Genomic DNA, 114,463 nt, shown 5'->3' on the forward strand with positions numbered 1-114,463 from the left:
CGGTGAGGTCCTCGGTGTCGCCGGGTTGTTCCCCGACACACATGAGGCGCGCGTCGAGGGGGCCCTCGCCGGGGACCGGTTGAGTGGCGTTCTCCCACAGCGGGCAGCGGCGGCAGCCATTTAACGCGGTCAGGAATTGGTCCTGCGTGGCCATGCGTTCCTTTTGTTGGGCATGAAGGCGGTCAAGAATCGGGGCTGCGCGGGCGGGAGCGAGCGTCGGAGCTTTTGCGGCCATCTCTCTCGCGCGCTTTTCCGCTGTGGCGATCATGTCCGGGATCAGCTGTGCCTCGGGCAGGTTTTTCCAGTATTTCTTGGGCATTTCGGCCTGCATGGCCTTTGGTTTCAGGCGGGCCGGATTGAAGATCGATCTGAAATAGGTGCGCCAGAGGTCTTCTGTCGCGTCCTCGGGCAAGGGGGGCTTTTCCGTGCCCTCGCTTAGGGTGATCTGGCCGTCGAACTGCACAGTGACGTCCGGCGTATAGATGATCCAGTCCATGTCGCCGAACCGCGTCGCGAAGAAAGGCGCTGTCGGTTCCGCGATGAAGTGGGAGGGTTCGAACCATGCTGCGAATTGGCGCCGGTTTGCGCCCGGACCCGAGATGTCGCGAAAGCGCACGAAGGCGGTCATTTTGTGTTTGTCGCGGCTGACTTCCTTGGCCATTTTCGTCAAGCGTTCCACGCGGGGGTCGGCCTTGTCGTTCAGGCGGGCTTTGTCCGTTTGAAGGATCCACAAAAGATCATATAGCCGAGCAAACCTTTGTGGGTCGCTGTGCCATACGGCCAAATTGGCCAGCGATATGAAAGATTTGGCCACGGTGATATGGCGGCCGCCTTCGGGCAGGTCGTTGCTGCCGGCAAAGAGGTCATCCGCTTGGGCCCCGTGGGTCCACAAAATTTCTTCAGGCGGGACCGAGGCAGATATGAGCGCGCGCGCCTTGTCCCGCCACGCCTGATACGTCCCGATTGTCGGAAGTTGAACCGTGTACATCAGAACAGAGAAAGTTGTTCCGGTGGGGGCGCGAAGCGGGCGCGCAAATCAATGGTATCGGTCAGTTTGCGCGGCGTCCAATCAAGGGCGTTAATAAAGGGTTTGGCATTCTTCAGGTTGGCCCCCATGCGGCGCAGGTCGTCATACCGCAAGGTTCGGTGGCGGCGGGTGGTTATGATCCTTTGAACGGTTTTCAGGCCGAAACCGGGAATACGTAGAAGCGTTTCTTTTGGCGCACGATTGACATCGACAGGAAAGAGATGTCGGTTTGCCAAGGCCCAGGCGAGCTTTGGGTCGACGTCGAGATCAAGGTTTCCATTGGCGCTGTTGGCGGTAATTTCCTGCGCATCAAACCCGTAAAACCGCATCAACCAATCGGCCTGATACAGCCGATGTTCGCGGATCAGCGGCGGCTTTACCAAAGGCAATTTCGCGGTGGCGTCCGGAATTGGCGAGAAGGCCGAGTAATACACCCGTTTCAGCTTGTACGAGCTGTAAAGCCTTGTGGAGCTTTGGAGAATCGTGCTGTCAGATGCGCCATCCGCGCCCACAATCATCTGTGTGGACTGGCCAGCGGGCGCGAATTTCGGGGCTTTGCGACCAGTGTGGCTGCGCTCTTTGGCGGTTTCTTTCAGCACGCGGACATCGGCCATAGCGCGACGGATCTGATCAGGTGATTTTTCCGGAGCGTAATCTTTGACGGCGCTGTCCGTCGGCAATTCGACATTGATGGACAAACGGTCCGCATACTGGCCCGCTTGCTCGATCAGTTTTGGGTCCGCGTCCGGAATGGTTTTCAGATGGATATATCCGCGGAAATGGTGTTCTTGCCGCAGGCTTTGCGCGATCCGCACCATATCCTGCATCGTGTCATCGGGAGAGCGGATGATGCCTGAGGACAAAAACAGACCTTCGATGTAGTTGCGCCGGTAGAATTCCAATGTGAGGTGAACGACCTCATCGGGGGAAAATCGCGCCCGTTCGACGTTGCTGCTGACCCGATTGATGCAATAGGCACAATCGTAAATGCAGAAATTTGTCATAAGAATTTTCAGCAGGGATATGCAGCGCCCGTCCGGTGCATAGGCGTGACAGATGCCGGACCCTGTCGTGCTGCCCAGCCCTTTGCCGTCGCGGGAATCGCGTTTTTGCCCCCCACTGGACGCGCAGGAGGCATCATATTTCGCGGCGTCGGAGAGAATCTCCAGCTTCTGTTCGAGCGTTTTTCCAGACATGTGTTCATTTTATGTTCACTAATCTGTGTGAACAAGGGGAGAACATACGCCTTTTTCAGGATGGTCTTTATGCCGCAGGCGAATCTGTCGGCCGGTCGAGCAGGAAATCGAACTGGTCGCGAAGTTTGCCCCATGTGGCTGCATCGGATGCGGCGAGCAGATAGCCCGTTGATAGGTCTGCCGTGTAGTCCGAGCCGTCCAACATGGCCACATGGCCGCCCGCCTGTTGAATTGCGACAACGCCAGCGGGTTGGTCCCAAGGTGTCAGCTTGGCGAAAAGCACGAAGTCCGCATTTCCGGATGCGACCATGCGCGCCTCGTGACACGCACAACGAAGCGAGGTGACGCGGGCAAACCGGGGAAACAGCCCCGCCATTTGAGCACGCTTGTCCTCCGGAATCAAAGACAGGGGAATAAAGCCAACAAGATCTTCGATTTTGCCACCGGCGGAGGTGCGGACGGGCCGGCGAAGGTTCCGGGGCATCACAAGTTCTGCAGGATCTCCGGCAGCAGCGGTAATGAAATCGTTTACCATCGGATCATATAGTAGCCCATAGACGGGACGGCCGTAGCGCAGCACCGACAGCATGACCCCGAACAGCGGCAGCCCCTTGGCGTAGTTCCATGTGCCGTCCACCGGATCAATGGTGAAGCACAGCTCTGCCTCCGGAATTTTGTCGAGGATGTCTGGCGAGTCCGAGGCGGCCTCTTCACCGATGATCAGGGCGCTTGGGAACATGATCTGCAGCGCGCGGGTGATCATGGCCTCGGCCCCTTTATCGGCCTCGGTCACGATGTCATGGATGCCGGTCTTGGTGGCGACTTCATGGGCAGACAGCTTGCGGAACCGCGGCAGGATTTCCGCCTTGGCAGCGCGGCGCACCAGATTCAGGATCTGGGCGCGTTGCGCCATGGTCAAAGGGGCGGTCACGGGTACGGGAAGCGTATCGGTCATTCGTTAAGTCCGGCGTTTGCTGCAGATGCGCATAGACCTGCCAGCGCCATCACCGGGGATCAAGGGGAACCGGGCCACAATCGCGGCACCCCGGCGTTTTCGCAGGGGTGCCGCGCGATTTATTCGCTTGCGCGGAGGACGGCGGCGGGGCGGACAGACAAAGGCCGCCAAGCAAACAGCAGACTGGCCAGCAAGGTGGCAAGGATACCGCCCAGAACGACGCCGATTGCGTTGGACCAGACCACTGCGAAATCGCTTTCCATCACAAAGGTCATGATCGCCCATCCGCCGGTGATACCGGCGAGCAAGGCCACCAATCCGGCTCCCGCCCCAAGCAGGGCAGAGCGAATCGCAAAGCTTTGCAAGATCCTGCCGCGTGATGCGCCAAGCGTTTTGAGAACCGCTGCCTCGTAAGTGCGAGCGGTTTCGCCTGCCGCTGCGGCGCCGATCAGCACAAGGAAACCGGTCAGCAAGGTGGCGGCGGCACCCCAGCGCACCGCGCTTGCAATGCCATCCAGCAACTCTGACACCCTGTCGATGGCGTCCTTTACGCGGATGGCGGTGATGTTGGGGTAAGCGTCGGCCAAATCCCGCAGGATCTGCGCCTCTGCCTCGGGCTCGGCGTAGACGGTCGAGATGAAGGTGTGTGGCGCACCTGCGACCGCTGCGGGATTGAGGGTGAGCACAAATCCGATGCCAGCGGTGGAAAAATCCACCTCACGGAAGGAGGTCACGGTGGCAGTGATGTCGCGCCCGAGGATGTTGATGGTGATCGTATCGCCCAATTTCAGACCGATTTCTTCGGCCTCTTCGGCGGCAAAGCTCACCTGTGGCGGGCCGGTATATCCGTCTGGCCACCAGGTGCCACCGGTGACAGTGGTTCGGCTATCGGGTTGGGCCGCATAGGTGATACCGCGATCTCCGCGCACGACCCAGTGTTCGCCTGCAACGTCCCGCGCGTTCTGGCCGTTAATGCGGGTGATGATCCCGCGCATCATTGGCGCGCTGTCGACGCGACTGACAGCGGGGTCATTTTCGACGCGCTCCAAGAAACCGTCCATCTGGTTTTGCTGGATGTCGACAAAGAAATAAGACGGTGCACGGTCCGGCAGATCACGTTCAATCGCAGACCGGAAATTTCCGTCAATCTGCCCGATTGATGCCAGAACGGCCAGCCCAAGACCCAGCGATAGCACGACGGCAGAGGCACTTTCGCGCGGACCCCCGATGCTGGACAGCGCCCATCGCCATGCCGGTCGCCCGCGTGTCAGGCCGGTTGCGTGGCGTGCTGCCCATCGCAGCAGCCAAGCCGCGCCGACCAAAAGGATAAGCGCACCAAAAATGCCACCGGCGGTCGAAAACGTAAGCCACAGGTCACCGGAAAACAGCGCGGCGGTGCCGACCAAGCCCGTCATAAGAAGTACGGTCGCAATGACATAGCGTGTCGCGGGCAGCGGTTTCGCCCCGTCCAGCGCGTCACGGAACAGGGTGGCTGCGCGGACCTCCTCGGCGCGGGCCAGGGGCCATAACGTGAAAAGCAATGCGGTCAGAACACCATAAAGCGCGGCCTCCATCAAAGGGGCGGGGTAAATGGTGAAAACAGTGGGGATGGGCAATGCTGTGGCGATCACAGGGGACAGCAAAAGCGGCACGCCCGCGCCCAACAACAAGCCGATCGCAATGCCCAGCAGGGACAGCGCGCCAATCTGGATAAAATACGTCAGAAAGATCGTTTGCCGCGACGCGCCGAGGGTTCTGAGCGTCGCGATGACTGTCGTTTTATTGGCGAGGTAGGCCCTGACAGCGGCGGATACTCCAATGCCGCCAACCGCCAGCCCAGATAAGCCAACCAGCACGAGGAAACTGGCCAGACGGTCGACGAAACGGGCCACACCCGGTGCTCCGCGTCGCGAATCCCGCCACCTTAAGCCGCTGTCTTCGTAAAGAGCCTCGGCCTCAGCGCGCGCCTCGTCCAGATTGGTGCCTTCGGGCAAAAGAAGCCTGTATTCGGTCTCGAACAAAGACCCCGCAGACAAAAGGCCGGACCCTTCCAGATCAGACGTTCTGACGATGGTCCGAGGCCCCAAGCCAAATCCATCGCCAGCATCGTCAGGTTCCGTGACGATACGCGCGCGCAAGGTAAACTCGGCCTCGCCCAGTCGAAAGTCATCGCCGATCTGCAGGCCCAGTCGATCCGCCAGAACGGGCGCCATCACGCCACCGCGATTGTCTAGGGCTTCGCTTAGCGAGATATCGGGATCCAGCACCATTTCACCCAGCAGAGGGTAGGCCGAATCCACCGACTTTACCTGCGTCAAACCCCGTTCGGTTTCGCCATCGCGGGTCACCGTGGCCATAGACCGGAAATCTGTGATCTCGGACATGTCCGTCGAAATCGATTCAAGGTAGGCGCGTTCTTCGTCATTGGCGAAGCGGTAGGTGAATTCGGCCTGCGCATCGCCACCCAACAAAATCGCCCCCTGATCCTGTAGGCCAGCCTGAATCGCCGAGCGCACGGAGCCCACGCCAGCGATGGCGGCGACCCCAAGCGCCAGACAGGCCAAAAAGATGCGAAACCCGCCGAGTCCTCCCCGAAGTTCACGACGCGCGAAACGGCTTGCAACCGCCAGCGTCATTCTGCGGCCTCTACCGCGGCGGCGGTAGCAATCAGCCCGTCGCGCAGCCGGACGGTCCGGTCGCAAAGTGCTGCAAGCTCGGGGGCGTGGGTCACAAGGACCAAAGTTGCCCCATGCGCCTGTGACAATTCGAACAGCAGATCGGTGATGGCCTGCCCATTTGCACCGTCCAGATTGCCGGTCGGCTCGTCCGCCAAAAGGATGCGAGGGCGGGGCGCAAGTGCCCGTGCCAAGGCCACCCTCTGTTGTTCGCCACCAGACATTTGTGCCGGGTAATGATCGCCACGATGGGCAAGCCCGACCTTATCCAGCATACCCCGGGCTCGGTCAAAAGCGTCGCGTTCGCCTGCAAGTTCCAGAGGTGTGGCGACGTTTTCCAGCGCGGTCATCGTCGGGATCAGATGGAAGCGCTGAAACACGACGCCCATGTTGTCACGCCGGAAACGGGCCAGGGCATCCTCATCCATCATGGTCAGCTCTTGTCCCAAGGCTGTGACCTGCCCGGTCGTGGCCCGTTCCAGCCCGCCCATGATCATCAACAGTGACGATTTCCCCGAACCCGACGGTCCAACGAGCCCCAAGGTTTCACCCGCAGCAACCTCCAGATCGATGCCATGGAGGATTTTTACCATCCCGGCATTGCCCCGCAGGCTTAAGGTGACATGTTGGAGGGACAGGACTGAATCGGGCATAAGGACGCTCTAGTATGGTTTCCGCACAAGGATATGGGGTCATCCTTCCCCGCAGCAAGGCATGGTCGGCCGTGATGGTGACCATTTGGTTGACGTTGGGCCAGAGCGCACAAGCGGACACCATGCATTTGTTGGCTTTGGGCGATAGCCTGACGCAAGGCTATGGCCTGCCTGCTGAAGCCGGATTTGTACCTCAGTTGGAAAAATGGCTTTCGGAACAAGGGCATGATGTTCAGATTGTGAACGGGGGTGTGTCCGGTGATACGACCGCTGGCGGGTTGTCCCGTGTTGCGTGGTCTTTGACCCCGGATATTGACGGAATGATCGTTACTTTGGGCGGTAACGATTTGTTGCGCGGGATTGATCCCGATACGTCACGAGAAAACATCTCTGGTATCTTGGACGTGGCGGAGGAGAATGAAGTTGAGGTCTTGCTGATCGGCATGTCAGCGCCCGGCAACTACGGCCAGGATTACAAAGCGAGGTTTGATGCGCTGTACCCGGATCTCGCTGAGGACTACGGCACTGTATTTTCGGAGCAATTTTTTGCAGGGATTATGGAGAACGGCGACACGCCTGCCGCAGTAAGCGAATTCATGCAGGCGGATGGCATTCACCCGAATGCAGTCGGCGTCCAAAAGATCGTTGCCGAAGTCGGACCAAAAGTTGAGGAGCTGTTGCTACGTATTTCTGGGCGTGGAGAAGACTAAGCGATCACTCTGTTTGGATTCGGTGGCGCGGGCGGAGTTGCCATGCCGAACAGGATGAGCGCCATGCCGATAGACAAAGAGCTAACGAAATAGGTCGTGATTCCCATCAAGACGGAAGCGTCAAACATCAGCCAAGACGTGAGTGCAAAAACCACCCCAACAACGCTGCCAAATGTGAGTGCGACTATGGCCATTTTGTTCTCCCTCCGCTGCAACGTAGGAGAATTCTACTACCAAGTCGTTAATTTCTTGAGACCAGTATAAGGTCTTTATCGGGCAATTATTGCACGTAAGGCCAAACGTGGCAGGCGCAACAGCATCCTATACAGTATGTTAGTATAAGTCGTTTCGCCGGCAAGTAATTGAAGAAACATGCGTTTCAGGAACTTCGAGTTTTTGAAGCCGCGGACAAAGGTTTGCCTTAAAGCTTTACGGAACATTAATTGGCGTAACAAACGTGCTTGGCGCAGCTCTTTGTGAATGGGGCGAAGCGATTTGCGATAGATGGGGAGAGCTTTGTCGGCTTGACCGCAGGTTAGAGCCTGCACCGCCGCTTCTGCGGCCAAGCGACCGCTGTGCATGGCGTATCCGATTCCCTCACCGGTGATCGGATCAACCAGCCCTGCAGCATCTCCAACGAGTAATACACGGCCGCGTCCGGGAACTGAACGGAATGTACCAAAGGGTAAAAATTGGCCTTTTACGGTCACGTCTTCCTTACAGCCTAGGCGCTCTAGGTAGTCAGACAGCGCTGATTTCATGGAGGCATTTTCGGACATAAGTCCCCCGAGGCCAATCGTAATGGTTTTGGTTTTAGGGAATTGCCATCCATATCCCCACTCGGCGGCGCCAAAATCAATGCGCAAGGGGGTATTCGCCCCGGGAACCGGTCGCTCCACCTCTAATGCGAAGCCGATGGTCTTGCGGTCAAAGGCTGTTCCAAAAAGCGTTTTCGCTGTTGGGCTGTTCACGCCGTCTGCTGCGATGATCGTCTGTGCAGAAATGGTTATCTCACCCACGCGAACCAGTAGCTTATCAGGTACTACTTCAATCGTCTGTCCGGTGTATGTATCAGCCCCAAACTGGATAGCGCGATCGAGCAAATAAGCATCCAAATCCCTCCGCATACAAAGATGGATGGGAGGGGCCTTGCGCTCCGTGCCTAACGCCTCGCCGAAGGCGTAAAACTCGAAACTGTCACGCACCTCCATATCGATGGCGGGCAGGGTTTCATCGAATATTTCCGAAAAGATCTGGGTCGCACGCACTGTGAGACCCCCGCCGCAAAGCTTATCACGCGGAAACCTTTTTTTGTCGACTAATGCGGTTTTAAGCCCTGACTTCGCTGCGATAGCTGCCGCGGCGCTTCCGGCAGGACCTGCGCCAACGACAACAAGGTCATAACGAACCAAGTCCGAGGCTTTCACAAAACGGTAACTTTAGTGCCGACGGGAACGCGTGGGTAAAGATCCATGACATGTTCGTTGATCAGGCGAACACATCCGTTGGACACAGATTTCCCGATAGAACGCGGGGCTGTTGTTCCGTGGATCGCGTTAAACGTGTAACGGCCGTCGCGATACAGATACAGCGCTCGGGCTCCGAGAGGATTCCCCGGCCCGCCCGGTTGAACATAATCGTTATCGATAAATTTGCTATATGCGGTCGGATCGCGTTCGATCATGGCGTTTGTCGGGCGCCATGTCGGCCATTCCTTTTTTCCGCCCACGTAAAACTCGCCGGAAATTGCCTGACCGGCCTTGCCGAAGCCAACACCGTAACGCATCGCAGAGCCGGGCTCGTCGATGTAGTACAGGAAGTGCGCACGTGGCAGGATGAAGATCTGACCAGCGGCTGCGTCGGCTTTCATACTAACGCGCTGAGGTTTGAAGATAGGATCGACTTCAAACGCAATCGCAGGGCTTGCAAGGGTCGCGGCTGCAGCGGCAGCGAATGTACGGCGTGTGATCATGACGGTACTCGTTTCGTGGCAGACCTTACCGGAATGGCCTCCCGTAATCTAAAAAGCAATCCCGACGGGTCGAAAACGTCGGTAACAAGCGCGTGGGCAGCGGCAGTGTTGTGACGCATTTGCAACTATATTACTCAGTCAGGGACATCGGCGTTTCGTCCTGCCAAAATCGCGCTGATGAGATACGCCTGCTTCGGATCCATTCCTGCAAGTATTGCTGCGGCCGAATCAGACCGCATACGACCAAGAAAGCCGGCTGCGAACTCGGGATCCATCTCAGCAAAAACTGCCGCTGCCTGCTTGGGCTTCATATTGGTATAGACTTCTGTGAGCTGGTTCAAATCACCTTCTGCCGCCTCTGTCGCGGCTTGGTAGGTCTCAGACACGCGACGTTCTATTTCTTTAAGCTGTTCCAGTTTAACCCGCATTTCAGCCTCGAATTTTTCCAAGGTCTCTTTGCGCGCAGCGTAATTCTGTTCTCGCTCTTCCAATTTTGCTTCACGATCTTTGAGCAACTGCAGAAGGGGCATCAAATCATCGTCTTCAATAGTCATAAGACGTATCGGCGTGTCTAGAATATCGGCGGGTGGTTCGGAAGTTTCGTTGGCTTCGATGATAGTTTCATCAGTCTCGGTCTTCGCCAAGGCTTGCGATGCTCCCACGCCCGCTCGCGTGAGAGCTGAAAGAAGCAGCAAAAAGCCGATTGCCGCAAGTGCTCCGCGTTGACGGCCTTTCGACGTCGTAGTGGAGGGTTTAGAAGGGGTTTTTTTAGCCATCGGCCTGATTTAACTCCTGGAACGTCGCCGAAAGATGGGTTCAACCGTTTCGTCTTCCGGATTCGGGGTGTTCGGTAAATCGTGCATGGAGGCCACCAAAAGCTCCAATCGACGCGCTGCATCTTCTGCGCGTTCCGTTAATTCTTCGAGAGAACGAGACGATTCCCCAGCGCTGTCTTGCGCCGATGTCAACGTACGGGTTAGATCGTCAACCTGTGCTGACAAAACAGCGACAGCGCCCCCTACACCTTTTTCAAGATCCGTAAACTTGCTGAGACGTCTGCTCAGCACGAAGCAGTAGAAACCTGCGCCCAAAGCGCCTGCAACCAACATTATGTCAGCAATTAATTCCATTATGACACCCTAATTAAGCACGAATTCGAGGACCAATAGATCCCTCACGCGCCCTTCCCCGGCTACGACTTTGAGTCTGCGAAGCATTTGGCCGCGCAACTTAATTAGAATGCCAACCTTTTCAAACTCCTGCGGATCAAGGGCGCGCAGATAGCCGTTCAGTACATCCTGAATACGGGGCATCAAGGTTTCCACTTCAACAGCATATTGGGAGGGAACCTCCATACTTGCTCGAAATCTCAGGTGTTTGGCTGACAAGCCGGGCGGCAAAGAAACAACAATCTGTGGAATTTCGATAAAAGTAACGTCTGGAACATCGAATGTCTCAATTTCCTCAGTTTCCTCGACTTCTGTTTGAGGCGCTTCTTCGGAAGTACCTCCGACAATACCGGATTGTACGGCGAAAAAGCCACCGCCCCCGCCCAAGAGAGCAAGCACCAAACCGATAATAATCGGCAATTTAGAAGATTTGCTTTCATCGACATTTTCTTCGTCGAGTGCCGCGTCCGACATAGTGAACCTCTTTTCCAGACTCGGAGCGAAATTAGCGCAAAGGGGCTAACTGATTGTTAAGCGGAGTGGGGCAAAAGTCGGACCACCGAACAGAATGTTTGGACGGAGGTCGGTTTGAACCAGATTATGAACAGTTGGGGTGCCTTGGGCGGGCGGCAACGTATTGTTGTCCTAGGGGCTACGTTTGCGATGGTGTTGGCGGTATGGGGGCTTGCGCGCTTGGCCTCGTCGCCGAATTACGCGTTGCTTTATGCTGGTTTGGAAAACGGCGCTGCGGGAGATGTGGTTAAAGCGCTCGAAGCGCGGGGAGTTCAGTACGACGTCCGTGGGGCTGCAATCTTCGTACCCGAGGCGGACCGCGATTCGCTTCGGCTTACCCTCGCCAGTGAGGGGATGCCTGCGAACAGCGGGCAGGGGTATGAGTTGCTGGACGGCTTGTCGGGGTTCGGAACGACCAGCCAGATGTTCGATGCAGCTTACTGGCGTGCAAAAGAGGGCGAGCTGGCACGTACAATTGTGTCGAATCCATTAATCGCCAGCGCCCGCGTGCACATTGCGAATAGCAGTGCGAACCCGTTTCAAAGGGATGTTTCGCCAACGGCGTCAATCTCGGTCACCACGACGGGCGGAACCCTTTCAGTTACACAGGCGCGCGCTTTGAAGTTCCTTGTCGCCTCAGCGGTGCCAGGCCTTGAACCCGAAAGCGTGTCTGTCATTGACGGCAATGGCGGGCTGATCGCGGCGGAAGATGATGCCACAGGCGGTCCAAGCGCGGACGACAAAGCGACTTTGCTCCGTGATCGGGTTCAACGGCTGATGGAAGCACGCGTCGGGCAGGGGAATGCCGTCGTCGAAGTCAGTGTAGACACCGTCACGGAAAGCGAGCTGATCCGTGAGCGCAGCTTTGATCCCGAAGGTCGTGTGGTGATTTCCACCGATACCGAAGAAAGCTCGGACACCTCCCAAAATCAGGGCGGGGGCGATGTGACCGTGGCGTCCAACTTGCCAGACGGCAACGCTGGGGGGGGCGACAATTCCTCTGCGCAGAGCAACGATACGCGCGAGCGCATTAACTACGAGGTCTCAGAGACCACGCGAGAAATCACGCGTGTTCCCGGTGCAATCAAACGCCTGACTGTCGCCGTCTTGGTAAACGGAACCTATGAGGACGACGGGAATGGTGGGCAAACCTTTGTGCCGCTACCTCAGGAAGAACTGGATGCGCTGAGGGATCTTGTGGCGTCAGCCGTGGGCTTCGACGAAGCGCGCGGTGATGACATCACTCTCCGCTCGCTGCCGTTTGAGCGTCCAGAGGGGCTTGGCACCGGTCCGGTCGAGCCGGGCATTTTCACCGGTGCCATTGATACAATGCGTTTGATCCAGATCGGGGTGTTGGCGTCGGTGGCGTTGATCCTTGGTCTGTTCGTTGTGCGTCCGGTTTTGGCAAGCGGCCAGGTCGCAGGGGCTGAGAGTGCGGCCGCTCTGCCTGCGCCAGAAGGTGACATGAACGCGGACGCTGGCCCTGCTTTGGATGGGGAAATTGAACCGCTCGGTGGCTTTGGAGATTTGCCGATGATGGGAGACGGGCCGGATTTCAGCGGGCTTGGCATGGGCGATTTCGACGGCGGATCAGACGATGATCCAGTGGACCGCCTTCGCAACCTGATTGAGGAGCGGAAGACAGAAACGGTCGAGATTCTGCGCAGTTGGCTTGAGGATGATCGGGAGAAGGCAAGTTGACCGCGCTTCAGGATCTGCTTGAAGATTTCGGATTGGGCCGGCCGGCTCCCGATGACGCCCCAATGCCCACCGAAAACATGGTGAATGAATCAGAGGTAGAGGGGCAAAAACTGGAAGCCTTTGAAAAAGGCTATCGGGCGGGCTGGGATGATGCTGTCAAAGCGTACAGCGATGAGCGTAGCCATTTAAGCGCGGGATTGGGGCAGCATCTGCAGGATCTGTCGTTCACATATCACGAGGCTTACGGCCAGATGATGAAGGCGGTCAATCCGTTGCTGAACGAGATGGTCACGGTGCTGCTCCCGCAGGTCGCCCGTGCGGCGCTGGGCGTTCATATTGCAGAGCAGCTGGAACAGCTGACCGCTGAAATCGGCGGCGCCGCGGTCGAAATTGCTGTTTCACCGAACAAGCTGGAAGCCGTGTCAGAACTGTTGGACGGGGATTTCGGGTTTCCCCTGCGCTTGGTGCCCGATGACACGTTGTCCGACGAACAGGCCGATATTCGGTTCGGTGAACAGGAGCGCCAGATTGATCTGGGGGAATTGATCGCCTCTGTCATCGAGGCCGTTCAAGGCTTTGCCTACGAAAACCAAAGGAAATTTAACCATGGATAATCCGCAGCCCAGTCAGTCTTCGGGGGCGACACCTTTTACATCGGTGCCAATCGAAATCACCGTTTCCGTTGGCAAAGCCCGCCCATTGGTTCGCGAACTTTTGCAGCTGAACGAAGGGTCGGTTTTGAGCCTCGACAAACAGCTCGATGATCCTGTCGAATTGTATGTGGGCGAAAAACTGATCGGGATTGGGGTGCTCGAAGTCGTCGAGGGTGACGGGCAAGGGCAACTTGCCGTGCGCCTGACCGAAGTTGTCGATTTGCAAAGCCCGGCCTGACGACTGTGCGCTTTTGCATTGTCCTGGCCTTGGCGTGGGGGCTGTTGATCGCCCACCCCGCAACGGCGCAGTCCATCGCCATTGATGTGGGGGATGGCGGTTCCGTGACTGCGACCTCGGTGCAACTGATTGCCCTGATCACACTGCTCAGCCTTGCGCCGGGCATCGCGATCATGATCACCTGCTTTCCGTTTATGGTGACTGTTCTATCCATCTTGCGGCAGGCCGTGGGCTTGCAGCAGTCCCCGCCAAACATGCTGATCGTCAGTCTGGCGTTGTTTCTGACCTATTTCGTGATGGAGCCGGTCTTTACCGAGGCTTGGGAAAACGGCGTGCAACCCCTGATCGAGGAAGAGATCGAACTGGAACAGGCCGCCGTTCGTGGGATCGCCCCATTCCGTGATTTCATGGCCGGCCGGACCGACCCGCAGACATATCAGGCGATGGCAGACCTGAGGCCGGACGCGGCAGACACCACATTGGCGCCAGAGGCACCGTTGTCTGTCTTGGTCCCGAGCTTCATGTTGTCAGAGGTCGCCCGCGCCTTTCAGGTCGGCTTCCTGATCTTCCTGCCATTCCTGATCATCGATCTGGTGGTGGCAGCGGTTTTGATGTCCATGGGCATGATGATGGTGCCGCCGGCCATTGTGGCACTGCCGTTCAAGCTGGCGTTCTTTGTGGTCGCCGATGGGTGGAGCCTTCTGGCTGAAAGCCTTGTGCGCGGATATTTTTAGCCGTTCCCGCGCTCCATCGGGTGATCATCCTCGTCCGCGTGCAAATGGCGTTCGCCGCGGGCATGCGACAGGGCGATCTGCTTTTGGCGCTCGCGAAAGCGGGCCTTGTCCTCGTCGGATGTCTGGTCGACACACAGATGGCACGACACGCCATGTTCATATTCGGGGCGGTCGCGATCCTCTGGCAGGATCGGGCGGCGGCAGGCGTGGCACAGCACGTGAGGCCCCTCGGCCAATCCATGATCGACCGAGACGCGCCCGTCAAAGACAAAGCACGATCCGTTCCATGTGCTGTCAGAGGCGGGAACCTCTTCAAGGTATTTCAGAATGCCCCCCTTGAGGTGGTAAACCTCCTCTACCCCTTGTCCGATAAGAAAGTTTGTCGATTTTTCGCAGCGGATCCCGCCGGTGCAGAACATTGCGATCCGCTTGTTGTGGAAGCGGTCCTTGTTCTTTTCCCACCATTGCGGGAACTCGCGAAACGTCGCGGTTTCAGGGTCGACGGCGCCCTCGAATGTTCCGATGGCGACTTCGTAATCGTTTCGGGTGTCGATCACCGCCACATCGGGTGAGGTGATCAGGGCATTCCAGTCCGCGGGGTCGACGTAGTGGCCGACCTTGGCCTTGGGGTCCACGTCCGGCTGGCCCATTGTAACGATTTCCTTTTTCAACCGCACTTTCATTCGGGCAAAGGGGCGATCAGTCGATGTGGACAGTTTCCATTCCAGATCAGAGCAGCCGGGCAGGGTGCGGATATGTGCCAGCACCGCATCGATTCCAGCCTTCGGCCCGGCGATGGTGCCGTTGATCCCCTCATGCGCCAGCAGAAGCGTCCCCGTCACATGGCTGGACTGACACAGGTCAAGCAGGGGCGCGCGCAGGGCGGCCGGATCAGCGAAGTGGGTGAAGTGATACAGGGCGCAAACGGTATACATGGCGGTGCGATACTCCGGCACAGATGTTCGAACAATCGATTATTTCGCCGCGAGCGCAAGCCCGTGCACCACGGCGGTGAAAACTTCGGTATCAACTTGGCGGGCCTGAGGCAGTGCTTTGGCCATGGCCGCACGAACAGCCCCCAGCAGGGATGAGCCGCCCACAAAGACCACGTGATCGACCGTCTCCGGCGTGACATCGACGTCGCTGAGCGTTTCCAAAGCCTGCGCCGCGATCTGTTCGGCGTAAACGGTCAACACGCCGCGTAATGCGTCCTGCTCCAGATCCATGCCCAGCCCCCGTTCGATCACGCGCAGATCAATGCGGCCAGTCTGCGATTGATTGGCGCTGATCTTTCCGGCCTCAACAGCGTAGGCGATGTCATGGCCCAGATGGCTTTGCAGCACGTCCTGCAGCCGCTCGAAGGGCGCGGGATCGGGAGCCAGCCGCGTCCAGCGTTCGACTTCGCGCAGGGTGGCAGGCTCATAGACAAAGGGGATCTTTTCCCAGCTTGCCAGATCGTGAAACAAGGCCTTGGGCGCGCTATGGGTGCGACTTCCCAGTTCGGCCCCGATGGGCGCCTCGTACCCGAAAAGCGGCATAGCAAAACCAAGGCTCATCGCTTTGTCGAAATCGGTTCCTCCCAAACGCAGCCCTGTGGAATGCAGCACATCGGTGTCCGCCCCGCGCCGGTCGCACAGGGTGAAATCCGACGTGCCGCCGCCGATGTCCACGATCAGGCTTCGGCCCTGCACATCGGCGGCCAAAGCGGCGGCTTCGGGTTCTGGCAGGAAATCCACATGCTTGAATCCGGCCATCCGATAGGCGTCGGTCAAATCGCGAAGCGCCTGCTGGTCGCGCTCATCGGACGCAGAGTGAAAGCGTACAGGCCGACCCGACAGGGCGCTGTCAAATTGCAAGCCGGTGTGGGCCTCGGCGCGACTGCGGATTTCGGCCAGAAAGCGGGCGATGATTTCGATCAGAGTGATCCGCTCGTTCAGGATTCGGCGGGGCTCGCGGGCCAAGGGTGTGCCAAGGATGGATTTCAGCGCACGCATGAACCGACCTTCGGCACCATCGCGCATCGCGCGGGCCGCGGCAGATCCGTAGGTGTACTTGCGCTCCGCGAAATCGACGAAAACGGCGGTTGGCAGCGTGTCGTTGCCGTCCTCCAGCGGGATCACGTAAGGTCTCTTGCCAGCCATGACGCCCGCAGCGGTGTTCGACGTGCCGAAGTCCAGTCCAAGCTGCGCCATAATGGATTCCTGCCTTTTTCCGAAAACAGGCGAAATAACGATTGCGCGGCGCTATGGCAATCCTGTCCGAAAACATTACTGTCCCGCGAAACGAGGGAGCAGACCATGCATGCGTTGATCGTCATTGATGTTCAGAACGATTTTTGTCCGGGCGGGGCCCTTGCCGTGGAGGGCGGTGATGACATCATCGACGGGATCAACGATCTGATGCGCACATCGGATGCTGTGATCCTGACGCAAGATTGGCATCCGGCGGGGCATGAGTCCTTTGCCTCGACCCATCCGGGGCGCAGCGCCTATGAGCAGATCGACATGCCATACGGGCCGCAGGTTCTATGGCCGGACCATTGCGTCCAAGGCACCACCGGGGCCGCGTTCCACCCGCGGCTGGATCATGATCGTGCGGATCTGATTGTGCGCAAAGGGTTCCGTCCGCACATCGATAGCTACAGCGCCTTTTTCGAGAATGACCAGACCACGCCCACCGGGCTAGAGGGCTATCTGCGCACCCGTGGGATCGAAAGGCTGACATTGGTCGGATTGGCGACGGATTTCTGCGTAAATTTTTCTGCAGTTGATGCTGCCCGTCTGGGGTTCTCCGTCGATGTCCGCGAAGATCTGTGCCGCGCGATCGACATGGGTGGCTCACTTGATGTGGCCCGTGCGGGGATGCGAACGGCAGGGGTGCTTTTGCGCTAAATTGGAGGCTTAATCTGTTGTTAATGGACTGAACCTACCGTCTCGCGACGTTTTAGGGCAGATTCCATGCAGATACGAGACGCGGCGCGCAGCGCTGCAGAGGCCAGTTTTCAAGCGCGCTACGGGCAGGATGTCTTGCTCGGACGCTACATTACGGCCCGTATCAATGATTTCTTTACCCGTTTGGTGGCCACAGCCATCGGTGGTTTAGTGATCTGGCTGATCACCACGCCGGAGGCCGCGCTTTTGTGTCTGGTTGTGGTTCTGGTAGGCGAGGCGATTGATCTGGGCTGTGCCGCCTATGCCCGGCATCGCCTTCATTTGGGCGCGTCGTTACAACCATTGCTGCGGATCACAGCCGTGTCGGCAGGGCTGCAATCGCTGACCATATCGTTCTGCGTCTTGTTGCTGCTGTCTCTCGCCACCTCGGATGAGGCATCCCTGATCGCGCTGTGTTTTTTGATGGCCTCAGCGGTCAATGCCGGTTTCATCATGACGCATCACCGCACGGCCGCGTGGTCAAAACTGGTCATCCTTGCAGCCTCGGTCGTGGTCTTTTTGGTCATGGATACGCTGCATTCGGAACAGTTCGGCACGCGGCAGGTGATCCACCTCCTTGAGGTGATGTTGCTGGGCTATGTGACCTATATGTTCGTCGCTTTTGCGGTGCGAAGCTGGGAAAAACGTCTCAGCAAAGAACGGCAGCTTTTGCTACGGGCGGCGCAACAGGAGGCGACCAATCACGATCTCAAATGCGCGCAACAAAGGGCCGAACAGGCGGCGCAGGCCAAGTCGGCCTTCCTAGCCACCATGAGCCACGAAATACGCACGCCCCTCAACGCCGTCATCGGGATGAGCGATCTACTCGGGCAGACGAACCTCAGCTCGGATGGCCGATCCTATGTGGAGACGATCCGCACCGCATCGACGTCTCTGCTGGGCATTATCAATGATGTGCTGGATTTTTCCCGCCTCGATGCCGATCAAATGGCGTTCGAGGATGAGCCTTTTTCGCCGACCGATTGTATTGCGGCGGCGACGCGTTTGTTGACGCCGATGGCGCAGGAAAAGCACCTGTCCCTTGTTCTGGCGGATGACGGCTCTCTGCCGGTCCGCGCCAGCGGGGACGAGGGGCGGTTGCGGCAAATCCTCGTCAACCTGATCGGCAACGCGATCAAATTTACCGACGTGGGCGAGGTTAAGGTATCGTCACGAACCGTTCCTGCGGACAATGGCTGGCGGCTGATTGTCCGCGTGTCTGACACGGGCATCGGGGTGCCCCCTGAACGGGCTGACGCGATCTTCGAGGTGTTTCAGCAGGCAGAGGCTGCGACGACCCGGCGTTTCGGGGGCACCGGACTTGGCCTGCCGATCAGCCGCGCACTGGCGCGCCGCATGGGCGGTGACGTCCGCTTGCTGCCGACTCCGGAGGGGCAGACCGGGGCGGTGTTCGAATTGTCGATCAAGATTTCGCGGGCCGCATCGGTGGTGCCCGCACGCTCTCCCGCGTTGGCCCCGGTGGCCAAGGCGATCTCCCGGCCAATCCGCGTGGTGCTGGCGGAGGACAATGGCACGAACCGCATGTTGGTGCAGCAATTCCTCAAAGACCAGCCCATCAAATTGCATATCGCGGTAAACGGTCGCGAAGCGGTGGACCTGACGCAAAGATTGCAGCCCGAGGTGGTGCTGATGGATATGTCCATGCCAGAGGTCGACGGGCTGGAAGCCACGCGCCGCATCCGCCGTCTCGATATCCGCCAGCCCAAGATCATTGCGTTGACGGCAAACGCCTTTGCCTCCGACCGAGATGCCTGCGTCGCGGCGGGGATGGACGACTTTCTGACCAAGCCGATCCGCAAGCCCGTGCTGGTTGGCGCGCTGGCCCATGCAGCCGCAGACGATAAAACGCGTTCACAACCCGTGCCGGACATCGTATCAGGGTCCGACCGCGAGGAAGGGAGCGTGCCTTGGACATCGCCACAAGAGTCTGGAACCACAAGTGGAAGATCGATCCGATCGTCCGGTCCCTGATTGATACCGATTTCTATAAATTGCTGATGTGTCAGTCTGTGTTCCGCAACAAGCGGGACACGCAGGTGACCTTTAGCCTGATCAACCGGTCGTCCAGCGTGCCCTTGGCCAAGCTGATCGACGAGGGCGAGCTGCGCGAGCAGCTTGATCATGTGCGGTCCCTGTCGCTGACCCGTGGCGAAAGCACATGGCTGCGCGGCAACACGTTTTACGGCAAGCGCCAGATGTTCCGCCCGGATTTTATGGAGTGGTTCGAAAACATGCGCCTGCCCGCCTATCATCTGGAACGGGTTGGCGACCAATACGAGCTGACGTTCGAAGGCAACTGGCCCGAGGTCATGCTGTGGGAAATTCCGGCGCTCGCGATCCTGATGGAGTTGCGCGGGCGGGCCGTGCTCAATGACATGGGGCGTTTTGAGCTTCAGGTTTTGTATGCCCGCGCCATGACGAAGCTGTGGGAAAAGGTCGAACACCTGCGCAAGGTTCCGGATCTGCGGATTGCGGACTTCGGCACCCGCAGGCGGCATTCCTTTTTGTGGCAGGACTGGTGCGTGCAGGCGATGCTTGAAGGGCTGGGGGACAGTTTTGCCGGCACCTCGAACTGCCTGATCGCAAAGAACCGCGATCTCGAAGCGATTGGTACCAACGCCCATGAGCTGCCCATGGTCTACGCGGCTTTGGCCGAAGATGACGCCGATCTGGCCCGCGCGCCCTATGACGTGCTGGCAGACTGGCACGAGGAGCATTCGGGCAATCTGCGCATCATTCTGCCCGACACCTATGGCACCGAGGGCTTCTTGCGTCATGCGCCTGATTGGTTGGCAGGCTGGACCGGCATCCGGATTGACAGCGGTGACCCTGCCGCGGGCGCAGAGACGGCGATCCGCTGGTGGACAGAGCGCGGTGAAGACCCGCGCGATAAACTGGTGATCTTCTCAGACGGGCTGGACGAGCGGAAGATCGTCGAACTTTCCCAACAGTTTGCGGGCCGTGTGCGCGTGTCCTTTGGTTGGGGTACTTTGTTGACGAATGACTTCCGTGGTCTTGCGCCGAATGATGCGCTGGCGCCGTTCTCGTTGGTGTGCAAGGCGATCAGCGCCAATGGCCGCCCCACGGTCAAACTGTCGGACAACCCGAACAAGGCGATGGGCCCGGCCGAGGAAATCGCACGCTACAAACGCGTCTTCGGCGTGGGCGACCAACAGGCACAGGACGTGGTGGTGTAACGCATCGGTTGCGCGAAAGCGTCACCTTGGCCCGGCGGCCGTTCTTGGGCTTTTCTTGTCTGACGCGGGGGGGTAATCCCCTTGGCGAAGGAGTTTACCATGGCACCCATCGACCCACAGCCCGGCATTATGGACATCGCCCTGTACGAGGGCGGGAAGTCCAAGGTTGCAGGCGTCACCAATGTTGTGAAGCTCAGCTCGAACGAGAACCCGTTCGGCGCAAGCCCCGCAGCCAAGGAAGCGGTGGCACGCTCTGTCCATGAGCTGCACCGCTATCCGTCGACGGACCATGCAGAGCTGCGCGCCGCCATTGGCGAGGTCCATTCCGTGGACCCCGCGCGGGTGATCTGTGGTGTCGGCTCGGACGAGATCATCACCTTTCTGTGTCAGGCTTACGCTGGTCCGGGGGATGAGGTGCTGTATACCGAGCATGGCTTTGCCATGTACCGCATCAGCGCGCTGGCCGCAGGGGCCACGCCGGTCGAGGTCAAGGAACGTGACCGTGTGACCTGTGTCGACAACCTGTTGGCGGGCTGCACGGATAAGACACGGCTTGTGTTCATCGCGAACCCTAACAACCCCACCGGCACCATGATCGGCATGGCCGAGATCGAGCGTCTGGCAGAGGGGATTCCCGACAATTGCCTGCTGGTTCTGGACGGGGCCTATGCGGAATATGTCGAAGGGTATGACGGCGGCGCGCGGCTTGTAGATGTGCGCGACAACGTTGTGATGACACGGACTTTCTCCAAGCTTTACGGCTTGGGCGGTTTGCGGGTCGGCTGGGGCTATGGGCCGGCGCATGTGATTGATGTGCTCAACCGGTTGCGTGGGCCATTCAACCTGTCCGGTACGGCGCTGGCCGCGGCCGAGGCCGCCGTGCGCGATGCCGCCTACGCCGAGAAATGCCGCAACGACAACACGCGTCTGCGCAGCATCCTGTCGGAATCTCTGGCAGAACACGGTGTGCCCTGTGACACGTCCATGGCCAACTTCGTTCTGGCGCGCTTTGCCGACCAGGCCGAGGCCGAGGCTTGCGACGCCTATTTGCAGACACAGGGGCTGATCGTGCGCCGCGTGGCTGGCTACAACCTGCCCAACTGCCTGCGCATCACCGTGGGGGATGAACCCTCGGTCCGGCGGGTGGCCTATTGCATTGGTCAGTTCAAGGCAGGCGCGCGGTGAGCGTTGTCTACCAGAAGGTCGCGCTGATCGGGCTGGGCCTGATTGCCGGGTCGATGGCATGGGCGTGCAAACGCGACGGGCTGGCCGCTGAAATCCGTGGCTACGCGCGCTCCGCCGAAAGCCGTGACATGACCCGCCGGTTGGGGTTCTGTGACGTGGTGTGCGACAGCCTTGAAGAGGTCGTCCAAGACGCAGATCTGGTGGTCTTGGCGACACCGGTCGGTGTGATGGGCGCGATTGCCCAGACCATCGCCCCACATCTGAAACCCGGCGCGGTGGTGATTGACGTCGGATCGGTCAAACGGACCGTGATCGAAGAGGTCCAGCCCCATATCCCCGAGGGGGTGCATTTCATTCCCTGTCACCCGATGGCAGGGACGGAACATTCCGGCCCTTCGGCGGGATTTGCCGGTCTATTCGACAACCGCTGGTGCCTGATCGTGCCCGTGGACGGCACGCCAGAGCCTGAGGTCGCGCGGCTCGAGAGCTTTTGGCAGCAACTCGGCGCCATGACCGAACGCATGGATGCAGAACATCACGACATGGTCTGCGCCGTCGTCAGCCATATCCCGCACCTGATTGCCTACACGATGGTGGGGGTCGCGGACGATCTGCGCCGTGTGTCCGATCAGGAGGTGATCAAGTTTTCGGCGGCAGGGTTTCGGGATTTCACCCGTATCGCGGCCAGCGACCCGACCATGTGGCGCGATGTCTTTTTGACAAACAAAGAAGCCACGATCGAGATGCTGGGACGGTTCACCGAGGAACTCTTTGCCCTGCAGCGCGCCATTCGCACCGGCGATGGTGAGCAGCTTCACGCCTATTTCACCCGCACACGGGCGATCCGGCGTAGCATCCTTGAGGCAGGTCAGGATACGGATAAACCGGACTTTGGCCGCGGCGGCTGATTGACAGGGGTGGGATTTTACATGGTGCGTTGGTTTGTACTTGGCTTGCTTGTGGTGCTGACCGGCTGTGGCCGGGGCGGGGATGAGGCGGAGAAAAACGCCAAGGTTCTGCGCGAACGGTTTGCCGGGATGGGCAGCGTTTGTGGCGATCCGACCCTGATCGGAGAGGCCATTGGCGAGGTCGAGGGCAACGGCGCATGTGGCATCCGCAACGGCATTCGCCTACGCGCGCTGGATGGCGTGGCCTTGTCCACACCGGCGACGATCAACTGCGGCACCGCCCGTGCGCTCAAGACATGGATCAACACCGGCGCGCGCCCTGCTGTGGGCGGCATGGGCGGTGGCGTCAGCGAGTTGAAGGTGGCGGCGTCCTACGCCTGCCGGACGCGCAATCACAAACGCGGTGCCAAGCTGTCAGAGCATTCAAAGGGCAACGCCATCGATATTTCGGCGGTCCGTCTTGTGGACGGAACAGAGCTTTCGGTGCTGAATGATTGGCGGTCGCGCGACAAGGGGGCCGCGTTGAAACAGATGCACAAGGCCGCTTGCGGGACCTTTGGCACCACGCTTGGCCCCGGATCGGACGGCTTCCACGAGGATCACTTCCACTACGACATTGCCAAGCATCGCGGTGGGGCCTACTGCCGCTAAGGCGGGCTAGCGGTCAAAGCCCGGCGTGCCTTTGTCCTGCGGGTTGCGCCCCAAGTGGCGCGCGCGGATCTGATCGGACATCTGGCGGGAGCCATCGTGGCTCCATCCCGGTGGGGCCACGCAATACATGAGTCGGTCGCGCCAGCTGAGCCCCGGTTGGCGCACATCCGACCAGATGCTTTGCCATTCATGAAAGGCCACGCGCAGCGGGTTAAAGGTGCCCAGATTGCGCACCAGCCCATAGTCAGGTTTGTCGCTGTCCAGTTCGGGCACAAAGGTGCCAAACAGCCTGTCCCAGATGATGAAAACACCACCGTAATTGGCGTCAAGATACCGGGGATTGCGCCCGTGGTGCACGCGGTGATGGCTGGGCGTGTTCATCACGGCCTCGAACCAGCGGGGCAGGCGGCCGATGGCTTCGGTGTGAATCCAAAACTGGTAAATCAGGTTCAGGCCCCCCACGAACAAAACCAGAGCGGGGTGAAATCCCAACAGGATCAACGGCGCGCGCACCACCATCATAAAGGTGAACGTATAAGTCCACGTCTGCCGCAGGGCTGTCGTCAGATTGTAATGCTGGCTGGAGTGGTGATTGACGTGGCTGGCCCAGACCCAGCGGATGCGATGCCCAAAGCGGTGCACCCAGTAATAACGCAGGTCATCCAGCACAAAACACAAGACAATCACCGGCCATGACAGGCCCAGATCAAGCGGCGTCACCTCCCACAGCAGGGTGAAGAATCCCCAGGCGACGAACCCCAGCGCAAGGCCAGAGGCCACATTGCCTGCTCCCATAATCAGCGAGGCCACGGTATCGCGGGTTTCATACCGGCCCCCGCGCCCTGTTTTCCAGATCCACACCAGTTCGATCACAATGGCCGCCGCAAAGAACGGCACGGCAAGCTGAACCACGTCTGGAAAAGTGATCTGGTCGGTCAACGGTCGCCTCCTTCGATGACGCGGGCCCATGCGCGGGCCTCTTGCGGGGTCAGGATCAACCGCAGGCGCGGCGCGCTGCTGTCCGGCAGGCGCAGGTCCAATCCGGTGGGAAGCGCCTTGGCCCGTGCGCCGCGCAGCAGCCGTGCCGTGCTGTCCGCCCCCATGGGCCAGACAAGTCCGGGGCCGTCGTCGGTCATCACCAGTGCTGCCGCGCGTTTCGCGGTCAGCGTGACAGTGCCCGCTGGCAGGTCGGGAAACTCCCGTGCCCAAGCGGCTCGGGCATCGTCTTCGGTGTCAAAGGTCTTGGGGCGCGACACGCCGCTAAGGTGCACCAGTGCGATGACACCGGCGATCCCCAGCACGACCAATGCAAACAGAATGGGTAACGGCATGTGTCCTCCGGCAGGCATGGTTGCCAGCAGGTCGGGTTTTGTCAAAGCCTATTGGGACAGAATTTTGCCACATTTGGCGGATTTGCGAATCGCTGTGGTCGGGCTGGGGCTGCTTGACCTGTCCGAAAATCCCACTGTGACCCAGCGTATTACCCGGCATAACGCGAGCAATGTCAGGCATGGTGAATGACTGTTTCGCAGTCGCGGCCAATAGGTCGATTGTGGCAAAAGATGGTTGTGCGGCGTCCGTTTTTCGCCCAAATCTATTCGTGTCGGTGGGGGCCGACGACAAGGATACGCAGAATGCGCGCACGGATCATCGCCCTCGGCCTGACTTTCATGGCATCTATGGCACAGGCGGATATCGCCTGGAATGTGGACCGGATCGGCGCGGGCTCGACCATGGTTATGTCGGATCGCGCAGGCGAGCTGACCCATGTAAAGCGCGGCACCCAAGGCGCCCTGCATGTCTTTGACGTCTTTGCGGGACAAGGCGGCGCCGGTGGGTTCGCAGGCAGCTACAAAACGAACGCTCGTGGGGATGTGGTGGAAACCGTAGCCTTTGACGGGGCCGTGACCCGCTTTGTCCCGCATCGCTGCAACCGCACCGTCGGGCAGTGCAATTTCACAGTGGTGCACCCTGACGGGTTCACCGAGCCGCGCACCCGCGTTACCACCGAAGTGAATGGCGGGCTGCAGTATCGCGAATACGGGTTGGACGGTCTGATGACCGAAGGCGCGCTGCATCTTGACGCCAACGGCACATCGAAAGGCGGCTGGCAGCGCCAGAAGAACGCCGACGAGAAAAAGCGCCGTCACCGCCGGATCGTGCTTGCGCTGAAATAACCGCGGCGTTCCCTTCTCTCTCTCTCTCTCTCTCTCTCTCTCTCTCTTTTGTTGTTATCAGTAGCCCCGCCGGTCCGCCGCGCGGGGTTTGGTTTTGTGATCGCCTCTGATCCGCGATATTTGATCAAATCGGGAAGATTCCGCGTCTTAATCCCGTGAAGTTCGCGGGTTACGCCATAAATTGACGCTTGGCGGAGCCACTACATTTGATCAAAGATATGCCGCGTTGGGAGGCTGCGAAAAATCTTTGTTACAGCCGAAAATTTTTCTTGCGCGAGTCAGAAATCGGCCTCATATGCGCGCTCAAGACGCCAACGCACGCGCCTCTGTCGAGGTGGGCAATTCAACACCCACGCGGTTACGTAGCGACGGTAACGTCTCTGAATGGAACTGAGCGGTCTGCGCCGGGAAACCGGAATGGCCGGGTCTGATTGGAGATGACCAATGAACGCATACGTAACCGGGCTTTCTGCCCGCGATGATCTGTCTTTGTCTCGCGCCGAAGCATATGCCCTGTCGCATGAATTCGACCGCCCGACCCTGATCCTGGACACCGATGCCATTGCGCGCCAATACGCAGCGCTTGCGCAGGGTCTGGGACGTGCCCGCATCCACTATGCGGTCAAGGCGAACCCGGCCCCGGAAATCCTGCAGACCCTTGTTCAGGCGGGATCGAACTTCGACGCGGCTTCGCGCCCTGAAATCCAGATGTGTCTCGACGCGGGCGCACAGCCGGCCCAGATCTCCTTTGGCAACACGGTCAAACGCCCCGCAGACATCGCATGGGCACATTCAGTCGGCGTGAACCTCTTCGCTGTCGATGCCGAAGAAGAGATGGCCAAGATCGCGGAATATGCGCCCAACGCGCAGGTCTATGTGCGTGTGATCGTGGAAAACTGCATGGCGGACTGGCCGCTGACCCGCAAGTTCGGCTGCGCCCGCGATAAAGCCGTGGCGCTGTTCGATCTGGCGGTGGCGCTGGGCCTGCGTCCGGTCGGCCTGTCGTTCCACGTGGGATCACAAACCCGCGAGGCGTCGATGTGGGCACCCGTTCTTGATCAGGTGGCAGCCGTCTGGAACGATCTCAAAGCTGCTGGCCACAGCCTGTCGCTGCTCAACATCGGTGGCGGTTTCCCGGCGTTCTACGGCCAGACCATCGACGCGCCGACGCAATACGCCGCCGCGGTCATCGCGCAGGTTCACGAACGCTTTGGCGATGTGCCGCACATCATGGCAGAGCCGGGCCGTGGCCTTGTGGCCGAGGCGGGGGCCATCGCAGCAGAGGTCCTGCTGGTGTCGAAAAAGACCGAAAACGAGCTGCACCGCTGGGTGTTTCTCGACATCGGCAAGTTTTCGGGGCTGGCGGAAACCATGGACGAGGCGATCCGTTACCAGTTCATCACCCCGCGCGACCACGAGCCGACGGGGGCCTGCATTCTGGCCGGACCGTCCTGCGATTCGGCGGATGTGCTGTACGAAAAGACCCCGGTCCAACTGCCGTTGGGGCTGAAAGCGGGCGATAAATTTGTGATCCGCAACTGCGGTGCCTATACCTCGACCTATGCGTCGATCGGCTTTAACGGGTTTCCGCCGCTGGATGTGGTGGTGATCTGAACACTGGCTGGTCGGGGCACAGCCCCGACCTACGACATGTCTGGATGAAACAATGCGGCGCGCAGGTCAGTTCTGACGCGCCGCTTTGCCTGTCAGCTGTCTGCCTCGACGCCCATCAGCGCGGCCAGCATGGCGCGGGCGTCATCGCCCGACCAATCCGCATCGCCGGTCAGGCGTCCGACCTCTTGGCCCTCGGGATTGAGGATAACGGTCACCGGCAGGCCCAGAACGGCCATTTCACGCGCCAGCGTCGATTTGGGATCGCGGTGCAGGGGCAGGTTGTCGACCCCGATCTCGGCAAAGAATTCCTCCATCTTCACCGGCGGGTTGCGCGAGGTTGCGATGGTGACCACCTCGAAATCATCACCGCCCAGTTCGGATTGCAGTTCGGACAACATAGGCATTTCATGACGGCAGGGCGCGCACCACGTGGCCCAGAAGTTCACCAAAACCCATTTGCCCTGCCAATCGGAAAGGTTCCGCGGTGCCTCGTCAAAGGTCATGAAATCAGCCGTGCCCGCGTCTTTGGGTGCGGAATGCAGGACCATTTTCTTCATATCGCCCGCCAAAGCAGCGCGGGCTGCCTCGACATCGGCCACTGCCGGATTTGCCAGCGCGATCACGCCGGTATACAGAGCCGCAAGCAGAATTCGTTTCATAGAACCTCCTGAAAGGCATGTCATGTCGGACAAGACCTCGAACCAGATGTGGGGCGGCCGCTTTGCCGCCGGGCCGGATGCGATCATGGAGGCAATTAATGCCTCGATCGGATACGACAAGCGACTGGCGGCGCAGGATGTCGCCGGGTCGAGGGCCCATGCTGCCATGTTGGCCAAGCAGGGCATCATCAGTGATAGCGATGCCGAGACCATTCGGGAAGGATTGCTCACGGTCTTGTCAGAGATCGAGGGCGGAGATTTCGCCTTTTCCACCGCGCTGGAAGACATTCACATGAATGTAGAGGCCCGTTTGAAGGAAATCGTGGGCGAACCGGCGGGGCGTTTGCACACGGCACGGTCGCGCAACGATCAGGTGGCCACCGATTTCCGCCTGTGGGTGCGTGACCAGCTGGACGCCGCTGAAAAGGGGCTGACCGCCCTGATGCAGGCGCTGCTGGGACAGGCCGAAGCGGGTGCCGATTGGGTTATGCCAGGCTTTACCCACCTGCAGACGGCGCAGCCGGTGACCTGGGGCCATCACATGATGGCCTATGTCGAGATGTTCAGCCGCGATCTGTCACGGGTCCGCGATGCACGCAAACGTATGAACGAATCGCCCTTGGGGGCGGCGGCGCTTGCGGGCACGGGCTTTGACATCGACCGTCACAACACCGCCGAGGCGCTGGGCTTTGACGCACCGATGGCAAACTCGCTCGACGCGGTGTCGGCGCGTGACTTCGCGCTGGAGTTCCTGTCGGTCGCGTCGATCAGCGCGATGCACCTGTCGCGCTTTGCCGAAGAGCTGGTGATCTGGTCCTCGGCGCAGTTCCGGTTTGTTACCCTGTCTGACCGGTTCTCCACCGGCTCGTCGATCATGCCGCAGAAAAAGAACCCTGACGCCGCCGAGCTGATCCGCGCCAAGATCGGCCGGATCTTCGGGGCCAATGTCGCGCTGATGATGGTGATGAAGGGCCTGCCGCTGGCCTATTCCAAGGACATGCAGGAAGACAAGGAACAGGTGTTTGACGCGGCGGACAACTGGATGTTGGCGCTGGCGGCGATGGAAGGCATGGTCAAGGACATGACCGCGAACGTCGACAGCCTGGAGGCTGCGGCAGCCTCAGGCTTCTCGACCGCGACCGATCTGGCGGACTGGCTGGTGCGCGAGACGGGCCTTCCGTTCCGCGATGCCCACCACGTCACGGGGGCGCTGGTCGCGATGGCCGAGAAAAAGGGATGCGATTTGCCGGATCTGACCCTTGAGGATATGCAATCCGTCCACGCCAATATTGACGCATCAGTTTACGATGTCCTGGGCGTGCACAATTCGGTCAAATCGCGGATGAGCTATGGCGGCACGGCACCTGAACAGGTACGCGCGCAAATCAAACGCTGGAAAGAGGTGCTGGCATGATCCGCGCGGTTTTGGTTCTGGCCATGATGGCAGGTCTGTCGGCCTGTGGCGCGGATGGTGATCCCATCCCGCCCGCCCCAAAAGAGACGCCCAAACCGGGTGTATCAATCAGCGGCACCGCCAGCATCGGGATCACCGGATGATGTTGCGGGCGCTCTGGCTGGCGCTCGCCGTCTGGGGCGCCGTGCATCCGATGTATTATTTCCTCAGCTACCTGTCGGACAACGGCTGGTCGCTGAGCGCCTTGATTGACGCATGGTATGTGAATGCCTCGACCACGGGGCTGACCTGGGATCTGACCATTGCGGCCATCACGTTGACGCTGTGGGTGCTGGCCGAGGTTGCCGTGCGCCGCAACTGGATTGCGTTGCTGGCGATCCCTGCCACCTTTTGCATCGGGGTCAGCTGCGGTCTGCCCCTGTATCTGTGGCTGCGGTCGCGTCCGGTCGTTTGACCGCAGGGTTAGGGGTGGTTGACGGCCCCGCCATGGGGTAAAGCGCGAAAGCCATTCAAGGGGAGCGCGCTTATGGACCATTTCCTGTATCGTGACGGAGAGTTGTTCGCCGAAGACGTGTCTGTTGCGGAAATCGCAGAGCAGGTCGGCACGCCCTTCTATCTGTATTCGGTCAAAACGCTGGTGCGCCATTTCCGTCTGTTTGACGAGGCGCTGAGCTGGGGGCCGCATCTGGTGTGCTACGCGATGAAGGCGGCCTCCAATCAGGCGATCCTGACCGCACTGGCGGCCGAAGGGGCCGGTATGGACGTGGTGTCCGGTGGCGAATACGCCCGCGCCAAGGCCGCAGGCGTCCCCGGAGAGCGGATCGTCTTTTCCGGTGTCGGCAAAACCCATGAAGAGATCCGCGCGGCCCTGACCGGCGGCATTCGCCAGTTCAACGTCGAATCAGAGCCGGAAATGCGCGCCATTTCCGACGTGGCGACCGGCCTTGGCCTGCGCGCACCGATTGCTATCCGCGTGAACCCGGATGTGGATGCCAAGACCCACGCCAAAATCGCCACCGGCAAGTCCGAGAATAAATTCGGCATTCCGATTGCCCGCGCCCGCGAAGTCTATGCCGAGGCAGCCGCGCTGCCCGGTCTGGATGTGGTCGGCATTGACGTGCATATCGGCTCGCAGCTCACCCAGCTGGAGCCGTTCGAGCTGGCGTATAAAAAGGTGGCAGAGCTGACCGAAACCCTGCGCGCGGACGGGCACGCCATCACGCGGCTGGATCTGGGCGGCGGTCTGGGTATTCCTTACGAGCGGTCGAACGAAGCGCCCCCGCTGCCGACGGATTATGGCGCGCTGATCCAGCGCACGGTTGGCCATCTGGGCTGCGAGATCGAGATCGAGCCGGGCCGCCTGATTGCCGGCAATGCGGGCATTCTGGTGTCCAAGGTTGTCTACCTGAAAAACGGCGAAGGCCGTGATTTCCTGATTCTCGACGCGGCGATGAATGATCTGATCCGCCCCGCCATGTACGAGGCGCATCATGACATCGTCCCCGTGCGTGAGGCGGAAGTTGCCGCCGAGATGCAGCCCTATGATATTGTGGGGCCAGTCTGCGAAAGCGGTGATACTTTTGCGAAATCCCGCCCCATGCCGCCGCTGGCCGCAGGCGATCTGGTGGCCTTCAGATCGGCAGGCGCTTATGGGGCTGTGATGGCCTCGGAATATAATTCGCGCCCGCTTGTGCCTGAAGTTATGGCAAAAGATGATCAATTCGCCGTCATTCGGGCGCGTCCAACCTTTGACGAGATGATAAATCGAGATACCGTTCCGGTGTGGTTGTAAGCGATCCCCGCGTGCAGCCTGACCTCAGGAGGCACGTTTGGCGCAGCGCGAACCGCAACTGACCCCCGAGCTACGTGATCGTTTGCACATCGTTTTGTCGCTAACCCATGCGGGCATGGTGGCAGAACAACTGGCACGGGTGTTCTGGCCGCTTTGGGCGGTGATCTGCGTTGTGGCGGGCGCGCTGTTTCTCGGGCTTCAGGATTTGGTCGCGGTCGAGATCGTCTGGGCCGCTGCAGGCACAGCCGCGCTGGCGGCGGTGGTTTTCGCGCTCCTCGGGCTGCGGCGGTTCCGTTGGCCCACACGGCGGCAGGCCATGCTGCGCGTGGATAACACGCTTAAGGGCCGTCCGTTCCAGACCTTGATGGATCGGCAGATTATCGGACAGGACGATCCGGCCTCGGCCTCTGTGTGGCAGGCCCATCGGGCGCGGATGATGGACCGTCTGGGACAGGCGCGCCGGGTCAAGCCCGATCTGCGCCAGACGCGGTCCGATCCCTTTGCCTTGCGCTATGTGGCGCTTTTGGTGCTGACGGTTGGGTTGGTGTTCGGATCCTTTGGCCGCGTGCAATCGGTGACGACGATGGGTGTCGGCGGGGGCGCGCTGGCGCAAGGCCCCGCGTGGGAGGGGTGGATGCAGCCGCCGTCCTACACCGGGCTGCCGTCTGTGTATCTCAACGACATCACCGCCCCCGACATCACCGCCCCTCAAGGCGCGGCCATCACCCTGCGCATGTATGGCGAGGTCGGCGCGCTGACGGTCGAAGAGACGGTTTCAGGCCGCGATGTGACCTCGGACGAGGCGGCGCTGACCGCGCAGGACTTTGCCGTCACCCGATCCGGCGATCTGGCGATCAACGGCAGCGGCGGGCGAGCGTGGCAGGTGTCGATGCTTGCAGACGGGGCACCGACTGTCACGCGCGAGGGCGATATCGAGACCAGCTACGAGGGCGAAACCCGAATCCCGTTCCGCGCGCAGGACGACTATGGGGTTGTGGCGGGCGTGGCGCGGATCTCGCTTGATCTGTCTGCGGTGGACCGCCGTTACGGGCGCGCCCTGCCGCCTGAACCGCGCGACACGGTCGAGGTTCCATTGCCGATGCCCGTCGCAGGGGACCGCAGCAATTTTGTTGAACCGCTTGTCGGAAATTTCTCTTTGCATCCTTGGGCGAACCTGCCGGTGCGTCTGGAATTGCAGGTCGAAGACGCCAGCGGCCAAACGGCGCTGTCCACGCCCGAGGCGATCACGCTTCCCGGTCGGCGGTTCTTTGATCCCGTGGCTGCGGCGCTGATCGAAGAACGTCAGGCGCTGTTGTGGAACCGCGCCTATGCCCCGGATGCCGCACTGATTTTGCGCGCCATTCTGAACCGCCCCGAGGATCTGTTCCGCAAGGATGAACAGGCGCAGGCTTTGCGCGACATCCGTGACCGGATCGAGACGGCGCATGCCGAGGGCATGACAGACGACATCAGGGACGAAATCGCCCAGGCGCTGTGGGATCTGGCGCTCGACCTTGAAGAAGGCGATCTGGACGACGCCCGCGAGCGGATGCAACGCGCGCAGGAGCGTCTGAACGAGGCGATGAAGAACGGCGCATCGGATCAGGAAATCGCCGAGCTGATGCAGGAGCTGCGCGAGGCGACGCAGGATTACATGCGACAGCTGGCGCAGGAACAGGCGCGCCAAGGCGAACAGAACGGCCAGCCGCAGGGCGATCCGCAAAACACGATGGAAATGTCTCAGGATGACATTCAGCGGATGATGGACCGTATTCAGGAGCTGATGGAAGAAGGCCGCATGGATGAGGCGCAGGAAGCGATGCGGCAGCTTCAGGAAATGCTGGAGAACATGCAGATCACTCAGGGGCAGGGGGGCGGCCAGTCGCCCGGTGAACAAGCGATGGAAGGCTTGTCCGAAACCCTGCGCGATCAACAAGAGCTGTCTGATGAGGCCTTTCGCGAGCTCAACCAAGGCCAGCAGGGCCAGTCCGGCCAGCAGCAGGGTCAGGGCCAGCAAGGCGAAGGCCAGCCCGAACAGGGCCAACAGGGGCAGGGTCAACAAGGCGGCAATTCGTCGGGCGCAGGCGAAGGCCAGCAATCGCTGGAAGAGGGGCTGTCAGAACGTCAGCGTGCCCTGCGCGAAGAGCTGAACCGCCAGCGTCAGAACCTCCCCGGACAGGGCAGCGAGGCGGGTGAGCGCGCAGGCGAGGCGCTCGGCCGCGCCGAGGACGCGATGGAAGGCGCCGAACAGGCCCTGCGCGATGGCGAATTGGGCGAGGCGATCGACCAACAGTCGCAGGCTTTGGATGCGCTGCGCGAAGGAATGCGTAACCTTGGCGAAGCGATGGCCGAGCAGCGACAGTCACAGCAGGGCAGTGGTGAACAAGGCTTTGCCCAAGTTGGCGAAACGCAGCAACAACGCGATCCCTTGGGCCGTGGTCAGGGCACGAATGGCCAGACCGGCACCGATGAGGGGCTGTTGCAGGGCGAAGACGTGTACCGTCGCGCCGAAGAGCTGTTGGGCGAGCTGCGCAAACGATCCGGCGAAACCGATCGGCCAGAGGTCGAGCGCGATTACCTTGAACGGCTTCTGGACCGCTTTTGACAGGTGATCCAAAGGCGCAGGCTGCGCCTGCACTGGGTAACCTCAGCCCCTGCCAAAGGCAGGTGCTTCGGCTGCTGGCGCTTGAGATCAGCCGGTGGGATCCACTTTGCCCCGCAGGGCTTTGACCTCGCCGCGTTCCTTTTTCGCCTGCAATCTGCGCCGTTTGGAGCCGAGTGTCGGCTTGGTCGGGATGCGGCGTTTGGGCTTGTGCGTCGCTTTTTCGACCAGTTCTGCCAGACGCTCGCGCGCGATGTCGCGGTTGCGGGCTTGGCTGCGTGTGTCCTGCACCTGAATGAGGATCGCACCGTCACTGGTCCAACGGCGCCCCGCCAGCCGCCGCAGCCGTGATTTGACCTGTGCGGGCAAATTGGGGGAACGATCCGCCTCGAACCGCAGCTCGACCGCGGTCGATACCTTATTGACGTTTTGCCCGCCGGGGCCGGAGGCGCGGATGAACTGTTCGGTCAGTTCCCAGTCCTCGATGGTGATATGGTCGTTGATGCGCAACATGGACACTAACTTGGGCGGATCGGCGGAAAGGTAAAGGGCAAACTAAAAGGGCCGCCCTGCGTAAGGCGACCCTTCGAGAATTACGGAGGCGGGGCCGGTTAGGCTGTGCCAACTCGGGGAGCAATACGTCCCAGGGATTGCCCTAGGGTGCTGTTCCTCGAACTGTTCCGACACCTCTCTCCAATGCTTCTCTCGACACTGGATCACCTCCTTTCAGCTGTTTCAAACGCAAAGCTAATGCGTGTCTGGGTGGTCTGCTCAATCCCGTGACACGCAAGATGATGGTGGCACGGGTGTGCCAAACCACAAAGTCTTTTTTGCATTCGAGGCGAAAATTCGGTTACCGTGCTTCTTGGAAAGGCAATCGCGCAGGCCGCATTCAGGCGGTTTGCGCGGTCCCTGTCACGCGTGCCACGATCAGGCGGAACGGGATCAGAGCGATCAGCGCAAGGGCCAGTTTCACCATCCAGTCGGCAACGGCGAGCGAGACCCACAGCGGCGCAACAGGCCCGGAGCCGAGCAGCGGCAGCGCTTCATTGGCCCAAGACACGTCGTTGGACGGTTCCAGCAGGGTCAATGCGCCCGAGAAGGCGATGGTAAAGAAGATCGCAGTGTCCAGCGCCGAGCCCACAAGGGTCGAGGCCAGCGGCGCGCGCCACCAGCGACCGCCACGCAGACGGTCAAAGATCGCCACATCCATGAGCTGTGCCGTCAGGAAGGCAAGGCCAGAGCCTAGCGCGATGCGCAGCGTCACAGCGGGATAGGTGTAGCCGTCGCCCTGAAGCATGATCTGTGTGCCGATCAGCGAGCAGATCACGCCGGTGATGAAGCCGGCAAAGACAACTTTGCGCGCGGCTGCCGCACCGTAGATGCGGTTCATCAGGTCGGTGACCAGAAAGGCGATGGGATAGGTGAATGCCCCCCACGTCAGCCAGTCGCCGAGCAGGTATTGGACAAGAATGTTGGACGCCAGCACAACGGCGGCCATGGCAAGGATGCCAGGAAGGTAAGTACGTTTCATAACGGACCCGTTTTTGACAAGGTTGCGGGGACTTGCCGCCCGACAACATGCCGGCAGCGGATTGCGGGGCTATAGCCACTGCGGCAGCGTTGCGCAAGTGTCACGGTCGGGTGACGCGGTATTCCACGATTTCGGTGCGTTGCAGCGCAAATTCGTTGTCGTCCGAGATCATCGTCAAACGGGTCGCGCCGGAAGCATCCTGCCAAACCGCCAGTCCTTCGAGATTGTCGTGCCGCAGGGCGGGGGTGTCGATCAGAATGGTCTCGTTTGTCAGCCCGTTGTCGGAGACATCGAACCGGCGCACACGGCTGCTGAACCCATATCCGGTAAAGAGACGCTCAAGCACGTAGAGCCTGCCATCAGGGCCGAAATCCGCGCCAACAGGCAGATGGCCACCCCTCCGTGGAAGGGCAAAGGGCTGTGTCCATGCGTCATTGTCGAGACGCATTACCGGAAACGGGGTGGTCAGCCCTCCGGAATGTTCGGGAATGGCATAAAGCCGGCCTTCGGCATCTGCGGCCAGTGTTTCGATCCCGCGATTGGTGTAGCCGTCAAAGACATCCGGCAAGGGCGGTGTCGCGCGGGCGGTGCCGTCGCGATCATAGCACCAGACGCGGTGGTTGCCTTCGAAGGAAATGCAGGTCCGCCCATCCGGCAAAAGGGCCAGCCCTTCGGAATCGGCGGCTTCGATCGGCAGGGGGTGTCCGCTAGGATCGGTCAGAGGGCGCAGGGGGGCGGCGTCGATGCCGGTGAGGCGACCACCCGACCGGATCAATGTCCCCGTCGTCTGGCGGGCGCGGTCACTGATGGTCACGAACGCTTGGCCATTTGCGTCAAGCTCCAGCGCGGAAAAGCCGCCTCCGCCATGGGAGGTGCGCGGCCAGACAAAACTGCCGAGGTATTCGACATCCTCTGCCAAGACAGAGCAGGCCGCCAGCCCCGCAGTGGCGGCCAAAACACACAGGCCGCGCCCAAAGGCGCGGCGGACATCTTCGATAGGTTTCATGTCAGGATCAGTTCGCGGCCAACACGTCAGAGCATTGCGCAGGCAGATCGCCCAAGGTCAGTTCGCGACGGGGCGGTGCCGGTTTGGCGTTGGGATCGGGCGGCGGCGGGTTAAGGATGTTGCTCACCCATTGTTCCGCATCGGCGCAGCCATCCCCTGCGGGTGGGGCGGCCTGATTGACACATCCTGTGGCGCCCTTGGGGCAGTTCAGGCGGACGTGGAAGTGATAGTGGTGCCCCCACCACGGGCGGACCTTGCGCAGCCATGCGCGGTCGCCGGTCTCTTCGGCGCACATTTTGACCTTGGCACCGGGAAAGACAAAGATGCGTGCGGTGCGGGGGTCCTGTGCGGCCGCCTTGATGATTTCGTGGTGCTGGCGGGTCCATTTGTCGTTGGTGTAGGCACCGGACGACCGCCGCAGCGAGATGGAGGAGATGTTTTCGCGGGCCCGTTCGGACAGGGTCAGATCATCGGCGGGCAGCATCCAGATATCGGCATCCAGCCCGATCTGGTGGCTGCGGTGCCCCGTCAACATGGGGCCGCCACGCGGTTGGCTCATGTCGCCGACGTAAAGGCCGCTCCACCCCGGTTGGCGGGACGCCTTGCGCGACAGGTCCTGTACGAAATCGACCAGTTCCGGGTGGCCCCAATTGCGGTTGCGCGACAGGCGCATGGCCTGCCACGTCGGGCCGGTTTCGGGCAGTTCGACACCGCCGGCCAAGCAGCCCTTGGCATAGCCGCCATAGGGGGCCGCGCGCTGGTTGGAGCCGTTGGCTTTGGCGCCGAACAGTTGTTTGGCCTGTTTTGACGATAGCACAGGGTCCACGGCGCGCGCCTTGGCCATAGGTGCGCCAGAGATGTCGCGCGGGGCAGGCGCGCAGGCCGCCAGCGCAATCAGGGCAATCAGGAACGATTTACGGATCATGCAATATCCCCTTCCGGTTGCGTCCAGCGTAGCAGGAACAGACCCACAAGGAAAAGCGCGATCACCGGCAAAAAGCCCAATTGCGTCGACTGGGTCATCAAGGTGAACAAAGTGATCAGCGCAGGTGCAAGAAACGCGGTGGCCTTTCCGGTCAGGGCAAACAGGCCAAAGGTTTCAGCAGGGCGGTCGGGGTCTGCGTGGCGCACCATCATGGACCGCGACGCAGAATACAGCGCGCCGCCTGCACCACCCATGGTGGCCCCGCAGATGTAAAAGGTGATATCGGGGATCAGCGATCCTTCGGGCAGGGACAGAAGGAACAGGTGGTCCCGCGACATGCCGACAACAACGCTGGACACCACGATCAAGGCCCAGACGCTGATGACGATCACCGGCTTGGGGCCGAACCTTTGATCTGCAATGCCCCCGATCCATGAAATCAGCGCAGCGGCGATGGCGGCGATAATGCCAAAGACGCCGACCTGCGGAGTGGTCCAGTCCAGAACCAGAACCGCATAGACACCGCCATAAGCATACAGTGCGCTCAGCGCATCGCGGTAAAACATCGACCCCATCAGAAAGGACGCGCAGGAGGGGCGTTTTGATATGGCCCGGATGGAACGGGCAAGATCCCCCAGCACTGCGCGCACCGACGGGCGTTTCGTGACGCTGGCAGGCTCGCGGATGATGAGGAAATACGGCAGCGTGAACAGCGCGAACCACAGCGCGATGAAGGGGCCGGTGAACCGCGTGCCCTCGCGCGTTTCGGGGTCCAGACCAAAGGGCGGCGACAGGCCGATCAGCGTTTTGCCGGTGTCATTCTCGGCAAACAGCAGCAAAATGATGAACAAGGACAGGACGCCCCCCCAATAGCCAAAGGCGGTGGCCCCACCGGAAATGCGCCCGACCTCGTCGCGGGTGCCCAAACTGGGTAGCAGGGCGTTGTTCAGATTAAAGGCAGATTCTGAAAAGAAAAATCCTGTCCAGAACAGCACAAGTACCAGCATCAGGCCGGTGCCGTCGGGCTGCAGGTTCCACAAGAAAGCGGCGCAGAGAATGGCCAGCGCGGTAAACCCGCGAATCCATGGCAGACGTCGTCCGGTGCTGTCCGCCCATGCCCCCAGAAACGGCGCGCTGAAGGCGATGGCCAGACCGGCAACCGTTTGCGCCGAGGACCACAGGCCTTGCGCACTGGCACGGGCGGCTTTGTCCTGTAGCCCTTGGGCAAGAAACCAATCAGCGGCTACAGCCGCGAAATAGGGCGCGAAGATAAAGGTCAGGCCCAGCGTGGCATAAGGCTGCTGCGCCCAATCAAAGAACATCCATGCCCAAATACGCTTTTTGCGTGTGTTGTCCGTCATTTGCCTGCCCCGCCCTGTTCGGGACAGTTAGACCCCAGCGCACCGCGCGCTGGCAAGGGCGAAGTCGGGGGAAACCCCCGACCTACATCACGTCACGCGATGCGGTGGCCAAGGGCGCGCGGCCTCTGCGTCGATCCATTTGGCCACCCATTCGGGAAGCTCTGGCGCGCTGGACATATCGACACCCAAGGCCTCTGCCACGCGGTCCGTCGGCACCATCCCGTTGCGGTCCGTGATCGCGGTGCGCAAGACGATCTGACTGGAGCATTCGCCGTTCGATTTCCACATGCTTTGCTCAATATAGGTGAAACGGTGGTCCCAACCGATCAGCCGTGTCTGCATCTCGATCCGGTCAAAGCCGCGCACCCGCCTGCGGTAGCGGGGCACCGATCCGGCCACTGTCAGGCCCCATTTCTCGCGGCGCAGCACCTCGAGCAGGCCCATGCGCTGGGCCATGGGAATGCGACCCAGATCATACAGGGTCAGCGTGCGGCCGTTGTTCAGCTCGTTCCACATGTCCAGATCCCAAGGCATGCACAGGTGGTGCGAGACATGGGTGTCGAACAGACCCATCGGGGGCAGGCTGCGGCTTTTCCAGACGTCTTTGAAGAGGCGAAAGAAAGGGTACATCGAAAATCTCCTTTGGCGCTCTCTTGCTGCGATGCGGCAGGGGCGTCAACCAAGACGCCGCGACACTCTTGCCCTAGGGGCATTGGGTGCTTAGGTGATACGCGTCCTGAACTGCATGAGGCCCGCGATGGTATCCCTGATTCAAATCCTGCTGATGATTATCGGCATCGTGAAATTCATCATCATCGCGCATGTCATCATGAGCTGGCTGATCAATTTCCAGATCCTCAACCTGCGCCAGCAATTGGTTGCGTCGATCTGGGATGGTCTGAGCCGCCTGCTGGAACCGCTGTACAGCCAGATCCGTCGTTTCCTGCCGCAGATGGGCGGGCTGGATCTTGCGCCGCTGATCGCATTTGTCGTGCTGATCGCGCTGGAGATCGTGCTGACCAACAACCTGCGCAGCTTTTACTGACATTTGATGGCGGGCGGGGGCGCAATCCCCCACCGCCTTAGTCGCGAATCTCGTCCGGGGCCACGCCCCACAGCGTGGTTTTCGGGGCCCAGCCCTTGTAGCCGCTCGCGGTCAGTTCGCACCACGTCACCCCGCATTCGCCCAGACGCGCGATCACGCCCAGTTCCAGACGGGCGCTGACGGGGCTGTCCTGCGTCGGGCGCTGGCGCAGGGCCAGCATGTCCTGTTCGACAATGACCGTGCGCACGCCGGACAGCAGCGAATAATGCACCCAGCCGCCCGCGCCATCACGATCACGCACGCGCCGCCAATGGCCGTGCTCTGCGGTGATCTGCAGCGGCATGTCGCGACGTTTATAGACCCAATCGATGCGATGCGACAGCGAAGGCCCACGGCGGACATTGCCTTCGGCGGCTTTCATCGACACATAACGTGGCAGGGGCAGGTTGGTGATGGGCCCGCGGTCCGCGGCCGCCACAGCGCCCGCACCAAGGGTCAGCGCCACCGCCGCTGAGAGGAGATGTTTGAACATGACTGTCTGCTCTTTTTATGTATCGGGTTCTTGTGGCCCGTTCGACTATAACGCAGGTTACCCGCGACCGGCCGCCGGGAGAAGTAGGGGAGAGGTTCCATGCCATCAAAACGTCTGAGTGTTGTTCTGACGCGACGCTTGCCCGAGGTGGTCGAGACACGCCTGACAGAGCTGTTCGACGTGAAACTGCGGCTCGACGACCGCCCCATGACCCGTGAGGAACTGGTCGAGGCGGTGCGTGACTGCGATGTTCTGGTCTCCACCATCACCGACAGGATCGATGCAGGGCTGATCGGGCAGGCGGGCGAGCGGCTGAAACTGATTGCCAACTACGGGTCGGGCTTTGACCATATCGACGTGGAAACCGCACGCTCGCGCGGGATTTTGGTGTCCAACACGCCGGGTGTGGTGACTGATGACACCGCCGATATGGTGATGGGGCTGATGCTGGCTGTAACGCGCCGCCTGCCCGACGGGTTGGCCGTGATGCAGGACGGATCGTGGCAAGGCTGGGCGCCTACCGGTTTCTTGGGCGGGCGTCTGGGCGGCAAACGTCTGGGCATTCTGGGCATGGGCCGCATCGGTCAGGCGGTGGCACGGCGCGCCACGGCCTTTGGTATGCAGATCCATTACCACAATCGCCGCCGCCTGCATCCCGCCACCGAAGAAGATCTTGGCGCGACCTATTGGGAAAGCCTCGACCAGATGCTGGCGCGCATGGATGTCGTGTCGGTCAACTGCCCTTCGACGCCGTCCACCTTTCACCTGCTCAGCGCGCGACGTCTGAACCTGATGAAGCATGATGCGGTGATCGTGAACACCTCACGCGGGGAGGTGATCGATGAGAACGCGCTTGTGCGGCTGCTCAAACAGGACAAGCTCGGCGGGGCCGGCCTGGATGTGTATCAGCAAGGCACCCACGGCAATCCTGACCTGCAAGCCATGTCCAACGTGGTTATGACGCCGCATATGGGGTCGGCCACGCGCGAGGGACGGGTCGAGATGGGCGAGAAAGTTATCATCAATATCAAGACCTTCGCTGACGGTCACCGGCCACCGGATCAGGTGGTCCCCTCGATGCTGTAAGCCCCGTGTGACCGGCGCGCCACATGGCGCAGGCTCGGGGCGGCTGCCTGCGCCAACAGATTGATTGGTCAATCGCAGGTGGCTACAGCTGCGGTATGATGAAAGAACTCTCCTTCCGCATGTTTGGTGCGATGTCGGTTGCGGCGCTGCTTGGCGCCTGTGCGGCGCAAACCCCCGGCCCGTCGGTCCCCTTTCGCGCGGGCGCCACGTTGGAGGGCGCGCGTGCTGCCTTTTCGTCGTGCCGTGACGATGCTGTTCAATCGGGCAATGCCACGCTGACCGGGCATTATCTGGGCAGCGTGTTGTGGGGCGGTGTTGTCGTCGGGCCGATTATCGTGGCCTCCAATGCACCGGCCTTGCGCTACAACGGCGAGGTGTCAGGCATGGACCGCTGCATGGAAACTCAGGGGTTTGTCCGACGCGATTTGACCGCAGCGGAGGTGCGCGCCCTGAATGCAGCTGATCGCGCCACGCGTCTGCAGATGCTGGATCACCTCGTGTCCGGCGGCACGCTTGCCAATTTCGCGCGCGGCTGAGCGCAGACAAAAGGGGCGCCGTTTAGGACGCCCCCTTCACGAATTTCTCCGAGCTTTTACAGCTCTTTGTAGCTGATCTCGCGCTTGTCTGCGCCGGGGCCGACCTTGGCGCGGCGCACCACCAGCCGGTTGAGCGCCTGAATATAGGCCAGGGCAGAGGCAACGACCGTATCGGTGTCCGCCGATTGGCCGGTCGCGATCATGCCGTCCTCTTCAAGGCGGACGGACACGGTGGCCTGCGCATCGGTTCCGGCGGTTACTGCATTCACCTGATAGAGCTGCAGCCGCGCCTTGTTCGGGTGAAGTTCGCGGATCGCCTTGAAGGTTGCATCCACAGGCCCGTCGCCTTCGCAAGTGGCGGTTTGGTCGGTGCCGTCGATTTCCAGTTCGATCTGCGCTTCGGCGGGGCCGCCGGTGCCGCAGACGACCCGCAGGTTCACAAGGCTGATTGCATCCGCACCTTCGGTCGTGGCCGACACAAGCGCGAGGATGTCATCGTCGAACACCTCTTTCTTGCGGTCGGCAAGATCCTTGAAGCGGACAAAGATATCCTTGAGCTGGTTGTCACCGACTTCGGTGCCCAGTTCCTTAAGCTTGGCGCGCAGCGCGGCGCGGCCCGAATGTTTGCCCAAAGGCAGGGATGTGCCCGCAAGGCCAACATCTTCGGGGCGCATGATTTCAAAGGTTTCCGCGTTTTTCAGCATGCCATCCTGATGGATGCCGGACTCGTGGGCAAAGGCGTTCTTGCCGACGATGGCCTTGTTCGGCTGCACCTGAAAGCCCGACACCGTGGAAACCCGGCGCGAGATATGCATGATCTTCTTCGTGTCGATGCCGGTGGAGAACGGCATGATATCGTTGCGCACCTTCATGGCCATCACGACCTCTTCGAGCGCGGTGTTGCCCGCCCGTTCGCCCAGACCGTTGATGGTGCATTCGATCTGGCGTGCGCCCGCCTCGACCGCGGCAAGGGAGTTCGCCGTCGCCATGCCAAGGTCATTGTGACAATGGGTGGCAAAGACGATCTCGTCCGCGCCGGGCACGGTTTCGATCAGACGCCGGATCAGATCGGCGGATTCGCGCGGCGCGGTGTAGCCGACGGTGTCAGGGATGTTGATCGTGGTGGCGCCGGCCTTGATCGCGATTTCGATCACGCGGCACAGGTAATCCCATTCGGTGCGGGTCGCATCCATCGGCGACCACTGCACGTTGTCGGTCAGGTTGCGCGCATGGCTGACCGTCTGGTGGATACGGTCGGCCATTTCATCCATGGTCAGGTTGGGGATCGCGCGGTGCAGCGGCGAGGTGCCGATGAACGTGTGAATGCGCGGCTGGGCTGCATGTTTGATCGCCTCCATGCAGCGGTCGATGTCAGGCAATTGCGCGCGCGCCAGCCCGCAGATCACCGAGTTTTTCGACCGCTGGGCGATCTCGGACACGGCGCGGAAATCCCCCTCGGACGCGATGGGAAAGCCCGCCTCGATGATGTCGACACCCATGTCATCCAGAAGCTCGGCAATTTCGAGCTTTTCCTCGTGCGTCATGGTCGCGCCGGGGGATTGCTCGCCGTCACGGAGCGTGGTGTCAAAGATGAGAACGCGGCTGTTGTCCGCAGATGTATCGATTGTCATGGTATCTCTCTTGTCTCTAAGCCTCTTGGCGCGAAGCGGTTCCCCTCTGAGCGGTCGCGCCGAACGGCACGCTCAGAGGCGACTTAGGACGAGAGCTAGGCCCAACGCAAGCAGCGCCCGAAGGGACGCGCGCGGTGTGATATGTTGGGTCATGGTCATGGGCTGCACTATACGTGGCGATTCCTGAATGAAAACCCAATAAATTCGCGAAAAGACGCGCAAGGGGCGTGGGCCATCTTTGAGCGGCGTCATTTTTCCGGCATAGTCCTGCCCAATAACGATAGTGCGCGAATGGGCAGGGTAGACGGGATGTTCAGGACTTTTCTGGCAGGGTTGGGGATGTGGTGCGCAGGGGCGGCCAGCGCGCAGGACACAGAGGTGTCGGCCTATATCTTTGGCAATTCACTGGTGCACCACCTGAGCGAGGATTCGGACCTGACCAATGTGCCGCATTGGGTCAACGAACTGGCCAAGGCGGCGGACAATTCCTTTGCGGTTGATGGGCAGTGGGGATTTCTGCGCAATTTTGTTGAATCTTTGCCGCCCACCGCGAACTGGTCCTTTGACGGGGTGCGCGGCGCGTGGGGGCCGTCACAGGGCAGGTTTGGCGATGCGGGCTATGACGCGGTTTTGCTGACGCCTGCGAATTTTATCCAATACCAACAACCAGATGTGCCTTACGATGGCGATAACCCCGACGGGCAAAGCCCGCTTGGCGCAAGCCTTGCCTTGTTCGATTGGGTGCATCAGGCCAGCCCGGAATCCACCCTGTACATCTACGAAGGCTGGGCCGAGATGGACAGCCTCGTGGGGCGGTTCCCGCCGCGCGATCGCCCGTTCGAGAAGTACCATGATTTCAACCTCGGGGCGTATCACCAGTGGTACGAGGATCTGGTCAGCAGCATTGACCGCGCCCGCCCGGAGCTGCAGGTCGAACTGATCCCGGTGGCGCAGATCCTTGCGCAATTGATGGCCAAGGGCGGCCCGCTGGCCGATATCCCCGCCGCCGAGCTCTATGAGGATGGCGCACCGCACGGGCGTCCGACGATCTACTTCCTTGCGGCGATGGTGGTCTACACGTGGCTTTACGATACCGCGCCGCCCGCCGGGTACATCCCGCCCGCGTCGCTTCATCCCACGGTGGTTGATCAATATAGCACCATCGCGGACATGATCTGGAAAGCGGCCCCGATCCGAGAGGCGCGTGCCGCCGCAGAGGAACGTGTCACACAGGAAACCGCTCTGCCCGAGCGTACCGCTGTCGCCCTGCCGCAATCCGGCCTCCGCCCGGAGGGGCTGCCCGCCTTGGGTCTGGGGTTGAACGGCATTTCGGATTGGTCCACGCAGCATCCTTTTCTCAACCTGATGAAAAGCGCGCGCGGCTTTGTCGGGCATGTGGATGACCAGTGGGGCGCGATCTCGACCGAGGCTTTGCGCGCCGCCGGTCATCTGGATGCGCTCGATTATCCCCTGTCCATCCCGGCAGAGGCCTATGCCCTAGAAACCGTGCTGCTGACGGACCAGTCCAAGGATCAGGATTGGCTGCGGGGCGATTACGTCGTCACTTTTGACGGCTCGGGAAAGATCGAACTGGGCGGGCGCGCCAAGCGGGTCCGCAAGGAAGACGGGCGCATCACCTTCCGCTATGAGCCGGGCGAGGGGCTGGTCTCCCTGCGCATCGAAGAGATCGACGCAGACGATCCGATCCGTAACATCGCCATCGTCAAAGAAGAATTCATGCCGCTGTATCAGGCAGGCGCGCTGTTCAATCCGCTGTGGCTGGACCGTGTGCAGGATGCGCGCTCTGTCCGGTTCATGGATTGGATGCTGACCAATGGATCGCCCGTAATGTCATGGGAAGACCGCCCCGTGGTGGACAGTCTGAACTGGCTCGATTGGGGTGTCCCGCTAGAGGTGATGATCCGTCTGGCCAATGTGATCGGCGCGGACCCGTGGTTCAACATGCCGCACGGGGCGGATGATGACTATGTCCGGCAGTTTGCGCAGATGGTGGAGCGCGACCTTGATCCGCGCCTGAAGGTCTATGTGGAATACTCCAACGAGGTCTGGAACCAGATTTTCCCGCAAGCGGCCTATGCCCGCGATCAGGCGACAGCTTTGTGGGGCGAAAGCGAGATGGGCTGGATGCAGTGGTACGGGCTGCGGTCCGCGCAGGTGATGGACATCTGGGCCGATGTCTTTGACGCGCCCGACCGGCTGGTGCGCACGGTCGGCACCCACACCGGCTGGCCGGGGATCGAGGAGCAGATCTTGTCCGCGCCCTTGGCCATGCTCAACCTCGGCAGGCCGCCGGTGGACAGTTTCGACGCCTATGCCATCACGGGATATTTCGGCTACGAGATGGGCACCGACGAAATGGTGCCGCGCATGACCGGATGGCTGGACCAGTCCGAGGCGCTGGCCGTCGAGGCGGGCGAGGCAGAGGGGCTGCGCCGCGTATCGTTGCGCGAATTCGTCAAGGAAGCCCGCTTTGACGGGGCTGTGGCCCCCGTGGCGCAGGCCTTGGCCGAAGGCAGTTTGAAACAACTGATCGAAGAGGTCTTTCCCTATCAGGCAGCGGCGGCGCGCCGCTACGGTCTGGATCTGGTGATGTACGAGGGCGGCACCCATGTCACCGCCCATGGCGCGCAGGTGCAGGACGAGCGGCTGACCAGCTTCTTCGAGACGTTCAACTACACGCCGGAGATGGCCAAGCTGTACGAGACGCTTCTGGGCGGTTGGGCCGATGCGGGTGGCACGCTGTTCAACGCTTTTGTCGATGTGGCGCCTGCGTCGCAATGGGGCAGTTGGGGCGGCTTGCGTCATCTGCACGACAACAACCCGCGCTGGGACATGTTAATGGCGTACAACGCCTCCGGCCCGCAGTGGGAAGACCGTGACCTTGACGCCTTTGCCGATGGGGTGCGCGCACCGGGCAGCCAAGGGGCGGACCGCCTGACCGGCACTGCGGCAGAGGACTACCTGATCGCCCTTGGCGGCGATGACGTGATCCTGTCGGCGGGCGGTGCGGATGTGATCCACGGCGGGGCGGGCCGCGATGTTGTGGTGCTGCCCTTGGCGCGTGATGCTTACACATTCCAGACAGTAGGCGACGGTCTGCACATCAGCGGACCCGATGGCACCCTGCGCCTGATCGGTGTCGAGGCGCTGCGTTTCGGGGCAGAGGATGCACAGGACGTGGCGACGGACGGTCTGGCCGGTTAGATCGGCGCGTCCTGCAGGCGGGTGATTTCCGCGACCAGCGTTTCTGCGCCCAGCTCGGCCCGGAAATGCTGTTCGATATGGGCGCGTCCTTCGCGTGACAGCCGCAACAGGGCTTCAGGGCTGCCAACCAGCGACCGAATGGTGCGCGCAAGCTGGCCGGGGTTCTTTGGTTCGACCAGATAGCCGGTCGCCCCGTCAGAGATCAGTTCCTTGACCCCGCCTGCGTCGGTGCCGATCGTCGGCACACCCATGGACATCGCTTCCATGTAGGCCACGCCGAGCGGCTCGTGCCACGAGGCCAGCACAAACAGATGCGCCGCCTCCAGCTTGGTGCGCACGTCTTCTGCCGAGATCGCGCCAAGCAGTTTGACATGGTCCTGCAGACGCAGCTTTTTCAGATGCGCCTCAAGCTCGGCGCGGTAGCCGGTGCCGCCGTTGTCATCCTCGCCCGCGATTTCGACGCGGACATCGACGCCTTGGTCAATCAGTTGACGGGTGGCGGACATCAGATCCTGATGCCCCTTCACGATGTTCAGCCGCGCGCAGGAGAATATGCGAATGGGCCGGCCATGTTCAGGGGGCTGATACGGGGTCTGGCGGGACAGGACATCGGTATCGACGCCCATTGGCCGGATCAGCATCCGGTCTGGCAGGTCGGGGCCGAGCTCTGCGTGCACCTCATCCATCAGCTTCTGTGTGATGATGGTGGCAAAGCTGGCGTCGCGCCATTTGAACCGCTGGCCAGAGCCGTAGTCCGACAGCGGGCCATGCAGCGTCAGCGAATAACGCGGCCCGCCCATGTGATGCGACAGCGCCGCGATAAAGGCGGCGCGGGCGGCGGAATGCGCATGGATGTGGTCCAGCTTCAGGCGCTGGGCGGCGGCGCGCAGCCGGTCGGCCGCAGCAAGGCTGATCAGGATATCCTTGGTGAAGGCGCTTGGTTCCTGCAGCAACCATTTCGGCAAGCCCTGCGGCACCAGTTTCGCGGCGGCGTTCAGCGCAAACAACGGATTGGCGCGGCCCAGATAGGTGGTGCGGGCCATGGCCTCTGCGGTCCAGGCGTGGGACATCAATCGCGGTGGCGGCTTGCGCGTGGAAAAGACGTGCACCTCGTGCCCCATCGCTTCCAGCGCCTTGATTTCGCGCCAAAAGAAAATGTGGGTCTGTCCCGGAAACTGCGGGACGATATAACCGATGCGCAGGCCTTGCGGCAAAGTCATGTCCTTGGGTCAGATGGCAGCCCTCGCCGTCCCAATAGGCGAGCGTGGGGCAACTATTCGGTGTGGCACTGTCCTTTGGCCATAGGTAACTGTAAGTTAAGCTGCGTGACGCATCCGGTTTTTCCGAGGGTGTGTCATCGGGGGTACGGGTTTCGGTCGAGGTCAGCCGATGGGTGAATTTCAGGCAACGGTTATTGTGCCTGCCAGCAACGAAGCCGCGTTGATCGACGGTTGCCTGTCCGCGTTGGCCGCGTCGCGTGGTGTGACAGGGGCGGTGCAGGTCATTGTGGTGCCCAACGGCTGCCACGATGACACGGCGGCGCGCGCGGCCCGACATGCTGATGGCTTTGCCCGCATGGGTTGGCAGCTGTTGGTGCATGAGGTCTCGGAGGGCGGCAAGCTGCTGGCGCTGAACGTCGGGGATGGTTTGGCGCAGGCGGGCACGCGGATTTATCTGGATGCGGATGTCACCGTCTCGCCGGATCTGGTGGCGCAGGTGATTGCGGCCTTGGATAGCGATGCGCCGCGATACGCCAGCGGGCAGGTCCGGATCACCGCGCGCAGTTGGGCCAGCCGTGCCTACGCGCGGATCTGGCGGCAGGTGCCGTTCATGCGCGCAGGCGTGCCGGGCTGTGGGCTGTTTGCGGTGAACGCCGCCGGGCGCGGGCGGTGGGGGGCGTTTCCCGATATCATCTCGGATGACACCTATGTGCGGCTGCTGTTTGCGCCGCAGGACCGCATCGGGGTGCCGGCCCCCTATGATTGGCCCATTGCCGAAGGGATGCGCGCGCTGGTGCGGGTGCGCCGCCGACAGGACGCAGGTGTCACCGAGATCGAAGACCGCTTTCCCGAGCTGTTGGCAAATGACGACAAGGCGCCCTTTCCGATGCGTGAAAAGCTGGGGATGGCGCTGCGCGATCCCGTGGGCTTTGCGGTCTATGCCGGTGTCGCGCTGGCAGTGCGCTTGACTGCCGGGCGCGCCACAGGCTGGAGCCGTGGACGATGAGCCTGACCGCGAAATGGGCTGCCCTGCGCGGCGATGGTCTGGGCGCGCGGGTGATGCGGTCGTCCTTGCTGACGGTGGGGGGATTCGGGTTTAGCCAGATGATCCGGCTGGCGTCGAACCTGATCCTGACGCGGCTGCTGTTCCCCGAAGCCTTTGGCCTGATGTCGCTGGTCATGGTCTTTCTGATGGGGCTGTACCAGTTCAGCGACGTCGGCGTGGTGCCCGCCATCCTGCAAAGCAAACGGGGCGATGATCGCGACTTTCTGGATACGGCATGGACGATGCAGGCGGTGCGCGGGGTCGGGCTGTGGCTGGTGGCCTGTGCGCTGGCATGGCCGGTGGCGCAGATCTACGACGCGCCGGAGCTGGCCTTGATGCTGCCTGTGGCGGCGCTGACGCTGGTGATTGATGGCTTTCGCCCGACCTCCATGATTACCGCAAACCGGCATTTGCTGCTGGGGCGCGTCACGCTGCTGGATATGATCACGCAGCTTGGCGGTGTGATCGCGGCGGTGGGGTTGGCATGGTGGTGGGGATCGGTCTGGGCGCTGGTGGTCTCCGCGATTGTGGGCTCGGCGTTGCAGCTGTGGCTGAACATGCGGTTCCTGCCCGGTCCGCGAAACCGCTTCCTGTGGGAGGCCGAGGCCCGCACCGAGCTGTTCAGCTTTGGCAAATGGGTGTTTCTGGCCACAATCGCGGGGTTCTTTTACAATCAGGCGGATAAGATCCTGATGGGTAAGCTGCTGCCTCTGGATGTCTTTGGTGTCTACAATATCGGGTTTTTCTGGGCGTCTTTCCCGCTGATGCTGGGCAATATGGTGACGCAAAAGATCCTGATCCCGATCTACCGCGATACCCCACCGCGTAACAGCCCCGAGAACTTTGCCCGCCTGCGCAAGATGCGGGTGGCGGTGACGGCGCTGTTGCTGGGTTTCGTCGGCGTGTTTGCCATGGGGGCGGATTGGCTGGTCCAGCTTTTGTACGATCCGCGCTATTGGCAGGCGGGCGGCGTCGCCGTGGTTCTGGCCTGCGCGCAGATGCCGGTTCTGATCGTGATGACCTACGATCAGGCGGCACTGGCTGCGGGCGATTCGCGCCGGTTCTTTGTGCTGGCGGTGGCGCGGGCGGTGCTGGTCTGGATCGGTCTGTTGGCAGGTGTCGCCATGGCGGGGCTGCTGGGGGCGCTGATCGGCATGGGGCTGGCCTATCTGGCCGCGTATCCTGTTGTGGTCTGGCTGGCGCGGCGCATGGGGGCATGGGATGCGCTGCATGACCTGTGCTTTGCGGCCATGGCGGTTGGTTTGGCCGCGCTTGCGCTATGGTTGAACTGGGGCGCTGTTCAATCCTTGATCAGCTAAAAGCGCGTCCCGAACGGATAGGGTCTTTGTTCTGATGTGAGATTGGGTTTCCCCAGTTAACCAAGTATTGTGCAGCAGCAGTGAACAAAACTTTGCCCAATACGACGCTTTCTAAGAGTGAAATCTAAAATCCGCCGTATTTGCGGCGTATTCTGCGTGGGTGAGGTTCCGGCAATCGCCGGTGGCGGGTAAAGTGGTGGAGCGGACATGACGCAATCCTTTGGCGAAAATGACATCGCAATCGTTGGCATGGCCGCTCATCTGCCCGGTGCCGAGGATATCGCCGCCTATTGGCGCAACCTGCGCGATGGGGTGTCGTCGATCCGCCGCCTGTCCGAGGATGACCTGCGCGCCGCAGGCGAAGACCCCGGCCTGATGCGCCACCGCGACTACGTACCTTTTGCCGCGCCGCTGGACGGGTTCGCTGAATTCGATGCCGATTTCTACGGGCTGTCGCCCAAGGATGCGGCGATCATGGACCCGCAGCATCGGCAGTTCCTTGAAGTGGCGTGGGAAGCGCTGGAAACTGCGGGCCACGTCCCCGAAGGGTTCGACGGGCAGATCGGTGTTTTTGCCGGCTGCGGGATGGGGTCGTATTTCTACTTTAACGTCTGTTCCAACCCCGATCTGGTGGACACCACGGGGATGTTCCTGCTGCGCCACACGGGCAATGACAAGGATTTCCTGACCACACGATTGAGCCATGTTCTTGATCTCAAGGGGCCATCGGTGAATCTGCAGACCGCCTGTTCCACGTCCCTTGTGGCGGTGCATTATGCGGCGCAATCGCTGTTGAACGGTGAATGCGACATGGCTTTGGCCGGTGGGGTGACCATCGAGCTGCCGCAGGGGCGCGGCTACCTGTACAAGGAAAACGAGATCCTTAGCCCCGACGGGGCCTGTCACGCCTTTGACCATCGCGCGCAAGGGACTGTGTTCGGGTCGGGTGCGGGGGTCGTGGTGCTGCGCCGCATGGAAGATGCGGTGGCCGACGGGGACCACATCTGGGCCGTGATCAAGGGCACGGCGGTGAACAACGATGGTGCGGCCAAGGCGGGCTATCTCGCCCCTTCGGTCGAGGGGCAGGCGCAGGCCATCGCCGAGGCGCAGGCGGTTGCGGGCATCAGCTCTGACACGGTGGATTACGTGGAATGCCACGGCACCGGCACGTATCTTGGCGATCCGATCGAGGTGGCGGCGCTGACACAGGCGTTTCGGGAAACCTCTCAGGCGGAGGGGCATTGCCGCATCGGTTCGGTCAAGACCAACATCGGCCATCTGGACACGGCGGCGGGGGTGGCATCGCTGATCAAGGCGTCACTGGCCCTGCATCACGGGCAAATCCCTGCCTCGCTTGGCTATGAGGCGCCAAATCCGGCCATCGCGTTTGACGGCTCGCCCTTTGCGGTGAACGACAAGCTGACGGATTGGCCGGTGCGCCCTCATCCGCGCCGTGCCGGGGTGAATTCGCTTGGCGTGGGGGGGACGAATGCCCATGCGGTGCTGGAAGCCGCCCCCGAAATGGCGGCGTCCGAGGACAGCGACTGGCCGTTCCAGATACTGACAGTGTCCGGCCGCAGCAAAGCGGCGTTGGAGGCCAATGCAACCCGTTTGGCGCAGCACCTGCGCGCGCATCCCGAACAGTCTTTGGCGGATGTTGCATGGACGCTGAAAGAAGGGCGTCGCGGGTTCGAGCGGCGCATGGTTGTGGTGGCCGAAACCCACGCCGAGGCCGCGGATTTGCTGGAAGGCGGCCAGCCGCGCCGCCAGCACGTGCACAGCCCGCTCGAGCGTCCCGAAGTGGTGTTCATGTTCCCCGGCGGCGGGGCGCAATACGCCGGCATGGCGCGGGATCTGTATGAAACCGAGCCGGTTTTCGCAGAGTGGATGGATCGCGGGCTCGATCATCTGGAGGCGCTGGAGGACAGCGTGGATTCAGGTATTTCCACCAAGGAAAAACACAAGCTGCGCGCGCTTTGGCTGCCGGAGGGGGATAGGGCGGCGGCGGATGCGGCCTTGTTGCGTCCATCGCTGCAGCTGCCCCTGATCATGATCACGGAATATGCGCTGGCGCAGATGTGGATGGGCTGGGGCGTACAGCCTGCGGCGCTGACCGGACATTCCATGGGGGAGAATACAGCCGCCTGTCTGGCGGGTGTGATGTCCTTTGAGGATTGCATCGGTCTGGTGCATTTGCGCGGTCGGCTGTTCGACAGTGTTCCTGCTGGGGGCATGTTGTCTGTGGGGCTGGCGGCGTCGGATCTGAAGCCGCTTTTGGGCGATGATCTGGATCTTGGCGTGGTGAACGGCGCGGAGCTTTCAGTGGCGTCGGGGCCGGTGGCCGCCTTGGATCGCTTGCAGGCGACTTTGGCGGCGCAGGAGATTGATTGCCAGCGGATCGGGATCGATATTGCGGCCCACAGCCGGATGCTGGACCCGATATTGGAGCAGTTCGAGGCCTATCTGCGGTCGATCAAACTGTCGGCGCCGCAAATCCCGCTGACGTCGAATGTCACCGGTGGCTTGATGACGGATGCGCAGGCGATGGACCCGGCCTATTGGGTGGCGCATCTGCGTGGCACCGTTTTGTTTTCCGATTGTCTGGGGGCGGTCGCCTCTGATCGGCGGGTCATGTTGGAGGTCGGGCCGGGCAAGGCGTTGACGTCACTGGCGCGCCAGCATGCGGAGGTCCCTGCTCAGGCTGTCTTGTCGTCTTTGCGGCACCGCGATGAGGTGATTTCCGACGACAAGCATATGTTCGAGGTTCTGGCTCGGTTGGCCGCGCTTGGGGTTGAGATCGACTGGACGCAGGTTTGGGGGGGGGCGCGCCGGTCGCGGGTGGTCTTGCCGACCTATGCATTTCAACGGCAACGGTACTTTATCGAACCGGGGCAAGAGGCCGCGCCGCGTGCCACGTATCTGACGCGCAGTGATGATGTGTCCGGTTGGGGGTGGAAGCCGGTGTGGCGGCCCCGCGCTGCCGAGGTCGAAATTGACGTGACGCATGGGCTGGTGGACAGTGCCCCCCAGGTCTGGCTGATGTTCATGGACGAGACGGGGCTGGCCGCGCGGATGGCGGATCGGCTGCGGTCTGCGGGTCATCAGGTGGTCGAAGTCCGGCCCGGTGATGCCTTTGCCCGCGTCGGAGAGGGCTATGTTCTGGCGCCCGAGCGGGGGCGTGAGGGCTATGACCAGTTGATGGCGGATCTTGCCGCGCGGGGGCTGCTGCCGCAGCGGATCGGGCATTTCTGGCTTTTGACCGAAGGGGAGCAGCATCGTCCGGGGTCGTCTTTCTTTCACCGCCTGCAGGAGCACGGGTTCTACAGCCTGCTGTTTCTGGCGCAGGCGCTGGATGGCGAAGGGGTGCCTGCGCCGCTGCATATCACCGTTGTGACCAATGGCGCGGCACGGGTGCGCGACGAGGTCTTGCCCTATCCGGCCAAAGCGACATTGGCGGGGCCTGTCCGGGTGATCCCGCGTGAATTGACCGGGGTGAGCGTGTCGACGCTGGATATTGTTTTGCCCGCGGTCGAGGCCGCGCCGGTCTGGGCGCGCGGTCGTGCGCGTGCGCAGGCGGAGGCCGCGCAGGCTGCGTTGGACATGCATGTACTGGAAGAGTTGCTCGCCACGCCGGGCAACGACCAAGCGGCTCTGCGACAGAACCGCCGTGTTGTGCAGGCGATGGCCCCCGTGGTGCTGGCGCCCGCCGATGCCGGTGTGCCTGAGGGCGGCGTGGTTCTGATCACCGGTGGATTTGGCGGCATAGGTCTGGCGCTGGCGGCAGATCTGGCATCGCGCGGGGCCAAGCTTGCCCTGTTGGCGCGCCGTGGTTTGCCGGATCGTGAACAGTGGGCGGCCTATCTGGACCGGCATGCCCCACAGGACACCGTGGCACAGCGGATCCGCGCAGTGCAGATGCTGGAGGCGGCAGGGGCCGAGATTCTGGTGGTGGCTGCTGATGTGTGCAACGCGGACCAGATGCGGGCCGCGCGCGACACCATCGAGGCGCGTTTCGGGGCGGTGACCGGTGTGATCCATGGGGCGGGCGTCATTGCAGATGGGCCGCTTTTGTCGAAATCGCCATCGCGGGTCGAGGATGTGTTCACGCCCAAGATCCACGGCGCGCAGGTTTTGGGCGAAGTGTTTCCGGATGGCGATCTGGCGTGGATGGCCTTGTTAGCGTCCTCTTCGACAGTGACGGCCCCTGCGGGGCAGGTGGACTACGTCGCCGCCAATGAATTCCTGAATGCCTGGGCGCAGGCGCAGTCGGGTCAGACCCGCGTTGTTGCGCTGAACTGGGGGATCTGGAACGAGGTGGGCATGGCGGCAGAGGCGGTCGCCGCGCGGCGGGGTGATCTGCCAGCGGTCCCGCGCGAGGCGGTGGATGCCCCGATGCTGGATGAAAAGACGTTTGACGCGGAGGGTAACCGTGTCTTTGCCGCGTCTTACACCGCCAGCGATTGGTGGATCGCCGAGCATCGGACCCGCGCAGGCGATGCCTTGTTGCCGGGGACGGGATACCTCAGCCTTGCGGCGCAGGCGCTGCGGGCGCATCACGAGGATGGCCCGTTTGAAATCCGCGACCTCAGCTTTCTGCGGCCGCTAAAGGTTGCCGAACAAGGCGCGCGCGCGGTCGAGTTGCGTTTGATGCGCAGCGACAGCGGCTATGAGTTCGACGTCTCTGCCGATGTGATGCTGAACGGGCGGGCGGGCTTTGCTGCCTGCGCCGAGGGGAGCCTGTCGCTGTTGCCGATGGCCGCGCCTGAGACGCTGGATCTGTCTGCCATTCGGGCGCGCTGTGGCGCTGTGCGCGAGGCCGGTGGCGCGCCTTTGGTCAGCGCGCAGGAGGTGCATCTGGATTTTGGTCCGCGGTGGAAGGTGCTGCGCAGCGCCGCCTTTGGCGCGGGCGAGGGGGTCGCCGAGCTGGAGATGAATGCCGCCGCCGCGCAGGACAACTGCCCCTTGCACCCGGCCCTGATGGACATTGCGACCGGCTGGGCGATGGAGCTGATCGATGGCTATCAGGCCACCCATCTGTGGGTGCCGGTGCGCTATGCGGCGGTGCGCGTCTATCGGAATCTGCCGGATCGTGTGGTGTCATGGGTGCGCAACGCTGCCGACAACCGTGCAGATCGCGAAACGGCGGTCTTTGACGTGACCCTCTGCGATGCCGAGGGCAATGTCTGCGTCGATCTGCGCGGGTTCACCATCCGCAAACTCGCGTCTGTGTCCGTGTTGTCGGCCACGCCTGCGCTGACCGCAGCCGAGGTGCGCAGCACCGATGACAGCGCGCCCCAGGCCCTGTCCCCCGCCGAAGAGCGTCTGGCCCACAACCTGAGCCAGGGCATCCTGCCGCATGAGGGCGTGGACGCCTTTCATCGGGTTATGGCCAGCGGCGAACGTCAGGTGGTCGTATCGTCAATGGAGCTGCCGGCGCTTGTGGCGCAGGCCTCGGTGGTCGAGGCCGCAGCGCAGCAGTCCTTTGACCGGCCACAGCTTGAAAGCGACTATGTCGCCCCCGAAGGCGAGATCGAGGAACGGCTTGCCGGATTCTGGCAGGATCTGCTGGGCGTGTCGAATGTGGGCGCAGAGGACAGCTTTTTCGATCTTGGGGGGCATTCGCTGATCGCGGTGCGCCTGTTTGCCATGGTGAAAAAGGCGTTCCGCGTCGACTTCCCCATCTCGGTCCTGTTCGAGGCCCCCACCATCCGCGCTTGCGCCGCGTTGATCGAGGCGGAGATTGGCCCGATCACCTCGGGGGCGTCGGATGCAGCAGCGGCCGCGCCACAGCGACGGTTCCGCCATCTGGTGGCCATGCACGACGGGGACGGGGGGCCGCGCCAGCCGTTTTTCCTGATCGCTGGGATGTTCGGCAACGTGCTGAACCTGCGCCATCTTGCGCATCTGCTGGGCACGGATCGTCCGTTTTACGGCGTGCAGGCGCGCGGCCTGTATGGCGGCGAGGCTCCGCATGAAACCATCGAGGATGCCGCCCGCGACTACATCGCAGAAATGCGTCAGGTGCAGCCGGACGGGCCGTATATGCTGGGCGGCTTTTCCGGTGGGGGGATCACCGCCTACGAGATCGCCCGTCAGCTTGAGGCCGCAGGCGAGCAGGTGTCGCTGGTCGTTATGCTCGACACACCGCTGCCGCAGCGCCGCCCGCTGGAATGGCGGGACCGTTTGATCATCCAGATGCATAAGGCGCGGGACAAGGGGCTGGGCTATCCGTTTGTCTGGGCGCGCAACCGGATCGCGTGGGAGATCGCGAAACGCCGCGCGGTGCCGGATACGCAGGCGCAGCACGGGTTCCACAACGCCGAAATCGAGGCGGCCTTTTACCGTGCGATCAACGCCTATCAGGTCCAGCCTTGGGATGGTCGGCTGGAGCTGTTCCGCCCGCCCTTGCGCGGCACATGGACCGTCTCCGGTGGCCGCTTGGTGAATTCGGAACGCACCTATGTGCTGGACGACAACGATTGGCGCACGGTCGCACCGCAGGTGTCCGTGCACGAGGTGCCGGGCGATCACGACTCCATGGTTTTGGAACCAAATGTGCGTGTTCTCGCAGCCCAGATGCGCCGCGTGATCGAGGACGCCGAAACCAAGGGCGGAGAGGTCGTGGCCTTTCCAAGCCACGCGGCGGAGTAGGCCATGTCACGTATTCTGGTTGTCTCGCTGAACTATCGCACTGCGGATATGACCCTGCGGTCGGTGCGCGCAGCCCTGACCGCCATGCAGGGGCTGGAGGCGGAACTGGTCATTGTGGACAACGATTCCGGCGATGGCTCTTTTGACCGTATGCGCGCTGCAATCGCGGCGGAGAACCTGCCGGTGCGCCTTCTGCAATCGGGGCGCAATGGCGGGTTTGGCGCTGGCAACAACGTGGGCATTCGCGCCGCGATGTCGGATGGGTCCGCACCGGATTACGTGTATCTGCTGAACTCCGACGCCTTTCCGGCTGCGGATGCAATCCGCGCGCTGCGCGATCATCTGGACACCCACCCTGAGGCAGGCTTTGCCGGCTCCTACATCCATGGCGAAGACGGTGCGCCGCATCACACGGCCTTTCGGTTTCCGTCCATCTGGTCTGAACTCGAAGGGGCGGCGCGGTTCGGCCCTGTCTCGCGGCTGCTGGCCGCGCATCGGGTCTGGATGGACATTCCGCAGCAAACGCAGCCGGTGGACTGGCTGGCGGGCGCGTCGATCATGATGCGGCAAAGCGTGCTGGATCAGATCGGGCTGTTTGACGAGACGTTCTTTTTGTATTTCGAGGAAACGGATCTGTGTCTGCGGGCGGCGCGTGCGGGTCATCAGACACATTTCGTCCGCCAAAGCGAAGTGGCCCATATCGGGTCGGTGTCCACGGGCATGAAGCGCTGGGCCAGAATTCCCCGTTACTGGCTGGACAGCCGTTGGCATTACTTCACCAAAAACCACGGGCGTGGCTATGCGGTGTTGGCGAGCTTGGCGCATGGCGTGGGCGGTGTGCTGTGGCGTGGGCGTCGCTTGCTGACCGGCAAGGCCGCGGCGGACCCGGACCATTTCCTGCGCGATCTTTTGGCCCATGATCTGCGGGCCGCCCTGCGCCCCTTGCCCACACAAACCACGCCAGAGCAAAGAGGCTGTGATGTCCAAATCTGACTGCGTCCTGATCGGGAACGACACGTTGACCGTGCAATGCGGGGATATGGTGCTGGCGCGCGGGCATCGGCTGCGCGCGGTGGTCACACATGACACCGCTGTAGAACGTTGGGCGCGGGCGCAGGGCATTGCGGTCGAACCCTACGGGGCGGATCTGGCGGCGCGTCTGGGGGCGGTCGACTGGCTGTTGTCGATCGCCAATCTGGAGATCATCTCCGCTGATGTGTTGGCCTGTGCCCGCCGTGGCGCGGTTAATTTCCACGACGGCCCCTTGCCCAAACATGCCGGTTTGAACGCGCCGGTCTGGGCGCTGCTCGAGGGTGAGCAGCGCCACGGCATCACTTGGCACATGATCGAAGGCGGCGTGGACGAGGGGGATATCCTTGTTCAACGGCTGTTCGACGTGTCCGAGACGGACACCGCGCTGACCCTGAACACCAAGGCGTGGGAGGCCGCGCTCGACAGTTTTCCGGCGGTGCTGGACCAGCTGGAGCATGGTCTGGAACGCAAGCCGCAGGACCTGACGGGGCGCAGCTACCATGCCCTGCGGGACCGCCCCGAAGGACACGGCCAATTGGATCTGACACGGCCCGCGTCCGAGGTCATGCGACAGGTGCGGGCATTGGATCACGGCCCGTATTGGAACCCGCTGTGCGTGGCGAAACTGCGCACGCATGATGCGGTGTGGCGCGTGGTCTCTGCCCGCATGGTGGCGCAGGACGCGCCAGCGGGCACGGTGTTGTCAGTGGATGACGGGGTGACCTTGGCCTGTGGCAGCGGCGCCATCGCGCTGAAGCTGACCCGCCTGTGCGGGGCAGCTGTCGACCCGGCTGAGATCGCGCAAATCGGGGACCGCCTGCCGCTGTCTGTAACCGGAGATGCCGCCGCCGCCGTGCAACATGAAAAACGCGCCCGCCGCGCCTTTGCCAGCTATCGGCCAGCCAGCCTGCCGGTCTTTGGCACCCCAAGTGGCGAGATCGCGCAGCGTCCGCTGACACGCGCCATCACCGCGCGGGATGTGGCGCTTTGGGCGGCGCAGATAGCTGGTCAGGCGGTGGATCTGGCGTTTGCGGATGCGGGCAACGAATTGCAGGGCGACTGGGCCTTGTGGCGCGACGACAAGGTGATCCCCTTTGCCCGTGATCTGTTCGTGCGCGCGCCAGAGCTCGACTGGCCAGAGACGCCTGCCATCGCCTTGGGCGTGAGCTTTGTGGCGGGCAGTGCGATCACGGTCGATGTGGCGGCGCAGGTTCTGCACTACGACACCGGATGCATCGCGCCGCAGATGGCAGAGATTTTGGCGATCCGTCTGGATCAGGGACAGGCCTTTCCCGACAGCGAGGCTGCGCTGATCGATGGTTGGAACGCCACAGGCCTTGACCACGACACCGCGCTGACAATGCAAACCGCGTTCGAGGCGCAGGTCGCCCGCACGCCGGATGCGGTGGCGTTGATTTTCGAAAACCAGCGGCTGTCCTATGCGGATCTGAATGCGCGTGCCAACCGTGTGGCCCATCTGTTGCGCGACATGGGGGTGGGACCGGATCATGTGGTCGGGCTGTGCGTCAGCCGCTCTGTCGATCTGATGGTCGGGGCGTTGGGTATTCTCAAGGCGGGCGGGGCGTACCTGCCGATGGATCCGGGCTACCCTCAGGACCGTCTGGATCATTTTGTCGAGGACAGCGGCGCGCAGGTCATCGTCACACAGGCCGCCATCGAGGCCCGCCTGCCACGGCATGATGCGCAGGTTCTGGTGCTGGATGCCGAACCACGCCTGTCCGAGATGCCGGCTGATAACCCCGCACCCTTGGCCGGGCCGGAACATCTTGCATACATGATTTATACAAGTGGTTCGACCGGCAAGCCCAAGGGCGTGATGATCGAACACCGCAACGCCGTGAACTTTTACGCCGGTATGGATCAGCACATCCCGGCGCAGGGTGTCTGGCTGGCGGTGACATCGCTGTCCTTTGATATCTCCGTGCTGGAGCTGTTCTGGACCACAGCGCGCGGGTTGTGCGTGGTTCTGACCGGTGATGAGGACCGTGGCCTGATTTCCAACGGGCCCCTGCCAACGGTCGGCGGCATGGATTTTTCGCTGTATTACTGGGGCAATGACGACGGGGTGGGGCGCGACAAATACCGGCTGCTGCTGGAGGGGGCCAAATTCGCCGATGCGAACGGCTTTGTTGCGGTCTGGACGCCGGAGCGGCATTTCCACGCCTTTGGCGGTCCTTACCCGAACCCGTCCGTGACCGGAGCGGCTGTGGCGGCGGTCACGCAGAACATCGGCGTGCGCGGCGGGTCCGTGGTCGCGCCGCTGCATCACCCCGCCCGCATCGCCGAAGAATGGGCCGTGATCGACAACCTGACAAACGGGCGCGCGGGCATGGCCATTGCCAGCGGCTGGCAGCCTGACGATTTTGTCCTGCGACCGGAAAACACGCCCCCCGACAACAAGCCCGCCATGTTAGAGGCCATCAACACCGTGCGGCGTTTGTGGCGTGGCGAAGCTGTGGCCTTCCCACGCAAAGACGGCACTCCGCATGAGGTCATCACACAACCGCGTCCCATGTCCGCCGAGCTTCCGGTTTGGGTGACCACCGCTGGCAATCCGGCCACGTGGAAAGAGGCGGGCGCCAATGGGTGTCACGTGCTGACCCACCTGCTGGGCCAGACGGTCGAAGAGGTCGGCGAGAAGATCGCGTTGTACCATGACGCGTTGCGCGCGGCGGGCCATGACCCGGCGGACTTCAAGGTCACGCTGATGCTGCACAGCTTTATCGCTGAAACACGCGAACAGGCCCGTGAAATTGCGCGCGGCCCGATGAAGGATTACCTCAATTCGGCCGCTGGTCTGATCAAACAATACGCCTGGGCCTTTCCCGCGTTCAAACGCCCCGAGGGCGCAAGCAACGCCTTTGATCTGCAACTCGACGGATTGGACGCGTCCGAAATGGACGCCATTTTGGACTTCGCCTTTGAGCGGTATTTCAACGACAGCGGGCTGTTCGGCACGGTCGAGGATGCTTTGGCCCGCGTTGAACAGGTCAAGGCCATCGGGGTGACGGAAATCGCCTGCCTGATCGATTATGGCATCGACAGCGACACCGTGCTGGAGGGGCTAAAGCCCCTGTCCACTGTGGTCGCCCGCGCGAACGAGACACGCGAATTGGCAGAGGATGACTATTCCATCGCGGCGCAGATCCTGCGGCATGGTGTAACCCACTTGCAGTGCACACCGTCCATGGCGCGCATGATCGCCATGAACGACGAAGCGCGCGTGGCGTTGCAAAATGTACAACATGTATATTTGGGTGGGGAGCCGCTGCCGGGTGCTTTGGTTGCGGAATTCGCGCAGATCACCGATGCCACAGTAACGAATATGTATGGCCCGACAGAGACGACGATCTGGTCATCCTGCACCCGTGCCGATGGGGCTGAGGCGGTGACCAACATCGGTCTGCCTTTGGCCAATCAGCGGCTCTATGTCCTTGACGATGCGCGCGCACCGGTCCCGATTGGGCAAGAGGGCGAGCTTTGGATTGCGGGTGATGGGGTGACGCGGGGCTACTGGAACCGGCCGGAGCTGACCGCCGAACGTTTCGTCGCAGATCCCTTCCATGGGGGGCGCATGTACCGCACCGGCGATCTGGTGCGCCGTCGCGGCGATGGGGCGCTGGATTTCATCGGGCGTGTCGACAATCAGGTCAAAATCCGCGGCTACCGGATCGAGCTTGGCGAGATCGAGGCGGCGCTGGAGGCTGTGACCGGCGTTTCGCAGGCCGTTGTCGTCGCGCGCGAGGATACACCGGGCGATGTCCGTTTGGTGGGCTACTACACGGGCGCTGCGCAGGACGAAGCGGCTTTGAAAACCTCTCTCGCACGGGACTTGCCGTCCTTTATGGTGCCCGGCCGTTTCATGCGCGTCGACAGCTTTCCGCTGACCCCCAACAAGAAGGTCGACCGCAAGGCGCTGCCCAAACCGCAGACAGCAACCACCTCGGCACCAGAGGTCGTGACGCCTGCGCCAACGACACCGAGCAACGTGACAACCGGAGCTGATATCGACGCGGTGCAATCCCGTGTCGCGGCGGTTTGGCAGCGGTTCCTTGGCGGTGGCATGCCGCGCGGTGGGGACAGTTTCTTTGACCTTGGCGGGCATTCGCTGTTGGCGGTTCAGGTGCATCGTGCACTGCGCGAGGAGCTAGGGGCGGCCAAGCTGTCGATCACCGATATCTTCCGCCTGCCGCGGCTGTCCGATCTGTCGGCCCGCGTGGCAGAGCTGGTCCCGCAGGACAGCACTGCCCCGGCTCCCAGGCCCGAGGACGCAGCCCCGCCTCCTGCCAGCGGGCGGGCCAGTGCACGGTCCGACGCCATGGCCCGCCGCAGGGAGATGCGCGCGCGCAGAAAGGCCTAGGACGGTCGGTTCAGTCGCGCAAAGGTGGCGAAAATGAGGCGCGGAATTCCAATCGGGGGACGCAGTGTTTCCAAATTGGGCCGCCCTAACTGTGGTTAAATTGGGGCAAATTTGCTAGTTTGTGACCCGAAGATGGCGCGTTCATGTCAGTGATGACCGCGCTCTCTTCCGCATTGGGGGCAAACTTTGCGGGAGTGTATGACGTGAACCAGTTCCAATCCGTGGGCGAAATCCTCGCCGCGTTAAAGCGCAGAGCCTTTCTGATCGCGGGTATTTTTCTGGCCGGATGTTTGTTGTCGGTGAACTTTGCCCTGCAGCAGGTCAAAACCTACGAGGCGACCGCCGTCGTCCAGATCGAGGACGCAAATGTCACCGCCACGGGCATCACGACTCAGGCGGCCTCGGCAGGGACATCGCGACGTTTGCAGCTTATCGAACAACGCCTGATGTCGCGGGACAATCTGCTGGCGGTGATGGAGCGTCATAACCTGTTCAATGACAACCCCGCATTGGGCAGCGGGGACCGTGTCTTTATGATGCGGCAGGCTGCGCGCATTCAGGAAATCACCAACAACACCAATACCTTCAGCGCGACGCCAACCGTGCCATCAGGCTTGATCATCACTGTGCAGCTCGACGATCCGGTCAAGGCGGCCGAGGTGGCAAACGATCTGATGGAAACGGTGATTGCCCAATCGCGGGAACGCGCCGTGCGTGCCGCGCGCGATACGCTGTTGTTCTATCAGACCGAAGAAGCACGAATCGAGACAGAGATTGTCGCGCTCGAAGACCGGATTGCCGAATTCAAACAGGCCAACGCAGACCAGCTTCCCGCAGGAATTTCCGCGCTGCGCAGCCAGTTGACGAACCTGCAGGATTCGCAGCTGACCCTTGATCAGCAGATCATCACGATCCAGTCCGACACAACCCGCCGCCGTGCCGAAGACATTGCCCGTCAGGTGGAACTGCTCGAAGAACAAAAGGCGCTGATCGCCACGCGGATCACCCAAATCGAGGGACAGATCGCCTCTGCCCCGACTGTCGAGCGGGAGCTGTCGCGGCTTGAGCGTGAGATGGACCGCCTGACCGAACAATATGGTGTGGTCACACGTGCCAAGGCCGAGGCCGAGATCGGGCAGGCGTTGGAGGACAGCCAATCCGGCGGGCGATTCGAGGTGTTGGAAACCGCACTGGTGCCGGAGCATCCGATGTCCTCGTCGCGCAAGAAGATCGCGGCAGCCGGTGGCGTCGCGGCGCTGCTGGCGGGTTTGGGCGCGGCCTTGGTGGCGGAGGTGATGAACCCCGCCATCCGCACGCCGCAACAGATGGAACGCGCCTTGGGCGTGCGTCCGGTCGTGGCCATTCCCATGATCGACACCGCGCAGGACCGCAAAACCGGTGGGCTGCGCTTGTTGGCCAAAGCCGCGATTTTGCTGGCGGGTCTCGCGGCCTTGGCGGCGTGGCTGGTGAAAACTTCCGGCCTTGGGGCGCTGTTTTCCCCGCGCGGGGCAGAGCAGGCCCCGGCCCCCGGTCAATAAGCGTAGCGTTCCGAATCGACGCCTTCGGCCTTGTTCAGGACCATGCCCAGCAGCGGCGTGTCGGGGCCAAGGCGGCGTTCCACCTCTTTGATTTCGCGTTCTGTCGTAAGACCGCCGCCGACCACCAGAAGCACGCCGTCAAACTGCGGCTGAAAGGCGATGACATCGTCGTAGAACAGCGCGGGTGGCAGGTCGAACAACATCACGTCGGGCGACAGGCGCGCGTCGAGATCATCCAGAACCGCCTGCGTTCTGGGGTCCTGCAGCAGTTCAGAGGCATAGCGCTCCGGCGTGTCATTCACCGCGAAGGCAAGGTTGTGTCCGGCGTCAAAGCTGTTGTCGCCCAATCGCAAAAGATGCCGGTCCGGCACAGAGGTGCCCCGCAGCATATCCCCCAGCGGCAGGGGAGGTTGCAGGCCAAGAACCTTGTGCAGGCTGGGGCGACGCAGGTCGAAATCCATCACCAGAGTGCGCGTGTTTTCCTGTCGTGACAGGGAAATCGCGAGGTTGGCGACCGAGAAGGTCTTGCCACAGTTCTTGCCCGGAGAGGTCACGGCCACCCGTTTCCAACCGCGTTCGTGCAAGGCATGCATCAGGCGGGTCCGCAGCACGTCAAAGCTGCTGTGCGCGGGGTCCAACCTGTCTGCGGTGATCACGCGGTTCTTGTTGAGGTGGTTCAGGTCCAGATAGGCCGCGCTCAGCGCCGCCCATGGATCTGCGGCGTGGCTACGGTCGTCGGGGGCTGTCTGCGCTTCAAAGGCGCGGCGGGCGCGTGTGGCCTCGGCCTCCGCTTCGGCCTTTTGTTTGGCGTCCCGTTCGGCTTGTGCTTGTTCACGGGCCTCCTGCTCGGCCTGTTCTTTGGCACGCGCTTCAGCCTCGGCTTGGGCCTGAAGCTCCGCTTGTTGCTGTGCCTCCAGGGCAGCTTTGGCCTGCGCCTGTTCGGCTGCGTGCTTTGCGGCTTCGCGGTCGGCCTGTTGTTTCGCCTGCAATGCAGCCTGCGCTTTGGCGTTCGCCGCTGCTTGTCTTTTAGCGTCCCGTTCGGCTTTCGCTTTGGCATCCCTTTCCGCCTGAGCCTGAGCATCCCGTTCGGCCTGTGCACGGGCGTCTTGGGCGGCTGCCAGCTCGGCCTCTCGGGCGCGGCGGTCGGCGGGGCGTTCCAATGGTTCGATCGGCGACAGATCCTCGGGCGCCGCATCGGGTGCGGGCGTGGCCTGTTTGCGTTTGCGCCGGAACTTGCGGCTGTCGATCATTTTCATGCCCTGACCTCGACCGTGGGAATTCCGGTCCATGGCTGTAACGGTATCGCGGCGCGGCCCTACGGCGCGCGCAACTGCTCAGACGTGGTTAAAACACGCAATTCTGTCCAGAATGAGACCATAAGCCCCGAATTGTTTCCAAAAACCCGCGTCAGAAGCCGAACAAACCGGCCTGCGTGATCGCCCGCTGCACAAAACGGTTGCGGTCGGTCTCTGGTTGCCAGCCCAGAACAGCCTTTGGACGGCTGTTGTCGAAGGGCGAGAAATGCGCGCGGCTTTGCCAGTCCGCCCGCGATGGCCGCACAAGCCCCGTCCGCCGCAGGGCATGCTTTTTGAGGTAATATTTAACCGCATCCGAGGCGTAGAACACATCCAGATTGCCGGTAAACACGCGGATGCGCGCGCCCAGCTCTGCGTGGATGGCGTCAAAATAGTCGCGCGCGGACATCATCGGTTCGCCGATCAGGTTGAAGCTCTGGCCGTCGACAAGCGGCGCATCTGCCTGCCCCATGGCGATCAGCCCGTCAGCAATGTCATCGTTGAGAACAAAGGGCAGGATGTTGCGCCCATGGCCCCAGATCCGCACAGCCCCGGCCCCATGCCATCGCCCGATGCCCCAGTGTTGCAGCGGGCCACCGGCCCCCACAACGATGCCGGGGCGCGCGATGGTCACGGGGAGCCCGCGTTCGGCGTGCAGCTTCAGCAGTTGGCGTTCGCATTCCGCCTTGGACCGGGCGTACATGTTCCGGTCGGTCATATCCTCGGGAAAGCCCGTCGCCTCGGTGATGGTGACCGCGGGGTCCGACATGTCGTACGACGCGATGGTGCCGGTGTAGACAAGCCGTTTTACCCCGGCCTGTTCGCAGGCCATGCCGATGCGCGTGGCGACACCGACATCATGGATCAGCGCGTCCTCCCAAGTGTCGGTCATGGCGCGGGCCAGATTGTACACCGTGTCGATGCCCTGCATCGCCTGCGTCAGCGCGTCGAGGTCGTAAAGATCGACCGGCACGGTTTCGACCTGATCGGGCAAATCGGGGAAGGGGCCGGATCGCCCACGGGACACCACGCGCACGTCCTGACCCAGTTCCACCAGCCGCCGCGTCAGGGCGCGCCCGATAAATCCGGTCCCGCCGATCACCATGGCGGTGGGCTGCGGCTTGCGGGTCTGGACCGTTGGTCTGGCCACCTGTTTGGCGTCCTCGGGCATGGCGTCGATGATCGCGTCGATGCTGGACATCACATCAACCGCCGCCTTGGCCGAAAAGCGCGGATCTTGGCGACCTTCGGCCATCGCGCCGTAAATCGCCGCGTCCATGCCGCGAAAGCTTTGGGCGTAGGGGTTGCGCGTATTCAGGCTGCGGGCTTGGGTCCATGCGTTGCGAAAGCCGACCTTCAGCCTTTGTTCCGACAGATCCAACTGTCGCCGCAAGGGGTTGGCCACAAGGTCCGAGGCATTCTCGCGCTCCACCGTCAGCGTGTCAGCGGCATAGTCCAGACGCGCCCGCGCAGAGGAGCCGCGCAGGGTGACCGAGCGGTCGTCAATCGTTTCCACCATGGTGATGGTGAACGTCAGGTTGACGTGCCCGGCCCGCGCCAGAACGCGGAACCCTTGTGGGCGCGGATCGTCCCCGGGCAGCAGCGCGGGATGCGTGGCCTCGGCATGGGTGATCTCGACCGGACCAAAAAGGTCATGGGCAAAGGCCAGAAGATGCGGGCCAAGTTCCAGCAGCAGGTTTTCCGGTTTGCGCAGCAGCCACAGATTGAACGGCCCGGAGCGCAGCGGCGCCAGCGGCAGCGCCCAGAGGATCTCTGCCGTGTGGATGCGGCCATAGTCCCCGGCCTGCATCGCGTCTTTCATCGCGACATAGGATGGCAGGCCCAAAAAGTTGTGGCCGGGGGCGAACATACGGCCCGCGGCCTGCGCAGCATCTGCAATCCGGCGCGTGGCGTCGCCCGATTCGGCCACAGGTTTTTCCACAAGCACATGCAGTCCACCGTTGAGACATTCTGTCGCAATGCTTTCGTGTAGGTTGGGCGGGGTGAGGATGTGGACCGCGTCACAGACCTGCGCCGCAATCAGTTTATCCACAGAGGTAAAGACATCCGCACCGTGCTGCGTGGCCAGCGCCCGCGCCGCGCTTTCGCGGGGGTCGCAGATCGCGGTGATCGTCACCCCCTTGGTCGCGGCCAATGCGTCTGCGTGCCAATCTGCGATGTAGCCCGCACCAATCAGGCCGATCCGGATGTCTTTGCTCATGTCTATTTATACTCGATCAATGTCATATGCGCGCCACGCAGACGCCTGAAATGGAACCGTAACAGTCCCAGAAGGTTCGGAAATTTCGACAGAAAAATCAAACAGGCTTGTTGAAAAGGTTCCGTTAGACCGTCACGGCGCAAACCTTGGGCAGTGCGCAGGTAATTGGCCACGTAAAGCGCCAGAACCAGAACAGAGGGCCAGCCACCGACGAACAGGCCCAGCACAAAGATCACCGGCAGCGCGAGGCCATAGATCCACGTGCGTTGCCGTTCACGGGTGAAATATTCAGGGTGCAGCCAGCCGACCTGTCCAAAGGCATGGCCGGTGCGTTCGGCGCGCCGCCACCACTGGCCAAAGCGCAGCATAGCCGCGTCGTGCCGCGTCATCTGCTGTGGCAGGCGGTGCAGCAGCCATCCCGCCTTGCGCATGCGGATGCAGACATCGTCGTCCTCTCCCGCGATCACCACGGGGTTCATGCCGCCGATCTCTTGCCACAGATGGGCGCGGACCATCATGTCGCCGCCGCAGGCGTCGATCTGTCCGGCGGGGCGGTGCCATTCCCAATCGCTTAGACGGTTGTACAGGCTGGCCTCCGGGTGGATCTCGCAGCGCCAGCCGGTGACCATCCCGACCTTCGGGTGGGTGTCCAGATGGTGGCGGCCTGCATCGAGCCAACCTGGGGCGAGCGCACAGTCCCCATCGATGAACTGCACGTAATCGCCGCTGCCTTGGGGCAGGTTGAGGGCGTCAAATCCTGCGTTGCGGGCGCGGGCGGCGGTAAAGGGCACGGACATGTCCAGCTCTACGACAGTGGCGCCTGCGCGTTTGGCGGCGGCCACGCTGTCGTCTGTGGACCCTGAATCCACATATACCACGCGGTCCGGTGTGTCGCAAAGCGAGGCCAGCGCCGCCACAAGGCGCGGACCTTCGTTCCGGCCAATCAGGACAATATGTAAACCAGTCATTCGTTAAGCTCCTGTCGAATCATCGGGCGAATCGCAGGGGTTTGATCATTGGCATATGCAGCAAATAGGGAGGAGAGCCGCGCAGCTTCGGTTTGAATGTGAAATTCGGCCTCGACAATGGCGCGGCCGGATTGACCCGCCACTCGCCGGGCGGCAGGTTCGTCAAGCCATCGGGTGATTGCCTTGGCCAGCGCCTGAGCGTCACCGGGCGGTACAAGCGTTCCGGCCCCGTCGCGCACCAGTTCGGGCACACCGGCGATCTGGGTGGTGACCACCGGCACGGCTGCGGCCATGGCCTCCATCAACACAACGGGCACGCCCTCGGCGAAAGAGGGCAGCACAAAGACATCCGCCTGTGTCAGCGCCTCGGCCACTTCGGACTGACTGCGGTAGCCCATAAAGGTGATCCGCTCGTGCAGGCCCAATTGGCGCGCCAGCGCGTCGATGGCCGCGCGTTCAGGGCCGTCGCCGATCAGGGTCAGACGCAGATCGGGGTGGCTGTCCCGCAGGTCTGCCATGGCCTGCAACAAAACGGGCACGCCTTTGACACCGGCAAGACGACCGACAAACAACAGGTTTTGACCCGCGTGCGGGGCAGGGCTGTAGCGGTCAGGATCGACGCCGCAGTGGATGATGTGCAACCTGTCCCAATGCTGTTGCGGCGCAAAGCACATCAACTGGGACCGGCAGAAGTTGCTGATACAGGCCACAAACGCGGCGCGGCTGGCCTTTTCATCGATCCGCCAATGGTGGGGCTCAAAGAAGATGTCCGGCCCGTGGATGGTAAAGCTGAAGGGAATTCCCGACAGCTCGGACGCCAGCATTGCCACAGTACAGGACGCTTTGGCGATGTGATTGTGCAGATGCGTGACCTTCTGCCGTTCCAGATGATCGGCGAGAACTGCGGCCTCTGCGAAATAGATCAGGTTGTACAGGCGGCCCTTGATCCCCTTGGGGGCGGTGCGCCACGCCAGCGCCAAGGCCCGCCCGTAGCGACCCGGCCGTTTCAAATAACGCAGATGCGCCCACAGCAGGCGCGCCCCCTTGCAGGCATCCAGAACCTTGAAGGTGCGTTTGTGTTCCGCGCGCTGTTCTGGGCCGACCAGATGCTCTTCGCCGGTGGTGCGGATGGAACAGGTTTCCACCTCATGGCCCAAGGCGCGCAGGGCTGCGACCTCGCGCTGGATAAAGGTGTCCGAGGCGCGCGGATATTCTCCGGTCAGGTAGGCGAGCTTGGGCAGGGTCATGGGGTGCCACCGGTGACTGGTGCCTCGGCGGCGTGAGTGCGGGTCATCATGGCCTCGAACGCCGCGCTGTCCGCGCCACCAAGGGCTGCGCGAAGCCCGTCATTGGGAAAGCGCAGGGGCATCACGCGCGCGCGCAGTACGGGTTCACGAAACAGCCCCGGCAGATGGTGGGCGATGGGCCGCAGCCCCCGCGCCATGGCCGCCCACGCTTGATAGGGCACCGTCACGTTGATCCGTGGCCAGCCGTATGTGGCGCGGTGCGCGCGGAGAAAGCGCGCACGGTCGGGCAGGTCGTCGTCAAAGACGTTAACGGCATGCACGCCTTGGGCCGCCGTGCCCGCAGCCGTGATGGCAGTGCGCGCCAGATGATCCACATGCACCAAGGGCAGTTCGCCGTCCGACCCGATGGTGACAAACAGCTTTGACGCCCAGAACCCCTGCAGCGCGTGCCAAGACCGATGCGGCCCCCAAATGGCCCCCGCGCGCAGAAACCATGCCTCCTTGAGGTCGGCAAACAGCGTTTCCTGAACGCGCTTCGCCCCGGCGTAGGCGTCGCGGGCGGTGCTGCCAGCGGCGATCAGCGGGCTGTTTTCGTCCAATCTGTCGCCCGGCGACAGCCTGTCCGTGTCATACACCGTCAGGGAAGAAATCAGGACCAGCCGTGCCTGAGCCGCCTTGACCGCGTGCAGGACGCTGGCGCTTGCGCCCAATGTGTCTGCAGCGAGCCGGTCGGGGTCGTCCCCCAGATGCGCCGCCGCATGGATCACGGCGGCCCCGACAGGGATCGCCGCCGCCAGCCGGTCCGCCGCATCGGGTTGGGTCAGATCAAGGCGGACGACTGTGATCCCGCTATCGCCCTGCCATTGCGCAAGCGGGGTCGAGCGTACGATCGCCACAACGGGAATGTCGTTTTGTCGGGCGCAGGCGACGCACGCCCGCCCGACAAAGCCATTGGCCCCCGTGATCACCACAGCAGAGCTCATGCCTCGCCTCCGGCCCAGGGCATGGGCGGCATGGGGGTGCAGGTGGTGGTCATAGGCTGTGCGCCGCTGTGTTCGCCTGCGTTCTGGATGGCCAATGTGACCTCGGTCAGGTGCAGGGCCATGTCGTTTGACATGCGCGGTGGACGCCCCTCGCGCAGTGCTTGCAACAGCTCTGCCGGTCCAAGGGCAAAGTTCATCGCAGCCGCACCCCATCGGGCGACCTTTGGGTGGGTCGGTTGCGACAGCCGCACACGTCGCGGCCACGGGTGTTCCATCAGGCGGCGACGCAGGGTCAGGCGGCGGGCAAAGGTCACCTTCGCCCCGTTGTCCCATGCCGCCTTGCAGCCAAGCACGCCTTTGTCACCGACAATGCGGATGCCGTGGTCATGCGGCGCGACGATGGAACAGGTCAGCCGGGTGACAGGGCCGTTTTCGAAATACAAAACCGCGACCGACAGGTCCGGGGCATAGGGGCCGTGCGCGCCCTTTTCCGGTATCGTCTCGGCAGAGGCGGCGACCACTGTGCGCACCGATCCGAACCACGACATTAACCATGTTAGGTAGTAGCCCGCGTGCTCCAGCGTGCAGCCCACGCGGAATTCATCCTCTGCAGGCCATGGCGCGCCGCTTTCGCTGATCCATTTGTCATAAGCGGCTTGCGGGACAAAACCGTCATCCAGTTCCGCGTAGATCGCCCTTGGGGTGCCTGCTGTGCCCGCACGCAGGGCGTGGCCCAATGTTTGCGCGGCCTCGCCCAAGGCGGAGCAGGGGGCCGACGCCAAGGCCAGACCGCGCTGTGCGGCCAATTGGTGCAGGGCGCGCGCGTCCTCCAACCGTGTGGCGAGCGGTTTTTCCGAATAGACGGGATGGCCTGCAGTCAGGCAGGCCTTTGACGTTTCGAAATGCGCGTCGGGGTTGGTCAGGTTCAGCACTAGCGCGCCGGGGGCCGCCGCAAGCAAATCCTCGAAACTGTCGCAGGCCGGATAGCCCCAGTGTCCGCAGAACTGTTGCAGACGCTCTGGGCGCAGGTCGTAAACACCTGCCACCTCGATCTCCGGATGGGCCTGCAAAGAACGGGCATAGAGGTCCGCGACAAAGCCGCAGCCCAGCAAAAGAATACGGTCTTTTGGACCGTCGAAATGCGCCGAATGGCCGTTCACCGTGAACCCCCGTATACTGGGCGCATATCTTGCCGAAAAAGATGGCGAATTTTCGGCATTGCGTCCCCGCCCTTTATGTATCGGTGCAGACCCGCCCTGCCACCGGGAAATTTGGTCACAATGTTGCACAAACGGCACGGACCCGTGCGCCCATTCGGGTTAGAAGAGGCGCGGAACGACGAGGCTGCCAATGGAATTCGACATCGAGGATCAGACCATCGCGGTCAACGTGCCCACTTGGGCCACTTTAGAGGCCCGTGTGCGCGAACGGTTTGCGCAACGGCGTGGTTTTGCGCTGGCGACGATCAATCTCGACCATCTTGTGAAACTGCGCGACGACGTGGCCTTTCGCGTGGCCTATGCGGCGCAGGACTTTGTGGTTGCCGACGGCAATCCCATCGTCTGGCTGTCCCGGCTGGCGGGGCGGCCCGTGGCGCTGATCCCGGGGTCCGAGGCGATCCTGCCGCTTGCACGGGTGGCGGCGAACCAAGGGGTGAAGGTCGCGTTGTTCGGCGCATCCGAGCCGGTACTGGACGCCGCGAAAACCTACCTCGAGGCAGAGGTGCGCGATCTCGACGTGGTCTGTGCCATCGCGCCTGCCATGGGCTTTGACCCCGAAAGCGAGCTGGCCGAGGCGATGTTGGGTGAAATCGCAGACAGCGGCGCGCGTTTGTGTTTTGTCGCGCTGGGCGCGCCCAAGCAGGAGCGGTTCGCAGCCTATGGCCGCAAGGTCGCGCCAGAGGTGGGCTTTGTCTCGATCGGGGCGGGGCTTGATTTCTTTGCCGGCACACAGCAGCGCGCGCCTGCATGGGTGCGCAAGATCGCGATGGAATGGCTGTGGCGCGCGGCCTCTAACCCGAAACGGCTGGGTCTGCGTTACCTGAAATGTCTCGCCATTCTGCCGGTCGAGGCGGCGCGCGCCGTTATGTTGCGCCTGCGGGCGGCGCATCGCGAATAATGCGGGCGGGCACGCCTGCGACCGTGGCGCCTGCGGGCACGTCCCGTGTGACCACCGCATTGGCCCCGATCACCGCGTGATCGCCCACATGCAGCGGGCCGATCAGTTTGGCCCCTGCGCCCACGTCCACATGCCCGCCCAGCACAACAGGACCGGCCAGCGTGACCTGATGAAAGATCATGCAATTGGGGCCGATCCGTGCGTCCGGGTGGACGATGATTCCCGTCGGATGCGTCAGGCGAAGCCCGCCGCCGATCCGTGTGGTCAGGTGCAGCTCTGACTGGGTCATCAGCGACCAGAACCAATGGTTCGCCACCCAGTATTTGGCCAACGCGCGCCGCAGAGGACCGCCCGCACGGCAGGCCTGATAGCGTCTTATGGCGCGGATCAGTTTGGGACCGGGGTCCCAGAAGCGGCGCACGGTCTCGCGTGACCAATCCGGCACGCTGGCAGAAATACCGCTGTCGCTGGACATAATCGCTGGTCTCCGTCGGGATCGGCCTTAATCCTGCCTTGGAATGCTGTATCTTGCCGAAAAACGCAAGGAAACCTGCGCGGGGCGTCGTATCGGCGTGCGGCCCGCCACTGCGACGCCCGGAGAAACCGGAACCCTATGACCCCTGTTCCCCCGCACCATCCCGCCTACCGTGCCGACATCGACGGGCTGCGTGCCATCGCGGTGCTGTCGGTGGTGCTGTACCATTTCGGGGTGCCGTTGCGCGGAGGCTTTACCGGCGTCGACGTGTTCTTTGTGATCTCGGGGTATCTGATCGGCGGCATCCTGTGGCGGGAATACTCAGACACAGGCGCGATCCGGTTGGGGCAGTTCTATATGCGGCGTTTCAGGCGGCTTGCGCCCGCCTTTTTTGCCATGGTGGCGGGGACGGCCTTGGCCGGTTGGATGATCCTGCTGCCATTTGAATACCGCGAGTTCGGCAAAAGCGCGATTGCCGCCACGGTGTATTTGTCGAACGTCCTGTTCTGGCGGCAAACGGGGTATTTCGATGCCGCCGCCCATGACAAACCCTTGCTGCACACATGGTCGCTGGCCGTTGAGGAGCAGTTCTATATCTTTCTGCCGCTGGCAATTTTGCTGGTGGCGCGGTCGCCGCGTCTGGTTCTGGCGGTGCTGTGTGGCACGTGGCTGGTGTCCTTTGTGGCCTGCGTGCTGCTGACGCCGTCGCAGCCTTCCGCCGCCTTTTACCTGTTCCCCTTCCGCGCGTGGGAGATGCTCAGCGGCGTGCTGTTGGCGATCTGGATGCGCGGGCGTGGCCTGCCGGACGGGGCGGCGTCCATCGGCGCTGTGGCCGGCCTTGGGTTGGTGGTGGCGTCTGTGCTGTTCATTCCTGCAAGCGGCGGGTTCCCCGGGGCCATTGCCGCGGTTCCTGTACTGGGGGCTGGCCTTCTGTTGGCCTGCGGGCAGCAGGCTAAGGTAGTGGGACAGCTTCTGCGCCTGCCGGTGATGCGTTTCTTTGGCCTGATCTCCTATTCTCTGTACCTGTGGCATTGGCCGGTTGTGGTGCTTCTATCCGCTTTGCGGGGCGGCACGATCGAGCTATGGGCCGCCGTGGCGGGCGTTGCGCTGTCCGTGGCGCTGGGCTGGGCAAGCTGGCGTTTTGTCGAACAGCCGGTGCGCCGGGCCAAAGGTCTGTCAGCGCCGGTCTTGCTGGGCGGGGTTGTGACCGCGTCCTTGGGTGTCGCGGGTTTCGGGCTGTGGGTGCGGGCCGAGGACGGCCTGCCCCAGCGGTTCAATGCGGCAGCCCAGACCCATATCGCGGCATCTGCGGATTTTCTGCAGGATTTCAGCCGGTGTTCGACCCCCTCGCAGGGGCCGTTTGCAGGGGTCGAGACCTGCCCCATCGGGCCAGAGGGCGCGCCGCAGGTCCTGATCTGGGGGGACAGCCACGTGCGCGCTTTGCATGCGGGGTTGGACCTTTTGGCGCATGAAAGCAGCATACCGGGATTGGTCATCTGGCGGGCGGGCTGCCCGCCTTTGTTCGACATCACCAAGGAAGAAAGCGCCGCAACCCCCGCGCAGGACGCGGCCTGTGCCCGTGCAAATGACCAAATCCGGCGCGGTCTGCCAGAGCTCGGCTCGCTGTCGCATGTGCTGCTCGTCGGTCGCTGGGCCTATTACGCCACGGGGCAGGGCGTGGGGCTGGACGCAGCAAACCACATTACGGTGCAAAGCGCCCAAGGGGGCGGCACCGGATCCGACGCTTTGGCACAGGCGGCGCGCGCCACGGTCGCAGAGCTTTCCCAACAGGGCCGTGCGGTGTTTGTTCTGCGCCAGACGCCGGAAATTCCCGACTACGATAGCCGACAGGCGGCGCGCGAGGCGGCGCATGCGGGGCTGCCCTTTGCCGCCGCACCCAAAACCCGTGACAGCGTGGCAGAGGCCGAACTGGCGTCGCGCGCTGCGCAGGCCGATGCGCCGTGGCTGCCGTTGGCCGAGGCGGGGGCGATACAGTTTATCGATCCATGGCCCTTGCTGTGTGCCGATGGGCGCTGTTCGGCCTTGCAGGGCGGGACGGGGCAATATTTTGACAACAACCACCTGACGAATAGCGCAGCCCGCCGCGTACGCTCGGCTCTCGCCCCGGTTTTTGCGGTGGAGGGTGGATCGTGACCGATATGACCGGCCCGTGGGATGTGATCGTGATCGGCACCGGCATTGGTGGCGGGACCGTCGGGCGTCAATTGGCGGAGGCTGGTCTCCGCGTTCTGTTTGTCGAAAAGGGGCAGGCCGACGCGCGCAGCGCCCGCAACGGTCTATCCGACAGCTTTGTCCCCGAGGCACGCGCCATTCGCGGCCTGTGGCCAGAGCCGCTACAGGTGACGGTCGACGGCACAGAACAAAGGTTTTACGCCCCGCGCGGTGCGGGGGTGGGGGGCAGTTCGGTGTTCTATGCGGCCACGCTGGAACGCCCCGAACGCCACGACCTTGAAGAGGTCCCCGACCGCGCCCATCCCACCGGCGGTTGGCCCGTGGGCTTCGACGGGTTCGCGCCCTACTTCGCGCGGGCGGCGCAGATGTACCGCGTCTATGGCACGCCGGACCCGCTTTCCCCCGAGGTGCCGCTGCCCTTGCGTGATCCGCCTGCGCCCAGCGCTGTCGAAACCGCCCTGATGGATGGGCTGCGCGCGCGGGGGCTGCATCCGTATCACGCCCACACGGCTGTTGAACGTCTGGATGGATGCGCCATGTGTCTGGGTCACAAATGCCCGCGCGCCTGCAAGATGGATGGCCGCTCCGCCGGGGTGGAGCCTGCATTGGCCACGGGGCGCGCCGCGTTGATCACGGGGGCCGAGGTGACCCGTATCCTCAGCGATGGCCCCGAGGTGACGGGGGTCGAGCTGCGCCATCAGGGGGCGGTGCATCACCTGCAGGCCAAACACTATGTCCTTGCGGCGGGGGCGCTGGCCTCTCCCGTGTTGCTGTTGCAATCGGCCTGTACCGCGTGGCCCAAGGGGCTGGCCAATGGTAGCGGGCTGGTCGGGCGCAACCTGATGTTCCACCTCAACGAGATGTTTGCCCTGTGGCCCGGTGTCGACGGTCCCGCGACCAAGGCAGTGTCCCTGCGGGATCTGTATCACCGCGACGGGCAGCGGCTGGGCACGGTGCAGGCCATGGGCATTCGCGCCTCTTACGGAGAGATCGTGTTCTACCTCAACCGGATGCTGTCCGCACGCGGGCTGGACCGGCTGCACCCGTTCAGCCGCCTGCCTGCCGCGATTGCTGCGCGGATGCTGGGGTCGGCGCAGTTGTTTGTCGGTCTGATGGAGGATCTGCCCTACGCCGACAACCGCGTGCAACAGGATGGATCTGTCGTCTACCACATCAGTGACGAGTTGCGGCAGCGGCGGCGCGCCTTTCGTCGTGCGATCCGCCGTAGCTTTCCACGCAAGCGCATGATGCTGGGCGTGCAGCCTGAACTGAACTGGGGCCACCCCTGTGGCACGCTGCGCTTCGGGACTGATCCGGCGCAGTCGGTTTTGATCCCGCAGGGCCGTGCGCATGGGCTGCGCAATCTTTGGGTGTCGGATGCCTCGTTTATGCCGACCTCCATGGGGGTTAATCCCAGTCTGACAATTGCCGCACAGGCGTTGCGTGTGGCCGATGCGATGGAACAAAACCTATGCGGATAACCCCAGAGGATGGCGTGATCGTGGTGACCGGCGCGGGCAGCGGTCTGGGCCGGTCGATGGCACGTGCGTTTTGTGCGCGAGGGTTTCGCGTGGCGGGATTGGGCCGCCGCCCCGAGGCGTTGGAGCAAACGGGCAGCGGGCTGGAGGGTTTCCGCGCCCATCCGGTGGATGTTGCGGATGCTCAGGCGGTGCGAGAGGTCTTTGCCGTTCTGGGGCCGGTCGCGGTCTTGGTGAACAACGCCGCAGTCTATCCGCACCGCGACTTTCTGGAGGAGACCGGCGAAAGCTTTGCCGCCACCATGGGGATCAATCTGGGCGGTGTGGTGAACTGTTCGCGCGCGGCGCTGACCACAATGGTTGACGCGGGGCAGGGGCGCATCCTGAATGTGGCGACCTTTGCGGATCTCAACCCGTTGCCCACCAGCGCGGCCTATTCCGTGTCCAAGGGGGCGGCGCGTATCCTGACCCGCGCGCTGATCGCAGATCTGGCGGACCGTTTTCCGGATATCGTGATCTCTGACTGGATGCCGGGGATGCTGGCCACGCAGATGGGAATCCCCGAGGGCACTGATCCGGATGTCTCTGCCGAGTGGGGCGTGGCGCAGGCTTTGTCGCGTGATCCGTCGCTCATGGGGGCCGTGTTCGAGATGGACCGCGAGATCCTGCCGCCGCGCAGTCTAAAGGGGCGGGTCAAGGATCTGCTGTTGATGCAGCGCCGCAAAGCCCGCCACATTGCGGATCTGTCACAGTAACACGGGTTTGGGGGCGGTCGCGCCGTCCAGCACCCAGTCGTAGACGGCGCGCACCTGTTCCGCCTTGCGCGCCCAGACAAAGTGGTCTTGCACCCGCTGGAACGCAGCTTCGGCCAAGGGATGCAACTGCGCGGGGTCCTGACTTAGCGCCAGAAGCTGCGCGCGGAATGCCTCGATAATCTCTGCGCGGGTGCCGATGGGGGTTTTGATGCCGGTTGTGGCGTCGACCAGCTCTCCGGGACCGGCGTAGTCGACGATCAAGGGCGGCACGCCCAGCGCCATCGCCTCCAGGACAACACCACCGCCAAATTCGCGGATCGAGGGGAAGGCAAAGACGTGGCTTTGGCACAGGATGTCCTGCACCGCATCATGCGCCTGCCAGCCGTGAAAGATGATCTGCTCCGTCACGCCCAACCGGTCGGCCAAGGCGCGCAAATCCGCCATCATGGGACCATCGCCGATGATATCTAGCACCATCGCCTTGGCGCGCAGCACGGGGGCTGCGGCCTCGATCAGCATGTCAGGCCCCTTGTAGGGCACCAGACGTCCGAGAAAGCTGGCGCGCAGCGGCCCCTTGGGCGGCCGGGCGCGTCGGTTGAACCGCGCAGGATCGATGCCGTTTTCGGGCAGATACAGGATCTTTCCCTGATGACGCTCGGGCATGTCAGAGGCGGTAAACCGGCTGCCCGCCAGAATGGCGCTGGCCTGATCCAGCGTGGCCTTGGCCCCCGGCAACAGTTTGTAGGCCCGGCGCAGCGGGGCAAGGAATTCCTTTTCGGCGCGGCGGATGTCGTCAAACCCCTCCGGCCAAGGGACACCGCCATTCAACGGGCCAAGGACAAAGGGCACGCCGACCTTGGCGCAGCGTCCCGCCAATGACGAGGCAGACGTCGGGGACAGCGGGGTGATCCGGTGCACGATGTCATAATCGCCACGCGTGATGGCGCAGCCGAACTGTTGCCAGACGAGCCGTTCAAAATACGGGTAGCTGAGCGCGTTGACCGCCTGCACGATGGTCCAGCCCTTGCCCTCGCCCATGCGCAGCTTTTCCGCCAGCTTCCACATCGGCTTGGCAAAGGTTTCAGAATCGATGGCGGTGAAATCTACACCCTCGGTCAGGCCTGCGCGGACAATGGCATCGCGGTTGCGGATCTGCGTGACCAGATGCACATCCGCCATGTCGCGCAGCGCATGGGCCAGCGACCAGCCGACCAACGGCACAGACACCCATTCGGGATTGGCCGCTTCGGCGATGGCAAGAATGCGGGGACGGCGGGTCATTGCAGGATCGGCTTCCAGTTCAGTGTGGCGCGTTGCAGGCGCGGTGCCTTCAGCCGGACGGCGCGCAGATGTTCCGCATAGCCCAGAAGCGCCCCGCACAACAGCCAGGTCAGCGGGGTGATCGTGGCATTTGGCACCATATCCGCAAGGTTCAGCGCCAGCAGAATGGCCAGCGGCCCCACCAGGGGCGAGACAGGCGCGCTTTCGATGGTTGCAGACAGGCGGACCTCGCGCGCGATCAGCACCAGCGGCAACAGGATCAAACCGAATTCGGCGGCAAATCCGACCCATCCGTAGACGCCGATGGTGATGATCCAGCGTCCGTCGGTCACGGTCAGGATAAAGCCCGTGACAGGGTCGAGAATGTGGTTGCGCCCCCAACTGCCCCAGCCAAACAGCGGCTTTAGATAGGCGCGATCCAGCAGGGTGTTTTCGTTGGTAAAGCGGAACTCCAGCGATGCCGCACGGTCCGGATCAATGGCTGCGGCCCGCGCCAGCAGCGCATCCTCGGGGATCAGGGCGGCGCCTTTCAGGATCGGGTAGGTCAGGGCAATCAAGCCGATAACGATGGCAACGCGCACCTGCCAGCGCACCGGCAGCAGCACCACAATCGGCGCGGCCACCACGAAAAAGATCATCGCCCCCAGCGATTTTGCCAGCACAAGAATGACGGACAGATACAGCGCCGCCAGCAAATAGCGCGTGCCGTGTTTCCCGGGGCTAAGCCGCCACAATCCCCAAGCGGCGGTCACCGCCATAAAGGTATAAAACGCAACCCACAGCCCGTGGTACAAAAAGACCACCGGGCGGTAGCCGCCAAAGCGGATGCTTTGCCCGAAGTAATGCTGATAGTACCCGTAAATCCACATGTTGAGCTGTGGCGACAAGCGGATTTCGATCAGCATCAGGACCGAATAGACCAACCCCGCGATCATCAATGCCTTGAGCAGGTCGCGCTGGGCACCGCCGGAGGCAAGGAACTGGCGCGCCATCAGGAAGGGCAGCAAAAGCAGGAATTGCTGGACCGTCAGCGCAATCATGTCCTTTAGCCCCAGTCCGGGCAGGCCGACCTCGCCCCAGAACACCGGATCGCCGTTGGTCAGCACGGTCAGGATGGGCGAGAACACAAAGACCAGCACCAGCGCCTTGCCCAGAATGGATTGCGGCAGCAGATCGGCGGTGAGCTCGCGCCGGTAGATCACCGTCAGAAAGGCCACCAGCGCGGGGATGTTGTGCTTTGTCAGCGGGGGGGCTGCGGGCAGGTCAAAAACCGCAGGCGGTTCGGGCAGAAAAAGATACCCGATCAGGATTGCCCAGATCAGCGCCTTACCCACGGGCAGACGGCCAAACAGCGCCATCACCACGAAGGGAAAGCAGGCAAGAGCGAGAAAGGCGATCGGGTTGGGCATCGGCGCGCTGGGCCTTTGGATCGGTTTGGGCCGTATTACCACCGGCGCAGGGCAAAGTCGCGTCACCTTTGCGTCGGTTTTGTGATTGCGGAAACGTTCCGGGTGGTTTTCGTGCAACTGTTGCTCTGGGTGCGGGCCGACTTCGGGGTCTTGGGTCTGTATCGGTCGAAAGGCTTTGCATGCTGTTTGGGGGTTTGGTTCAAAGCGGCATGACCCGTTTGCGCATCGCTTATCTCTGCGACATGGATCCGCTGGATACGAACCTGTATTCCGGCGGCAATGCACGTATGTTTGAGGCGCTGTCGGCGCATGCGGATGTAACGGCTTTGCCGCAGGACTGGGGGATGGCGGATCCGGTACGCCGGGCCATTCTGGCGATGCCCGACAGAGTGAACCTGCGGGCGCGGTGGCGGGCGCATTACGCGCTGCGAGCGATGACCGCACGGCGGGTTCAAAGCTTTCTGCAGGGCTATGACGTTTTGTTCGGGGCCTATGCGCTGCACAGTCTGGCGGGGGTGCGGGTGCCATCGGATATGGTCATGGCCTTTACCTCTGACGCGGTGCAGACGGTTTACCGCGAATCTGCTGTGGGCGCGGCGCATGGTGGCCGCTCGATGGGGCGCGTGCTGGACCGCTGGACCGAGCGGCGCGAGGCGGCGGTTCTGCGGCGTCTGGATCTGGCGCTGTGGCCGTCGGACTGGCTGCGCACTGCGGTTGACGAACGCTACGATCTGGCCGCTGGCGTGGGGCATGTGGTGGAATGGGGGGCGAACATTCCGCCGCTGCCGGATCCGGGGCCTCGGGTCTTGGAGGGCCCGGTGAACCTGCTGGTGATCGGGCGCAATTGGTTTGCCAAGGGCGGGCCTATAGCCTTTGAGGTGCTGAACATCCTGCGCGGGCATGGGATCGCGGCGCATCTGACGGTGATCGGCTGCACCCCGCCACAGGCACACCGGAACGCGCATGTCACGGTGCACCCGCAGCTTGATAAATCTGTGCCTGCGGACTTGGCGGTTTTTGATGCGGCACTATCGTCGGCGCATTTCCTCGTCCAGCCATCCTACGAAAGCTACGGTTTCGCCTTTTGCGAGGCCTCTGCCTACGGCCTGCCGTCTCTGTGTCTGCGCGTGGGCGGGGTGCCGGTGCGGGACGGCGAAAACGGTTATGCCTTGGCAGAAGGGTCGGGGCCGGATGCCTTTGCCCGCATCATCCGCGATCTGTGGGCCGACCCCGCGCGATATGCCGCGCTCAGCCGGTCAGCGCGCACCACTTATGAGACGCGGTTGAACTGGGGCGCTTGGGGCAGGCGCGTGATCGACAAACTGCACGATGCGGTGGATCGCAAACGTACATAGGCAGAGCCTCTTGCGTGGGGCGAGAATTGATGCACTATTGATCCATGTCTGGCAAAGCCGGGGCAGGGAGGGTCATCATGCAGCCAAAGGTGGACACGTCGCCACAGGTCTCGGACGAGGTGCGCCAGACCACCTGCTACATGTGCGCCTGCCGCTGCGGCATCAACGTCCACCTCAAAGGCGGCAAGGTCGCCTATATCGAGGGCAACCGCGACCATCCGGTAAACAAGGGCGTTCTTTGCGCCAAAGGGTCCGCCGGGATCATGCAGCACAATTCGCCCGCCCGCCTCCGCGCACCGTTGCGGCGGGTGGGCCCGCGCGGTTCGGGCGAATTCGAGGAGATATCCTGGGACGAAGCGCTCGACCTTGCGGTGTCCTGGATGAAGCCGCTGCGCGACACCGCACCGGAAAAGCTGGCCTTTTTCACGGGGCGGGATCAGTCGCAGTCCCTGACGGGCTGGTGGGCGCAGCAGTTCGGGACACCGAATTTCGCCGCACACGGCGGATTTTGTTCTGTGAATATGGCAGCTGCGGGCATCTACACGATGGGCGGGGCGTTCTGGGAATTCGGCGCGCCCGACTGGGATCATACCAAGCTGTTCATCCTGTTCGGTGTCGCCGAGGACCACGACAGCAATCCGATCAAGATGGGTTTGGGCAAGCTCAAGGCGCGCGGGGCCAAGGTGATCGGCGTCAATCCGGTGCGCTCGGGGTATAATGCCATTGCCGATGAATGGGTGGGCATCACGCCGGGGACAGATGGGCTTTTGATCCTATCTTTGGTCCACTGCCTGCTGCGGGCCGGGCGGATCGACGTGGAGTACCTGACACGTTACACCGACGCGCCTTTGCTGATTGATTGTGACCCGAAATCGGACAGTTACGGGTTGTTGCTGCGCGATACGCAGGGGCGGGCGCAGGTGGTGGATCGCGCCACCGGGCGGGCCGTGCCCGTCGACACAGCGGGGGTCGCGGCCGATCCCGGCGGGCAGGTCCGTCAGGCGGGGCTGACCCATGTGACCGTGCTGCACCGGCTGGCCGAAACCTATCTAAAGCCTGAATACGCGCCCGAGGCGGTCGCCAGCCGTTGCGGGGTGCCCGCCGAACAGATCCACGCCTTGGCCGGCCAGATCGCGCGCGCCGCCTTTGAGGATCCGGTGGTGATCGATCAACCATGGACTGACTGGCATGGCGTGCAGCATAACAAGATGGTCGGGCGCGGGGTGGCCTTTCATGCGATGCGCGGGATTTCCGCCCATGCCAACGGCTTTCAGACCGCGCGGGCGCTGCATATGCTGCAGATCCTTCTGGGCGCGGTTGAGACGCCGGGGGGCATGCGGTTCAAGCCGCCCTATCCCAAACCGGCAGACGCCCACCCCAAACCCCATGCGCAGGCGCGTGCAGGCCAGCCGCTGGACGGGCCGCCGCTGGGCTATCCCATGGGGCCCGAAGATCTGGCCGTGGACGATGCCGGAGCCCCCCTGCGCATCGACAAGGCATTCAGCTGGGAAAATCCGCTGTCGGTCCATGGGCTGATGCATATGGTGATCTCCAACGCCGTGGCGGGCGATCCCTACCGCATCGATACGCTGTTTTTGTACATGGCGAATATGGCGTGGAATTCGTCGATGAACACGCGCGGCGTGATGGAAATGCTGTCGCGCACTGATGAGACCGGCGCCTATGTGATCCCGCGCATCATCTACTCCGATGCCTATTCGTCTGAAATGGTGGCCTATGCGGATCTGATCCTGCCCGACACCACCTATCTGGAGCGGCATGACTGCATTTCCCTGCTGGACCGTCCGGTGTCCGAGCCTGATGCAGCGGCAGACGCCATCCGCTGGCCGGTTGTCGCGCCAGACCGCGATGTGCGGGGCTTTCAATCGGTGCTGCTGGATCTGGGGGCGCGGATGGGGCTGCCGGGGATGGTGCAGCCGGACGGCACCGCCACCTATGCCGATTACGCCGACTATATCATGCGCCACGAACGCCGCCCCGGTGTCGGGCCGCTGGCCGGTTGGCGCATGGGGGACGGCGGCGTGCAACACGGGCGCGGTGCGCCCAATGCCGCGCAGATCGACAGCTACGTGGCCAATGGCGGCTTTTGCGAAATGCACCTCCCCGAAGAGGCGCGCTATTTCAAGCCGTGGAACGCCGCCTATCAGGCGTGGGCGGTCCAGACCGGCCTGCAGGATGCACCGTCCCCCTATCGGTTTACCCTGTATTCCGAGCCGCTGCGCCGCTTCCAGCGCGCCGCCGAAGGGCATGGAGATCTGCAGCCGCCCGACCATCTGCGCGCGCCCTTGGCGGCGGCGATGACCCCCTTGCCAGAATGGACAGCACCCCCCGCGCCACAGGGCTATCCGCTGCACGCTTTGACCCAACGCCCGATGGCGATGTACCACAGTTGGGGCAGTCAGAACGCATGGCTGCGCCAGATCCATGGCCACAACCCGATGTATCTTCCCACGGCGGTGATGCGTGAACATGGCTTGCGGGATGGCGATTGGGCGCGTGTGACATCGCCGCATGGTCAGGTGACCGTGCCGGTGGCGGAAATGGCGGCGCTGAACCCCAATACCATCTGGACATGGAACGCGATCGGCAAACGCGCCGGCGCCTGGGCGTTGTCCGAGGATGCGCCTGAGGCCAAAAAAGGGTTCCTGCTGAACCATCTGATCCACGAGCTTTTGCCGCCAAAAGGGGACGGGCTGCGCTGGTCCAATTCGGACCCGGTGACGGGGCAGGCGGCTTGGTTTGATCTGCGGGTGCGGATCGAGAAATCCGCGCCGCCCACCAATCCGATCCCGCCACAGTCGAGCCCGGTGCCCGCGCCCCCCACCGATGTGCGCTGGCAGGTAAAGGATTGATGCCATGACCACCCTGCCCAAGATGACAGACCGCAAGCTTGGTCTTGTGATCGATCTCGACACCTGCGTCGGCTGTCATGCCTGTGTGGTGTCCTGCAAAGGCTGGAACACACAGAACTACGGTGCGCCCCTGTCGGACCAGCAGCCCTATGGGGCCGAGCCCAGCGGCACGTTCCTCAACCGTGTGCACAGCTACGAGGTCACGCCCGACGCCGGTGCCGCGCAGATGGTGCATTTCCCCAAAAGCTGTCTGCATTGCGATGATGCGCCCTGCGTCACCGTCTGCCCGACGGGGGCAAGCTACAAGCGGGTCGAGGATGGCATCGTTCTGGTCAACGAAAGCGATTGCATCGGATGCGGGCTGTGTGCGTGGGCCTGCCCCTATGGCGCGCGGGAGCTGGATGCCGCCGAAGGGGTGATGAAGAAATGCACCCTTTGCGTCGACCGCATCTACAACGAAAACCTGCCCGAAGAGGATCGCCTGCCCGCCTGTGTGCGCACCTGCCCTGCGGGCGCGCGCCATTTCGGAGATCTGTCAGACCCGAACTCCGCCATCTCGACACTGGTGGAAGAGCGCGGCGGTTTTGATCTGATGCCAGAGCAGGGCACCCGACCGGTCAACAAATACCTGCCCCCCCGCCCGCGCGACGACTGGTCCGAAGAGGTCGACATTCTGGCGCCCTTCCTTGCGCCTGTGGCCGAGGACGCGCGCGGATTTCTCGGCTGGCTTGACCGGACATTAACCAAAATTTGACAACCGACGGGTGAGACATGCGGGGCGCGGTTTCCGCCAGCCGCGCCCCGACCCGCAAAAGGCACGCCTATGCATCCAGCCCCTTCCTTGATCGCCTTCACGGTGTTGTCCGGCCTCGGCTTTGGCCTGATGGCGTGGCTTGGGCTGGATGCGACGCCGCCCACGGGGTGGGTGGCCTTTGCCTTTTACGCGATTGCCTTTGGCTGCGCTTTGGCGGGGCTTGCGTCGTCGACCCGCCATCTGGGCCGACCGGAACGCGCGCTCAAGGCGTTTACGCAATGGCGCAGCAGTTGGCTGTCGCGCGAGGCCTGGCTGGCCTGCGCGGCCTTGGTGGTCAACGGGTTGCAGGCCGCCGGTCTGGTGTTTCTGGGGCAGGGGCATCCGGTGTTGGGGGCGCTGGGCGCGGGGCTTGCGCTGGCGACCGTGGGGGCGACCGCGATGATCTACACCCAGCTGAAGACCGTGCCACGCTGGCATCACTGGTCCACGCCCTTGGTCTTTCTGGCCTATGCGGTCACCGGCGGGGCGCTGCTGTCGGGGCGTGTGCAGATCGCCATGGTGCTGTTGCTGGCGTCGGGTGTGGTGCAGGTCGTCTGGTGGCTGGCCGCAGATTCACGGGTGCAGCGAAGCCCGTCGACCGCATCCACCGCCACCGGTCTGGCGCAGCCGCGCGTCTTTGCCCCGCCGCACACGGGTGAAAACTACCTGACGCGCGAGATGATGTTCGTTGTCGCCCGCCGCCATGCGGACAAGCTGCGTGTGATCGCGGTGGTGTTGGCGGCTGTGGTGCCTGCGCTCGCCTTGCTCGCCCCCTATCCGCATGTCTTTGGCCTGCTGGCGGTGCTGAGCCATCTGGCCGGTGTTTGCACGTCACGCTGGTTGTTCTTTGCCGAGGCCGAACATGTGGTCGGTTTGTATTATGGCGCGCGGACGGCCCAAGCATAAAGGAGGCGCAATGCCATTTCTGCCGGGATTTGATGAAGCATGGCAAGACGCGGCAGAGTTCGTGTCGACCCTGCGGCAGGAGATCTGGACCGCCCGCCGGTTCGACCGGATCGCGCAGCGTTACGCCCCTGACGCCCGGCTGATCACGCCCATGGGAATCTCCGAAGGTCCTGCAGCGATTGCCGCCACGGCGCAAGCCGAACTGGCCGCCATGCCCGATGTCGCCTACCTGCCAGAGGACATGCTTTGGGGGCAAAGCGGCTATACCTCCTTTGCGGCGGCAGAGCGGCAGTATGTGCAGGGCCATCACGACGGCTGTGGCCTGTTTGGTGCGCCCACGGGCCAGCAGATCGGCTACCGCACCCTGTCAGAGCGGTGGTGTCGCGGCAATCAGGTGGTCGATCACTGGCAGATTGCGGACCATGCTGCGGTGTACAGGGCGCAAGGACTCTCGCCCGAGCAGGCCGCCCGCCGTGGGATCGTGGCCGAGGGCGGGGTTGGTCACGCGCGTGCCCCTCTGGGCGTTGATGCGGATATCTCTGCGCGCCACGGCAGTCAGGGGGATGACAGCCCGCCCGCTTCGACCCTGCGCGAGATCCTGCAAGGCGTCATGGCAGGGGATCTTGCACAGATCGTGCGCCACTATGATCGCGCCGCCGAACTGAACTATCCCGGTGGTGAAACGCTGGCCGGTCTGGAACAGGCGCAGGCGGTCTGGGCGGGATTGCGGGCGTCCTTTCCCGATGCGGTGTTCACGCTCGACCATGTGATCGGGATGGAAGAGCCCTTGGACAGCCCACAGGCCAGCGCGCGTTGGAGCTTGCGCGGGCGTCACGACGGGTTCGGCACCTTTGGTCCCCCCAGCGGGGCGGAGGTGTTGGTCATGGGCATGACGCAGGTCAGCTTTGGCCCTGAGGGGGTCTTGCGGGATTGGACCCTGTTTGACCCCGTGGCGGTTTGGCGGCAGATCCTGTTGTCGACCGGGGCGCTATAGGCATGACAGGCGGGGCGCATTCACCCCGCCAGAGACGGTTCAGCCTTTGAAACGGTCCTTCAACCGTGCGCCGCTGATGGCCACGCGGTCGCTCGCATCCTCGAACGCGGGTGAGACGCGGCGGTCCCAGAATCGGTTCCAACGCACGCGCACCGCCCAGAACACTGCCGCCAGAATGACCAGCGTGATGATTGTGATCCACGGGATGATGGTCTGGTCAGGCCCGTCGACTTCGCGCAGACTGACGGCATTCGGGAAAATACTGAGGAATTCATTGCGCCATCCATAGTGGCGGATGGCCACCCAGCGCGGGTTGTCCGCTGTGGATTTCAGATCGGCGGCTTCGGCCTGCAGGTTCGAGGTGTCGAACTTGAAGTAGGGCGGCCAGCCCCAGCCGGTGTCCTCATTGCGGTAGACCATGATGTCCCCGCTGTCGCGCCGCGTCTGGATAAAGAACACATCGCGGTTCGGCACGGTCCCGTCGGCACCCACATCGGCCTGCGCCCAGAACCAGCTGTTCTCGCCGGGATCGACGCGCTTTTCATAGGTGTCGGTGATGCGCGCAATATCGTGTTGCGGCAGCGTGTAATGCAGAACAGCCGCCACCAGCAGCCAGAACAGCGCGACAAAGACCCATTTCACATATCTCATGGCAGCGGCGAAGCCTTTCAGTGGAAGTTCGTCAGGTAGATGATGGTCGTCACTAGACACAAGGGCAAGACATAGACCAGCACAATCAGGTTTCTACGGCGAATCCGGTCCCATCGCGCGTGTTCCTCGGCGAGGTAGACCTGCAGCTTGCGGTGGCTGTGGTCTTCTTTCCATGCTTTCTGGATCAAGCGACGGCGACGGATGCGAAAGTGGAACCACAGCACCAGAAAGGTCAGTGTGCTCAGCGCAAAGGCCAGAACCGAAAATCGCAAAAAGCCCAGCATGATCGCGCGTCTCCCTCGCCTCGTGCCTGCGGGGATCGCGGCGTGAAATCAATCACTATCGTTGCGTCGTCATGGAATAGGGCTGCGGTTGTGGCCTGTGCTCACCACTCGGCGGTGGTCCATCGGCGGGGCGCGGTGCTGACCACCAACAAAACGATCGGGCCCCAGATCAGCGCCGCCTGTGCGCCGAGCTTCAGGAAATGCCGCCAGCCCCCTGTCCCCGCCAAAGCGGTGATCGATGACAGTTGTGCGGCGTAAAGCGTGGCGAACAGCACAGCGCTCAGCCCCCAGATCAGCAGGGCGGATATGGCGGCCAAGGCAGCGAGCCCCGGGATGCTTTCGGGGACACACCGTTCGACACCGCGCACCACCGCGATGGTCAGCGCCACAAGGGCAAGGGCGGGGATCAAAAGGCCTGCGATCATGTCGGATAATGTGGCGGCCCCTTCGCGCAATACAAGTGAGCGCGCGCAACTTGCCCCAAAAGCGCCGTGGCGTAGGGCGGGGATCGTCCCCGCCCATGATACATCAGCCTATGACATTGCCCTCGGGGCCATAGGGGTAGCCTGTGATGTTCTCGTTCCCGTCCTCGGTGATGATCAGGATGTCATGTTCGCGGTAGCCGCCTGCGCCCGGCTGGCCCTCTGCGATGGTCAGCATCGGCTCCATCGAGATCACCATCCCCGCTTCCAGAACGGTGTCGATATCCTCGCGCAGCTCCAGCCCCGCTTCGCGCCCGTAGTAATGCGACAGCACACCAAAGGAATGGCCATAGCCAAAGGTGCGATATTGCAGCAGGTCGCGTTCAGCGAAGTAGGTGTTGATCTGTTCGGTCACCTCTGCGCAGGTCGTGCCGGCCTTGAGCAGGGAAATCCCCAGCTCGTGCGCGCCGACGTTCGCTTGCCAGATGGCCATGCTGGCGTCGTCGACCTCACCCACGAACAGCGTCCGCTCCAGCGCCGTGTAATACCCCGAGATCATGGGAAAACAGTTCAGCGACAGGATGTCCCCGCGCTGCAGCCTGCGGCCGGTGACGGGGTTGTGCGCGCCATCGGTGTTGATGCCCGACTGGAACCAGACCCATGTGTCGCGGTATTCCGCATCGGGAAACCGGCTGGCGATTTCCAGCTCCATCGCGTCACGCCCCGCCATGGCCACGTCGATTTCGCGGATGCCTTCGCGGATGGTGTCACGGATGGCGTAGCCGCCCACATCGGCCACCGCCGCACCGGCGCGGATCAGGTCCAGTTCTGCGGCGCTTTTGTGCATCCGCTGCCGCATTGTATCCGTGGCAATGTCGCGCGTGGCGGCGGGCGACAGAAAGCTCTCCAGCAGGGCGTTTTGCGACAGCGACAGGTGGTCGCCTTCGATGCCGATGGTCTTGCCGGTGCCGGTGACGGACAGGATCGCCCGCCAGTAGTTGTTCCGCGCCCAGTCGGTGTAGGTGATGTTGTCCCCATGGCAGCGCCGCCACGGTTGAGCCGCATCAATGCCCGCGCTGATGGTCACGCTGTCCTGCGCCGTCACGACCAGCGCATAGGGGCGGCCAAAGGCACAGTACAAAAAGCCCGAGTAATAGGCGACATTGTGCATCGATGTCAGCACACAGGCGTCGATCCCTTGCTGTGCCATAATGCGGCGCAGCCCTGCCAGCCGTGCGTCATATTCGGCGGCAGTAAACGGCAACACGCGGTCGCCCTGGTGAAAGCGGTAAAAGGCGGGACGGTCTGTCATGAAACGCTCCTATAGGCGGCGGGGCCCTTCCCTGCCGCACTGGCAAACGAAGGTCCCGGCGTACAGGACGTTGAGAGACATTCCTCGGCGACGCCATCGCCGATACGCGCTCAGAATGCGGAAGGGCGCGCCCATTGGCAAGCGTTTAGTCCAGCCCGGGCCAGCCACCGCGCGCCAATGCCTGTCGGATACGCAACGCCGCATCTGGCCGTTTTTCGTTGATGGCGTGACCGCGTAGGAACCACCACAGATATGCCGCGAAGTCGGGGGTCATCGTGGCGGCTTGTCTTAACGCCTCAGCCGCGCCCAGATCGTGTACGCAGGCCGCGATATGGTGAAAATCGCTGCGGGCGAACAGGGCGGCGGGTTTGCCCAGCAGAAAGCCCTTGAACGCCACGCTGGAATTTTGCGTGGCAACGTAATCGCAGCCCGCCAACAGGGCGTCCGACCCGCCCAGACTGACCGTTGCATGGCTGTGGCGCTGTGTCAGCCGCTCCAACGCGGAAAGCTCTGCCTCGCTGTAGGTTTCACGCGGGTGCAGCGTGATGCGCAGGGGGCGAGGATCGTTGTTCAGAACGGTCTCGACCATCTCCAGCGGTGACATGGACTGGAACCCGCGCTGCTGGTTCAGCTTCCCCTGCAGCGGCATAAGAACGTAGCCGCCTTGATGGGGCGTTACATCTGCGAAGGTGCGCCGTTTCAGGCGGGCATAGAAGTGATCCGCCTTGTCTTTCTTGACCGTGCCGGGGTCAAACGCCGCCTGCGCCACCGGCCAGTTCCATCGCTCGGCGGAGCGCTCGATATGCCAGAAAGGTTTCAGGTAACCGCGCCGGAACACCAGCCCGCCTGCGGCGGGTGGGGCGATCATCCGCACCAGGGCAAAGCCCGGACGTTCGGCGGCCAAGGCCAGCTCTTCTGGTGAATCGTCGCGTATCACGACGCGCCAACCGGCGTCGCGCAGCACGTCGCAGGTGATGCTCAGAAAACGGGCCTTTCCCTCGACCAGCCGACGCTGCAGATCGGGGTAGAGGTACAGCCATGCGACGTGGTCACTCAATGCGCGCGGTGCCCTTTTGCAGCCACAGCTTGTACAGCAATTGCACCTTGTCCAACCGCGCCTTCTTCAGTTTTGCAAGAAAGACGCGATAGGCCAACATCGGATCGCGGTGATCCTCCCAGTTGAACCCGTCTCGGTCATTGCCGAGGATCTCCCAGTCGACATCGCGCGGGGGGGCCTTGCTGCGGCGCACTGCGGCTTCCATCAGGCAGATGCCTTCACCACGTTTCAAAGCGTAGCGCGCCAGCTCGTCGGCCTGTGCAGCCAACAGCCACGGCGCGCCGTCGCCGGAATGGGCCGCACGAAAGGCGGTGGCCATATCGAATGTGGGCGCCTCGACCTGAAACAGGTCGAAGCGCTCATGTGTCATACGCTGAGGCACACGTATTTCATCTCCAGATAGTCCTCGATGCCGTGGTGGCTGCCTTCGCGGCCCAGACCGGACTGTTTGACCCCGCCAAAGGGCGCCAGTTCCGTGGAAATGATGCCCGTGTTCACGCCGACAATACCGTATTCCAGCGCTTCGGCCACCTGATACACGCGGCTGAGATCCTTGGCGTAGAAATAGGACGCCAGACCAAAGATCGTGTCGTTGGCCATCTCGATCACATCCTCGACGGTGTCGAACTTGAACAGCGGCGCCAGCGGGCCAAAGGTTTCGTCCTGCGACACCTGCATGTCCTGCGTGACACCGGTGACGATGGTCGGTGGCAGGAAATACCCCTGACCTTCCATGGGCTTGCCATCGCCAAGGATGATCGTCGCCCCTTTGGAGGTCGCGTCCTCAAGGTGCTCCTGCACCTTCTTGATGGCGTCAGAGGTGATAAGCGGGCCAAGGTCGGTGCCCTCTTTCAAGCCGTCGCCCACGGTCATCTTGGACACCGCGTCCTTCAGCTTGGCCGCGAAGGCGTCGTAGATGCCCGCCTGCACGTAAATGCGGTTGGCACAGACGCAGGTCTGGCCGTTGTTGCGGAATTTGCACTGGATCGCGCCCTGCACTGCCTCGTCCAGATCGGCGTCGTCAAAGACGATGAAGGGCGCGTTGCCGCCCAGCTCCATGGAACATTTCATCACCTGATCGGCGGCCTGCGACAGCAGGATGCGCCCCACAGCGGTCGATCCGGTGAAGGTCAGCTTGCGCACCTTGGCGTTCTCGCAGAACTCCTTGCCCACGTCCGACGCCGAGGTCGATGGCAGAATGTTGAACACGCCCGCCGGAATGCCCGCGCGGTCCGCCAGAACGGCCAAGGCTGTGGCCGACAGCGGGGTCTCCGTCGCCGGCCGCCCGACAAAGGAACAGCCCGCCGCCAACGCGGGGCCCGCCTTGCGCGTGATCATCGCGGTGGGGAAATTCCACGGTGTGATTGACGCGGCCACGCCGATGGGCTGTTTCATCACGGTGATGCGCTTGTCACGCTGGTGGCCGGGGATGATCTCGCCGTAGATGCGCTTGGCCTCTTCGCCGTAGAATTCGATGAAGCTGGCGCCATAGGCGATTTCACCACGGGATTCCGCCAGCGGTTTGCCCTGTTCGGCGGTCATGATGATGGCAAGGTCTTCCTGATTTTCCATGATCAGGTCGAACCATTTGCGCAGCACCTGCGCGCGTTCCTTGCCGGTCCAGCGGGCCCACTCCTTTTGCGCGCTATAGGCCGCGTCAATGGCGCGGGCGACATCGCTGCGGTCCAGATCGGTCACCTCGGCGATGACATCGCCGCGCGCAGGGTTGGTCACCTCGAAGGTTTTGCCCGTCTCGATAAAGGCGCCGTTCACATAGGCGCGCGTTTCGATCAGTCCGGGATCCTTCAGCAAAGATTTAAGGTCGGTCGCTTGGTCGAGCATGGTTTCCTCTCCGCTGTGTTGCGCTTAGCCTGACCATCTAGCGCAAGGGATGTACAGACCAAATGACCCAGCAAGATCTGACCGAGGCCTATGAAAACGGTCGATATATCAAGGATGCCGAGACATATCCGCCCCGCTGGGACGCGTCTGCGGCAGCCTATCGGGAGGCGCTTGGCGCGCGTGGTCTGGCCCAGCTTGATCTTGCCTATGGTCCCTCGGCGCGCGCGCGTCTCGATCTGTTTTTTCCCGATGGGGCGGCCAAAGGGTTGGTTGTCTTTGTGCACGGCGGCTATTGGCTGGCGTTCGACAAATCCTCATGGTCCGATCTGGCCGAGGGGGCGCGCGCCGCAGGCTGGGCCGTGGCCATGCCGTCCTACGATCTGTGTCCCGATGTCACGATTGCGCAGATCACGCAGCAGGTCGCACAAGCGGTAGAGGCGGCGGCAGGCCGTGTCGGTGGGCCCATCCGTCTGACAGGCCATTCGGCGGGCGGGCATCTGGTGGCGCGGCTGGCCATGCCGAGGGTTCTGTCTGCGCCGGTTGCGCGGCGGGTCGCGGCTGTGGTGCCGATCTCTCCGCTTGGGGATCTGCGGCCGCTGATGCAGACCGCAATGAATGCCACGCTTGGGCTGGATCAGGCGCAGGCGGTTGCCGAAAGTCCGGCTCTTGCGCCGCCGCCTGTGATGGATGTCACCGTCTGGGTCGGGGCCAATGAACGCCCGGCTTTTCTTGATCAGGCGCGCTGGCTGTCTCAGGCGTGGTCCTGCCCCATGGTGGTTGCGCCGGGGCGGCATCATTTCGACGTCATCGCACCCCTGGGAGAGCCGGGCAGCGATCTGGTGCGGACCCTTCTGAACGCACAGGGCTGACTTTACGTAAAACTGTCATCAACCTCTCTTAACACGGCGGCACAAAACAACCGACCAGACGACAGAGGGTTTCCAAGATGTTTCGCAGCTTGTGTTTGACCAGCGCATTGGCGCTGAGTGCCGGCACGGCCATGGCCGAGAGCCACGCCACCATGCATTTCAACCGCATCGCGGCCTTTCCCACCTGGACCAACATGGCCGAGGGCGAAGACACCGCACGCGAAACCTCGGCCGAGATCATCGCCGCCACAGCGGATGGCATGACATTGGTCTACACCGACAGCCCGCTGGGCGTTCTGGGCCGCATCGACATCACCGACCCCGCGCAGCCCAAGCCGCTGGGCAATATCGCGCTGGATGGCGAGCCGACCGCCGTGGGCGTTGTGGGCAGCGTGGCGTTTGCGGGGGTGAACACCTCGAAGTCCTACGAGGAACCCGGCGGCCATCTGGCCGTGATTGACCTTGCTTCTGGCGAAGAGATCAACCGCTGTGATCTGGGCGGCCAGCCCGACAGCGTGGCGGTGTCCAAGGACGGCAGCCGCATCGCCGTGGCCATCGAAAACGAACGCGACGAGGACGCAGGCGATGGTCGCACTGGCCAAATGCCTGCCGGGTTCCTTGTGATCGGCGCGCTCAATGATGGCGGCCTGACCTGTGACAGCCTGCAGACCGTCGCCCTGACGGATCTGGCAGAGGTGTCGCCCGAAGACCCCGAACCGGAATTCGTCGACATCAATGGGCTGGGTGAAACCGTCGTCACCCTGCAGGAAAACAACCATATCGCCGTTGTCGCGGCGGATGGCACGCTGTTGAGCCATTTCCCCGCCGGCGGCGTGGATCTGACGCAGATCGACACGCTGGACGAACGCGGATCGCTGAATTTCGACAAGGAACAGCCCAACCGTCTGCGTGAACCCGATGCGGTTAAATGGATCGACGACAACCACTTTGCCACAGCGAACGAAGGCGACATGGACGGTGGCTCGCGGTCTTGGACGATCTTTCACAAGGATGGCACGGTGGTGTTCGAGGCGGGCAACAGTTTTGAGCACGCCCTGATCCAGATCGGCCATTACCCCGACAAACGCTCGGACGCCAAAGGGGTGGAACCGGAATCGGTGGAGACCGGAACCTTTGGTGGCACGCCTTTCGTCTTTATCGGGTCAGAGCGCGGCTCTGCCGTGGGTGTCTATGACGCGACCGATCCGACAGCGCCGCGCCTGCACCAGCTTTTGCCGTCGGGCATCGGGCCGGAGGGCTATGTTGCCATCCCGGATCGCAACCTGCTGGTCTCCGCGAACGAGGTCGACCTGATCGAGGACGGCGGCGTGCGCAGCCATGTCATGATCTTTGAATATCAGGACGCGCCCGCCGCCTATCCGCAGCTGACCTCCGCAGGGGCGGACCGTCTGATTGGCTGGGGTGCGATTTCGGGCATGGTGGCGGATGCGGATGGCATCGTCTGGGCGGTGAACGACAGCTTCTACGGCTACCAGCCGACGATCTTCAAGATCGACAGCACGCAGACGCCCGCGCGGATTATCGATGCGATCGAGATCACCCGCACCAATGGCGACCGTGCGCAAAAGCTCGACCTTGAAGGCATCACGCTGGATGGCGAGGGTGGCTTCTGGGTCGCGTCCGAGGGCCGCACCGACCGTGTGATCCCGCATGCGATCTATCACGTCACCGCAGAGGGCGAGATTGACGCCGAAATCGGCTTGCCGTCCGAGCTGATGGCCGTGGAAAAGCGGTTCGGATTTGAAGGGATCACCAAAGTCGGTGACACCCTGTGGATGGCCGTGCAGCGCGAATGGGGCGATGACCCGAAGGACCATGTTAAACTGGTGTCCTACAACACCGACAGTGGCGAATGGGGGGCTGTGCATTATCCCAAGGCCGCGCCGGACAGCGGCTGGGTCGGCCTGTCCGAGATCACCGCGCATGGGGATTTCTTCTATGTGATCGAGCGGGATAACCAGATCGGCGGCAACGCTGTGACGAAAAAGATCTACCGCATCCCCGCCGCAGATATGCAACCGGCGGCGCTTGGGGGCACCCTGCCCGTGGTGACCAAGGAAGAGGTCGCCGATCTGCTGCCGATGTTGCAGGCGCAGGGCGGCTATGTGGTCGATAAGGTCGAAGGGCTGGCCATCATGGCGGACGGCACGATCTGGGCCTCGACCGACAACGATGGCGTCGATGACAGCTCTGGCGAGACGTTCTTCTGGGCGGTGGGATCCGCTGACTAAGACCGGCAAACTGTCGTGAATGTGAACGCCCCGCAAGGATCTGCGGGGCGTTTTGCCTATGAGGCAGGGGAACCACCCCCGCGATGTCGCGTTGATCCGGCAGATGTGGCCGCAGGGTCGCGTCGATCCCGAGACACGTTGACACCCGCCCTTAACGCTTTGCTGTCACCCTATGGGGTGAGACGCAACGGGCCGACCCAAGCCGGAGGATCCTGCCGTGAACCTTGTACTTTGTATCATCGCCGGTGCCCTGGCCGTCGGGGCCGGTGCCTTGGGCGCGCTGCTGTTGGATCCGGCCGTGGTCGGTGGGGCGGCCTTGTTGATTTTGCTGCGTATCTGCTGGCTGGACGACAATATTGCCAACGATTTGATGCAACGGGATGATCTACCGGTCAGCTACGTCAATGCGCAGAAGCGGCGGCTTATGTTCCAGCGCGCGGTCTTCGGGCGCATGCTGGGTGATCTGAACCTGTGCCCGCTGTCTGTGGCCACCGGAATGCGGGCGGAAATGCAGTTGTGGACCGCAACATTGGTGGCGGGGGCTGCGGCGACGCTGGCGCAAACCGCGCCCTTGGGGCTGTGGCTGTCATCAACTTTGGCGCTGGCGGGCTTTGCTGTGGCGTTTCGGACGGCGGACCGGCTGACGGCCACGCTGTGGCTGGTGGAACGCGGCCAGACCCTACAACGAGAGGACCTGCTGCGCCGCCCTCAATGGCCTACGGGTCAATAATTTGCCAAGGCTTTGACGCAAAAGGGGGCCGCGTGGCCCCCTTCGATTTCGGTCTGACGGGATGGATCAGTTCACCTTGTCGGCGTCGACCACATCCTTGGCAATTGCGGTATGCGGCTTGGCGATCTCGATCCGGCGCGGCTTCAGCGCTTCGGGGATCTCGCGTTCCAGCGCGATATGCAGCATGCCGTTCTCATGCGTCGCACCGGTCACGCGCACATGGTCCGCCAGATGAAAGCGGCGCTCGAAGGCGCGGGTGGCAATCCCACGGTGCAGGTAGGTGCGCGGCTCCCCCTCGTCCGCCTTGCGGGCGGAGACGACCAGAGCGCCTTCCTTGACCTCGACCGACAGGTCCTCGTCTGCGAAACCTGCGACGGCAATCGAGATGCGATAGGCATCATCTGCGGTCTTTTCGATGTTGTAGGGGGGATAGCCCGCCTGCGGTGTGTCATGGGTCAGGACACGGTCCATCATCTCTGCCAATTGGTCAAAACCGACCGAGGCACGATAAAGCGGGGCAAAGTCGAATTGTCTCATGGAATCCTCCAGTTGAGCGATACCGATATGATGCGGATCTTCCACCACGGGACAGATCCGGCGATAGGTGCCAAGACCCTGCGATAGGCGCCTTGGTGCGATATAGGTGGGGAGCGGAAAAGCGGGTTTCAAGCCCCTCAGGGCCGGATGAACTTGGCCCCTGTGTCGCGGCGATTGCCAGCGGGCATGCGGTCCAATCCGGCGCCGGGATCGCCCGCCGCCCTGAGCGCGGCGCGCAGCTCTGCCAAGGGTGCGTCAAGATTGACCGCCAGCGACACCTTGCGCCCGCCTGCCTCGGCCTTGGCCGATACGACGGACACGATCCGTGCGGAGCCATCCTCGCCAAAGGTGAACACCGGCGATCCCGAGGCCCCGAAATCAACCTCGCAGGACAAGACCAGCAGCCCCTGCTGGTGCGAGATCACGGTGCAGTAATCCTGCAACGATGGTGCCTCGGACCGGTCATGGGCGTAGCTGACAACGCCGACTTCCGCGCCGCGCGCGGGCAACGGGCCGGTGGCAAAGGGGACGACCGTCGTGTTGCGCACAGGGTGTTGCAATTCCAGCAAGGCCAGATCGTGTCGCACCCGTTCCGTGCTGGAGGGATCGTTGTAGTCGTAATCTGGATGGGCCACCGCGCGTTTGGTGCGCCGGTAGGCTGCGGCGCGTCCGTTGCGCCAGCCGGCCAGAAACTGGATGTCGCGCACATCCACGGGCGCCCCGCTTTGGGCATCATACAGGCAATGCGCCGCTGTCAGCACCAGACGTTCCGTGATCAAGGCACCGGTGCAAAAGGCCGCGCCGCCGATTTCCAGACGACCAACCGCCTCCCACTGGCGGGCGCCCTCGGTGCTTTCCATGGAAAACAGCCCCTGCGCCAAGGCAGGGTTTGCAGACAGCAGCAGACAGATAAACGCGAAAATCCGCACCATGGCCCCCGAGGTTTGTGAACCGTCTATTGGGACATTCTGGCACAAATGCGGCAAAGCGTCAGCGCAATGTCCGCGTTATTCCGGCGGCAGGGCACTGGGGCGCGGGCCACCTGTCGCCCAATCCAAAAGCTCGACCGTATGGACAATCGGCACATCTGTGGCGCTGCCGATCTGCATCATGCAGCCGATGTTTCCGGCCGAGATAATGTCGGGGGTCTTGGCTTCCAAAGTCTTGACCTTGCGGGCCTTGAGCTGCGCCGAAATTTCTGGCTGAAGCAGGTTGTAGGTGCCCGCCGAGCCGCAGCACAGATGGCTGTCGGCAGGTTCGACAACCTCGAAACCGGCGCGGCGCAGCAGGGCCTTTGGCGCGTCCTTGATCTTTTGCCCGTGCTGCAGCGAACAGGCCGCGTGATAGGCCACGCGCAGGCCCTTGGGCGCGCCCTCGGGCAGATCCAGCCGTGCCAGCAATTCGGTGATGTCGCAGGCCAGATCGGCCACCCGCGCGGCATCCTGAGCCAGCGGATCATTGCGGAACATATGGCCGTAATCCTTGACCGTTGTGCCGCAGCCCGAGGTGTTGATGACAATGGCGTCCAGCCCCTTGCCGTCAGCCTCCGCCACCCACGCCTTGATATTGGCACCGGCAAAGCCGTGGCTGCTGTCGGTCTTGCCCATGTGATGGGTCAGCGCACCGCAGCAGCCCGCACCCTTGGCCACCACCACCTCGACCCCGAGCCGTGTGAGCAGGCGGATGGTGGCGTCATTGATGTCGGTGTTCAGCGCCTTTTGCGCGCAGCCTGTCATCAAAGCGACGCGCATCTTTGGCGCAGACGTCTCGAAGGTCTGCGGATCGTCGTTGCGCGAAACGGGCGGGATGTGTTTCGGGGCCATGTCCAGCATCGCGCGCAGGCGCGGATCGGGCATGAACCGGCGCAAGGGGCGCGCGAGTTTCGCCCCCACCAGCGCCGCGCGGAACCGTGTCGGATAGGGCAGGATCTGCGCCAGCAGCCAGCGCAGCGCGCGGTCATGCCACGGGCGGTCATAGTGTTGTTCGATGTATTCGCGGGCGTGGTCCACAAGATGCATATAATGCACGCCAGAGGGGCAAGTGGTCATACAGGCAAGACACGACAGGCAGCGGTCGACGTGTTTCACCGTCTGCGCGTCCGGTGTCCGCTCGTTTTCGAGCATGTCCTTGATCTGGTAAATGCGGCCGCGCGGGCTGTCGAGCTCATCGCCCAGCACCTGATAGGTGGGGCAGGTGGCGGTGCAGAACCCGCAATGCACACAGGCGCGCAGGATCTCGTTGGCGCGGGCGGTGCCGGGATCGGCCAGCTGTCGGTCTGTAAACGTGGTCTGCATCTCGGGGTGTCCTGTTCAGGTCATCAGCCGGGCGGTGGCCAGCCCGAACCATGGCAAAGTGGTGGAAAGGATGGCCGACACGGTGATCCATCGGCGCAGGCGTGGCGCGTCGAGGCGTCGCAGAAAGGCATGGCCCACCATGGCGCAGGCCGCGACCCAGCCCAGCCACATCAGCGTCAGGGATGCGATGGGGGCGCGGGTTTCCAGCCACAGCGCGACCGCCATCGGGGCCACGACCAGCGCGGCCATCGACACCAACACCACCACAGTCGAGGGCAGCTTGAGGAAGGCCGCGCACAGAACCGGCCCCACCACAAAGCTGATCACAAAGGCCGCAAGCACGACGCCGGTCATCCTGCCATCAATCCGGGGTTCAGAATGCCGCGCGGATCGAACTTTGCCCGCAAACCTGCGGAGAGCGCAGCAACGGGGGCGGCTTCGGGTTGGAGCACGGGCAGGCTGGCGCGCTGGGACTGCGGCGCCTTGACCAAGGTCGCATGACCGCCAAGCTGTGCCGTGCGGGTCTGGATCTCGTGATGCAAAGACGCTGTGTTGTCATCGGATTTGGCACCCAACCACAAAAGACCACCGCCCCAATCCGACAGCGCGTCCAGACCGTGCCGGTCGCGCATGTCGGCAGCCAAGCCCACCGAATCCGACGGTTTGAGATGCAGCTTCCAGACGCAGGCGTGGTCGTGCAGTGCTGCCACATCCCGTACAGCGGCCCAATGGGCGGCGATGGTGTCCGGGTCGCGCTCGATCTGCGGCGCATGCTCGGCCAAACGGGCTGCGATCTGCTCGGCGCGATAGGCAACGGAGCCCTCGAACCCTTCGATGCGGATCATGGTGCGGGCAGGGGTGGTGCCATCGTCCGGCGCGTGGCTGACGCCTGTCACATCAAAGGGCGAGCCAAGCGCCCGCGACATCGCGCTTTGTGCCTGCCCCCAGTCGAGCCCTTCGAGGATGATACAGGCAGCGGTCTCCGGCGTGGGCAACACCTTCAGCGACACTTCGGTCAGAACGCCCAGCGTGCCATGGGACCCGGCCATCAGTTTCACCAGATCATAGCCGGTCACGTTCTTCATCACGCGACCGCCGTTTTTCACAACTGCGCCGGTGCCGTCGATGTAACGCACGCCCAGCAGAAAATCGCGGCAGGCCCCCGCTTGCACACGGCGCGGCCCCGAGGCATTGGCCGCAACAACGCCGCCGATGGTGCTGTTGCCATCGGTGCCCAGCAATCCCCGCAAATCGGGCGGCTCAAAGGCCAGCCGTTGGTGTTCCGTGGCCAAAAGCGCTGTGATCTCGGCCAGCGGTGTGCCCGCCTGCGCCACAAGCGTCAGCGCGCCGGGTTCGTACAGGGTCACGCCAGACAGGCCAGAGGTGTCGAGAACCTCGCCCACAACGGGACGCCCGATGGTGCGCGTGCCGCCGCCCCGCACATGCAGCGGGCCAGAAGCGGCAGTGATAAGATCGGCCAGTGCGGCCTCTGTCGTGGGGGTCATCTGGGGCGTCCCTCTGTGGGGTTATTCTGCGGCAATGCCTTGGGCGCGGCGCGTCTGGGACGCATCCAGCGGAAACACCTTGGCCGGGTTCAAAAGCCATTTGGGGTCGAACACGTCCTTGACGGCCATTTGCGCCTCTAGGTCGGCGGGGGCGTATTGATGGCTCATGAGGTCACGCTTTTCGATGCCGACGCCATGTTCGCCGGTCAGGCAGCCGCCGACCTCGACACACAGTTTCAGGATCTCGGCACCCAGCCGCTCGCACAGATCCAGTTGTCCGTCCTGATTGGCATTGAACAGGATCAGCGGATGCATGTTGCCGTCGCCCGCATGAAAGACATTGGCCACCTCCAGCCCGTATTCGCGGGACAGCTCGCCAATACGTTTGAGCACGAAGGGCAGTTCATTCACGGGAATCGTGCCATCCAGACACATGTAGTCGTTAATGCTGCCCATGGCGCCAAAGGCGGATTTGCGGCCCAGCCAGATGCGCGCCGCCTCGTCCGTGTCGCGCGCCTCGCGCAGCTCGACAGGGTTGTGACGGCGGGCGATCTGGGTGATTTTCTCAAGCTGTTCGGCGATTTCCGCGTCCGAGCCTTCGACCTCGACGATCAGAAGCGCCTCGCAATCGGGGTAGCCTGCCTTGGCGAAATCCTCGGTTGCGCGGATGCAGGGGGCGTCCATGAATTCGATGGCGACGGGCAGCACACCGGCCTTGATGATATCGGACACGCAGGCGCCCGCGACCTCGTTGCTGTCATATCCGATCAGCACCGGCCGCGCGCCTTCGGGTTGGTGGAGAATGCGCAGGGTGGCCTCTGTCACGATGCCAAGCTGCCCTTCGGACCCGCAAATCACCCCCAACAGATCCAGCCCGCCCGCATCCATATGCGCGCCGCCCAAATCGACGATGGTGCCGTCCATCATCACCATGCGCACGCCCAATAGGTTGTTCGTCGTCACCCCGTATTTCAGACAATGCGCGCCGCCCGAGTTCATGGCGATGTTGCCCGCAATCGCGCAGGCAAGCTGTGACGAGGGGTCCGGCGCGTAAAAGAACCCGTCCTCCTGAACCGCGCCGGTCACGGACAAGTTGGTGCGGCCCGTCTGCACGCGGATGAACCGATTGTCATAGTCGGTTTCCAGCACCTCGTTCATGCGCGACACGCCAAGGATCACGGAATCCGCCGTGGGCAATGACCCACCGGCCAGCGAGGTGCCCGCCCCACGGGGCACCACGGGCACCCCTTCGTCATGGCAGATTTTCAGCAGGGCGCTGACCTCCTCGGTGGAGGCGGGCAGAACCACGGCAAGCGGCGGGCAACGGTAGGCGGTCAGGGCGTCACATTCGTAGGCGCGGACCTCGGCCTCTTTGTGGATGACGCGACCGGGCAGCGCGGCATCCAGACGTTCGACGATCCGCGCTTTGCGCGCCAGAATGCTTTGATCCGGTTCGGGCATTTGCATCGGTCGGGCGCTCCTGTGGTCGGGGGAAACGGTCTGCGGGGTTGCGACAAGTAAATCAAAATCGGCCATATTGGTCAATTAAAATAACCAAAGTGACGGTTTCTGGGGGCAATACCGGCACAGCCCTTGCCATTTGCGGGTCAGAGAGGTCATCTGCCGCAAAGGAACGGAGACGCCGATGGCTTGGGTCAAAATCATTCACATTCTGTGTGTTATGGGGTGGATGACCTCGATCTTTGCGGTGCCGCGCGCCCTGATCTACTGGAAGCGCGAGCATGCCCGGCTGGGGGAAAACGGGCCGCTCGGGGATCTGACCTTTCGTCTGTATCGCTTCAGCTTTGGTCTGGGGATCATCGCGATCATCACCGGGATCTGGTACGGGACGTGGCTTGGCTGGCCCGCATGGCTGCATCTGAAGGCCAGTCTGGTTGTGGTTCTGGCGGTGCATTATCTGTGGACCGGAAAGCTGGTGCGCCGCGCGCAATCAGGCGTTTTCCGCGAAAGCGATATGTTCCTGCGGATTTTTAATGAAGTCAGCGTCTTTGTGACCATTGCAGTGCTCTGGGCGGTTGTCGCCCAGCCGTTCTGATGCCGGATCTGGGTCTGTTCACCGGGCTCACCGTGCTGGACGCTGCGGCGGTGGCGGGTCTGGTGCTGGCGTGGGCCTTTGCGACGCGGATTATCGAACACCCGCCAAAGGGGCACCCGTCCACCTCGGTTCTTATGGCGGAATACCGGCGCGAATGGATGGTGCATTTTGTGCACCGCCAGCCGCGCATTTTTGACAGCCAGATCGTGGCCAACCTGCGTCAAGGCACGGCGTTCTTTGCCTCGGCGTCGATGATTGCCATCGGGGGTGGCTTTGCCTTGTTGGGGAATGCGGATCAGTTGCGCGGCGTGGCCGCAGACCTGACCGAAAGCGCCGATCCTGTGGTCGTGTTCGAGATCAAGCTGATGTTGATGCTTCTGTTTGCGGCCAATGCGTTTCTCAAATTCGTCTGGTCGCATCGTCTGTTCGGCTACACCTCTGTTCTGATGGCGGCGGTGCCCGATGATGCCAGCAATCCGATCACCTTGCCGCGCGCGCGCAAGGCGGCGGAAATCAACATCACCGGCGCGCGCAGCTACAATCGTGGGCTCCGGTCGGTGTATTTCGGGATCGCGGCCTCTGTCTGGCTGGCGGGGGCGGTGCCCCTGATGGTGGCAACCGTGATCACGCTGGCGGTTATCCTGCGGCGTGAATTTGCCTCTGTCAGCCGTGCGGTGCTGCTGGAGCCCACGGATCACAACACGGCATCGTGACAGCGGGCGCAGGCGGGCTGCGGTAGTCTGCGCGCATGAAACAGACATTGCTTACATTTGCGGTCGCGGCCGGGACAGCGTTCGCGGAACCGCCCCGCGTCGAACAGGCAGAGGCGATACAGGCGGGCGGCGGCTGGCGTGTGTCCGTGACCCTCAGCCATCCTGATACGGGGTGGGATCACTACGCCGATGGATGGCGGGTCGAGGATGCCACTGGGCAAGAGATCGGCCTGCGTGTCCTGCACCACCCGCATGAGCACGAACAGCCCTTTACCCGCAGTCTGACCTTGGACAGCCTGCCCGAGGGGCCATTGTTCGTGCGGGCGCGCTGTTCCGTGGATGGCTGGTCAGAGACCACCCACGCGCTGGATGTAAGCCGTTAGCGGCGTCCTTCGCGCAGCCACCCGCCGACGATTAGCGACGCGGCCAACAGCAGGACCAGCCAGGGCGGCAACAGGGCCGTCTGGCGGATGTCCAAGGTCTCGAACGCGTCGCGCGGGGTGATCCCGATCCAGCCGCGCCCAGAGGCGGGACGGCCTTCGCGCACGGCGCGCACGGAGGGCACGCCGTCCTCCAGCCGCAGCACTCCACCGCGCAATCCGTCGATCACAGGCTCTAGCGCCGCGCCGGACGCGATGGTCTGGATAAACTCGCGCGGGGCAGCAGGGCCCAGACCAACCACAGTTTCCAGATCCCCCTCGCGCAGCCGGTACAGCCCGATTTCCGGCCCCTCATAGGTGGTTTCAAAGCGGCCCGGGCTGGTTTCGGTCAGCGACAGTTCAACCTCCGCGCCGTCCGGCCCCGTGACCGTGACTGCGCCCACGTCATCAGTCAGCGAGCGGCGGATGATGCGCATGGTCTGGCCGCTGGGTTCGGCCCAGAGCGCCTCTTCCTCCAGCTCGGGTTCTTTCATCATCCAGTGGGCAAGACGGCGCAACAGTTCAAGCTGGGGGCCGCCGCCCTCATAGCCACGATTCCACAGCCACGCGTGATCGGACGCCAGCAGCGCCACACGGCCTTCGCCCACACGGTCAAGGATCAACAGCGGTTTGTCGTCAACGCCTTGCATCACCACATCGCCGGAGGTCGGTTCCACCTCGATCTGGCGCAGCCAGCGGCCCCAGCTGTCCGCCCCGTCCAGCCCGGCCGTGACCGGATGGCGCTGCCCCATCTCGGACACCGCAGGACGGTAGCCACGGTCAAACACGCGCGCGGTGGGTTCGGCGGGCATGATGTCCGCCAGTGGCGAGCGATAGATCGATTCCGCCCCGGCAAAATCCGGCCCCGCTGCGACCAGAACCGCCCCGCCCTGTTCCACATAGTTGCGCACATTATCAAGGTAGATGGTCGGCAGAATGCCGCGACGCTTGTAGCGGTCAAAGATGATTAGGTCGAAGTCGTCGATCTTTTCCAGAAACAGCTCGCGCGTCGGGAAGGCGATCAGCGACAGTTCCGTCACTGGCACGCCGTCCTGTTTTTCCGGAGGGCGCAGGATGGTGAAATGCACCAGATCGACGCTGGAATCGGATTTGAGCAGGTTGCGCCACGTGCGCCCCCCCGCATGAGGTTCGCCCGACACCAGCAGGACGCGCAGACGGTCGCGCACGCCGTTGATCTGGACCAGAGCGCGGTTGTTGCGGTCGGTCAGTTCGCCATCGGCCTCGGGGACGACAAATTCGATCACGTTCAACCCGCCATGAGGCAGCTCGATCGGCAGGGGGAGGTCCTCGTTCAGTGGCACGCGGTATCGCTGGGGTTCGGCCCCGTCGACGGAAATCTCGATCTCTGTCTCGGTGGCCTTCGGCGCTGCGCCTTCGTCTTCGATCCGCAGGGTCAGCTCCACTGGCTCGCCAAGAATGGCAAAGGCTGGGGCATTCTTGACGATCAGCCGCCGGTCCCAGTCGTCCTCGCGGCCCGTGAGCAGCAGGTGCATCGGGGCGGGCAGGTTGGGCGTGCGTTCGAGATCGTGCAACCGCCCGTCAGACAGCAGAACGATGCCAGCGATGCGGCCGCGCGGCTCCTCAGCAAGGGCGGCAGACAGCGCGGTCATCAATTGGGTGCCCGCGTCGCCTTCGCCATCGGGCACGGGAATGCGCCGCACCTCGGTGTTGGGGCGGGCGGTCAGCCGTGTCTCCAGCGTGTCGGCCGCTGATCCCGTGACCCCGGCGCGTTCGGCCAATTGCTGCGAGGCTGTCTCGTCCACCAGCATCAACACGATGTCGGACAGGGCGGCGCGGTCCTCCTTTTGCCATGACGGTTGTGCCAGTGCCGCCAACAGCACCAGCCCCGCCGCCAGACGCAGGGGCCAGCCCAGCAGCCGCCGCCAGATGGCAAGTGCCATAGCGGCTAAGGTCAGCAATGCCAGAATGGCGAGAACAGACCACGGGACCAACGGGTCAAAGACGATCTCTGCGGCGTTCATTGGCCCAGCCGTTCCAGCAATTCAGGCACGTGGACCTGATCGCTTTTGTAGTTTCCGGTCAGCACATGCATCACAAGGTTAACTCCGAACCGATAGGCGATTTCCCGTTGCCGTTCGCCGGTAAAGCCACGCCCCAGCGGCACCATCGGATTGCCTTGGGCGTCCACGGCCCAAGCTGCGGCCCAATCGTTGCCACCGATCACCACGGGGCTGACATTGTCGTTGAGATCGCGGAATGGCATGCCTTCGATCTGCTCGGCATCGGGCGGCGCGGCCTCGACCCAGACCGGGCGTCCTTGCCAGCGTCCGGGGAAATCATTGAGCAGATAGAAGGTGCGCGTCAGCACGTGATCCTGCGGGACGGTTTCCAGCGGGGGGATGTCCAGCGGCGCGGCAAGCTGTTGCAACTTGCGCCCTTCGGGGGTGTTGGTGCCGAAACCCGCCACATCGGCATCGCGCGTGTCGAACAGGATCAGCCCGCCAGAGCGCAGGTAGGTGTTCAGCTTGGCATAGGCCTCGGCAGAGGGGGTGGGTTGATCAGAGGTGATTGGCCAATAAAGCAGCGGGTAAAACGCCAGTTCATCCGATTCGAGATCGACGCCGATAGGCTCCGCCGGTTCGACAGAGGTGCGAAAGAACAACGTATCCGACAGCCCGCGCAGGCCCGCATGGGCAATCTCGTCCACACGGCTGTCGCCGGTCAGAATATGCGCCAGCACCACGTCCGATGTGGCCGCAAAAGCCTGAGCATCGCTATCTTGGGCCTGCACGTCTTGGGGCAGGGCCATAGCCACCCACAAAGCCAGCGCCGCCGTGACACCACCGCGCAGCCTGCCAGACAGTGCCAGCGTGGCCAGAACATCCGCCGCCAACAGCGCCAGCGCCGCAGACAGCAGCCATCCGGCCAGTGGCTGGGCCTGAGGTTCCGACAGGCCGGTGATCGTGATGCGGTCCGGCCAGACCGCCGGGGTCAGCTCTGTCTCGGCGGCGATGACATTGCGGGCGATGCTGCGTTCGGCACCCTCGTACAGTCCGGGGCGCAATTCGGGGCCGAGCGGGGCGCTCAGCAGGTCTGCGCCGTCCACCCCGGGCAAGACACCCGCATCCTGCGGGCGACCAAAGCCGTCAAGCACCCGCATCGGCTGCCACGTGGTGCCTGTCAGATCGCCGGGATCGGCCTGCGACGGGGCCGAGGACACCGCCAGACGTTCCAGCATCTGCACAAACAGGCCGGACAGCGGCAGGGTCGACCATTCCGCGTTGGCGGTCACATGGAACAGCACGATTTGCCCTTGTCCGACGGTCTTGCGCGTCACCAGAGGCGTCCCGTCAGCCAGCTGCGCGATCACGCGATCGGCCAGCGCGGGATCGGGCTGGGCCATGACCTGCGAGGTGACATTGACATCCTCGGGCAGGGACAGGCCGAAAAAGGGGCTGTCCTCGTCAAAGGGGGCAAGGGCCTTGGGCGCGCCCCAGCTCATGGCGCCGCCGACCGTGCGCCCGCCGGCGCGCAGCCGCACCGGCATCAACGGGTCCTCGGCGTCGCGCGACAGGTCGGAGGCGGCCAGCCGTGGCCCAGCAAACCGCAGCAGGGTGCCGCCCGCGTCGATCCAGTCCAGCACATCGGCGGTCTCTTGTCCGGTCAGCCGCGCCACATCCGCCAGCGCGATGACATCCGGGTTGGCGGGCAGGACAGTGGCCAGATCGGTTTCCAGGATATCCGCCGTCGGGGCGAGCGCCTTGCGCAGGTAATGCAACGGATCAAGCAATTGCAGCCCTTCGCGGTCTTCACGTCCGGCGATCAGCGCAACCTCGCGGCGGCGCAGGCTGTCGTCGGACAGGGTGACGGCTGCGGCGCTGTCGGCACCGGCGATCTCGAAGCGTTCGATGCGCGCGCGCAGCTCTGACGGGATGGACAGGTCGGTCCCGGCGGTCAGGGCGTTTGCGTCAAATTGCACCGGACTGCGGAGCAGAACGGCAGGATTTCCGGCGGGATCGCGGCCATGGGCCTCGATCGTGACCTCGGTCTCGGGGCCGGGGGACAGGCGGCGCAATTGGGCGGTCAGGTTGCCGTCGGCCACGGTCATCGGGTCGATCACCATCAGGTTGCGGGGCGATTGATAGACGGTCACGCGCCCCTTATCCTCAAGCGCTTCCAGCAGATCGGTGCGGGCCTCATGGGCCAGCCCGTCGGACATCCAGTAGCTGTCAAACGGCTCGTCCGGCAGGGTGTCGATTACGCGGGCCACTGCATCGGTCGAGGCAGACCAGGGATCGGGGGACAGGCCGCTTAACCTTGTGCGCAAGACGTCCGCCGTGGAAAACCGGATGTCTTCCGGGTCGGTCAGTTGCACCAAGGCAACGCGACGGTCTGCGCGCCCGGCCTCGGCCAGCAGCCCATCCAGCGTGCTCATCCGGAGCGTCCAATCCGAGGCCGAGGCCCAGCCGCCATCCAGAACCACCAACAGCGGTCCGCGTCCTTCGGCGGCATCGTCCTCGGTCGGGTTCAGGATCGGCCCGGCCAGTCCGACAGTCACAGCCGCGACCGCCAGCATCCGAAGCAGCAGCAGCCACCACGGTGTCCGGTCGGTGACCTGCTCGTCATCCTTCAACCCCAGAAGCAGGACCACACCGGGAAACAGGCGACGTACAGGCGCGGGCGGGATGGCGCGCAGGATAATCCACAACAGCGGCAGCGCCAGCAGGCCAAGCAATAGCCAAGGCGCGGAAAATCCCAAGCCGAACAGGGTCATCCGTGGCTCCCGTCAAGGGCGCGATAGACCCACAGCAGGGCGGATTGCGCGCTTTTGTCAGTGTGGTGCAGAACATGTTGCCAGCCTGTCAGGCGGCACAGCCGGTCCAGCGCATCCTTGCGCTCGGCCAGCCGCGACAGGTAGCGCTCGCGCAGCTCTCCCGCCTTGAGCGTTTCATGCGCCACGGTGCGGTTTATGCTTTCGAATATGGTGCGCCCGTCAAAAGGAAAGCTTTCCTCAGCCGGGTCGAGCACCTGCATCAGCACGCCGCGTACGCCGCGATCTGCGGCCTTGGTCAGGGCAGCCTCGACAGGGGCGATGTCGCCCAGAAAATCCGATACAAACAGCGCCTTGGCGTGGGGCAGCATGCCGCGCGCCTCGGGTTCGGCGTAATCGTCGGGGGCATCGCTGCTGAAAACCTCGGCCAGCCGCAGAGTCTGGGCGTCGCCGCGCCGTGGCGGCAGCGACCAGCCGGTCAGGCCCACACGCTCGCCCCCCCGGATCAAAAGCACGGCGGTGGCAAGGGCGACCAGCCGCGCGCGATCGGCCTTGGATGGCAGGCGGTCGTGGCTGGCAAAGCGCATGGAGGCACCGGGATCGACCCACATCTGCACCGACTGCGCGATCTGCCATTCCCGCTCGCGGACAAATTGTTCATCCCCGCGGGCGGAGCGGCGCCAGTCGATCTGACGATAGCTGTCACCCGCCCGCAGTGGACGATATTGCCAGAAATCATCGCCCAATCCGGCCCGCCGCCGCCCGTGTTCGCCCAGCAGCATGGTGCCTGCCAGATGTTCGGCACGGGCCAGCAGCGCGGGAAAGCGGCTGGCCTCTTCCTGCGCGCGGGTGCGGAGATGGGCGACGTTGCTCACGCGGCGGCTTTCTGCGCCAACTGGCCTGCGACCTCGTCGATCAGGGCGCCGAGATCCTCGCCCCGTGCGCGGGCCGAGAAGGTCAGCGCCATGCGGTGCACCAGAACAGGTTTCGCCATGTCCAACACGTCCTCGGGGGAGGGGGCGAGCCGCCCCTGCAACAAGGCGCGTGCCCGCACGGTCAGCATCAGCGCCTGCGCCGCACGAGGACCCGGTCCCCAGGCCACGATGTCCTTGACCCGTTCGGGGGCGGCAGGATCATCAGGGCGGAAGGCGCGCACCAGGTCAAGGATCTGTTCCACAACCGCATCGCCCACGGGCATCCGACGCAACAGTTTCTGCGCGGCGATCAGCTCTTGCGGGGTGAACACCTGATGGCTGTCCGCTTCGGCGGTGCCAGTGGTGGCGAGCAGAATGTCCTTTTCGGTCTGGCGGTCGGGGTAGGCCACATTGATCTGCACCAAAAAGCGGTCAAGCTGCGCCTCGGGCAGGGGGTAGGTGCCTTCTTGTTCGATGGGGTTCTGCGTGGCCAGCACGTGAAATGGCGCCTCTAACGACCGGGTCTGTCCCGCGACCGTCACCACTTTCTCCTGCATCGCCTGCAAAAGCGCAGATTGCGTGCGCGGGCTGGCGCGGTTGATCTCGTCGGCCATCAAAAGCTGACAGAAAATCGGGCCTTCGATGAATTTGAATGCCCGCGATCCGTCTGCGGCGGTTTCCAGCACCTCGGAGCCCAGAATATCGGCGGGCATCAGATCGGGCGTGAACTGGACACGGTTGCCGTTCAGGCCCATCACCGTGGACAGGGTTTCCACCAGACGGGTCTTGCCCAGACCGGGCAGGCCGATCAGCAGCGCATGGCCACCGCACAGCATCGACGCCAGTGTCAGATCGACGACCCGCTCCTGACCGATGAAACGGGCTGTGATGGACCGTTTGGCCTCCGCCAGCTTGTCCTCCAGCGCCTCGATATCTGCGACAAGGTCTTCGGCACTGGTTTCGGTGGGGGGCATGGCGTCTCTCCGTTTCCGAACTATACTATCTGTAATCTATCCTTGGTCAGATGAATGGCAAAAGCAATGTCGGCACAAAATATCGTGACACCCTCCGCCGAGGGGCTTGCGGCCTCGGCCCGCGCTGCAAAATCAGGCAAGGGGCTGCCGCCGGTGCATAAGTGGAATCCGCCGTTTTGCGGCGATCTGGACATGCGTATCGCGCGGGATGGCACGTGGTTCTACCTTGGCACGCCGATTGGGCGGTTCGAACTGGTCAAGCTGTTCTCGTCCATCTTGCGCCGCGATGGCGACGATTATTTTCTGGTCACGCCGGTGGAAAAGGTCGGAATCACCGTCGAGGATGCGCCCTTTGTCGCGGTGGATTTCACGGTCGATGGGGCGGGGGATGCGCAGGTCCTGACGTTCGAGACCCACGTAGGCGATGTCACCGTCGCCGGCCCTGACGCCCCGATTCGGGTCGAGCGTGATCCCGAGACGGGCGAGCCGTCGCCTTATGTGTTGGTCCGTGCCAATCTCGAGGCGCTGATTGACCGCAAAAGTTTCTACCGCTTGGTCGATCTGGGCGTGCATCTCGATGGCTGGTTTGGTGTATGGTCCGGCGGGACGTTCTTTCGGATCATCCCGTCGGATGCGCTGGACGGGTGATCAGCGTTGGACGTAGGACATCGGTGTGAACCAGCGGCGGGTGAATGCCTCGCCGTAAATGCTGCACAGGGTGTCAAAGGTGATGCGGGGAACTGGCATTTCGGCGCTCTTTCATAAATCCGTTACATAGGCGTCGAACGCGCAAGGTTGAATTTGGTTGCGCCCACGCGGAATATCCGGTGCGCGTTTCTTGCCGATGAGGGCGGGGCGTCGCGCAACAGCGGTTTCAGAATCGCACAGCCCCTGCTAGGTCTGGTGGCATGAACACCCACGACCCCAATATGCGCCCGACGATCCGACAGCTAGACGATGCAGCGATCAACCGTATCGCCGCCGGTGAAGTCGTGGAACGCCCTGCCTCGGCGGTCAAGGAACTGGTGGAGAACGCCATTGATGCAGGGGCGCGGCGCGTCACGGTCGAGATCGCGGACGGCGGTAAAACCCTGATCCGCGTGACCGATGACGGTTGCGGCATGACGGCAGACGATCTGCCCTTGGCCTTGTCGCGGCATGCCACGTCTAAGATCGACGGCACTGATTTGCTGAACATCCATTCCTTCGGGTTTCGTGGCGAGGCATTGCCCTCATTGGGGGCCGTCGCGCGGCTGATGATCCAAAGCCGTGCCAAGGGGCATGATGCGGTGGAACTGTCGGTCGAGGGCGGGCACCGCGGCAGCGCCCGACCTTGCGCGTTGAATGGCGGCACAGTTGTCACGCTGCGCGATCTGTTCTTTGCCACACCCGCGCGCCTGAAATTCCTGCGTACGGACCGCGCTGAAATGCAGGCGATCTCTGACACGATCAAACGGTTGGCGATGGCGGAACCGGCGATAGGCTTTACGCTGCGGGACGTGTCGGGGGGCGGCGACCGCGTGACATTCCGGGTCGAGCCGGAGCAAGGCGATCTGTTCGATGCCCTGCGCGGCCGGTTGTCACGCGTGATGGGGGCGGAATTCGCCGAGAACGCACTGGCCATCGATGCGGAACGCGAGGGATTTCGCCTGACGGGCTATGCCGCGCTGCCGACCTATTCGCGCGGGACATCCCTTGCGCAGCATCTGTTCGTCAATGGTCGTCCGGTGCGGGACAAAACGCTGATCGGTGCTTTGCGCGGGGCGTATCACGATTTCCTGTCGCGGGACCGGCATCCGGCGGTGGCTTTGTTTGTGGATTGCGACCCGCATAAGGTCGATGTGAACGTCCACCCCGCCAAGTCCGAGGTCCGCTTTCGCGATCCCGGCGTGGTGCGTGGATTGATCGTGACGTCGTTGCGCCATGCCTTGGCAGGTGCGGGGCATCGCGCGTCGACCACCGTGGCGGATGCCACTTTGGGGGCCATGCGCCCCGAGCCGGTTGGCCCCCTTGGTGCAGCCCCCCAGCCGCACGGGCAGCCACGCATCTATCAGATGGACCGCCCGTCGGCAGGGGCGCGTCAGGCGAGCTATGCGGCGCAGGCCCCGGCCGGGCACAGCGCCGGTTTTCAACCCGCGCCGCCGCATCCGCAGACGGGGTTTGCGGATCTTGGTGGCAGCTATTCCGGCCGCGTGGTTGACCCCGAACCCGCTGCCGCCGAACCGCGCGAGGATGTCACCCGCAAACCGCTGGGGGCGGCGCGCGGGCAGGTGCACGAAAACTACATTATCGCCCAGACCGAGACCGGCATGGTGATCGTCGACCAGCACGCCGCGCATGAACGTCTGGTCTATGAGAAACTCAAACGCCAAATGGCGGAGAACGGGGTCGCGGCGCAGGCACTTCTGATTCCCGACGTCATTGAGCTGTCGCATGACGACGCACAGCGTCTGCTGGCGGTGGCCGAGGATCTGTCGCGGATGGGGCTGACGATCGAACCCTTCGGCAATGGCGCTGTGGCGGTGCGCGAAACCCCTGCCATTCTGGGCGAAGTCGACAGCACTGGCTTGGTCAAGGACATCTTGGATGAACTCGACGAGGACGGCGAAACCCATCTGGTGCAGGAAAAGATCGAGGCGATCCTCAGCCGCGTCGCCTGTCATGGCTCGATCCGGTCGGGCCGCGTGATGCGCGCCGAAGAAATGAATGCCCTTCTGCGCGAGATGGAAGCCACGCCCCATTCCGGTCAGTGCAACCACGGTCGCCCCACCTATGTCGAACTGCGTCTTGCCGACATCGAACGCCTGTTCGGTCGCACATGATCCAGATTGGCGATGTGACAGTCGATCTGTCTGATCCCGTGGTTCTGCTGGGGCTCGGGCTGGTGGTCGTCCTGCTTTTGTTGCTGGTGTCCTCGGCCCGTGCGGCATCGCGGGCGGCCCGCGCGGTGGAGCCTTTGGCACAGCAGATGCGCGGCGTTGCCGTGCGGGTGCAGCATCTGGGGGAGGGGCAGGAGCGTCTCGCCGGAGGCTTGCACCACGTGTCCGAGGCGCAGGCCAGCAGTCAATCCGCCATGATCCAGTTGATGGAGCAGCGCTTGGCCGAGGTGCAGGATCGCATGGCGCAGAATCTGCATGGCTCTGCCCGACGTACGGCGCACAGCCTTGGCGAGTTGCATGAACGTCTGGCGGTGATCGACAAGGCGCAGGCCAATATCACCAAGCTGTCCGGCGATGTACTGTCGTTGCAGGATATCCTGTCGAACAAACAAACCCGCGGGGCGTTTGGCGAAATCCAGCTTCAGGACATTGTGTCCAAGGCGCTGCCTTCGGACAGCTATACCTTGCAGGCGACGCTGTCGAACGGGCGGCGCGCGGATTGTCTGATCCACTTGCCCAATCCGCCGGGGCCGATTGTGGTGGATGCAAAATTCCCGCTCGAAGGGTACGAGGCGATGCGCCGCGCCGACACGTCAGAGGCGCTGACCCGTGCAGCACAGCAGTTCCGACTGTCGGTGCGCAAACATATCCGCGATATTTCGGACCGCTACGTGATCGAGGGGGAGACCGCCGATGGCGCGCTGATGTTCCTGCCGTCCGAGGCCGTCTACGCCGAGCTGCACGCCAACTTTCCCGAGGTGGTGCGCGAGGGATTCGCGGCGCGGGTCTGGATCGTATCGCCTACGACCTGCATGGCGACGCTGAATACAATGCGCGCGATCCTGAAAGATGCGCGGATGCGGGCCCAAGCCGGTGCGATCCGTAAGGAATTGCACGCGCTTTACGCGGATGTGGACCGTCTGGGCGCACGTGTTGCGAACCTCGATCGCCACTTTGGGCAGGCCGCCAAGGATATCGAAGACATCAAGATCAGCGCGGACAAGGCGGGTAAGCGCGCGCGCAGGCTGGATAATTTCGATTTCGAAGAAATGTCCGAAGGCGCGGAGCGCGATGTTGCGTTGCTGCGCGCGGACCAGCGCGTCGATTAGTTTAGCATTAAACTAAAAAGTGGGGGCAAAGCCGCGTCATCTATGCGCTGAGTGCATGGATGCTATGCGCGTGACCTTCTGCCGTTACGTTCCGCACCCTGATAGACCCTCCTTTAACCATCTGCGGAATGTGC

General features: G+C 62.8%; 97 protein-coding genes (1 of these 97 running past the window's edge). 46 read left to right on the top strand and 51 right to left on the bottom strand.

What is annotated here, in order from left to right:
- The 5 genes from ACN5AZ_RS15195 to ACN5AZ_RS15215 form a co-directional block, all read right to left on the bottom strand.
- On the bottom strand, positions 1-988 hold the 5' portion of the coding sequence (locus ACN5AZ_RS15195; RefSeq protein ID WP_419429747.1) for a UdgX family uracil-DNA binding protein. Its footprint begins 431 nt before the window's first position; only the first 988 of its 1,419 coding nucleotides appear in the window; it begins with the start codon at positions 986-988; its stop codon lies beyond the left edge, outside the window.
- The gene (locus tag ACN5AZ_RS15200; RefSeq protein ID WP_419429748.1) at positions 988-2,223 is read right to left on the bottom strand and encodes a putative DNA modification/repair radical SAM protein; all 1,236 of its coding nucleotides are present in this window, start codon (positions 2,221-2,223) and stop codon (positions 988-990) included. Before ACN5AZ_RS15200 ends, ACN5AZ_RS15195 begins: the two co-directional genes overlap by 1 nt.
- Positions 2,224-2,290: 67 nt before the next feature.
- Complete coding sequence (locus tag ACN5AZ_RS15205) at positions 2,291-3,178, bottom strand: inositol monophosphatase family protein (protein WP_419429749.1); 888 nt, start codon at positions 3,176-3,178, stop codon at positions 2,291-2,293.
- A 119-nt stretch (positions 3,179-3,297) separates the two neighbouring features.
- The gene (locus ACN5AZ_RS15210; protein ID WP_419429750.1) at positions 3,298-5,814 is read right to left on the bottom strand and encodes an ABC transporter permease; all 2,517 of its coding nucleotides are present in this window, start codon (positions 5,812-5,814) and stop codon (positions 3,298-3,300) included.
- The gene (locus ACN5AZ_RS15215) at positions 5,811-6,506 is read right to left on the bottom strand and encodes an ABC transporter ATP-binding protein (RefSeq protein ID WP_419429751.1); all 696 of its coding nucleotides are present in this window, start codon (positions 6,504-6,506) and stop codon (positions 5,811-5,813) included. The genes ACN5AZ_RS15210 and ACN5AZ_RS15215 overlap by 4 nt, the downstream gene beginning before the upstream one ends.
- A 14-nt stretch (positions 6,507-6,520) precedes the next feature.
- Here ACN5AZ_RS15215 and ACN5AZ_RS15220 point away from each other — a divergent pair, with 14 nt between their 5' ends.
- Positions 6,521-7,216: an arylesterase gene (locus tag ACN5AZ_RS15220; RefSeq protein ID WP_419429752.1), complete on the top strand. Its 696-nt coding sequence runs from the start codon at positions 6,521-6,523 to the stop codon at positions 7,214-7,216.
- On the opposite strand, the gene ACN5AZ_RS15225 is transcribed toward ACN5AZ_RS15220, so the two are convergent.
- The 6 genes from ACN5AZ_RS15225 to ACN5AZ_RS15250 form a co-directional block, all read right to left on the bottom strand.
- Positions 7,213-7,410 (bottom strand): hypothetical protein, encoded by a 198-nt coding sequence (locus ACN5AZ_RS15225; protein WP_419429753.1) that lies wholly within the window; start codon positions 7,408-7,410, stop codon positions 7,213-7,215. The two genes, ACN5AZ_RS15220 and ACN5AZ_RS15225, sit on opposite strands and share 4 nt — an antisense overlap.
- 75 nt (positions 7,411-7,485) lie before the next feature.
- Positions 7,486-8,628, bottom strand: coding sequence for a geranylgeranyl reductase family protein (locus ACN5AZ_RS15230; RefSeq protein WP_419429754.1), 1,143 nt, complete (start codon positions 8,626-8,628; stop codon positions 7,486-7,488).
- Between the two features lie 11 nt (positions 8,629-8,639).
- A complete protein-coding gene (locus ACN5AZ_RS15235; RefSeq protein ID WP_419429755.1) occupies positions 8,640-9,188 on the bottom strand; it encodes a L,D-transpeptidase in 549 nt (182 codons plus the stop codon).
- Between the two features lie 134 nt (positions 9,189-9,322).
- Positions 9,323-9,964, bottom strand: a complete 642-nt coding sequence (locus ACN5AZ_RS15240; protein WP_419429756.1) for a MotE family protein — start codon at positions 9,962-9,964, stop codon at positions 9,323-9,325.
- A gap of 9 nt (positions 9,965-9,973) precedes the next feature.
- Positions 9,974-10,318 (bottom strand): hypothetical protein, encoded by a 345-nt coding sequence (locus ACN5AZ_RS15245; RefSeq protein WP_419429757.1) that lies wholly within the window; start codon positions 10,316-10,318, stop codon positions 9,974-9,976.
- A gap of 9 nt (positions 10,319-10,327) precedes the next feature.
- Complete coding sequence (locus ACN5AZ_RS15250; RefSeq protein ID WP_419429758.1) at positions 10,328-10,831, bottom strand: flagellar basal body-associated FliL family protein; 504 nt, start codon at positions 10,829-10,831, stop codon at positions 10,328-10,330.
- A gap of 126 nt (positions 10,832-10,957) precedes the next feature.
- Between ACN5AZ_RS15250 and fliF the strand changes: the two genes are divergently transcribed.
- From fliF to fliP, 4 genes are all read left to right on the top strand, one after another.
- Positions 10,958-12,571 (top strand): flagellar basal-body MS-ring/collar protein FliF, encoded by a 1,614-nt coding sequence (fliF, locus tag ACN5AZ_RS15255; RefSeq protein WP_419429865.1) that lies wholly within the window; start codon positions 10,958-10,960, stop codon positions 12,569-12,571.
- Between the two features lie 62 nt (positions 12,572-12,633).
- Positions 12,634-13,185: an ABC transporter ATP-binding protein gene (locus ACN5AZ_RS15260; RefSeq protein ID WP_419429759.1), complete on the top strand. Its 552-nt coding sequence runs from the start codon at positions 12,634-12,636 to the stop codon at positions 13,183-13,185.
- Positions 13,178-13,462 carry a FliM/FliN family flagellar motor switch protein gene (locus ACN5AZ_RS15265; RefSeq protein WP_419429760.1) on the top strand — a complete coding sequence of 95 codons (285 nt, stop codon included), beginning with the start codon at positions 13,178-13,180 and terminating at the stop codon, positions 13,460-13,462. Before ACN5AZ_RS15260 ends, ACN5AZ_RS15265 begins: the two co-directional genes overlap by 8 nt.
- Before the next feature lie 5 nt (positions 13,463-13,467).
- Positions 13,468-14,196 carry a flagellar type III secretion system pore protein FliP gene (fliP, locus tag ACN5AZ_RS15270; RefSeq protein ID WP_419429761.1) on the top strand — a complete coding sequence of 243 codons (729 nt, stop codon included), beginning with the start codon at positions 13,468-13,470 and terminating at the stop codon, positions 14,194-14,196.
- Here the strand turns inward: fliP and ACN5AZ_RS15275 are convergent.
- Both ACN5AZ_RS15275 and ACN5AZ_RS15280 read right to left on the bottom strand, forming a co-directional pair.
- Complete coding sequence (locus ACN5AZ_RS15275; protein WP_419429762.1) at positions 14,193-15,131, bottom strand: rhodanese-related sulfurtransferase; 939 nt, start codon at positions 15,129-15,131, stop codon at positions 14,193-14,195. The genes fliP and ACN5AZ_RS15275 overlap by 4 nt on opposite strands.
- Before the next feature lie 39 nt (positions 15,132-15,170).
- Positions 15,171-16,388, bottom strand: a complete 1,218-nt coding sequence (locus ACN5AZ_RS15280; RefSeq protein WP_419429763.1) for an Hsp70 family protein — start codon at positions 16,386-16,388, stop codon at positions 15,171-15,173.
- A gap of 105 nt (positions 16,389-16,493) precedes the next feature.
- Here ACN5AZ_RS15280 and pncA point away from each other — a divergent pair, with 105 nt between their 5' ends.
- From pncA to ACN5AZ_RS15310, 6 genes are all read left to right on the top strand, one after another.
- On the top strand, positions 16,494-17,087 hold the full coding sequence (pncA, locus tag ACN5AZ_RS15285; RefSeq protein ID WP_419429764.1) for a bifunctional nicotinamidase/pyrazinamidase: 594 nt from the start codon (positions 16,494-16,496) through the stop codon (positions 17,085-17,087).
- A gap of 66 nt (positions 17,088-17,153) precedes the next feature.
- Entirely contained in the window at positions 17,154-19,118 is a 1,965-nt protein-coding gene (locus ACN5AZ_RS15290; protein WP_419429765.1) for a response regulator, read from the top strand.
- Complete coding sequence (gene pncB, locus ACN5AZ_RS15295) at positions 19,055-20,344, top strand: nicotinate phosphoribosyltransferase (RefSeq protein ID WP_419429766.1); 1,290 nt, start codon at positions 19,055-19,057, stop codon at positions 20,342-20,344. Before ACN5AZ_RS15290 ends, pncB begins: the two co-directional genes overlap by 64 nt.
- 99 nt (positions 20,345-20,443) lie before the next feature.
- A complete protein-coding gene (gene hisC / locus ACN5AZ_RS15300) occupies positions 20,444-21,529 on the top strand; it encodes a histidinol-phosphate transaminase (RefSeq protein ID WP_419429767.1) in 1,086 nt (361 codons plus the stop codon).
- Positions 21,526-22,437, top strand: a complete 912-nt coding sequence (locus ACN5AZ_RS15305; protein ID WP_419429768.1) for a prephenate/arogenate dehydrogenase family protein — start codon at positions 21,526-21,528, stop codon at positions 22,435-22,437. Before hisC ends, ACN5AZ_RS15305 begins: the two co-directional genes overlap by 4 nt.
- 21 nt (positions 22,438-22,458) lie before the next feature.
- Positions 22,459-23,088 carry an extensin family protein gene (locus tag ACN5AZ_RS15310; protein WP_419429769.1) on the top strand — a complete coding sequence of 210 codons (630 nt, stop codon included), beginning with the start codon at positions 22,459-22,461 and terminating at the stop codon, positions 23,086-23,088.
- A gap of 6 nt (positions 23,089-23,094) precedes the next feature.
- On the opposite strand, the gene ACN5AZ_RS15315 is transcribed toward ACN5AZ_RS15310, so the two are convergent.
- Both ACN5AZ_RS15315 and ACN5AZ_RS15320 read right to left on the bottom strand, forming a co-directional pair.
- The gene (locus ACN5AZ_RS15315; protein ID WP_419429770.1) at positions 23,095-24,027 is read right to left on the bottom strand and encodes a sterol desaturase family protein; all 933 of its coding nucleotides are present in this window, start codon (positions 24,025-24,027) and stop codon (positions 23,095-23,097) included.
- Positions 24,024-24,419, bottom strand: a complete 396-nt coding sequence (locus ACN5AZ_RS15320) for a hypothetical protein (protein WP_419429771.1) — start codon at positions 24,417-24,419, stop codon at positions 24,024-24,026. Before ACN5AZ_RS15320 ends, ACN5AZ_RS15315 begins: the two co-directional genes overlap by 4 nt.
- A gap of 303 nt (positions 24,420-24,722) precedes the next feature.
- Here ACN5AZ_RS15320 and ACN5AZ_RS15325 point away from each other — a divergent pair, with 303 nt between their 5' ends.
- Together ACN5AZ_RS15325 and ACN5AZ_RS15330 are read left to right on the top strand one after the other, a co-directional pair.
- The gene (locus ACN5AZ_RS15325; protein ID WP_419429772.1) at positions 24,723-25,265 is read left to right on the top strand and encodes a hypothetical protein; all 543 of its coding nucleotides are present in this window, start codon (positions 24,723-24,725) and stop codon (positions 25,263-25,265) included.
- Between the two features lie 444 nt (positions 25,266-25,709).
- Positions 25,710-26,879, top strand: coding sequence for a type III PLP-dependent enzyme (locus ACN5AZ_RS15330; protein ID WP_419429773.1), 1,170 nt, complete (start codon positions 25,710-25,712; stop codon positions 26,877-26,879).
- A gap of 92 nt (positions 26,880-26,971) precedes the next feature.
- On the opposite strand, the gene ACN5AZ_RS15335 is transcribed toward ACN5AZ_RS15330, so the two are convergent.
- Positions 26,972-27,538: a TlpA family protein disulfide reductase gene (locus ACN5AZ_RS15335; protein WP_419429774.1), complete on the bottom strand. Its 567-nt coding sequence runs from the start codon at positions 27,536-27,538 to the stop codon at positions 26,972-26,974.
- A 22-nt stretch (positions 27,539-27,560) separates the two neighbouring features.
- Here ACN5AZ_RS15335 and argH point away from each other — a divergent pair, with 22 nt between their 5' ends.
- The 5 genes from argH (at position 27,561) to ACN5AZ_RS15360 (ending at position 33,349) form a co-directional block, all read left to right on the top strand.
- Positions 27,561-28,952 (top strand): argininosuccinate lyase, encoded by a 1,392-nt coding sequence (argH, locus tag ACN5AZ_RS15340; protein WP_419429775.1) that lies wholly within the window; start codon positions 27,561-27,563, stop codon positions 28,950-28,952.
- Positions 28,949-29,095, top strand: a complete 147-nt coding sequence (locus tag ACN5AZ_RS15345) for an argininosuccinate lyase (protein ID WP_419429776.1) — start codon at positions 28,949-28,951, stop codon at positions 29,093-29,095. Before argH ends, ACN5AZ_RS15345 begins: the two co-directional genes overlap by 4 nt.
- The gene (locus ACN5AZ_RS15350) at positions 29,095-29,406 is read left to right on the top strand and encodes a DUF2834 domain-containing protein (RefSeq protein WP_419429866.1); all 312 of its coding nucleotides are present in this window, start codon (positions 29,095-29,097) and stop codon (positions 29,404-29,406) included. The genes ACN5AZ_RS15345 and ACN5AZ_RS15350 overlap by 1 nt, the downstream gene beginning before the upstream one ends.
- Positions 29,407-29,478: 72 nt before the next feature.
- The gene (lysA, locus tag ACN5AZ_RS15355; RefSeq protein WP_419429777.1) at positions 29,479-30,744 is read left to right on the top strand and encodes a diaminopimelate decarboxylase; all 1,266 of its coding nucleotides are present in this window, start codon (positions 29,479-29,481) and stop codon (positions 30,742-30,744) included.
- 37 nt (positions 30,745-30,781) lie between these two features.
- On the top strand, positions 30,782-33,349 hold the full coding sequence (locus ACN5AZ_RS15360; protein ID WP_419429778.1) for a TIGR02302 family protein: 2,568 nt from the start codon (positions 30,782-30,784) through the stop codon (positions 33,347-33,349).
- A gap of 87 nt (positions 33,350-33,436) precedes the next feature.
- Here the strand turns inward: ACN5AZ_RS15360 and arfB are convergent, their stop codons facing one another.
- The 6 genes from arfB to ACN5AZ_RS15390 all read right to left on the bottom strand — a co-directional run bounded on the left by arfB (position 33,437) and on the right by ACN5AZ_RS15390 (position 38,802).
- Positions 33,437-33,859, bottom strand: coding sequence for an alternative ribosome rescue aminoacyl-tRNA hydrolase ArfB (arfB, locus tag ACN5AZ_RS15365; RefSeq protein WP_419429779.1), 423 nt, complete (start codon positions 33,857-33,859; stop codon positions 33,437-33,439).
- 379 nt (positions 33,860-34,238) lie between these two features.
- On the bottom strand, positions 34,239-34,880 hold the full coding sequence (locus tag ACN5AZ_RS15370) for a queuosine precursor transporter (RefSeq protein WP_419429780.1): 642 nt from the start codon (positions 34,878-34,880) through the stop codon (positions 34,239-34,241).
- Between the two features lie 100 nt (positions 34,881-34,980).
- Positions 34,981-35,886: an esterase-like activity of phytase family protein gene (locus tag ACN5AZ_RS15375; RefSeq protein WP_419429781.1), complete on the bottom strand. Its 906-nt coding sequence runs from the start codon at positions 35,884-35,886 to the stop codon at positions 34,981-34,983.
- Between the two features lie 7 nt (positions 35,887-35,893).
- The gene (gene mepA, locus ACN5AZ_RS15380; protein ID WP_419429782.1) at positions 35,894-36,811 is read right to left on the bottom strand and encodes a penicillin-insensitive murein endopeptidase; all 918 of its coding nucleotides are present in this window, start codon (positions 36,809-36,811) and stop codon (positions 35,894-35,896) included.
- Positions 36,808-38,172, bottom strand: a complete 1,365-nt coding sequence (locus tag ACN5AZ_RS15385) for an MFS transporter (RefSeq protein ID WP_419429783.1) — start codon at positions 38,170-38,172, stop codon at positions 36,808-36,810. The genes mepA and ACN5AZ_RS15385 overlap by 4 nt, the downstream gene beginning before the upstream one ends.
- 87 nt (positions 38,173-38,259) lie before the next feature.
- Positions 38,260-38,802: an acyl-CoA thioesterase gene (locus ACN5AZ_RS15390; protein WP_419429784.1), complete on the bottom strand. Its 543-nt coding sequence runs from the start codon at positions 38,800-38,802 to the stop codon at positions 38,260-38,262.
- A 127-nt stretch (positions 38,803-38,929) separates the two neighbouring features.
- Here ACN5AZ_RS15390 and ACN5AZ_RS15395 point away from each other — a divergent pair, with 127 nt between their 5' ends.
- On the top strand, positions 38,930-39,217 hold the full coding sequence (locus tag ACN5AZ_RS15395; protein ID WP_419429785.1) for a YggT family protein: 288 nt from the start codon (positions 38,930-38,932) through the stop codon (positions 39,215-39,217).
- 37 nt (positions 39,218-39,254) lie between these two features.
- Here the strand turns inward: ACN5AZ_RS15395 and ACN5AZ_RS15400 are convergent, their stop codons facing one another.
- Entirely contained in the window at positions 39,255-39,749 is a 495-nt protein-coding gene (locus ACN5AZ_RS15400) for an SH3 domain-containing protein (RefSeq protein ID WP_419429786.1), read from the bottom strand.
- A 99-nt stretch (positions 39,750-39,848) separates the two neighbouring features.
- On the opposite strand from ACN5AZ_RS15400, the gene ACN5AZ_RS15405 reads away from it, so the two are divergent.
- Both ACN5AZ_RS15405 and ACN5AZ_RS15410 read left to right on the top strand, forming a co-directional pair.
- Positions 39,849-40,835 (top strand): 2-hydroxyacid dehydrogenase, encoded by a 987-nt coding sequence (locus tag ACN5AZ_RS15405; protein ID WP_419429787.1) that lies wholly within the window; start codon positions 39,849-39,851, stop codon positions 40,833-40,835.
- A gap of 23 nt (positions 40,836-40,858) precedes the next feature.
- The gene (locus ACN5AZ_RS15410) at positions 40,859-41,371 is read left to right on the top strand and encodes a hypothetical protein (protein ID WP_419429788.1); all 513 of its coding nucleotides are present in this window, start codon (positions 40,859-40,861) and stop codon (positions 41,369-41,371) included.
- 56 nt (positions 41,372-41,427) lie between these two features.
- Here ACN5AZ_RS15410 and ACN5AZ_RS15415 read toward each other — a convergent pair whose 3' ends face one another.
- Complete coding sequence (locus ACN5AZ_RS15415; protein ID WP_419429789.1) at positions 41,428-43,002, bottom strand: 2-isopropylmalate synthase; 1,575 nt, start codon at positions 43,000-43,002, stop codon at positions 41,428-41,430.
- A 309-nt stretch (positions 43,003-43,311) separates the two neighbouring features.
- Between ACN5AZ_RS15415 and ACN5AZ_RS15420 the strand changes: the two genes are divergently transcribed.
- Positions 43,312-46,227, top strand: coding sequence for a calcium-binding protein (locus ACN5AZ_RS15420; RefSeq protein WP_419429790.1), 2,916 nt, complete (start codon positions 43,312-43,314; stop codon positions 46,225-46,227).
- On the opposite strand, the gene epsE is transcribed toward ACN5AZ_RS15420, so the two are convergent.
- On the bottom strand, positions 46,224-47,447 hold the full coding sequence (gene epsE / locus ACN5AZ_RS15425) for an exopolysaccharide biosynthesis GT4 family glycosyltransferase EpsE (RefSeq protein WP_419429791.1): 1,224 nt from the start codon (positions 47,445-47,447) through the stop codon (positions 46,224-46,226). The two genes, ACN5AZ_RS15420 and epsE, sit on opposite strands and share 4 nt — an antisense overlap.
- A gap of 169 nt (positions 47,448-47,616) precedes the next feature.
- On the opposite strand from epsE, the gene ACN5AZ_RS15430 reads away from it, so the two are divergent.
- The 6 genes from ACN5AZ_RS15430 (at position 47,617) to ACN5AZ_RS15455 (ending at position 63,413) form a co-directional block, all read left to right on the top strand.
- Positions 47,617-48,453 (top strand): glycosyltransferase, encoded by an 837-nt coding sequence (locus ACN5AZ_RS15430; RefSeq protein ID WP_419429792.1) that lies wholly within the window; start codon positions 47,617-47,619, stop codon positions 48,451-48,453.
- The gene (locus ACN5AZ_RS15435; RefSeq protein ID WP_419429793.1) at positions 48,450-49,811 is read left to right on the top strand and encodes an oligosaccharide flippase family protein; all 1,362 of its coding nucleotides are present in this window, start codon (positions 48,450-48,452) and stop codon (positions 49,809-49,811) included. Before ACN5AZ_RS15430 ends, ACN5AZ_RS15435 begins: the two co-directional genes overlap by 4 nt.
- A 207-nt stretch (positions 49,812-50,018) precedes the next feature.
- Positions 50,019-56,462 carry a type I polyketide synthase gene (locus tag ACN5AZ_RS15440; RefSeq protein WP_419429794.1) on the top strand — a complete coding sequence of 2,148 codons (6,444 nt, stop codon included), beginning with the start codon at positions 50,019-50,021 and terminating at the stop codon, positions 56,460-56,462.
- A 3-nt stretch (positions 56,463-56,465) separates the two neighbouring features.
- Positions 56,466-57,455: a glycosyltransferase family 2 protein gene (locus tag ACN5AZ_RS15445; protein WP_419429795.1), complete on the top strand. Its 990-nt coding sequence runs from the start codon at positions 56,466-56,468 to the stop codon at positions 57,453-57,455.
- Positions 57,442-61,875 (top strand): MupA/Atu3671 family FMN-dependent luciferase-like monooxygenase, encoded by a 4,434-nt coding sequence (locus tag ACN5AZ_RS15450; RefSeq protein ID WP_419429796.1) that lies wholly within the window; start codon positions 57,442-57,444, stop codon positions 61,873-61,875. Before ACN5AZ_RS15445 ends, ACN5AZ_RS15450 begins: the two co-directional genes overlap by 14 nt.
- Before the next feature lie 143 nt (positions 61,876-62,018).
- Positions 62,019-63,413 carry a Wzz/FepE/Etk N-terminal domain-containing protein gene (locus ACN5AZ_RS15455; RefSeq protein ID WP_419429797.1) on the top strand — a complete coding sequence of 465 codons (1,395 nt, stop codon included), beginning with the start codon at positions 62,019-62,021 and terminating at the stop codon, positions 63,411-63,413.
- On the opposite strand, the gene ACN5AZ_RS15460 is transcribed toward ACN5AZ_RS15455, so the two are convergent.
- The 6 genes from ACN5AZ_RS15460 to ACN5AZ_RS15485 all read right to left on the bottom strand — a co-directional run bounded on the left by ACN5AZ_RS15460 (position 63,407) and on the right by ACN5AZ_RS15485 (position 71,287).
- Entirely contained in the window at positions 63,407-64,669 is a 1,263-nt protein-coding gene (locus ACN5AZ_RS15460) for a CpsD/CapB family tyrosine-protein kinase (protein ID WP_419429798.1), read from the bottom strand. The genes ACN5AZ_RS15455 and ACN5AZ_RS15460 overlap by 7 nt on opposite strands.
- A gap of 151 nt (positions 64,670-64,820) precedes the next feature.
- Entirely contained in the window at positions 64,821-66,929 is a 2,109-nt protein-coding gene (locus ACN5AZ_RS15465) for an NAD-dependent epimerase/dehydratase family protein (protein ID WP_419429799.1), read from the bottom strand.
- A 2-nt stretch (positions 66,930-66,931) separates the two neighbouring features.
- Entirely contained in the window at positions 66,932-67,897 is a 966-nt protein-coding gene (locus tag ACN5AZ_RS15470; RefSeq protein WP_419429800.1) for a glycosyltransferase, read from the bottom strand.
- Entirely contained in the window at positions 67,894-69,144 is a 1,251-nt protein-coding gene (locus ACN5AZ_RS15475) for a glycosyltransferase (RefSeq protein WP_419429801.1), read from the bottom strand. The genes ACN5AZ_RS15470 and ACN5AZ_RS15475 overlap by 4 nt, the downstream gene beginning before the upstream one ends.
- On the bottom strand, positions 69,141-70,127 hold the full coding sequence (locus ACN5AZ_RS15480; protein WP_419429802.1) for an NAD-dependent epimerase/dehydratase family protein: 987 nt from the start codon (positions 70,125-70,127) through the stop codon (positions 69,141-69,143). The genes ACN5AZ_RS15475 and ACN5AZ_RS15480 overlap by 4 nt, the downstream gene beginning before the upstream one ends.
- Entirely contained in the window at positions 70,124-71,287 is a 1,164-nt protein-coding gene (locus ACN5AZ_RS15485; RefSeq protein ID WP_419429803.1) for a Gfo/Idh/MocA family protein, read from the bottom strand. Before ACN5AZ_RS15485 ends, ACN5AZ_RS15480 begins: the two co-directional genes overlap by 4 nt.
- A 190-nt stretch (positions 71,288-71,477) precedes the next feature.
- On the opposite strand from ACN5AZ_RS15485, the gene ACN5AZ_RS15490 reads away from it, so the two are divergent.
- Positions 71,478-72,245 carry a WecB/TagA/CpsF family glycosyltransferase gene (locus ACN5AZ_RS15490; protein WP_419429804.1) on the top strand — a complete coding sequence of 256 codons (768 nt, stop codon included), beginning with the start codon at positions 71,478-71,480 and terminating at the stop codon, positions 72,243-72,245.
- Here ACN5AZ_RS15490 and ACN5AZ_RS15495 read toward each other — a convergent pair.
- On the bottom strand, positions 72,211-72,720 hold the full coding sequence (locus ACN5AZ_RS15495; RefSeq protein ID WP_419429805.1) for a serine O-acetyltransferase: 510 nt from the start codon (positions 72,718-72,720) through the stop codon (positions 72,211-72,213). The genes ACN5AZ_RS15490 and ACN5AZ_RS15495 overlap by 35 nt on opposite strands.
- A gap of 138 nt (positions 72,721-72,858) precedes the next feature.
- Here ACN5AZ_RS15495 and ACN5AZ_RS15500 point away from each other — a divergent pair, with 138 nt between their 5' ends.
- The 3 genes from ACN5AZ_RS15500 to ACN5AZ_RS15510 are packed head-to-tail and all read left to right on the top strand — an operon-like array spanning position 72,859 to position 77,146.
- Entirely contained in the window at positions 72,859-74,874 is a 2,016-nt protein-coding gene (locus ACN5AZ_RS15500) for an acyltransferase family protein (protein ID WP_419429806.1), read from the top strand.
- Between the two features lie 5 nt (positions 74,875-74,879).
- Positions 74,880-76,394, top strand: coding sequence for a GMC family oxidoreductase N-terminal domain-containing protein (locus tag ACN5AZ_RS15505; RefSeq protein ID WP_419429867.1), 1,515 nt, complete (start codon positions 74,880-74,882; stop codon positions 76,392-76,394).
- Positions 76,385-77,146, top strand: a complete 762-nt coding sequence (locus tag ACN5AZ_RS15510; protein WP_419429807.1) for an SDR family oxidoreductase — start codon at positions 76,385-76,387, stop codon at positions 77,144-77,146. The genes ACN5AZ_RS15505 and ACN5AZ_RS15510 overlap by 10 nt, the downstream gene beginning before the upstream one ends.
- Here ACN5AZ_RS15510 and ACN5AZ_RS15515 read toward each other — a convergent pair.
- Both ACN5AZ_RS15515 and ACN5AZ_RS15520 read right to left on the bottom strand, forming a co-directional pair.
- A complete protein-coding gene (locus tag ACN5AZ_RS15515) occupies positions 77,138-78,427 on the bottom strand; it encodes a glycosyltransferase family 4 protein (protein ID WP_419429808.1) in 1,290 nt (429 codons plus the stop codon). The genes ACN5AZ_RS15510 and ACN5AZ_RS15515 overlap by 9 nt on opposite strands.
- On the bottom strand, positions 78,424-79,836 hold the full coding sequence (locus tag ACN5AZ_RS15520) for a hypothetical protein (RefSeq protein WP_419429809.1): 1,413 nt from the start codon (positions 79,834-79,836) through the stop codon (positions 78,424-78,426). Before ACN5AZ_RS15520 ends, ACN5AZ_RS15515 begins: the two co-directional genes overlap by 4 nt.
- Positions 79,837-80,045: 209 nt before the next feature.
- On the opposite strand from ACN5AZ_RS15520, the gene ACN5AZ_RS15525 reads away from it, so the two are divergent.
- The 5 genes from ACN5AZ_RS15525 to ACN5AZ_RS15545 all read left to right on the top strand — a co-directional run bounded on the left by ACN5AZ_RS15525 (position 80,046) and on the right by ACN5AZ_RS15545 (position 86,757).
- A complete protein-coding gene (locus ACN5AZ_RS15525; RefSeq protein WP_419429810.1) occupies positions 80,046-81,191 on the top strand; it encodes a glycosyltransferase family 4 protein in 1,146 nt (381 codons plus the stop codon).
- A 77-nt stretch (positions 81,192-81,268) separates the two neighbouring features.
- A complete protein-coding gene (locus tag ACN5AZ_RS15530) occupies positions 81,269-84,064 on the top strand; it encodes a molybdopterin oxidoreductase family protein (RefSeq protein ID WP_419429811.1) in 2,796 nt (931 codons plus the stop codon).
- Positions 84,065-84,068: 4 nt separating this feature from the next.
- Complete coding sequence (locus tag ACN5AZ_RS15535; protein ID WP_419429812.1) at positions 84,069-84,818, top strand: 4Fe-4S dicluster domain-containing protein; 750 nt, start codon at positions 84,069-84,071, stop codon at positions 84,816-84,818.
- A gap of 69 nt (positions 84,819-84,887) precedes the next feature.
- Positions 84,888-85,763, top strand: a complete 876-nt coding sequence (locus ACN5AZ_RS15540; RefSeq protein WP_419429813.1) for a dimethyl sulfoxide reductase anchor subunit family protein — start codon at positions 84,888-84,890, stop codon at positions 85,761-85,763.
- Positions 85,764-85,773: 10 nt separating this feature from the next.
- A complete protein-coding gene (locus ACN5AZ_RS15545) occupies positions 85,774-86,757 on the top strand; it encodes an ester cyclase (RefSeq protein ID WP_419429814.1) in 984 nt (327 codons plus the stop codon).
- A gap of 39 nt (positions 86,758-86,796) precedes the next feature.
- Here ACN5AZ_RS15545 and ACN5AZ_RS15550 read toward each other — a convergent pair whose 3' ends face one another.
- The 7 genes from ACN5AZ_RS15550 to ACN5AZ_RS15580 form a co-directional block, all read right to left on the bottom strand.
- Entirely contained in the window at positions 86,797-87,408 is a 612-nt protein-coding gene (locus ACN5AZ_RS15550) for a DUF1523 family protein (protein WP_419429815.1), read from the bottom strand.
- A 17-nt stretch (positions 87,409-87,425) separates the two neighbouring features.
- The gene (locus ACN5AZ_RS15555; RefSeq protein ID WP_419429816.1) at positions 87,426-87,692 is read right to left on the bottom strand and encodes a hypothetical protein; all 267 of its coding nucleotides are present in this window, start codon (positions 87,690-87,692) and stop codon (positions 87,426-87,428) included.
- A 101-nt stretch (positions 87,693-87,793) separates the two neighbouring features.
- The gene (locus ACN5AZ_RS15560) at positions 87,794-88,117 is read right to left on the bottom strand and encodes a hypothetical protein (RefSeq protein ID WP_419429817.1); all 324 of its coding nucleotides are present in this window, start codon (positions 88,115-88,117) and stop codon (positions 87,794-87,796) included.
- 103 nt (positions 88,118-88,220) lie between these two features.
- A complete protein-coding gene (locus tag ACN5AZ_RS15565; protein ID WP_419429818.1) occupies positions 88,221-89,426 on the bottom strand; it encodes an aminopeptidase P family protein in 1,206 nt (401 codons plus the stop codon).
- Positions 89,427-89,571: 145 nt separating this feature from the next.
- Positions 89,572-90,483: a hypothetical protein gene (locus ACN5AZ_RS15570; RefSeq protein WP_419429819.1), complete on the bottom strand. Its 912-nt coding sequence runs from the start codon at positions 90,481-90,483 to the stop codon at positions 89,572-89,574.
- A complete protein-coding gene (locus ACN5AZ_RS15575; RefSeq protein WP_419429820.1) occupies positions 90,476-90,853 on the bottom strand; it encodes a hypothetical protein in 378 nt (125 codons plus the stop codon). Before ACN5AZ_RS15575 ends, ACN5AZ_RS15570 begins: the two co-directional genes overlap by 8 nt.
- Positions 90,850-92,325, bottom strand: coding sequence for an NAD-dependent succinate-semialdehyde dehydrogenase (locus ACN5AZ_RS15580; protein WP_419429821.1), 1,476 nt, complete (start codon positions 92,323-92,325; stop codon positions 90,850-90,852). The genes ACN5AZ_RS15575 and ACN5AZ_RS15580 overlap by 4 nt, the downstream gene beginning before the upstream one ends.
- Positions 92,326-92,387: 62 nt before the next feature.
- Between ACN5AZ_RS15580 and ACN5AZ_RS15585 the strand changes: the two genes are divergently transcribed.
- The 3 genes from ACN5AZ_RS15585 to ACN5AZ_RS15595 all read left to right on the top strand — a co-directional run bounded on the left by ACN5AZ_RS15585 (position 92,388) and on the right by ACN5AZ_RS15595 (position 96,176).
- On the top strand, positions 92,388-93,194 hold the full coding sequence (locus ACN5AZ_RS15585; protein ID WP_419429822.1) for an alpha/beta hydrolase: 807 nt from the start codon (positions 92,388-92,390) through the stop codon (positions 93,192-93,194).
- A gap of 77 nt (positions 93,195-93,271) precedes the next feature.
- Entirely contained in the window at positions 93,272-95,446 is a 2,175-nt protein-coding gene (locus tag ACN5AZ_RS15590; protein ID WP_419429823.1) for an esterase-like activity of phytase family protein, read from the top strand.
- 217 nt (positions 95,447-95,663) lie between these two features.
- Complete coding sequence (locus ACN5AZ_RS15595) at positions 95,664-96,176, top strand: hypothetical protein (RefSeq protein ID WP_419429824.1); 513 nt, start codon at positions 95,664-95,666, stop codon at positions 96,174-96,176.
- 66 nt (positions 96,177-96,242) lie between these two features.
- On the opposite strand, the gene ACN5AZ_RS15600 is transcribed toward ACN5AZ_RS15595, so the two are convergent.
- The 6 genes from ACN5AZ_RS15600 to ACN5AZ_RS15625 all read right to left on the bottom strand — a co-directional run bounded on the left by ACN5AZ_RS15600 (position 96,243) and on the right by ACN5AZ_RS15625 (position 101,979).
- Positions 96,243-96,713 (bottom strand): Hsp20 family protein, encoded by a 471-nt coding sequence (locus ACN5AZ_RS15600; protein WP_419429825.1) that lies wholly within the window; start codon positions 96,711-96,713, stop codon positions 96,243-96,245.
- A gap of 137 nt (positions 96,714-96,850) precedes the next feature.
- Positions 96,851-97,645 carry a trypsin-like serine peptidase gene (locus ACN5AZ_RS15605; protein ID WP_419429826.1) on the bottom strand — a complete coding sequence of 265 codons (795 nt, stop codon included), beginning with the start codon at positions 97,643-97,645 and terminating at the stop codon, positions 96,851-96,853.
- Between the two features lie 75 nt (positions 97,646-97,720).
- A complete protein-coding gene (gene glcF / locus ACN5AZ_RS15610; RefSeq protein ID WP_419429827.1) occupies positions 97,721-99,007 on the bottom strand; it encodes a glycolate oxidase subunit GlcF in 1,287 nt (428 codons plus the stop codon).
- A 15-nt stretch (positions 99,008-99,022) separates the two neighbouring features.
- Entirely contained in the window at positions 99,023-99,361 is a 339-nt protein-coding gene (locus ACN5AZ_RS15615) for a hypothetical protein (RefSeq protein WP_419429828.1), read from the bottom strand.
- The gene (locus ACN5AZ_RS15620) at positions 99,358-100,512 is read right to left on the bottom strand and encodes an FAD-binding protein (RefSeq protein ID WP_419429829.1); all 1,155 of its coding nucleotides are present in this window, start codon (positions 100,510-100,512) and stop codon (positions 99,358-99,360) included. Before ACN5AZ_RS15620 ends, ACN5AZ_RS15615 begins: the two co-directional genes overlap by 4 nt.
- Before the next feature lie 21 nt (positions 100,513-100,533).
- Entirely contained in the window at positions 100,534-101,979 is a 1,446-nt protein-coding gene (locus tag ACN5AZ_RS15625) for an FAD-linked oxidase C-terminal domain-containing protein (protein ID WP_419429830.1), read from the bottom strand.
- Positions 101,980-102,157: 178 nt separating this feature from the next.
- Between ACN5AZ_RS15625 and ACN5AZ_RS15630 the strand changes: the two genes are divergently transcribed.
- Genes ACN5AZ_RS15630 through ACN5AZ_RS15640 form a run of 3 tightly spaced genes read left to right on the top strand, consistent with a single transcriptional unit; the run spans position 102,158 to position 103,664 of the window.
- Positions 102,158-102,568, top strand: coding sequence for a CopD family protein (locus ACN5AZ_RS15630; protein WP_419429831.1), 411 nt, complete (start codon positions 102,158-102,160; stop codon positions 102,566-102,568).
- Positions 102,568-103,281: a DUF599 domain-containing protein gene (locus ACN5AZ_RS15635; protein ID WP_419429832.1), complete on the top strand. Its 714-nt coding sequence runs from the start codon at positions 102,568-102,570 to the stop codon at positions 103,279-103,281. The genes ACN5AZ_RS15630 and ACN5AZ_RS15635 overlap by 1 nt, the downstream gene beginning before the upstream one ends.
- 35 nt (positions 103,282-103,316) lie before the next feature.
- Positions 103,317-103,664, top strand: coding sequence for a hypothetical protein (locus ACN5AZ_RS15640; protein WP_419429833.1), 348 nt, complete (start codon positions 103,317-103,319; stop codon positions 103,662-103,664).
- Here ACN5AZ_RS15640 and ACN5AZ_RS15645 read toward each other — a convergent pair.
- From ACN5AZ_RS15645 to ACN5AZ_RS15660, 4 genes are read right to left on the bottom strand one after another with little or no spacing between them, the layout of a single operon-like run.
- Entirely contained in the window at positions 103,661-105,703 is a 2,043-nt protein-coding gene (locus tag ACN5AZ_RS15645) for a glutamine amidotransferase (RefSeq protein ID WP_419429834.1), read from the bottom strand. The two genes, ACN5AZ_RS15640 and ACN5AZ_RS15645, sit on opposite strands and share 4 nt — an antisense overlap.
- Positions 105,700-108,456 (bottom strand): DUF4159 domain-containing protein, encoded by a 2,757-nt coding sequence (locus ACN5AZ_RS15650; protein ID WP_419429835.1) that lies wholly within the window; start codon positions 108,454-108,456, stop codon positions 105,700-105,702. Before ACN5AZ_RS15650 ends, ACN5AZ_RS15645 begins: the two co-directional genes overlap by 4 nt.
- Positions 108,453-109,328, bottom strand: coding sequence for a DUF58 domain-containing protein (locus tag ACN5AZ_RS15655; protein WP_419429836.1), 876 nt, complete (start codon positions 109,326-109,328; stop codon positions 108,453-108,455). Before ACN5AZ_RS15655 ends, ACN5AZ_RS15650 begins: the two co-directional genes overlap by 4 nt.
- A complete protein-coding gene (locus tag ACN5AZ_RS15660) occupies positions 109,325-110,341 on the bottom strand; it encodes an AAA family ATPase (protein ID WP_419429837.1) in 1,017 nt (338 codons plus the stop codon). The genes ACN5AZ_RS15655 and ACN5AZ_RS15660 overlap by 4 nt, the downstream gene beginning before the upstream one ends.
- Before the next feature lie 66 nt (positions 110,342-110,407).
- On the opposite strand from ACN5AZ_RS15660, the gene ACN5AZ_RS15665 reads away from it, so the two are divergent.
- The 3 genes from ACN5AZ_RS15665 (at position 110,408) to ACN5AZ_RS15675 (ending at position 114,329) form a co-directional block, all read left to right on the top strand.
- On the top strand, positions 110,408-110,989 hold the full coding sequence (locus tag ACN5AZ_RS15665) for a DUF1285 domain-containing protein (protein WP_419429868.1): 582 nt from the start codon (positions 110,408-110,410) through the stop codon (positions 110,987-110,989).
- A 260-nt stretch (positions 110,990-111,249) separates the two neighbouring features.
- Complete coding sequence (gene mutL / locus ACN5AZ_RS15670; protein ID WP_419429838.1) at positions 111,250-113,163, top strand: DNA mismatch repair endonuclease MutL; 1,914 nt, start codon at positions 111,250-111,252, stop codon at positions 113,161-113,163.
- A complete protein-coding gene (locus ACN5AZ_RS15675) occupies positions 113,160-114,329 on the top strand; it encodes a DNA recombination protein RmuC (protein ID WP_419429839.1) in 1,170 nt (389 codons plus the stop codon). The genes mutL and ACN5AZ_RS15675 overlap by 4 nt, the downstream gene beginning before the upstream one ends.
- Positions 114,330-114,463: the final 134 nt, after the last annotated feature.

Origin of the sequence: Sagittula sp. SSi028, from assembly GCF_048553715.1 — a bacterium.
Lineage (GTDB): Bacteria > Pseudomonadota > Alphaproteobacteria > Rhodobacterales > Rhodobacteraceae > Sagittula.

Excerpts from the sequence above, each read along its gene's own strand:
- ACN5AZ_RS15210 (WP_419429750.1), bottom strand. The coding sequence starts at position 5,814 with ATGACGCTGGCGGTTGCAAGCCGTTTCGCGCGTCGTGAACTTCGGGGA.
- ACN5AZ_RS15250 (WP_419429758.1), bottom strand. The coding sequence starts at position 10,831 with ATGTCGGACGCGGCACTCGACGAAGAAAATGTCGATGAAAGCAAATCT.
- ACN5AZ_RS15520 (WP_419429809.1), bottom strand. The coding sequence starts at position 79,836 with ATGCCCAACCCGATCGCCTTTCTCGCTCTTGCCTGCTTTCCCTTCGTG.
- ACN5AZ_RS15405 (WP_419429787.1), top strand. The coding sequence starts at position 39,849 with ATGCCATCAAAACGTCTGAGTGTTGTTCTGACGCGACGCTTGCCCGAG.
- ACN5AZ_RS15505 (WP_419429867.1), top strand. The coding sequence starts at position 74,880 with ATGACCGGCCCGTGGGATGTGATCGTGATCGGCACCGGCATTGGTGGC.
- ACN5AZ_RS15475 (WP_419429801.1), bottom strand. The coding sequence starts at position 69,144 with ATGACCCTGCCCAAGCTCGCCTACCTGACCGGAGAATATCCGCGCGCC.
- ACN5AZ_RS15240 (WP_419429756.1), bottom strand. The coding sequence starts at position 9,964 with ATGGCTAAAAAAACCCCTTCTAAACCCTCCACTACGACGTCGAAAGGC.
- ACN5AZ_RS15635 (WP_419429832.1), top strand. The coding sequence starts at position 102,568 with ATGCCGGATCTGGGTCTGTTCACCGGGCTCACCGTGCTGGACGCTGCG.
- ACN5AZ_RS15440 (WP_419429794.1), top strand. The coding sequence starts at position 50,019 with ATGACGCAATCCTTTGGCGAAAATGACATCGCAATCGTTGGCATGGCC.
- ACN5AZ_RS15590 (WP_419429823.1), top strand. The coding sequence starts at position 93,272 with ATGTTTCGCAGCTTGTGTTTGACCAGCGCATTGGCGCTGAGTGCCGGC.
- hisC (WP_419429767.1), top strand. The coding sequence starts at position 20,444 with ATGGCACCCATCGACCCACAGCCCGGCATTATGGACATCGCCCTGTAC.
- ACN5AZ_RS15455 (WP_419429797.1), top strand. The coding sequence starts at position 62,019 with ATGTCAGTGATGACCGCGCTCTCTTCCGCATTGGGGGCAAACTTTGCG.
- epsE (WP_419429791.1), bottom strand. The coding sequence starts at position 47,447 with ATGACTTTGCCGCAAGGCCTGCGCATCGGTTATATCGTCCCGCAGTTT.
- pncA (WP_419429764.1), top strand. The coding sequence starts at position 16,494 with ATGCATGCGTTGATCGTCATTGATGTTCAGAACGATTTTTGTCCGGGC.
- ACN5AZ_RS15460 (WP_419429798.1), bottom strand. The coding sequence starts at position 64,669 with ATGAAAATGATCGACAGCCGCAAGTTCCGGCGCAAACGCAAACAGGCC.
- ACN5AZ_RS15675 (WP_419429839.1), top strand. The coding sequence starts at position 113,160 with ATGATCCAGATTGGCGATGTGACAGTCGATCTGTCTGATCCCGTGGTT.
- ACN5AZ_RS15290 (WP_419429765.1), top strand. The coding sequence starts at position 17,154 with ATGCAGATACGAGACGCGGCGCGCAGCGCTGCAGAGGCCAGTTTTCAA.
- ACN5AZ_RS15265 (WP_419429760.1), top strand. The coding sequence starts at position 13,178 with ATGGATAATCCGCAGCCCAGTCAGTCTTCGGGGGCGACACCTTTTACA.
- ACN5AZ_RS15625 (WP_419429830.1), bottom strand. The coding sequence starts at position 101,979 with ATGCAAATGCCCGAACCGGATCAAAGCATTCTGGCGCGCAAAGCGCGG.
- ACN5AZ_RS15335 (WP_419429774.1), bottom strand. The coding sequence starts at position 27,538 with ATGAAACGAATTCTGCTTGCGGCTCTGTATACCGGCGTGATCGCGCTG.
- ACN5AZ_RS15665 (WP_419429868.1), top strand. The coding sequence starts at position 110,408 with ATGTCGGCACAAAATATCGTGACACCCTCCGCCGAGGGGCTTGCGGCC.
- glcF (WP_419429827.1), bottom strand. The coding sequence starts at position 99,007 with ATGCAGACCACGTTTACAGACCGACAGCTGGCCGATCCCGGCACCGCC.
- ACN5AZ_RS15650 (WP_419429835.1), bottom strand. The coding sequence starts at position 108,456 with ATGACCCTGTTCGGCTTGGGATTTTCCGCGCCTTGGCTATTGCTTGGC.
- ACN5AZ_RS15450 (WP_419429796.1), top strand. The coding sequence starts at position 57,442 with ATGTCCAAATCTGACTGCGTCCTGATCGGGAACGACACGTTGACCGTG.
- ACN5AZ_RS15235 (WP_419429755.1), bottom strand. The coding sequence starts at position 9,188 with ATGATCACACGCCGTACATTCGCTGCCGCTGCAGCCGCGACCCTTGCA.
- ACN5AZ_RS15585 (WP_419429822.1), top strand. The coding sequence starts at position 92,388 with ATGACCCAGCAAGATCTGACCGAGGCCTATGAAAACGGTCGATATATC.
- ACN5AZ_RS15245 (WP_419429757.1), bottom strand. The coding sequence starts at position 10,318 with ATGGAATTAATTGCTGACATAATGTTGGTTGCAGGCGCTTTGGGCGCA.
- ACN5AZ_RS15200 (WP_419429748.1), bottom strand. The coding sequence starts at position 2,223 with ATGTCTGGAAAAACGCTCGAACAGAAGCTGGAGATTCTCTCCGACGCC.
- fliF (WP_419429865.1), top strand. The coding sequence starts at position 10,958 with ATGAACAGTTGGGGTGCCTTGGGCGGGCGGCAACGTATTGTTGTCCTA.
- ACN5AZ_RS15480 (WP_419429802.1), bottom strand. The coding sequence starts at position 70,127 with ATGAGCTCTGCTGTGGTGATCACGGGGGCCAATGGCTTTGTCGGGCGG.
- ACN5AZ_RS15500 (WP_419429806.1), top strand. The coding sequence starts at position 72,859 with ATGACCCCTGTTCCCCCGCACCATCCCGCCTACCGTGCCGACATCGAC.
- ACN5AZ_RS15350 (WP_419429866.1), top strand. The coding sequence starts at position 29,095 with ATGTTGCGGGCGCTCTGGCTGGCGCTCGCCGTCTGGGGCGCCGTGCAT.
- ACN5AZ_RS15605 (WP_419429826.1), bottom strand. The coding sequence starts at position 97,645 with ATGGTGCGGATTTTCGCGTTTATCTGTCTGCTGCTGTCTGCAAACCCT.
- ACN5AZ_RS15495 (WP_419429805.1), bottom strand. The coding sequence starts at position 72,720 with ATGTCCAGCGACAGCGGTATTTCTGCCAGCGTGCCGGATTGGTCACGC.
- ACN5AZ_RS15320 (WP_419429771.1), bottom strand. The coding sequence starts at position 24,419 with ATGCCGTTACCCATTCTGTTTGCATTGGTCGTGCTGGGGATCGCCGGT.
- ACN5AZ_RS15630 (WP_419429831.1), top strand. The coding sequence starts at position 102,158 with ATGGCTTGGGTCAAAATCATTCACATTCTGTGTGTTATGGGGTGGATG.
- ACN5AZ_RS15415 (WP_419429789.1), bottom strand. The coding sequence starts at position 43,002 with ATGACAATCGATACATCTGCGGACAACAGCCGCGTTCTCATCTTTGAC.
- ACN5AZ_RS15565 (WP_419429818.1), bottom strand. The coding sequence starts at position 89,426 with ATGACAGACCGTCCCGCCTTTTACCGCTTTCACCAGGGCGACCGCGTG.
- ACN5AZ_RS15550 (WP_419429815.1), bottom strand. The coding sequence starts at position 87,408 with ATGAGATATGTGAAATGGGTCTTTGTCGCGCTGTTCTGGCTGCTGGTG.
- ACN5AZ_RS15645 (WP_419429834.1), bottom strand. The coding sequence starts at position 105,703 with ATGAACGCCGCAGAGATCGTCTTTGACCCGTTGGTCCCGTGGTCTGTT.
- ACN5AZ_RS15330 (WP_419429773.1), top strand. The coding sequence starts at position 25,710 with ATGAACGCATACGTAACCGGGCTTTCTGCCCGCGATGATCTGTCTTTG.
- ACN5AZ_RS15260 (WP_419429759.1), top strand. The coding sequence starts at position 12,634 with ATGCCCACCGAAAACATGGTGAATGAATCAGAGGTAGAGGGGCAAAAA.
- ACN5AZ_RS15525 (WP_419429810.1), top strand. The coding sequence starts at position 80,046 with ATGACCCGTTTGCGCATCGCTTATCTCTGCGACATGGATCCGCTGGAT.
- ACN5AZ_RS15600 (WP_419429825.1), bottom strand. The coding sequence starts at position 96,713 with ATGAGACAATTCGACTTTGCCCCGCTTTATCGTGCCTCGGTCGGTTTT.
- ACN5AZ_RS15430 (WP_419429792.1), top strand. The coding sequence starts at position 47,617 with ATGGGTGAATTTCAGGCAACGGTTATTGTGCCTGCCAGCAACGAAGCC.
- ACN5AZ_RS15530 (WP_419429811.1), top strand. The coding sequence starts at position 81,269 with ATGCAGCCAAAGGTGGACACGTCGCCACAGGTCTCGGACGAGGTGCGC.
- lysA (WP_419429777.1), top strand. The coding sequence starts at position 29,479 with ATGGACCATTTCCTGTATCGTGACGGAGAGTTGTTCGCCGAAGACGTG.
- ACN5AZ_RS15535 (WP_419429812.1), top strand. The coding sequence starts at position 84,069 with ATGACCACCCTGCCCAAGATGACAGACCGCAAGCTTGGTCTTGTGATC.
- ACN5AZ_RS15435 (WP_419429793.1), top strand. The coding sequence starts at position 48,450 with ATGAGCCTGACCGCGAAATGGGCTGCCCTGCGCGGCGATGGTCTGGGC.
- ACN5AZ_RS15400 (WP_419429786.1), bottom strand. The coding sequence starts at position 39,749 with ATGTTCAAACATCTCCTCTCAGCGGCGGTGGCGCTGACCCTTGGTGCG.
- ACN5AZ_RS15310 (WP_419429769.1), top strand. The coding sequence starts at position 22,459 with ATGGTGCGTTGGTTTGTACTTGGCTTGCTTGTGGTGCTGACCGGCTGT.
- ACN5AZ_RS15205 (WP_419429749.1), bottom strand. The coding sequence starts at position 3,178 with ATGACCGATACGCTTCCCGTACCCGTGACCGCCCCTTTGACCATGGCG.
- ACN5AZ_RS15575 (WP_419429820.1), bottom strand. The coding sequence starts at position 90,853 with ATGACACATGAGCGCTTCGACCTGTTTCAGGTCGAGGCGCCCACATTC.
- ACN5AZ_RS15515 (WP_419429808.1), bottom strand. The coding sequence starts at position 78,427 with ATGACCCGCCGTCCCCGCATTCTTGCCATCGCCGAAGCGGCCAATCCC.
- ACN5AZ_RS15660 (WP_419429837.1), bottom strand. The coding sequence starts at position 110,341 with ATGCCCCCCACCGAAACCAGTGCCGAAGACCTTGTCGCAGATATCGAG.
- ACN5AZ_RS15470 (WP_419429800.1), bottom strand. The coding sequence starts at position 67,897 with ATGACTGGTTTACATATTGTCCTGATTGGCCGGAACGAAGGTCCGCGC.
- ACN5AZ_RS15510 (WP_419429807.1), top strand. The coding sequence starts at position 76,385 with ATGCGGATAACCCCAGAGGATGGCGTGATCGTGGTGACCGGCGCGGGC.
- ACN5AZ_RS15560 (WP_419429817.1), bottom strand. The coding sequence starts at position 88,117 with ATGATCGCAGGCCTTTTGATCCCCGCCCTTGCCCTTGTGGCGCTGACC.
- ACN5AZ_RS15540 (WP_419429813.1), top strand. The coding sequence starts at position 84,888 with ATGCATCCAGCCCCTTCCTTGATCGCCTTCACGGTGTTGTCCGGCCTC.
- ACN5AZ_RS15385 (WP_419429783.1), bottom strand. The coding sequence starts at position 38,172 with ATGACGGACAACACACGCAAAAAGCGTATTTGGGCATGGATGTTCTTT.
- ACN5AZ_RS15220 (WP_419429752.1), top strand. The coding sequence starts at position 6,521 with ATGGTTTCCGCACAAGGATATGGGGTCATCCTTCCCCGCAGCAAGGCA.
- ACN5AZ_RS15390 (WP_419429784.1), bottom strand. The coding sequence starts at position 38,802 with ATGTACCCTTTCTTTCGCCTCTTCAAAGACGTCTGGAAAAGCCGCAGC.
- ACN5AZ_RS15275 (WP_419429762.1), bottom strand. The coding sequence starts at position 15,131 with ATGTATACCGTTTGCGCCCTGTATCACTTCACCCACTTCGCTGATCCG.
- ACN5AZ_RS15280 (WP_419429763.1), bottom strand. The coding sequence starts at position 16,388 with ATGGCGCAGCTTGGACTGGACTTCGGCACGTCGAACACCGCTGCGGGC.
- ACN5AZ_RS15325 (WP_419429772.1), top strand. The coding sequence starts at position 24,723 with ATGCGCGCACGGATCATCGCCCTCGGCCTGACTTTCATGGCATCTATG.
- ACN5AZ_RS15215 (WP_419429751.1), bottom strand. The coding sequence starts at position 6,506 with ATGCCCGATTCAGTCCTGTCCCTCCAACATGTCACCTTAAGCCTGCGG.
- ACN5AZ_RS15445 (WP_419429795.1), top strand. The coding sequence starts at position 56,466 with ATGTCACGTATTCTGGTTGTCTCGCTGAACTATCGCACTGCGGATATG.
- ACN5AZ_RS15640 (WP_419429833.1), top strand. The coding sequence starts at position 103,317 with ATGAAACAGACATTGCTTACATTTGCGGTCGCGGCCGGGACAGCGTTC.
- mepA (WP_419429782.1), bottom strand. The coding sequence starts at position 36,811 with ATGATCCGTAAATCGTTCCTGATTGCCCTGATTGCGCTGGCGGCCTGC.
- ACN5AZ_RS15580 (WP_419429821.1), bottom strand. The coding sequence starts at position 92,325 with ATGCTCGACCAAGCGACCGACCTTAAATCTTTGCTGAAGGATCCCGGA.
- ACN5AZ_RS15465 (WP_419429799.1), bottom strand. The coding sequence starts at position 66,929 with ATGAGCAAAGACATCCGGATCGGCCTGATTGGTGCGGGCTACATCGCA.
- ACN5AZ_RS15395 (WP_419429785.1), top strand. The coding sequence starts at position 38,930 with ATGGTATCCCTGATTCAAATCCTGCTGATGATTATCGGCATCGTGAAA.
- ACN5AZ_RS15490 (WP_419429804.1), top strand. The coding sequence starts at position 71,478 with ATGGAATTCGACATCGAGGATCAGACCATCGCGGTCAACGTGCCCACT.
- argH (WP_419429775.1), top strand. The coding sequence starts at position 27,561 with ATGTCGGACAAGACCTCGAACCAGATGTGGGGCGGCCGCTTTGCCGCC.
- ACN5AZ_RS15345 (WP_419429776.1), top strand. The coding sequence starts at position 28,949 with ATGATCCGCGCGGTTTTGGTTCTGGCCATGATGGCAGGTCTGTCGGCC.
- arfB (WP_419429779.1), bottom strand. The coding sequence starts at position 33,859 with ATGTTGCGCATCAACGACCATATCACCATCGAGGACTGGGAACTGACC.
- ACN5AZ_RS15545 (WP_419429814.1), top strand. The coding sequence starts at position 85,774 with ATGCCATTTCTGCCGGGATTTGATGAAGCATGGCAAGACGCGGCAGAG.
- mutL (WP_419429838.1), top strand. The coding sequence starts at position 111,250 with ATGAACACCCACGACCCCAATATGCGCCCGACGATCCGACAGCTAGAC.
- ACN5AZ_RS15555 (WP_419429816.1), bottom strand. The coding sequence starts at position 87,692 with ATGCTGGGCTTTTTGCGATTTTCGGTTCTGGCCTTTGCGCTGAGCACA.
- ACN5AZ_RS15620 (WP_419429829.1), bottom strand. The coding sequence starts at position 100,512 with ATGACCCCCACGACAGAGGCCGCACTGGCCGATCTTATCACTGCCGCT.
- ACN5AZ_RS15420 (WP_419429790.1), top strand. The coding sequence starts at position 43,312 with ATGTTCAGGACTTTTCTGGCAGGGTTGGGGATGTGGTGCGCAGGGGCG.
- ACN5AZ_RS15375 (WP_419429781.1), bottom strand. The coding sequence starts at position 35,886 with ATGAAACCTATCGAAGATGTCCGCCGCGCCTTTGGGCGCGGCCTGTGT.
- ACN5AZ_RS15225 (WP_419429753.1), bottom strand. The coding sequence starts at position 7,410 with ATGGCCATAGTCGCACTCACATTTGGCAGCGTTGTTGGGGTGGTTTTT.
- ACN5AZ_RS15370 (WP_419429780.1), bottom strand. The coding sequence starts at position 34,880 with ATGAAACGTACTTACCTTCCTGGCATCCTTGCCATGGCCGCCGTTGTG.
- ACN5AZ_RS15410 (WP_419429788.1), top strand. The coding sequence starts at position 40,859 with ATGGCGCAGGCTCGGGGCGGCTGCCTGCGCCAACAGATTGATTGGTCA.
- ACN5AZ_RS15615 (WP_419429828.1), bottom strand. The coding sequence starts at position 99,361 with ATGACCGGCGTCGTGCTTGCGGCCTTTGTGATCAGCTTTGTGGTGGGG.